Source organism: Bordetella genomosp. 10, from assembly GCF_002261225.1.
Taxonomy (GTDB): domain Bacteria; phylum Pseudomonadota; class Gammaproteobacteria; order Burkholderiales; family Burkholderiaceae_B; genus Bordetella_C.
Genome location: NZ_NEVM01000002.1, coordinates 342,836 through 457,406, shown reverse-complemented (window position 1 = coordinate 457,406; position 114,571 = coordinate 342,836). Strand labels below are relative to the sequence as shown.

98 protein-coding genes and 1 tRNA gene (2 of these 99 cut by a window edge) are annotated in these 114,571 nt (G+C 67.4%); 33 read left to right on the top strand and 66 right to left on the bottom strand.

From position 1 onward, the window contains the following. Positions 1-393 carry the 3' end of a single-stranded-DNA-specific exonuclease RecJ gene (gene recJ, locus CAL29_RS11465; RefSeq protein ID WP_094854025.1) on the top strand. 1,308 nt of this gene lie to the left of the window's left edge, so only the last 393 of its 1,701 coding nucleotides appear in the window; its start codon lies beyond the left edge, outside the window; its stop codon occupies positions 391-393. A 111-nt stretch (positions 394-504) separates the two neighbouring features. On the opposite strand, the gene CAL29_RS11460 is transcribed toward recJ, so the two are convergent. Beyond that, positions 505-852, bottom strand: a complete 348-nt coding sequence (locus CAL29_RS11460; protein ID WP_094853162.1) for an ArsR/SmtB family transcription factor — start codon at positions 850-852, stop codon at positions 505-507. Between the two features lie 285 nt (positions 853-1,137). Here CAL29_RS11460 and CAL29_RS11455 point away from each other — a divergent pair, with 285 nt between their 5' ends. Continuing rightward, positions 1,138-2,571 carry an MFS transporter gene (locus CAL29_RS11455; protein WP_094853161.1) on the top strand — a complete coding sequence of 478 codons (1,434 nt, stop codon included), beginning with the start codon at positions 1,138-1,140 and terminating at the stop codon, positions 2,569-2,571. A gap of 26 nt (positions 2,572-2,597) precedes the next feature. On the opposite strand, the gene CAL29_RS11450 is transcribed toward CAL29_RS11455, so the two are convergent. The 6 genes from CAL29_RS11450 to CAL29_RS11425 all read right to left on the bottom strand — a co-directional run bounded on the left by CAL29_RS11450 (position 2,598) and on the right by CAL29_RS11425 (position 10,394). After that, positions 2,598-3,905 carry an MFS transporter gene (locus CAL29_RS11450; protein ID WP_094853160.1) on the bottom strand — a complete coding sequence of 436 codons (1,308 nt, stop codon included), beginning with the start codon at positions 3,903-3,905 and terminating at the stop codon, positions 2,598-2,600. A 174-nt stretch (positions 3,906-4,079) separates the two neighbouring features. Continuing rightward, a complete protein-coding gene (locus CAL29_RS11445) occupies positions 4,080-6,800 on the bottom strand; it encodes a hypothetical protein (protein ID WP_143277656.1) in 2,721 nt (906 codons plus the stop codon). A gap of 138 nt (positions 6,801-6,938) precedes the next feature. Then, positions 6,939-7,874, bottom strand: coding sequence for a LysR substrate-binding domain-containing protein (locus CAL29_RS11440; RefSeq protein ID WP_094853158.1), 936 nt, complete (start codon positions 7,872-7,874; stop codon positions 6,939-6,941). Positions 7,875-7,967: 93 nt separating this feature from the next. After that, positions 7,968-8,534 (bottom strand): fumarate hydratase C-terminal domain-containing protein, encoded by a 567-nt coding sequence (locus tag CAL29_RS11435; RefSeq protein WP_094853157.1) that lies wholly within the window; start codon positions 8,532-8,534, stop codon positions 7,968-7,970. Between the two features lie 15 nt (positions 8,535-8,549). Next, complete coding sequence (locus tag CAL29_RS11430; RefSeq protein WP_256977381.1) at positions 8,550-9,395, bottom strand: fumarate hydratase; 846 nt, start codon at positions 9,393-9,395, stop codon at positions 8,550-8,552. 12 nt (positions 9,396-9,407) lie between these two features. After that, positions 9,408-10,394, bottom strand: coding sequence for a Bug family tripartite tricarboxylate transporter substrate binding protein (locus tag CAL29_RS11425; RefSeq protein WP_094853156.1), 987 nt, complete (start codon positions 10,392-10,394; stop codon positions 9,408-9,410). Positions 10,395-10,592: 198 nt separating this feature from the next. On the opposite strand from CAL29_RS11425, the gene prfB reads away from it, so the two are divergent. The 3 genes from prfB to lysS all read left to right on the top strand — a co-directional run bounded on the left by prfB (position 10,593) and on the right by lysS (position 14,051). Continuing rightward, a protein-coding gene (gene prfB, locus CAL29_RS11420) for a peptide chain release factor 2 (RefSeq protein ID WP_143277655.1) occupies positions 10,593-11,697 on the top strand; the annotation gives its coding sequence in 2 pieces (ribosomal slippage) (positions 10,593-10,673 and positions 10,675-11,697; 1,104 coding nt in all). Between the two features lie 68 nt (positions 11,698-11,765). Then, positions 11,766-12,521, top strand: a complete 756-nt coding sequence (locus CAL29_RS11415; protein WP_094853155.1) for an SDR family oxidoreductase — start codon at positions 11,766-11,768, stop codon at positions 12,519-12,521. Between the two features lie 9 nt (positions 12,522-12,530). After that, on the top strand, positions 12,531-14,051 hold the full coding sequence (lysS, locus tag CAL29_RS11410; RefSeq protein WP_094853154.1) for a lysine--tRNA ligase: 1,521 nt from the start codon (positions 12,531-12,533) through the stop codon (positions 14,049-14,051). Positions 14,052-14,072: 21 nt separating this feature from the next. On the opposite strand, the gene CAL29_RS11405 is transcribed toward lysS, so the two are convergent. The 11 genes from CAL29_RS11405 to uvrB form a co-directional block, all read right to left on the bottom strand. Further along, positions 14,073-14,969 (bottom strand): methylglyoxal synthase, encoded by an 897-nt coding sequence (locus CAL29_RS11405; protein WP_094853153.1) that lies wholly within the window; start codon positions 14,967-14,969, stop codon positions 14,073-14,075. Positions 14,970-15,154: 185 nt separating this feature from the next. Then, on the bottom strand, positions 15,155-15,349 hold the full coding sequence (iscX, locus tag CAL29_RS11400) for a Fe-S cluster assembly protein IscX (RefSeq protein WP_094853152.1): 195 nt from the start codon (positions 15,347-15,349) through the stop codon (positions 15,155-15,157). After that, complete coding sequence (gene fdx / locus CAL29_RS11395) at positions 15,349-15,690, bottom strand: ISC system 2Fe-2S type ferredoxin (protein WP_094853151.1); 342 nt, start codon at positions 15,688-15,690, stop codon at positions 15,349-15,351. Before fdx ends, iscX begins: the two co-directional genes overlap by 1 nt. A 10-nt stretch (positions 15,691-15,700) precedes the next feature. Then, positions 15,701-17,566: a Fe-S protein assembly chaperone HscA gene (hscA, locus tag CAL29_RS11390; protein ID WP_094853150.1), complete on the bottom strand. Its 1,866-nt coding sequence runs from the start codon at positions 17,564-17,566 to the stop codon at positions 15,701-15,703. 81 nt (positions 17,567-17,647) lie between these two features. Beyond that, positions 17,648-18,181 carry a Fe-S protein assembly co-chaperone HscB gene (gene hscB, locus CAL29_RS11385; RefSeq protein WP_094854023.1) on the bottom strand — a complete coding sequence of 178 codons (534 nt, stop codon included), beginning with the start codon at positions 18,179-18,181 and terminating at the stop codon, positions 17,648-17,650. Between the two features lie 2 nt (positions 18,182-18,183). Continuing rightward, on the bottom strand, positions 18,184-18,507 hold the full coding sequence (gene iscA, locus CAL29_RS11380; protein WP_094853149.1) for an iron-sulfur cluster assembly protein IscA: 324 nt from the start codon (positions 18,505-18,507) through the stop codon (positions 18,184-18,186). A gap of 2 nt (positions 18,508-18,509) precedes the next feature. Next, positions 18,510-18,896 (bottom strand): Fe-S cluster assembly scaffold IscU, encoded by a 387-nt coding sequence (gene iscU / locus CAL29_RS11375; protein WP_094853148.1) that lies wholly within the window; start codon positions 18,894-18,896, stop codon positions 18,510-18,512. A gap of 68 nt (positions 18,897-18,964) precedes the next feature. Beyond that, positions 18,965-20,176 carry an IscS subfamily cysteine desulfurase gene (locus CAL29_RS11370; RefSeq protein ID WP_094853147.1) on the bottom strand — a complete coding sequence of 404 codons (1,212 nt, stop codon included), beginning with the start codon at positions 20,174-20,176 and terminating at the stop codon, positions 18,965-18,967. 29 nt (positions 20,177-20,205) lie between these two features. Continuing rightward, positions 20,206-20,751, bottom strand: a complete 546-nt coding sequence (gene iscR / locus CAL29_RS11365) for a Fe-S cluster assembly transcriptional regulator IscR (protein WP_094853146.1) — start codon at positions 20,749-20,751, stop codon at positions 20,206-20,208. A gap of 327 nt (positions 20,752-21,078) precedes the next feature. Then, positions 21,079-21,570 carry a low molecular weight protein-tyrosine-phosphatase gene (locus CAL29_RS11360; protein WP_094853145.1) on the bottom strand — a complete coding sequence of 164 codons (492 nt, stop codon included), beginning with the start codon at positions 21,568-21,570 and terminating at the stop codon, positions 21,079-21,081. A gap of 259 nt (positions 21,571-21,829) precedes the next feature. Next, positions 21,830-23,857, bottom strand: coding sequence for an excinuclease ABC subunit UvrB (gene uvrB, locus CAL29_RS11355; RefSeq protein ID WP_094853144.1), 2,028 nt, complete (start codon positions 23,855-23,857; stop codon positions 21,830-21,832). Positions 23,858-23,932: 75 nt separating this feature from the next. Between uvrB and CAL29_RS11350 the strand changes: the two genes are divergently transcribed. Both CAL29_RS11350 and lexA read left to right on the top strand, forming a co-directional pair. Next, positions 23,933-25,138, top strand: coding sequence for an amino acid aminotransferase (locus tag CAL29_RS11350; protein WP_094853143.1), 1,206 nt, complete (start codon positions 23,933-23,935; stop codon positions 25,136-25,138). A 402-nt stretch (positions 25,139-25,540) separates the two neighbouring features. Further along, on the top strand, positions 25,541-26,188 hold the full coding sequence (gene lexA, locus CAL29_RS11345) for a transcriptional repressor LexA (protein WP_094853142.1): 648 nt from the start codon (positions 25,541-25,543) through the stop codon (positions 26,186-26,188). A gap of 165 nt (positions 26,189-26,353) precedes the next feature. Here the strand turns inward: lexA and lon are convergent, their stop codons facing one another. The 5 genes from lon to CAL29_RS11320 all read right to left on the bottom strand — a co-directional run bounded on the left by lon (position 26,354) and on the right by CAL29_RS11320 (position 33,269). Further along, positions 26,354-28,804 carry an endopeptidase La gene (gene lon / locus CAL29_RS11340; protein ID WP_094853141.1) on the bottom strand — a complete coding sequence of 817 codons (2,451 nt, stop codon included), beginning with the start codon at positions 28,802-28,804 and terminating at the stop codon, positions 26,354-26,356. A 188-nt stretch (positions 28,805-28,992) separates the two neighbouring features. Further along, positions 28,993-30,291, bottom strand: coding sequence for an ATP-dependent Clp protease ATP-binding subunit ClpX (gene clpX, locus CAL29_RS11335; protein WP_094853140.1), 1,299 nt, complete (start codon positions 30,289-30,291; stop codon positions 28,993-28,995). A 99-nt stretch (positions 30,292-30,390) separates the two neighbouring features. After that, positions 30,391-31,047, bottom strand: a complete 657-nt coding sequence (gene clpP / locus CAL29_RS11330; protein WP_094853139.1) for an ATP-dependent Clp endopeptidase proteolytic subunit ClpP — start codon at positions 31,045-31,047, stop codon at positions 30,391-30,393. Beyond that, a complete protein-coding gene (gene tig / locus CAL29_RS11325; RefSeq protein ID WP_094853138.1) occupies positions 31,047-32,357 on the bottom strand; it encodes a trigger factor in 1,311 nt (436 codons plus the stop codon). The genes clpP and tig overlap by 1 nt, the downstream gene beginning before the upstream one ends. 147 nt (positions 32,358-32,504) lie before the next feature. Then, positions 32,505-33,269 (bottom strand): M48 family metalloprotease, encoded by a 765-nt coding sequence (locus CAL29_RS11320; protein WP_094853137.1) that lies wholly within the window; start codon positions 33,267-33,269, stop codon positions 32,505-32,507. 343 nt (positions 33,270-33,612) lie between these two features. On the opposite strand from CAL29_RS11320, the gene CAL29_RS11315 reads away from it, so the two are divergent. Then, on the top strand, positions 33,613-34,185 hold the full coding sequence (locus CAL29_RS11315) for a TIGR00645 family protein (RefSeq protein ID WP_094854022.1): 573 nt from the start codon (positions 33,613-33,615) through the stop codon (positions 34,183-34,185). 152 nt (positions 34,186-34,337) lie between these two features. On the opposite strand, the gene CAL29_RS11310 is transcribed toward CAL29_RS11315, so the two are convergent. The 3 genes from CAL29_RS11310 to CAL29_RS11300 form a co-directional block, all read right to left on the bottom strand. After that, a complete protein-coding gene (locus CAL29_RS11310) occupies positions 34,338-34,544 on the bottom strand; it encodes a cold-shock protein (protein WP_094853136.1) in 207 nt (68 codons plus the stop codon). Positions 34,545-34,870: 326 nt separating this feature from the next. After that, complete coding sequence (locus tag CAL29_RS11305; RefSeq protein ID WP_094854021.1) at positions 34,871-35,746, bottom strand: N-formylglutamate amidohydrolase; 876 nt, start codon at positions 35,744-35,746, stop codon at positions 34,871-34,873. A 67-nt stretch (positions 35,747-35,813) separates the two neighbouring features. Then, positions 35,814-36,794 (bottom strand): Bug family tripartite tricarboxylate transporter substrate binding protein, encoded by a 981-nt coding sequence (locus CAL29_RS11300; RefSeq protein ID WP_094853135.1) that lies wholly within the window; start codon positions 36,792-36,794, stop codon positions 35,814-35,816. A 130-nt stretch (positions 36,795-36,924) separates the two neighbouring features. Between CAL29_RS11300 and CAL29_RS11295 the strand changes: the two genes are divergently transcribed. Further along, the gene (locus CAL29_RS11295; RefSeq protein ID WP_094853134.1) at positions 36,925-37,833 is read left to right on the top strand and encodes a LysR substrate-binding domain-containing protein; all 909 of its coding nucleotides are present in this window, start codon (positions 36,925-36,927) and stop codon (positions 37,831-37,833) included. Position 37,834: 1 nt separating this feature from the next. On the opposite strand, the gene CAL29_RS11290 is transcribed toward CAL29_RS11295, so the two are convergent. Further along, positions 37,835-38,620 (bottom strand): IclR family transcriptional regulator, encoded by a 786-nt coding sequence (locus CAL29_RS11290; protein WP_179283985.1) that lies wholly within the window; start codon positions 38,618-38,620, stop codon positions 37,835-37,837. A gap of 263 nt (positions 38,621-38,883) precedes the next feature. On the opposite strand from CAL29_RS11290, the gene CAL29_RS11285 reads away from it, so the two are divergent. The 5 genes from CAL29_RS11285 (at position 38,884) to CAL29_RS11265 (ending at position 43,987) form a co-directional block, all read left to right on the top strand. Beyond that, positions 38,884-40,296: an MmgE/PrpD family protein gene (locus CAL29_RS11285; RefSeq protein ID WP_094853132.1), complete on the top strand. Its 1,413-nt coding sequence runs from the start codon at positions 38,884-38,886 to the stop codon at positions 40,294-40,296. Between the two features lie 108 nt (positions 40,297-40,404). Beyond that, a complete protein-coding gene (locus tag CAL29_RS11280; protein ID WP_094853131.1) occupies positions 40,405-41,367 on the top strand; it encodes a Bug family tripartite tricarboxylate transporter substrate binding protein in 963 nt (320 codons plus the stop codon). Between the two features lie 12 nt (positions 41,368-41,379). Further along, the gene (locus tag CAL29_RS11275) at positions 41,380-42,276 is read left to right on the top strand and encodes an alpha/beta fold hydrolase (RefSeq protein WP_094853130.1); all 897 of its coding nucleotides are present in this window, start codon (positions 41,380-41,382) and stop codon (positions 42,274-42,276) included. Beyond that, the gene (locus CAL29_RS11270) at positions 42,273-43,016 is read left to right on the top strand and encodes a maleate cis-trans isomerase family protein (protein WP_094853129.1); all 744 of its coding nucleotides are present in this window, start codon (positions 42,273-42,275) and stop codon (positions 43,014-43,016) included. The genes CAL29_RS11275 and CAL29_RS11270 overlap by 4 nt, the downstream gene beginning before the upstream one ends. Beyond that, entirely contained in the window at positions 43,013-43,987 is a 975-nt protein-coding gene (locus CAL29_RS11265) for an ornithine cyclodeaminase family protein (protein ID WP_094853128.1), read from the top strand. The genes CAL29_RS11270 and CAL29_RS11265 overlap by 4 nt, the downstream gene beginning before the upstream one ends. Before the next feature lie 76 nt (positions 43,988-44,063). On the opposite strand, the gene CAL29_RS11260 is transcribed toward CAL29_RS11265, so the two are convergent. Both CAL29_RS11260 and CAL29_RS11255 read right to left on the bottom strand, forming a co-directional pair. Then, positions 44,064-44,456: a GreA/GreB family elongation factor gene (locus tag CAL29_RS11260; RefSeq protein WP_256977377.1), complete on the bottom strand. Its 393-nt coding sequence runs from the start codon at positions 44,454-44,456 to the stop codon at positions 44,064-44,066. Positions 44,457-44,943: 487 nt separating this feature from the next. Beyond that, positions 44,944-45,030, bottom strand: a tRNA-Leu gene (locus tag CAL29_RS11255). A 46-nt stretch (positions 45,031-45,076) separates the two neighbouring features. Here CAL29_RS11255 and dapC point away from each other — a divergent pair. Genes dapC through CAL29_RS11230 form a run of 5 tightly spaced genes read left to right on the top strand, consistent with a single transcriptional unit; the run spans position 45,077 to position 51,122 of the window. Further along, positions 45,077-46,276: a succinyldiaminopimelate transaminase gene (gene dapC / locus CAL29_RS11250; protein WP_094853127.1), complete on the top strand. Its 1,200-nt coding sequence runs from the start codon at positions 45,077-45,079 to the stop codon at positions 46,274-46,276. A gap of 25 nt (positions 46,277-46,301) precedes the next feature. Then, the gene (gene dapD, locus CAL29_RS11245; RefSeq protein ID WP_094853126.1) at positions 46,302-47,123 is read left to right on the top strand and encodes a 2,3,4,5-tetrahydropyridine-2,6-dicarboxylate N-succinyltransferase; all 822 of its coding nucleotides are present in this window, start codon (positions 46,302-46,304) and stop codon (positions 47,121-47,123) included. Next, the gene (dapE, locus tag CAL29_RS11240) at positions 47,123-48,274 is read left to right on the top strand and encodes a succinyl-diaminopimelate desuccinylase (protein WP_094853125.1); all 1,152 of its coding nucleotides are present in this window, start codon (positions 47,123-47,125) and stop codon (positions 48,272-48,274) included. Before dapD ends, dapE begins: the two co-directional genes overlap by 1 nt. Next, a complete protein-coding gene (gene prmB / locus CAL29_RS11235; RefSeq protein ID WP_094853124.1) occupies positions 48,271-49,170 on the top strand; it encodes a 50S ribosomal protein L3 N(5)-glutamine methyltransferase in 900 nt (299 codons plus the stop codon). The genes dapE and prmB overlap by 4 nt, the downstream gene beginning before the upstream one ends. Next, positions 49,167-51,122, top strand: coding sequence for an ABC-F family ATP-binding cassette domain-containing protein (locus CAL29_RS11230; protein ID WP_094853123.1), 1,956 nt, complete (start codon positions 49,167-49,169; stop codon positions 51,120-51,122). The genes prmB and CAL29_RS11230 overlap by 4 nt, the downstream gene beginning before the upstream one ends. Positions 51,123-51,212: 90 nt before the next feature. Here CAL29_RS11230 and CAL29_RS11225 read toward each other — a convergent pair whose 3' ends face one another. After that, entirely contained in the window at positions 51,213-53,525 is a 2,313-nt protein-coding gene (locus CAL29_RS11225; protein ID WP_094853122.1) for a UvrD-helicase domain-containing protein, read from the bottom strand. Continuing rightward, a complete protein-coding gene (locus CAL29_RS11220) occupies positions 53,522-54,730 on the bottom strand; it encodes a DesA family fatty acid desaturase (protein WP_094853121.1) in 1,209 nt (402 codons plus the stop codon). The genes CAL29_RS11225 and CAL29_RS11220 overlap by 4 nt, the downstream gene beginning before the upstream one ends. Before the next feature lie 275 nt (positions 54,731-55,005). Here CAL29_RS11220 and CAL29_RS11215 point away from each other — a divergent pair, with 275 nt between their 5' ends. Beyond that, positions 55,006-55,443, top strand: a complete 438-nt coding sequence (locus tag CAL29_RS11215) for a hypothetical protein (RefSeq protein WP_094853120.1) — start codon at positions 55,006-55,008, stop codon at positions 55,441-55,443. 87 nt (positions 55,444-55,530) lie between these two features. On the opposite strand, the gene CAL29_RS11210 is transcribed toward CAL29_RS11215, so the two are convergent. From CAL29_RS11210 to purN, 11 genes are all read right to left on the bottom strand, one after another. Beyond that, positions 55,531-58,641, bottom strand: coding sequence for an RHS repeat-associated core domain-containing protein (locus tag CAL29_RS11210; protein WP_094853119.1), 3,111 nt, complete (start codon positions 58,639-58,641; stop codon positions 55,531-55,533). 243 nt (positions 58,642-58,884) lie between these two features. Continuing rightward, on the bottom strand, positions 58,885-59,856 hold the full coding sequence (locus tag CAL29_RS11205; RefSeq protein WP_094853118.1) for a LysR family transcriptional regulator: 972 nt from the start codon (positions 59,854-59,856) through the stop codon (positions 58,885-58,887). Positions 59,857-59,888: 32 nt separating this feature from the next. After that, on the bottom strand, positions 59,889-60,623 hold the full coding sequence (locus CAL29_RS11200; RefSeq protein WP_094853117.1) for an amino acid ABC transporter ATP-binding protein: 735 nt from the start codon (positions 60,621-60,623) through the stop codon (positions 59,889-59,891). A 10-nt stretch (positions 60,624-60,633) separates the two neighbouring features. Further along, positions 60,634-61,323 (bottom strand): amino acid ABC transporter permease, encoded by a 690-nt coding sequence (locus CAL29_RS11195; protein ID WP_094853116.1) that lies wholly within the window; start codon positions 61,321-61,323, stop codon positions 60,634-60,636. Beyond that, positions 61,316-62,005: an amino acid ABC transporter permease gene (locus tag CAL29_RS11190; protein WP_094853115.1), complete on the bottom strand. Its 690-nt coding sequence runs from the start codon at positions 62,003-62,005 to the stop codon at positions 61,316-61,318. Before CAL29_RS11190 ends, CAL29_RS11195 begins: the two co-directional genes overlap by 8 nt. 114 nt (positions 62,006-62,119) lie before the next feature. Further along, positions 62,120-62,941: an ABC transporter substrate-binding protein gene (locus CAL29_RS11185; RefSeq protein WP_094853114.1), complete on the bottom strand. Its 822-nt coding sequence runs from the start codon at positions 62,939-62,941 to the stop codon at positions 62,120-62,122. A gap of 49 nt (positions 62,942-62,990) precedes the next feature. Then, entirely contained in the window at positions 62,991-64,193 is a 1,203-nt protein-coding gene (locus CAL29_RS11180) for an aminotransferase class I/II-fold pyridoxal phosphate-dependent enzyme (RefSeq protein ID WP_094853113.1), read from the bottom strand. Next, positions 64,190-64,870 (bottom strand): RraA family protein, encoded by a 681-nt coding sequence (locus CAL29_RS11175; RefSeq protein WP_094853112.1) that lies wholly within the window; start codon positions 64,868-64,870, stop codon positions 64,190-64,192. Before CAL29_RS11175 ends, CAL29_RS11180 begins: the two co-directional genes overlap by 4 nt. Positions 64,871-65,092: 222 nt before the next feature. Further along, positions 65,093-68,512 (bottom strand): RHS repeat-associated core domain-containing protein, encoded by a 3,420-nt coding sequence (locus CAL29_RS11170; protein WP_094853111.1) that lies wholly within the window; start codon positions 68,510-68,512, stop codon positions 65,093-65,095. A gap of 194 nt (positions 68,513-68,706) precedes the next feature. Beyond that, positions 68,707-70,086: an RsmB/NOP family class I SAM-dependent RNA methyltransferase gene (locus CAL29_RS11165; protein WP_094854019.1), complete on the bottom strand. Its 1,380-nt coding sequence runs from the start codon at positions 70,084-70,086 to the stop codon at positions 68,707-68,709. Between the two features lie 253 nt (positions 70,087-70,339). Next, positions 70,340-70,939, bottom strand: coding sequence for a phosphoribosylglycinamide formyltransferase (purN, locus tag CAL29_RS11160; protein ID WP_373559779.1), 600 nt, complete (start codon positions 70,937-70,939; stop codon positions 70,340-70,342). 141 nt (positions 70,940-71,080) lie between these two features. Between purN and CAL29_RS11155 the strand changes: the two genes are divergently transcribed. The 3 genes from CAL29_RS11155 to lspA are packed head-to-tail and all read left to right on the top strand — an operon-like array spanning position 71,081 to position 75,444. After that, on the top strand, positions 71,081-72,046 hold the full coding sequence (locus CAL29_RS11155; RefSeq protein ID WP_094853110.1) for a bifunctional riboflavin kinase/FAD synthetase: 966 nt from the start codon (positions 71,081-71,083) through the stop codon (positions 72,044-72,046). Then, on the top strand, positions 72,036-74,897 hold the full coding sequence (gene ileS / locus CAL29_RS11150) for an isoleucine--tRNA ligase (protein WP_094853109.1): 2,862 nt from the start codon (positions 72,036-72,038) through the stop codon (positions 74,895-74,897). The genes CAL29_RS11155 and ileS overlap by 11 nt, the downstream gene beginning before the upstream one ends. Then, complete coding sequence (gene lspA, locus CAL29_RS11145) at positions 74,890-75,444, top strand: signal peptidase II (RefSeq protein WP_094853108.1); 555 nt, start codon at positions 74,890-74,892, stop codon at positions 75,442-75,444. Before ileS ends, lspA begins: the two co-directional genes overlap by 8 nt. Positions 75,445-75,459: 15 nt before the next feature. On the opposite strand, the gene CAL29_RS11140 is transcribed toward lspA, so the two are convergent. After that, entirely contained in the window at positions 75,460-76,380 is a 921-nt protein-coding gene (locus tag CAL29_RS11140; RefSeq protein WP_094853107.1) for a LysR substrate-binding domain-containing protein, read from the bottom strand. 118 nt (positions 76,381-76,498) lie between these two features. On the opposite strand from CAL29_RS11140, the gene CAL29_RS11135 reads away from it, so the two are divergent. The 4 genes from CAL29_RS11135 to CAL29_RS11120 all read left to right on the top strand — a co-directional run bounded on the left by CAL29_RS11135 (position 76,499) and on the right by CAL29_RS11120 (position 81,105). Then, positions 76,499-77,476 carry a Bug family tripartite tricarboxylate transporter substrate binding protein gene (locus CAL29_RS11135; protein ID WP_179283983.1) on the top strand — a complete coding sequence of 326 codons (978 nt, stop codon included), beginning with the start codon at positions 76,499-76,501 and terminating at the stop codon, positions 77,474-77,476. A gap of 96 nt (positions 77,477-77,572) precedes the next feature. Beyond that, positions 77,573-78,793, top strand: coding sequence for an aminotransferase class V-fold PLP-dependent enzyme (locus CAL29_RS11130; RefSeq protein WP_179283982.1), 1,221 nt, complete (start codon positions 77,573-77,575; stop codon positions 78,791-78,793). 78 nt (positions 78,794-78,871) lie between these two features. Further along, entirely contained in the window at positions 78,872-80,068 is a 1,197-nt protein-coding gene (coaBC, locus tag CAL29_RS11125) for a bifunctional phosphopantothenoylcysteine decarboxylase/phosphopantothenate--cysteine ligase CoaBC (protein ID WP_094853104.1), read from the top strand. Positions 80,069-80,163: 95 nt separating this feature from the next. Continuing rightward, positions 80,164-81,105 (top strand): bifunctional helix-turn-helix transcriptional regulator/GNAT family N-acetyltransferase, encoded by a 942-nt coding sequence (locus CAL29_RS11120; protein ID WP_094853103.1) that lies wholly within the window; start codon positions 80,164-80,166, stop codon positions 81,103-81,105. A 53-nt stretch (positions 81,106-81,158) separates the two neighbouring features. On the opposite strand, the gene CAL29_RS11115 is transcribed toward CAL29_RS11120, so the two are convergent. The 7 genes from CAL29_RS11115 to CAL29_RS11085 form a co-directional block, all read right to left on the bottom strand. Then, positions 81,159-82,139 (bottom strand): Bug family tripartite tricarboxylate transporter substrate binding protein, encoded by a 981-nt coding sequence (locus CAL29_RS11115; protein ID WP_094853102.1) that lies wholly within the window; start codon positions 82,137-82,139, stop codon positions 81,159-81,161. A 119-nt stretch (positions 82,140-82,258) separates the two neighbouring features. Beyond that, positions 82,259-83,194 carry an ornithine cyclodeaminase family protein gene (locus CAL29_RS11110; protein ID WP_094853101.1) on the bottom strand — a complete coding sequence of 312 codons (936 nt, stop codon included), beginning with the start codon at positions 83,192-83,194 and terminating at the stop codon, positions 82,259-82,261. 31 nt (positions 83,195-83,225) lie between these two features. Continuing rightward, on the bottom strand, positions 83,226-84,269 hold the full coding sequence (locus tag CAL29_RS11105; RefSeq protein WP_094853100.1) for a hydroxyacid dehydrogenase: 1,044 nt from the start codon (positions 84,267-84,269) through the stop codon (positions 83,226-83,228). A 68-nt stretch (positions 84,270-84,337) separates the two neighbouring features. Beyond that, on the bottom strand, positions 84,338-85,546 hold the full coding sequence (locus CAL29_RS11100; RefSeq protein WP_094853099.1) for an amino acid aminotransferase: 1,209 nt from the start codon (positions 85,544-85,546) through the stop codon (positions 84,338-84,340). Positions 85,547-85,590: 44 nt separating this feature from the next. Next, positions 85,591-86,565, bottom strand: coding sequence for a threo-3-hydroxy-L-aspartate ammonia-lyase (locus CAL29_RS11095; RefSeq protein WP_094853098.1), 975 nt, complete (start codon positions 86,563-86,565; stop codon positions 85,591-85,593). Positions 86,566-86,579: 14 nt separating this feature from the next. Next, entirely contained in the window at positions 86,580-87,365 is a 786-nt protein-coding gene (locus tag CAL29_RS11090) for an SDR family oxidoreductase (RefSeq protein ID WP_094853097.1), read from the bottom strand. A 70-nt stretch (positions 87,366-87,435) separates the two neighbouring features. Continuing rightward, positions 87,436-88,407: a dihydrodipicolinate synthase family protein gene (locus CAL29_RS11085; protein WP_094853096.1), complete on the bottom strand. Its 972-nt coding sequence runs from the start codon at positions 88,405-88,407 to the stop codon at positions 87,436-87,438. Between the two features lie 207 nt (positions 88,408-88,614). On the opposite strand from CAL29_RS11085, the gene CAL29_RS11080 reads away from it, so the two are divergent. After that, positions 88,615-89,577 carry a tripartite tricarboxylate transporter substrate binding protein gene (locus CAL29_RS11080; RefSeq protein WP_094853095.1) on the top strand — a complete coding sequence of 321 codons (963 nt, stop codon included), beginning with the start codon at positions 88,615-88,617 and terminating at the stop codon, positions 89,575-89,577. 25 nt (positions 89,578-89,602) lie between these two features. Here the strand turns inward: CAL29_RS11080 and CAL29_RS11075 are convergent, their stop codons facing one another. Then, complete coding sequence (locus CAL29_RS11075; protein ID WP_179283981.1) at positions 89,603-90,334, bottom strand: FadR/GntR family transcriptional regulator; 732 nt, start codon at positions 90,332-90,334, stop codon at positions 89,603-89,605. A gap of 202 nt (positions 90,335-90,536) precedes the next feature. On the opposite strand from CAL29_RS11075, the gene CAL29_RS11070 reads away from it, so the two are divergent. The 3 genes from CAL29_RS11070 to CAL29_RS11060 all read left to right on the top strand — a co-directional run bounded on the left by CAL29_RS11070 (position 90,537) and on the right by CAL29_RS11060 (position 92,619). Continuing rightward, entirely contained in the window at positions 90,537-91,184 is a 648-nt protein-coding gene (locus tag CAL29_RS11070) for a DedA family protein (RefSeq protein WP_094853093.1), read from the top strand. Positions 91,185-91,195: 11 nt separating this feature from the next. Continuing rightward, positions 91,196-91,807 (top strand): hypothetical protein, encoded by a 612-nt coding sequence (locus CAL29_RS11065; protein WP_094853092.1) that lies wholly within the window; start codon positions 91,196-91,198, stop codon positions 91,805-91,807. A 161-nt stretch (positions 91,808-91,968) separates the two neighbouring features. Beyond that, complete coding sequence (locus CAL29_RS11060) at positions 91,969-92,619, top strand: dUTP diphosphatase (protein ID WP_094854017.1); 651 nt, start codon at positions 91,969-91,971, stop codon at positions 92,617-92,619. 67 nt (positions 92,620-92,686) lie between these two features. Here the strand turns inward: CAL29_RS11060 and CAL29_RS11055 are convergent, their stop codons facing one another. From CAL29_RS11055 to CAL29_RS11020, 8 genes are all read right to left on the bottom strand, one after another. Then, the gene (locus tag CAL29_RS11055) at positions 92,687-93,802 is read right to left on the bottom strand and encodes an NADH:flavin oxidoreductase/NADH oxidase (RefSeq protein WP_094853091.1); all 1,116 of its coding nucleotides are present in this window, start codon (positions 93,800-93,802) and stop codon (positions 92,687-92,689) included. A 169-nt stretch (positions 93,803-93,971) separates the two neighbouring features. Next, positions 93,972-94,742, bottom strand: coding sequence for an amino acid ABC transporter ATP-binding protein (locus tag CAL29_RS11050; protein WP_094853090.1), 771 nt, complete (start codon positions 94,740-94,742; stop codon positions 93,972-93,974). Further along, positions 94,739-95,461, bottom strand: coding sequence for an ectoine/hydroxyectoine ABC transporter permease subunit EhuD (gene ehuD / locus CAL29_RS11045; protein WP_094853089.1), 723 nt, complete (start codon positions 95,459-95,461; stop codon positions 94,739-94,741). The genes CAL29_RS11050 and ehuD overlap by 4 nt, the downstream gene beginning before the upstream one ends. Beyond that, a complete protein-coding gene (ehuC, locus tag CAL29_RS11040; RefSeq protein WP_094853088.1) occupies positions 95,461-96,099 on the bottom strand; it encodes an ectoine/hydroxyectoine ABC transporter permease subunit EhuC in 639 nt (212 codons plus the stop codon). The genes ehuD and ehuC overlap by 1 nt, the downstream gene beginning before the upstream one ends. Positions 96,100-96,216: 117 nt before the next feature. After that, a complete protein-coding gene (gene ehuB / locus CAL29_RS11035) occupies positions 96,217-97,128 on the bottom strand; it encodes an ectoine/hydroxyectoine ABC transporter substrate-binding protein EhuB (RefSeq protein ID WP_179283980.1) in 912 nt (303 codons plus the stop codon). A 603-nt stretch (positions 97,129-97,731) separates the two neighbouring features. Continuing rightward, positions 97,732-98,982 (bottom strand): ABC transporter substrate-binding protein, encoded by a 1,251-nt coding sequence (locus tag CAL29_RS11030; protein WP_094853087.1) that lies wholly within the window; start codon positions 98,980-98,982, stop codon positions 97,732-97,734. A 259-nt stretch (positions 98,983-99,241) separates the two neighbouring features. Continuing rightward, positions 99,242-100,507, bottom strand: coding sequence for an ABC transporter substrate-binding protein (locus CAL29_RS11025; RefSeq protein WP_256977497.1), 1,266 nt, complete (start codon positions 100,505-100,507; stop codon positions 99,242-99,244). A 146-nt stretch (positions 100,508-100,653) separates the two neighbouring features. Further along, the gene (locus CAL29_RS11020) at positions 100,654-101,610 is read right to left on the bottom strand and encodes an ornithine cyclodeaminase family protein (RefSeq protein ID WP_094853085.1); all 957 of its coding nucleotides are present in this window, start codon (positions 101,608-101,610) and stop codon (positions 100,654-100,656) included. Positions 101,611-101,773: 163 nt separating this feature from the next. Between CAL29_RS11020 and CAL29_RS11015 the strand changes: the two genes are divergently transcribed. Then, complete coding sequence (locus CAL29_RS11015; protein WP_094853084.1) at positions 101,774-102,196, top strand: OsmC family protein; 423 nt, start codon at positions 101,774-101,776, stop codon at positions 102,194-102,196. A 384-nt stretch (positions 102,197-102,580) separates the two neighbouring features. Then, positions 102,581-103,867 carry an Nramp family divalent metal transporter gene (locus CAL29_RS11010; RefSeq protein WP_094853083.1) on the top strand — a complete coding sequence of 429 codons (1,287 nt, stop codon included), beginning with the start codon at positions 102,581-102,583 and terminating at the stop codon, positions 103,865-103,867. Positions 103,868-103,985: 118 nt separating this feature from the next. Here the strand turns inward: CAL29_RS11010 and CAL29_RS11005 are convergent, their stop codons facing one another. The 7 genes from CAL29_RS11005 to CAL29_RS10975 all read right to left on the bottom strand — a co-directional run. After that, positions 103,986-105,041 carry an extracellular solute-binding protein gene (locus CAL29_RS11005; protein WP_094853082.1) on the bottom strand — a complete coding sequence of 352 codons (1,056 nt, stop codon included), beginning with the start codon at positions 105,039-105,041 and terminating at the stop codon, positions 103,986-103,988. Between the two features lie 74 nt (positions 105,042-105,115). Further along, a complete protein-coding gene (locus tag CAL29_RS11000) occupies positions 105,116-106,243 on the bottom strand; it encodes a CobW family GTP-binding protein (RefSeq protein WP_256977373.1) in 1,128 nt (375 codons plus the stop codon). After that, positions 106,233-107,846, bottom strand: a complete 1,614-nt coding sequence (locus tag CAL29_RS10995; RefSeq protein WP_094853081.1) for an amidohydrolase family protein — start codon at positions 107,844-107,846, stop codon at positions 106,233-106,235. The genes CAL29_RS11000 and CAL29_RS10995 overlap by 11 nt, the downstream gene beginning before the upstream one ends. A 95-nt stretch (positions 107,847-107,941) precedes the next feature. Further along, a complete protein-coding gene (locus tag CAL29_RS10990) occupies positions 107,942-109,048 on the bottom strand; it encodes an extracellular solute-binding protein (protein WP_094853080.1) in 1,107 nt (368 codons plus the stop codon). Positions 109,049-109,133: 85 nt separating this feature from the next. Then, entirely contained in the window at positions 109,134-112,952 is a 3,819-nt protein-coding gene (gene putA / locus CAL29_RS10985; protein WP_094853079.1) for a trifunctional transcriptional regulator/proline dehydrogenase/L-glutamate gamma-semialdehyde dehydrogenase, read from the bottom strand. Between the two features lie 72 nt (positions 112,953-113,024). Beyond that, positions 113,025-114,269: a metal-dependent hydrolase family protein gene (locus CAL29_RS10980; RefSeq protein ID WP_094853078.1), complete on the bottom strand. Its 1,245-nt coding sequence runs from the start codon at positions 114,267-114,269 to the stop codon at positions 113,025-113,027. 52 nt (positions 114,270-114,321) lie between these two features. Beyond that, positions 114,322-114,571, bottom strand: partial view of an ABC transporter permease gene (locus CAL29_RS10975; RefSeq protein WP_256977372.1) — the 3' end only. It continues 671 nt past the right edge of the window; the window shows 250 of its 921 coding nt (coding positions 672-921); its start codon lies beyond the right edge, outside the window; the stop codon is at positions 114,322-114,324.

Below are 114,571 nucleotides of genomic sequence, written 5' to 3'. Positions count from 1 at the left end.
GGCCGCGACGGCCTGGCGCATTTCGGCCCCGCCTTCGACGCCGCCGTGCGCGAGCTGACCGGCCGCGACAGCTTCGAGCCGGTCGTGGAAACCGACGGGTCGCTCGAATCGGGCTACGCCAACGCCGACGTCGCCGGCCTGCTGCAACAACAGGTCTGGGGCGCCGGCTTCGCCGCGCCCCTGTTCCTCGACACCTTCCGCGTGCGCAGCCAGCGGCTGCTGGGCGAGAAGCACCTGAAACTCTCGCTGGAACGCGGCCAGCAGCGCTTCGAGGCCATCTGGTTCGGCCACGCGGAACTGCTGCCGGACACGGTCGACGTGGTGTATCGCCTGGAACAGAACATCTGGAACGGCATGGTGTCGGTGCAACTGGTCATCGAGCACGCGTCCTGAGCGCGGGGCGAGCGTCGTCCCGCGTTTCTCGTTCGACGTCCCTCGTTCAATGTTCGGCGTTCGATATCCGGCGTTCGCCATGCCGCGCCGGACGAGGGATGCGCGCCGCGCTCACGCCTCGGGCAGGTTCTTCGCCGTCGCTTCCCGCGTCAACGCATCGTTCTGGACGGCGCCCAGCAGCGCGTCGAGCAGCCCGGGAAACCGCGCTTCCAGGTCTTCCCGGCGCAGCGACAGCAGGTTTTCCCGGCCATAGGGCCGCTGCCAGATCACGCCGCTGTCGCGCAGCACGCGCCAGTGATGGGTCAGCGTCGACTTCGGAATGCCTTGCAGGACGGCGCTGCACGCGCGTTCCTCGCCGGCGGCGAGCGCGCGCACCACCGTCAGGCGCAGGGGGTTGCCGAGCGCGGTCAACACGTTTTCCAGGCGGATCTGGCCGCGGTCGGGATGATTGGGGATCATCCGGGCAGTGTACTGAATAGTACGAGTACCTACAAACTATCCTGAAACTGCCCTCGTATCCGGAAACTGCCCTCTTCTCCTTCCATCCCTCTCTTTCTCTCTCCCCCTTCTTTCTCCTTTTTCCTCTCCTTCATTTCCGGCCCGGCGCCGGCCGCTTCTCGCGGCTTAATTGTTCGATAGTTCTCGTACTGTTATAGTACGTATGTATTCGTACTAACGTACACAGCTACGCACATCACGCCATCGCATCGACCAATGGCCCGATCAACATCCGGAGAGTCCTTCATGCCTTCCCCTCCTCCCGCCGGCGCCCACCGCTCCCTGAACGGGAGCCTGGCGCTGCTCGCCTTCGCGCAGCTCATCTATTCGCTGGACATCAACATCGTCTTCGTCGCGCTGCCGGAAATCGGCGCGGGCCTGGGCTTTTCCGCACAGACGCTGCAATGGGTGGTCAGCGCCTACACCGTGTTCTGCGGCGGCTTCCTGCTGCTGGGCGGACGCGCGGCCGACCTGCTGGGGCAGCGCCGCATGTTCATCTTCGCGCTGTGGCTGTATGCCCTGTCGTCGCTGGTCGGCGGCCTGGCCTGGAGTCCGGCGGTGATCGTCGTCGCGCGCGCCGTGCAGGGCATCGGCGCGGCGCTGCTGTTCCCTGCCACGCTGTCGCTGATCAACCGGCTGTTCGAGGAAGGTCCGCCGCGCAACCGCGCGCTGGCGATCTGGGGCGGCGCCGGCGCCAGCGGGCTGACGCTGGGGTCGCTGGCGGGCGGCCTGCTGACCAGCGCCTATGACTGGCCGTCGGTGTTCTTCGTGAACGTCGTGCTGGCCGGCATTGCCATCCTGGCGGCTTTCCTCGTGATCCCGAAGGACGCGCCGCGCGCCGTGCGCCGCGGCTTCGACCTGCCGGGCGCATTGACCGTGACGGCCGGCGCCACCCTGCTGGTGTACGCCCTGGTGCAAGGGCCGGAAGACGGCTGGCGCGCCACGCCCATCGTCGCGTCGGTGGTGCTGGCGGCGCTATTCCTGCTGGCCTTCGCGCGCATCGAATCGCGCAGCCGCGACCCGTTGATGCCGGTGCGGCTGTTCGGCAACCGCAGCCTGGCGGCGGGGATGGCGATCACCTTCATCTACATGGGCAGCTTCGGCGCGCTGCCGTACTTCCTGACCGTGCTGTTCCAGCGCGTGCAGGGCTACAGCGCCTTGCAGACCGGGCTGGCCTTCATCGTGCCCTCGCTGGCGATCTTCGCGGGCACGCAGCTCGGCGCGCGGCTGGCCAACCGCCTGTCCACGCGCGCCACCCTGCTCGCCGGCTTCCCGATCGGCATCGCCGGCACGCTGGCGCTCGCGCCGGCGGCCTATGCCGGCGCGCCGTATGGCTACATCGTGCCGGGCCTGGTGGTCTCCGGCATCGGCCAGGGCATCGTCTGGACGGCGATGTGGATCGCCGCCGCATCGGGCGTGGCGCATCGGGAACAAGGCATCGCCTCGGGCATGGCGTCGACCACGCTCAATGTCGGCAACGCCATCGGCATCGCCGTCCTGGTGGCTTTCGCCAATCGCGGCCTCGGCGGATTGGAAGGCGATGCGATGCGCGACGGTTTGGCCATGGGCGCGCGGCACGCCTTCTACCTGGCGGCCGCGGGCCTGGCGCTGGGCCTGCTGGTGTCGCTGGCCCTGCCGCGCAAGGCCAGCGCCGCGGGCGCGCGGGCCGGGGCGGCCTGACGGCGGTGGTTCAGCAGTTCAGCGAGTCAGCGGTTCACCAGCCGCGCCGGCTGCGCCAGCGCCACCAGCGCGCCGATGCACAGGCAGGCTGCCAGCACATAGATGCCGCTGCTGGTCGACCCGGTGGTGTCCTTCAGCCAGCCGACCAGGTAGGGACTGATGAAGCCGGCCAGATTGCTCACCGAGTTGATCAAGGCAATGGCCGCGGCCGCGGCGGTGCCGCCCAGCACGGCCGTCGGCAGGCTCCAGAACAAGGGCAGCACGGTGCAGATGCCGATATTGGCCAGGGTCAGCGACACGATGGCGAGCCAGGTGTTGCCGGCCCAGATCGCCGACCCCACCAGGCCGATCGCGCCGATCAGCGCCGGCACCGCCAGGTGCCAGCGCCGTTCGCGCTGGCGGTCCGAACTGCGCGAGATGATGATCATCCCCACCACCGCGAACAGATTGGGCACGGCGGTCAGCAGGCCGATGGCCAGGGGGTCCTTGACGCCGGTATTGCTGATCAGCGTCGGCAGCCAGAAACCGACGCCATACAGCCCCATGACGAACGAGAAATAGATGCTGGCCATGGCCCACACCCGCGGCTTGGCCATCGCCTCGCGGATCGGCGGATCCTCCTTGCGGCTTTCCTCGGCCTCGATATTGCGCGCCAGCACCGCCTTTTCGCTATCGGACAGCCACTTCGCGTGGCTGATGCGATCGTCCAGCCACAGCAGGACGATCACGCCGATGATGACGGAGGGTATGCCTTCCAGCAGGAACAGCCACTGCCAGCCGGCCATGCCGTGATCCCCGTGGAAGGTGTGCATGATCCAGCCCGAGATGGGACCGCCGATCAGGCCCGACAGCGGCACCGCCGTCATGAAGAAAGTGGTGATGCGCCCGCGCCGCGCGTGCGGGAACCAGTAGGTGAGATAAAGAATGATGCCGGGGAAGAAACCCGCCTCGGCCAGGCCGAGCAGGAAGCGCAGCGCATAGAACATCCCCGGCGTCGAGACGAAGATCATCAACGACGAGATAATGCCCCAGGTGATCATGATGCGGGCGATCCAGATGCGCGCGCCGACCTTGTGCAGAATGATGTTGCTGGGCACTTCGAACAGGAAATAGCCCACGAAGAATATCCCCGCGCCCAGGCCATAGACCGTATCGCTGAACTTCAGGTCCGACAACATCTGCAGCTTGGCGAAACCGACATTGACCCGGTCCAGGTAGGCCACCACATAGCAAAGCACCAGGAAAGGCACCAGCCGCAGCGTGACCTTGCGATATAGCTGATCCTCCGCGCTCACGGAGGCCGGGGTTTGCCCCGGCGTTGCAACGTTCTCCATACCGTCTCCTCTCTTTTATAAAGAGCCGCCACGATGGGCGGCTTTCTTCGGCTTTCCTGGCGGAATTTAGCACCGGCGTCCAGTGCCGCACAGGGCAAGCCGCCCCGCCCTGTTGCAAATCCGCCGCGTCCGGACAATGCGGCCGCCCCCCCGGGATCGGCCGCAACGCCGGTTTCAAGCCGCCATGAACGCGCTCGCCGCCTTGGCCTTCATTTCGAAAGCCATCAGCCCCAACTGACGCACGGGCTGGTCGGGATCGTGCGGGATGACGATAACGTTGCTGTACTCCGCCGTGCCGCCGTCGCAATCGGCGAGGTAGCAGGCGCCGTCGGCGAGCTTTTGCAGCTTCGCTATCTCGTCGAAGCGCACCGCCACCTTCAGCTTGATGTCCTGGTTCGCCATCGAGGTCAGGTGGAACGCGTATTGCGTCGGATTGGCCAGCGGCAAGGCGCGCTCCGCCCCCATCATCCCGATCGAATAAAAGGCGGCCAGGCCCTGGTGCAGGAAAAGCATGACGCGCTCCGAAGAACCCGGCCTGGCTTTCTCCAGTTCCGTCAGGAATTCGTCGATGCGCAGCGCCCGCTTCATCAGGTCCGGCTCCGGGCTGGCGTCCTCCGCATACGCCGAGAGCGGCTCGAGGGCATTGCCGTCTATCGACAGCGTGTTGTTCACCCCCCGGGTCAGGAAGTCGGCAATGAACTGTTTGGTCACCCGGTGTTGCGCGAATTGCCGGTTTTCCAGCGCATCGGCGCCTTCCACGGCCACCCCGGCGGCATCCCCCACGACCTCCCATTCCCCGCCCTCCGGCATCGCGTCCGCGACCGACCACGTTTCCCATTTCAAGGTGTCCGTCTTCCTGAGCGATTCCTGCACGGGCGGGTGGATGCGCCGCATCGCATCGGGCTGGATGCGGCCGTCGTCGTCGAGCGCCACCCCCACCTTGGCGGCCAGGGCCGCCCGCCAGGCGCGCTGCTGCGCGTCGGTCAGCGGGCAGACGGCATCGGCGGCGGGAAACCCCAGCAGCCCGCCCAGATCGCCCAGCGTACGCAGCGCGGTGCCCAGTGTCCTGCCCGTATCGAGCTTCCCCTCGGGAAACGCCTTGAGCATGTCCTCATGCAGCGTCTTCGCCACGTGAGACCACGCTTCCCACAACGGCTCGAAGACGCTGGCGTCCGACGCCTCGCCGTCCGCACGCCGTCCCGCATCGAGGAACGCGGACCGCAGCTTTCCCAAGCTTTCCGGCGTGGCGACACGGAAGGACATGTCATGGCTGCCGGACAGGATACCGCGCGCCTGGTCGACGTACATGACCTCGTCCAGCACGTCCCGCAAGACGCTCGCGCAAAGCGCCGGCCTGGCCCACGCTTCGTCCAGGCGCGGCGCCAGGCGGTGCTGCAGGATATGGGCGATATGCCGCGCCCCCAGCTCCTCGTGGCGCGCGAGCCGCTCGCCCGCCAGCATTTTCAACGCATCGCCGAGCACACCGGAGTACGACTGCAGGTCGCCAAGCTGCTCCAGCAAATACGGCTGCGATTGCCACACCGCCCCGATCTTCAGCGAGCCGAGGTCATCCATCCCCGCATCCGGCGGTTCCTCCGTGGCGCCGATGTCCTCGAACAGCGTCAGGATGGCGCGATCGACCAGCGCCGCGTCGATTTCGAGCGCCGGAATTTGGGACTGCCGGCCCATGGCCAGCCTGACTTCGGCCACCGTGGCAACCAGGAAATCGAATTCCGCGGCCACGGCGTCCAGCCTGGACAAGGCTGCCTGGCACGGCCGGATATCGCGGGCTTCCAGCGGGCGGGCATGATAGTCCTCCAGCGCCTTGCGCAACGCGGACGTCGCCTCCTTCACCCCGCCGCTCCGAACGTCCAGCAATTTCTGCATCACGGTTCGTTCCTGGTCGCTCAGCCGCGCGAATCTGTTCAACGACGCGGTCAGCGCGGCCCCGATTTGCCCATCGAGGTCGGGCGCCGCCGGCTGCCCCGCATGGATGCGGTCGAGCTCGGCGATCGCTTCCCGCTGTTCCTCGACGGCAAGCACGCCGACGGCGGCGGCGACACGCGCCGGCAAGGGCGCGCGCCCATGCGCCGGCCTGCCATCGGCGTCATCGTGGCTGCCCTCGATTTCCATGAGGCGGGCGACCACCCGTCCCAAATGCGGCGCATCCCGCTCCCGGCATATTTCGGCCAATTGCTCGCACTGCTCGTGCTCACGCCCGGCCAGGCGCTGCCCGACGCATCTCGACAGCAGCGCCCGCAGCCGGACGGCATCGTCGTCCACGGGCGCCTGCGCGCTGTCGGGCGCCCACCGCGCCGCATCCAGGATTTCCTGCAACTGGCGCAGCGCGGGCACGTCCTGCGCCTGCTGCAAGGTCTTCTCGCAGATCCGCTCGAAATAGGCATCGCCGAGCCTGGCGCCCAGCCCCGTGAGGTTATCCATCAAGCGATCCACGTCCGCCCGCGACGGCGCACGCTCCTGCTCGACGAAGTTGAAGAACTGTTCGAACGTCCTGGTGTCGCGCGGCCCATGCCAGCTCATCTGGCAATTCCGATAGGGCGACGCGCTGAAGACGTTCCGCAGCAATTCCACGATCAATCCCAACGTCTCGCGCAGCGTGTTGGGCCGGTTCACCGGCGTGAACGCCGCGCCGCCGGCGCGCGGCGGCGCGGAGGCGGGCGCAGGCCGGAAGCGGACCGCCTCCATCGAATCGGACGGAACCGCGTCGTATCGCGGCGTCGCGGCCCGCGGCGCGGCCGACCCGCAAGCCCGGATGCCGCCGCCGGCCATCTCTGCCGCCATCCCGCCCGGCTGGAACTCGCTGTCCTGCGCGACGGAGAGATCGTGCTGGCCATCGAACCGCTGGCTCCCTGGATTTACGGAAGCTGCACCCATCGTCGCCATAATCATTGATTCCTTCAAATACGATTGCACCGGCAATCCGTTCATGACACGCCCCGCACCCTCGCCCCCGCTTTCGGGACAAGGATGCCGGCACGCGCCAAGGATCGGCCATGGGTCCAGCGATCGCCATCAGGTTCCGCGCATTCGCCCGTAGGAAAAGCCCGCCGACTCCCCGTCGCGAAACGCATGCGACAGCGCCCGCACCAGCCGGATCAAGGGATCGGATTTTTCCCTGCCGCGCGCGGTGCATACCAGCATCTGCCTGCTCGCCCACTTATCGTTGAGAACGCGAATCTCCAGGTGCATGCCGGGCAGATAGGCTTCGGCCGCCTGCTTGGGCAGCACGCCGATCCCCATCCCCGCCTCGATCATCCGGCACACCGCCTCGAAGCCCTGCATCTGCACGCGCAGTTTCAGGGCTTTCTGGGCGAGTCCGGCCTGCGCGGCCAGCAAGGCCATCAACGATGCCCCGTCCTCCAGGCCCACCAGGGGATAGTCGAGCACCTGTTCGAACCAGACGCCGTCGTGCCTGGACAGCGGGTGGTCCCGCGGCATGACGGCGCAGAGATGATCCCTGCGATACGGCTGGCACTCCAGGCCTTCGAGAGAGCCGCAAGGATTGATGATGCCCACGTCCGCGTCGCCCAGCAGCAGCGCCTGCACGATCTGGTCGCTCCAGCGCTCCTTCACCGTGAGGTTCACGTCGGGGTGTTCGGCATTGAAGGTGGCGAGGTCGGCCGGGAGGTACTGCGCCATGGCGGACGTGTTCGCCTGCACCCTCAGGGCGCTGCGGCGGCCCGAACCATGCTCGTCCAGGTCCGCCTGCATCTGGTTTATCTGGATCAGCAACTGCTTGGCATGGTGCAGCAGCGTCACGCCGGCCGGCGTGAGTTCGACGCCTTTGTGCGAGCGGTCGAACAGCGAGCATTTCAGGCGATGCTCGAGCAGCGAGATGCGCCGGCTTGCCGCCGCCAGGCCCATCGAGGATGCCGCGGCGGCGCGGGTCAGGCTGCGCAACTCGGCGGCCTTGACGAAAAGCGCGATGGAATCGAGATCTGGAAGCATGGGTTCCTGGCGAGCGCGTGATCATGGCGATGTCTCCTGATCATGTACCGCATACGCGCGCAGGACCCACCGGCCGGTCTATCCCCGGGATCGTCAGGCCTCCCGCAGCCGGGCCCGGTACTTCCCGACCTCCTCCGCGTACATATCGCGGCCATGGGCGTCGTTGGTGACGAGCAGGGGGAAGTCCTCGATCACCAGGCGCTGCACCGCCTCGGTCTTCAGGTCCTCGTAGGCGATGACTTCCGCCGAACGGATGCATGCGAACAGGGTGGCCGATATGCCCCCGATGGCGGAAAAGCAGACGGCGCGGTTCTTCTCGCAGGACGCCCGGATGGCGGCGCCGCGCGGCCCCTTCCCGATGGCGCCCCGGGCCCCGTGGTCGAACAGCACGGTGGCGTAAGGATCCATGCGGTACGCGGAAGTCGGGGCGACGACGCCGATGGCGTGTCCCGGCTTGGTCGGCCCGGGCCCGCCGTAGAACAGCACGTGGCCCCGCAGGTCCACCGGCAGCGCCTGGCCCGCGGCCAGGGTATCGACGAAACGCTTGTGCGCGGCATCGCGCGCCATGATGATGACGCCGGACAGGTAGACCTCGTCGCCCGCGTTCAGCCGCAACACGGCCTCGTCGTCGAGCGGGGTTTGCAGGTGATGGACTGCCATGGTGAAACCTCCGGCTCAGATGGTGGCGCTGGCACGCCGGCTGGCGTGGCACTGGATATTCACCGCCACGGGCAAGGCGGTGATGTGGCATGCATAGGTCTCCACCGCGACCCACAGCGCCGTGGTCGAGCCGCCGTACCCTTGCGGCCCGATGCCGGTCCGGTTGACGAGGTCCAGCAGCTCGCGCTCGAGCTGGGCGATGTGCGGGGTGGGATGATGCTCGCCGATGTCCCGCAGGATGGCTTTCTTCGCGATGGCCGTGACCTTGTCGAAGCTGCCGCCGATGCCGACGCCCACCGTGAGCGGCGGACAGGCCGCGCCGCCGGCCGCCTCGATGGCGGCCAGCACGAACTTCTTCACCCCCTCGGCGCCCTCGCCGGGCAACAGGAACTTCATGGTGCTCCAGTTCTCGCTGCCGCCGCCCTTCGGAACGACGGTCACGTGGATCTCGCTGCCCGGAACGATCTCGGTGTGGACGACGGCCGGCGTATTGTCATTGCTGTTGACGCGCAGCAGCGGGTCGGACACCACGGACTTGCGCATGAACCCCTCGGCGTAGCCCTTGCGCACCCCCGCCTGCACGGCTTCCTCGAAGCCGCCGCCGCTGACATGGACGTCCTGGCCCAGCTCGATGAAGACGATGGTCAGCCCGGTGTCATGACAGTAGGAAACCTGGTTTTCGCGGGCGATCCTGTCGTTGTCGATCAGCTTGAGCAGGACCGACTTGCCCAGGGGCGAAATCTCTTTCTCCGCCGCGTCATGAAAACCTTGGACCAGGTTGTCGGGAAGCAGATGACAGGCATCGATGCACAGCTTCGCGACGGTATCGGTAATTTGATTTGCCGGGACTTCTCTCACCATGGGGGCGCTCCTTTAATCTACGGTGACCTTAGCTTGTTCGACGACCTTTTTCCAACGCGCCACTTCTTCCGCCAGGTAGGCCGAAAACTGCTCCGGCGTGCGTTCCGCCGGCGGGGTCAATGCCTGGGCCCGCATCTGTTCCTGGAACGCGGGCGTCTTGAACATGGCGATGACCTCCCGGTTCAGCGCATCCACGATCTCCTTCGGCGTGCCCTGGGGCGCCACCAACCCGAAGAACGCGACGGCGCTCAGCTTGGGGTAACCCAGCTCGCCCACGGTCGGCACGTCGGGAATGTAGGAGGAACGCTTGTCGTCGACCACCGCGATGGCCTTGATCTGCTTCGCCTTGATGCTGGTGAGCAGCGAGGGCAAGGAATCGGAAGTCGCCTCCAGGGTGTTGGCGATGAGGGCCGTCTTCGATTCGGCGCTGCCCTTGAATGGCACGTGCACCATGGGAAAGCCGATCTCCTTCTTCAGCAGCTCCATGGTCAGGTGCTGCAACGACCCGTTGCCCGCCGAACCGTAGGACAGGTCCTTGGCCTTGGCCCGCTTGACCATATCCGCGAAATCGACGATGCCGGAGCCGTTCGAGACGGCGATGACCTGCGGCGTGGAAGCCGTCTCCGCGATGCCGACGAAATCCTTCACCGGGTCGTACCGGGTGTCGCGGGGATAGAGGGCCGGCGTGATCGCATAGGGCCCCGTGCTGGTCATCAACAGGGTGTACCCATCCGGCTTGGCGCGCGCGACATACGTCGTGCCGATGCGTCCCCCGCTGCCGGGCCGGTTCTCCACGATGAAGGCCTTGCCGAACTTGATCTCCAGTTCCTTGCCGACCATGCGCGCGATCATGTCGCCCGTCTGGCCGGCCGCGAACGGCACCACGATGGTCACCGGCCGCTCGGGCCAGTCCGCGCGCGCCGTGCCGGCGCCCAGCGCCAGCGCGGCAATCGCCGCGGCGGCGAGTCTCTTGAAACGCTTGAATCTCTTGATTTTCATGGCTTGTCTCCTCCCTGATAAACGCAGGTAGGGGGATGCTATGGACGACGACCTGGGAGGGGAATTGCCAGTTCGCAGAGGGGTGTTCGAGGAATTCGAAGGCCCGGGCCGGCCGGCGCGTCCCCGCCCCCGTCCCAGCCGCGCCGAAAGGCAGGCTAAAATGATAGGTTTCGTCATTAAGACAGCCTTAGGATTGCCATGGAAGCCGAACGTCAGAACCAGCTCGCCGCCCGACTCGCCGACTACGCCGAGCGCGAACAGGCTCTACGGAGGTATCTTTGACTACGATGCCAAAGCCGAACGCCTCCAGGTCGTAAACGCCGAGCTGGAAAACCCCGAAGTCTGGAACGATCCCAAGCACGCCCAGGACCTGGGCCGTGAAAAGAAGAGCCTCGAAGATGTCGTCGGCACCCTGACCGAACTGGGCGGGGGCCTGGCCGACGCGCGTGAGCTCTTCGAACTGGCCGCGGCCGACAACGACGACGCCACCCTGGAGTCCATCGAAGTCGACGCCGACGGGTTCCAGCAGAAGCTGGAAGGCCTGGAATTCCGGCGCATGTTCTCCAACCCGGCCGATCCGCTGAATTGCTTCCTGGACATCCAGGCCGGCGCCGGCGGCACCGAGGCGCAGGACTGGGCGTCCATGCTGCTGCGCCAGTACCTGAAGTATTGCGAGCGCAAGGGCTTCAAGGCCGAAGTCCTGGAAGAATCCGAAGGCGAAGTGGCCGGCATCAAATCGGCCACCATCAAGATCGAGGGCGAATACGCCTTCGGCTACCTGCGCACCGAAACCGGCGTGCACCGCCTGGTGCGCAAGAGCCCGTTCGACTCCTCGGGCGGCCGCCACACCTCCTTCGCCAGCGTCTTCGTCTACCCCGAGGTGGACGATTCCTTCGAAGTCGAGGTCAATCCGGCCGACCTGCGCATCGACACGTACCGCGCCAGCGGCGCCGGCGGCCAGCACATCAACAAGACCGACTCGGCCGTGCGCATCACGCACAACCCGACCGGCATCGTCGTGCAGTGCCAGAACGACCGCTCCCAGCACCGCAACCGCGCCGAAGCCATGCAGATGCTGAAATCGCGCCTGTACGAGCTGGAAATGCGCAACCGCATGGCCGAACAGCAGAAACTGGAAGACTCCAAGACCGACGTGGGCTGGGGCCACCAGATCCGCTCCTACGTGCTGGACCAGAGCCGCATCAAGGACCTGCGCACCAACGTGGAAATCTCCAACACCCAGAAAGTGCTGGACGGCGACCTCGACCCCTTCATCCAGGCCAGCCTGAAACAGGCGGTCTAAGACGGGCCGCGGCGCCCCGCGCGCCGCGCCGGCGGTTTTTCCCGTAGTCAGAACAACAAGGATCCGGCATGACATCAACCTCCGTCGTCCTCACCGGCGCCTCGCGCGGCATCGGTGCCGCCCTGGCGCGCGTCCTGGCCAAGCCGGGCGTGCGGCTGATCACGCTGGCGCGCCGCACCGATCCCGAGCTGCAGGCCTACGCCGCGGCCCAGGGCGCCGCCTTGACGCAGATCGACGCCGACCTGTCCGACCTGGCCGCCGCCGGCGCGGCCGCCGAACGCATCGCCGCCGAACTGCCCCGCGACGCCGGCCGCTACCTGCTGATCAACAACGCCGGCACCGTCCATCCCGTGGCCCGCGGCGACCAGCTTGAAGACGCCGGCGCCATCACCGCCGCCTTGAACCTGAACGTCGGCGCCGTGATGCTGCTGACCGCGCGCTTCCTGGCGGCGACCCAGGGCCTGCCGGCCGACCGCCGCGTGCTCAACATTTCCTCGGGCGCCGGCCGCAATCCCAATCCGGGCTGGGGCGTCTACTGCGCCACCAAGGCGGCGCTGGACATGTACACGCGCGTCCTGAAGCAGGAACAAGGCGCCGGCGGCGCGCGCGTGGTCGCCCTGGCGCCCGGCGTGGTCGACACGGACATGCAGGGGGCCATCCGCGCCAGCGATCCCGCCGCCTTCCCCGCCCTGTCCCGCTTCCAGGACCTGCATGCCAGCGGCAAGCTGTCCGCGCCGGCCAACGTCGCCGCGCGGATCGCCGCCTACCTCGACCGTGACGACTTCGGCCAGACCGAAATCGACGACATCCGCAATTACGACTGAACCTCCGCCATGACCGATACCCCGACCGCCAACACCGCGCAAGACAAAAACCGGCTGATCGCCGAGCGCCGCGCCAAGCTCGCCAAGCTGCGCGAAAACGGCGTCGCCTTCCCCAACGACTTCGCGCCCGACGCGCACGCGGCCGAGCTGCATGCCCAGTACGACGACAAGGACCAGGAAGCCCTCGCCGCCGCGGCCCGCGTGGTCAGGATCGCCGGCCGCATGATGCTCAAGCGCGTCATGGGCAAGGCCAGCTTCGCCACGCTGCAGGACGCCACCGGCCGCATCCAGATCTACCTGGACCGCGGCGTGCTCGGCGAAGAGCCCTACGCGGCGTTCAAGCAGTGGGATATCGGCGACATCATCGCGGTCGAGGGATCGGTCTTCAAGACCAACAAGGGCGAACTGTCCGTGCACGCCACCCAGGCGCGCCTGCTGTCGAAGTCGCTGCGGCCGCTACCGGACAAGTTCCACGGCGTGGCCGACCAGGAGCTGCGCTACCGCCAGCGCCATGTCGACCTGGTGATGACCGAAGCCACCCGCCGCACCTTCGAGGCGCGCAGCAAGGCGATCGGCGGCATCCGCCAGTTCATGCTCGACGCCGGTTTCCTGGAAGTGGAAACGCCCATGCTGCATCCCATCCCCGGCGGCGCGGCGGCCAAGCCCTTCATCACCCACCACAATGCGCTGGACATGGAAATGTTCCTGCGCATCGCGCCGGAGCTCTATCTCAAGCGCCTGATCGTCGGCGGCTTCGAACGGGTGTTCGAAATCAACCGGAACTTCCGTAACGAGGGCGTCAGCCCGCGGCACAATCCGGAATTCACGATGATGGAGTTCTACGCGGCCTACACGGACTACCGCTGGCTGATGGACTTCACCGAACAACTGATCCGCCAGGCCGCCATCGCGGCCACGGGCAGCGCCGTGCTGACCTACCAGGAGCGCGAGCTGGACCTGTCGCGTCCCTTCGACCGCCTGACCATCTGCGAGGCCATCCTCAAGTACGCCCCAGGCTACACCCAGGCGCAACTGGACGACGCCGCCTTCGTGCGCGCCGAGCTGAAGAAGCTGGGCGCCGACGTCGACAGCGCGCCGCTGGCGCGCGCCGGCCTGGGCGCGCTGCAACTGGCGCTGTTCGAGGAAACCGCCGAAGCCAAGCTGTGGCAGCCGACCTACATCATCGACTACCCGGTCGAAGTCTCGCCGCTGGCCCGCGCCTCGGACTCGCGCGAGGGCATCACCGAGCGCTTCGAGCTCTTCATCACCGGCCGCGAAATCGCCAACGGCTTCTCCGAGCTGAACGACCCCGAGGACCAGGCCGAGCGCTTCCGCGCCCAGGTCGAAGCCAAGGACGCCGGCGACGAGGAAGCCATGTACTACGACGCCGACTACATCCGCGCGCTCGAATACGGCATGCCCCCCACCGGCGGCTGCGGCATCGGCATCGACCGCCTGGTCATGCTGCTGACCGACAGCCCCAGCATCCGCGACGTCATCCTCTTCCCGCACCTGCGGCGGGAAGACTAAGGCTAAGGCGGAAAGTCCAGGTCAGGCGCCCAGGCGCTGCAGGCGCAGTTCCATCGCCTGCGCCCAGCGCCGCGCCACGGCGGGCGACGTGGCGCAGGAGGCCGTCTCGGTGACCACGCGCACGGCGCGTTCCAGCAACTGGATATCGGCCTCGTGCTGCCGCGCCACGTGCGGATCCTCGAAGAAGATCACGCGCTGGCACTGATGCTCCAGCACCAGTTCGCCGATCTGCGCGTCCCCGCCCAGCGGCCCGCTCAGGAAGCGATGCACCCAGGGCTTGTCCGAGGGCCAGCCGCGCGACCACGCCAGGTCGTTCAGGCGGCCGCCGGTCGTGCCGGTCGCCACCCGTCGCGAGAAACGCGACAACAGGTCGAAGTGCGCGTCCGCGAAATCGACCATCTGGTCCTTCAAGGCATCGTGCGCGATCAGCGCCACGGTCTGGCGCGAGAAATCCAGCAGCCGCGAAGCGGCGGGATCCGGCGCCAGCCCGGCCAGCACCCGCTCGACCTCTATCCACTCGATGGCGCCCGCCAGCGTCGACACGAAAGGCCGGCCGTGCGTGATGCACTGGCGCTTGAGCGCCAGCGCCTCCGGAAAGATGGACGATGGATCGACGGGGTCGATCAGGTAGATGGCGCCGTCGAAAGGCTGGCTGCCGTCGCGCCCTTCCGTCACGCGGGCCACCAGTTTCATCAAGCCGCCCTCGCGGCCGTAGGGGTAGCGGATCAGCCCCGGATAGCCTTGCAGCATGCCCTCGCGCGAAATCGCGTCGTGCGTGCGGCCCACCGTGTAGAGCTGGATGCCCATCTCGCGGATGGTCCCCGAACAGGCGCGCAGCCAGTCGAACAGCGCCGCATTGGGCGTCTCATGATGCAGCCGGTTCGCCGCCAGGCCAAAACGCAGAATCGGAAGAGACATGAAGGGCTCGCTGGTAGGAAATAAGGGGGAGCGGATGGCGCATCGCATCGGTGCGCCGGCGCCATGCCGGCAACACGCAAAAAAGCCGGCTGCCCTCAAGGACAGCCGGCCTGCATGATACCGCCACGCGCGGCGCAACCGCTGCAAATTTCACGCGGCGGCCGCTGCCGCAACGCAGGCCGCCCTCAGGCCGCCTCTTCGATCCAGGCCTGCTGGATGGCCTCCAGGATTTTCTCGCCCGAGCGCGCGGGATCGTCCTCGAAGCCCGGCAGCGCCAGCACCATTTCACGCAGTTGCGTGAAGCGCACGGTGGCCGGATCGACGTCCGGGTGGGCGTCGAACAATGCCTCGGCGATCTGGTACGTGTCGACCCATTTCATCAATGGTTCTCCTTGGCGTGGTTGATCGTGTAGCGCGGGATTTCCACCGTCAGGTCGGCATCGGCGATCTTCGCCTGGCAGGACAGCCGCGACGTCGACGACAGGCCCCAGGCCTTGTCCAGCAGATCTTCCTCGGAATCGGAGGCCTCGTCCAGGGAGTTGTAGCCCTCGCGCACGATGACGTGGCAAGTGGTACAGGCGCAGGACAATTCGCAAGCGTGTTCGATCTCGATATGGTTGTCCAGCATCACGCGGCAGATCGAAACGCCCTGCGGGGCGTTCTCGATGACGGCGCCCTCGGGGCAGACGTCGGGATGAGGCAATACAGTCAGTTTCGGCATAGGAAAAAGTTCAGGCGATTTCGTCCAGCTTGCGGCCCGACAAGGCGCGGCGGATGCTGCGGTCCATGCGGCGGGCGGCGAAGTCCTCGGTGGCGTCGGACAAGGCCTGCACGGCCGCGCGCACCGCGTCGGCATCGTTCAGGTCCTGGGCGCCGGCCGCGCCGGCCAGGGCGGCGTCCACCGTGGCGCGCTCCTGCGCGTCCAGCAGGTCGCCGTCGGCCGCCAGGGCGGCCTGCACCGATTCCACCAACTGGCGCGCCTCGACCTGCTGCTCGCGCAGCATGCGGGCCTGCGCGTCGGCGTCGGCCTGGTCCACGCTCTCGGCCAGCATGCGGGTGATTTCCTCGTCGGACAGCCCGTAGGAAGGCTTGACCGTGACCGAGGCCTCCACCCCGGTGCTCTGCTCGCGCGCCGTCACGCCCAGCAGGCCATCGGCGTCGACCTGGAAGGTCACGCGGATGCGGGCGGCGCCCGCCACCATGGGCGGGATCCCGCGCAATTCGAAGCGCGCCAGCGAACGGTTGTCGGTCACCAGTTCGCGCTCGCCTTGCAGCACGTGGAAGCTCATCGCCCCCTGCCCGTCCTTGAAGGTCGTGAATTCCTGCGCGCGCGCCACCGGAATGGTGCTGTTGCGCGGAATGATGCGCTCGACCAGGCCGCCCATCGTTTCCAGGCCCAGCGACAGCGGAATCACGTCCAGCAGCAGCCAGTCCTCGCCCGGCGCGCGATTGCCCGCCAGCAGATTGGCCTGCAAGGCCGCGCCCAGCGCCACCACCTGGTCGGGGTCCAGGTCGGTCAACGGCGTCTGGCCGAAGAACTCGCCCACCCGGCGGCGCACGACCGGCATGCGCGTCGCGCCGCCGACCATGACCACGCCGCGCATCTCGGCCTTGTCCAGGCCGGCGTCCTGCAGCGCGCGGCGCGCGCAGGCCAGGGTACGGTCGATCAACCCGGCGGCCATCTCCTCGAACCGCGCCCGCGTCAGCGCATGGCTGACCTGCCGGCCGTCCTGCAGGCGCACGTCCACCGTGGTGGCGTCGGCCTCGGTCAGGCGCTCGCGCGCGGCCTTGGCGGCCACCGCCAGCGCGCGGCGATCGTGGCGCGACCACGCGGCGGCGTCCGGCGCCTGGTCCAGCACGGCTTGCACGATCAACGCATCGAAATCGTCCCCGCCCAGGGCGGTGTCGCCGCCGGTGGCGATGACCTCGAACACGCCCTTGGTCAGGCGCAGCACGGAAATATCGAAGGTGCCGCCCCCCAGGTCATAGACCGCGTACACCCCTTCGGCGGCATTCTCCAGGCCGTAGGCGATGGCGGCCGCGGTCGGTTCGTTGAGCAGGCGCAGCACGTTCAACCCCGCCAGGCGGGCGGCGTCGCGCGTGGCCTGGCGCTGCGCGTCGTCGAAATACGCCGGCACGGTGATCACCGCGCCCACCAGCTCATCGCCCAGCACGGCCTCGGCGCGCACGCGCAGCCGTTCCAGGATGTGCGCCGAGACCTCGACCGGGCTCAGCTCGCCTTGCACGGTACGCAGGCGCGCCATGCCGGGCGCGTCCACGAAGTCGTAGGCGGCGCCGCTGGCGCGCGCATCCTCGGCCGAGCGGCCCATGAAGCGCTTGACGGACACGATGGAATTGGCCGGATCCTCGGCCTGCGACGTCAGGGCCTCATACCCCACCAGCCGCTGGCCGTCGGCCAGGTAGCGCACCGCCGACGGCAGCAAGGCACGCCCCTGCTCGTCGCGCAGGACTTCGGGCACGCTGCTGCGCACCGCCGCCACCAGTGAATTGGTCGTGCCCAGGTCGATGCCCACCGCCAGCTTGCGCTGGTGCGGCGCGGGCGATTCGCCGGGTTCTGAAATCTGCAATAGAGCCATGATGGATTCGTAGTCGTTGAACGGCGCCGGCCAGGCCGGGACACCGTCGCGCGGCCCCGCGACACCGCGGAGCCGTCATCGCTAATCGGCCGGATGCCCGGACTGCGCCGCCTGCGCCACTTCCTGGCCCATCTTGCGCACGAACATCCATTCCCGGACTTTCGCGCCGGCCGCCGCGTGGTCGCCGCGCGTGTCCAGCAAATCGGCGAGGGTTTCCTGCATGGCCGACTCCGCCTGCGCCAGCTCCGCGCGCAAGGCGTCGAAAGCGTGCGCATTGTCGCGGTCGGCGCGGGCTTCGTCCAGCATTTCCCGCCATTCCATCTGCTGCATCAGGAACGCGCGGTCCATGGAAGTGTTGCTCTCGGTCTGCAGGTCGACGCCCGCCCGCTCGCACAGATAGCGCGCGCGCAACAGCGGGTCGCGCAGCGTCCGGTAGGCTTCGTTGGCGCGGGCCGCCCACTGCATGGCCACCCGCTTCTCCGCCGGCGAGGCCGTGGCGTAGCGGTCGGGATGCACTTGCGCGGCCACGGCGCGCCAGGACTGCTCCAGGGCCTGGGCATCCAGCGCGAAGCACGCCGGCAGCCCGAACAGGCTGAAATGATCGTCCGCGGCCAACACTACACCGTGAACGACTCGCCGCAGCCGCAGGTCGCCTTCTCGTTGGGATTACGGAACTTGAACCCTTCGTTCAGGCCCTCGCGCGCATAGTCGAGTTCGGTGCCGTCGATGTACGACAGGCTCTTGGGATCGACGAACACCTTAACCCCGTGACTTTCGAACACCTCGTCGGCCGGGTCCGGCGTATCCACGTATTCCAGCTTGTACGCCATGCCCGAGCAGCCGGTGGTCCTGACGCCCAGGCGCAAGCCCACACCCTTGCCGCGGCGCTGCAGATAGCGGTCGATGTGGTTCGCCGCCTGCTGAGTGAGGGTAACAGCCATGATCAGGCCACCGTATGCTTTTCTTTGTAATCCTGCACCGCCGCCTTGATGGCGTCTTCCGCCAGGATCGAACAGTGGATCTTCACCGGCGGCAAGGCCAGTTCCTCGGCGATCTGCGTGTTGCGGATGTTCAGCGCCTCGTCCAGCGTCTTGCCCTTCACCCATTCGGTGACCAGCGAGCTGGAAGCGATCGCCGACCCGCAACCGTAGGTCTTGAAGCGCGCGTCCTCGATGACGCCGTCGGCGCCGACCTTGATCTGCAGCTTCATCACGTCGCCACAGGCGGGGGCGCCCACCATGCCGGTGCCCACCGTGTCGTCGCCCTTTTCGAAGGAGCCGACGTTGCGGGGGTTTTCGTAGTGATCCAGAACTTTTTCGCTATATGCCATGATGTTTTCTCCACTCCGCGCAGCGCGAAGCCTGCTGATATCTCTTTACTTCACTGACCTTCACTGACTCAGTGGGCGGCCCACTGCACGGAATTCAGGTCGATGCCTTCCTTCGCCATTTCCCACAGCGGCGACATGTCGCGCAGCTTGCCTACCCGGCTCTTGAGCAGGTCGATGGTGAAATCGATTTCCTGCTCGGTGGTGAAGCGGCCGATGGTGAAGCGGATCGAGCTGTGCGCCAGTTCGTCGTTGCGGCCCAGCGCGCGCAGCACGTAGGAAGGCTCCAGGCTCGCCGACGTGCAGGCCGAACCGCTGGACACCGCCAGCTCCTTGACCGCCATGATCAGCGACTCGCCCTCGACGTAGTTGAAGCTGACGTTCAGGTTGTGCGGCACGCGCCGTTCCATGTCGCCGTTCAGATAGACCTCCTCGATCTGCGACAGGCCGGCCCACAGGCGGTCGCGCAGCATGCGGATACGCTCGTTCTCGGTGCCCATTTCCTCGCGCGCCAGGCGGAACGCCTCGCCCATGCCGACGATCTGGTGCGTGGGCAGCGTGCCCGAACGGAAACCCCGCTCATGCCCGCCGCCGTGGATCTGCGCCTCGATGCGCACGCGCGGCTTGCGGCGCACGTACAGGGCGCCGATACCCTTGGGACCGTAGGTCTTGTGCGCCGAGAACGCCATCAGGTCGACCTTCAGCTTCTGCAGGTCGATCTCCACCTTGCCGGTCGCCTGCGCGGCGTCGACGTGGAAAATGATGCCCTTCTCGCGGCAGATCTCGCCCAGGGTCTCGATGTCCTGGATCACGCCGATTTCGTTGTTCACCATCATCACCGAAACCAGGATGGTGTCCGGCCGCAGCGCCGCCTTGAACACGTCCAGGTCGATCAGGCCGTTTTCCAGCACGTTCAGGTAGGTGACCTCGAAGCCCTGGCGTTCCAGTTCGCGACAGGTATCCAGCACCGCCTTGTGCTCGGTCTTCACGGTAATGATGTGCTTGCCGCGCTCGGCATAGAAATTCGCCGCGCCCTTCAGGGCGAGGTTGTCGGATTCCGTGGCGCCCGAGGTCCAGATGATTTCGCGGGGATCCGCGTTCACCAGCTTGGCCACTTCTTCGCGGGCGCGCTCGACGGCGTCTTCCGCTTCCCAACCGAAGGCGTGGCTGCGCGACGCCGGGTTGCCGAAGTTGTCGTAAAGCCAGGGCACCATCTTGTCGACCACGCGGGGATCGACGGGGGTGGTGGCGGAATAATCGAGATAAATGGGACGAGTGGTCATCTTCGTACAGCTCCTGATCTTTTATGCCTTCATACAGCCGCCGCGGCGCCGCCGGGCACGGTCGTCGCCGTCCCCGCGCCGGAGCTGTTGCCGGGCCCGCGATTCACGCGGACCGTGCAATTCTGGGTAGTGTTGTTCGCCTCTTGCAACTGGCGCACCCGCTGTTGATCGACCAGATCCTGCAAGGACACGGAGTCGAGGTAATCGACCATCTTGCGGTTCAGCGTCGCCCACAGTTCGTGGGTCATGCACTTGCCCGATTTGCCGTCCTTGCCGCTCGTACAGTCCTGTTTGCCGCCACAGCTCGTGGCGTCCAGGGGTTCGTCCACCGCGAAGATGATGTCGGCCACCGTGACGTTGCGCGCCAGGCGGGCCAGGGAATAGCCGCCGCCGGGACCGCGCACGCTGTCCACCAATTCATGGCGGCGCAGCTTGCCGAACAGTTGTTCGAGGTAGGAGAGGGAAATGTTCTGACGCTGGCTGATGGCCGCGAGAGTGACCGGACCGCTATGCTGCCGCATAGCCAGGTCGATCATGGCAGTCACCGCGAAACGCCCTTTGGTGGTCAACCGCATGGTGGGTTTCCTAAAATCCGGTGTGTGACCCGGCCGAGCCGGGGAGGCAATACCTGAGCAATTGCCTCAAGTATAACCAATTCCCGACTAAATTGGTAAGAAACCCTGGAGAGATGAGGGTAGCTCTGCCGTAGCGCCCGTGGGCGGCGCCCGGGAGGCGCCGGAAGCCGTGGCCGCGATGCCGGTGGGGGCCATGGAGGGCGCCGAAGACCATTGGACAGCCAGGGCTCGCGCAGGAGCGCGAACACCAGACGTGACAACGGCGGCCAGATGCCGCCGTTTCATCCCTGCCCCGTCTGTACCGCCGCGGGACCGGACGCCTTGCCTTTATGCCGCCTGATACTGGGTCGCGCGCTTGCGCACCAGTTCAAGCAAGCCCTGACAGGCGTCTTCCAGGTAATCGAGCACCTTGCCGAAACCTTCGGGACCGCCGTAGTACGGATCGGGCACCGTGGCTTCCTCGTACTCGTTCGCGAAGCGCATGACCAGATTCAGCTTGTGCTGATACGCCTTGGGGCACTGGCGCTGCAGATCGGACAGGTCTTCCCAGTCCATGGCGAGAATCAGGTCGTACTCTCGAAAATCGTCCGACGAAACCTGGCGGGCCTCGCGATGGTTGATTTCATAACCCCGCTTGCGCGCGGCGGCCTGGGCGCGCGCATCCGGCGCCTCGCCAATATGGAAAGCATGCGTTCCGGCGGAATCGACGCGCACGACTTCAGCAAGCCCTGCGTCGTTGATCAACTGACGGAACACGCCTTCTGCGCTCGGCGAGCGACAGATGTTGCCCTTGCAAACGAAAAGTACCTTGGTCATCATGTGCGCTAGTCTGCGGGAAAACCCGCAAGAAGGCAAGCTTTTTTTGCCTGCCGGCCAAGTCGCCCCGACCGTCCGTCAAGGCGAATATTCTCAATAAAATTAATTACTTATTAGAAAAAATCAAGGGGCGGTTTGCAACACTGATTCCCGATTCTGACACCGCCTGACATTTCGCTAACACAACACCAGCGGATGCGCAAGCGCCGGGGTCCGAAACGGGCCGCCGGGCGCCCGCGAATGAGGCGCCTGCACCACGCGCCTAGACCGCCCCGTCCAGCAGGATGCGGTCCTTCAGGGCGTTCAAGGCGTCCCGCGCGGCGGCGGCCTGCTCGAATTCGAGATTGCGGGCGTGGTCCATCATGAGTTTTTCCAGGCGCTTGATTTCGCGCGCCACCGCCTTTTCGTCCTTCAGCACGGTGGCCGGCAGCGCATCCTCGACGGTCTGGTGCTGCTGCGGCGCCACAACGCCGTCGATGAGTTCGCGCACGGCCTTCTTGACGCCGCGCGCGGTAATCCCGTGCTCGACATTGAAAGCTTCCTGCTTCTGCCGGCGGCGCTCCGTTTCGCCGATCGCCCGGTGCATGGAGTCCGTCACCCTGTCCGCATAGAGGATGGCGCGGCCGTTGAGGTTGCGCGCGGCCCGCCCTATGGTCTGGATCAGGCTGCGTTCCGAACGCAGGAAGCCCTCCTTGTCGGCGTCCAGGATGGCCACCAGGGACACTTCCGGGATGTCCAGGCCCTCGCGCAGCAGGTTGATGCCCACCAGCACGTCGAAGGTGCCCAGGCGCAGGTCGCGGATGATTTCCACCCGTTCCACCGTGTCGACGTCCGAGTGCAGGTAGCGCACGCGTACGCCGTGCTCGGCCAGGTAATCGGTGAGGTCTTCCGCCATGCGCTTGGTCAAGGTGGTGACCAGCACGCGCTCGCTGCGCTCCACGCGCAGCTTGATCTCGCCCAGCAGGTCGTCGACCTGGGAACGGGCCGGGCGCACCTCCACGATGGGATCGACCAGGCCCGTGGGACGCACCACCTGCTCGACCACGTTGTCGGCATGTTCCTGCTCGTAGGCGGCCGGCGTGGCGGAGACGAATACACACTGGCGCATGCGCGACTCGAATTCCTGCAATTGCAGCGGCCGGTTGTCGAGCGCGGACGGCAGGCGGAAACCGTAGTTGACCAGGGTTTCCTTGCGCGAACGGTCCCCGCGGTACATGCCGCCCAACTGGCCGATGGTGACGTGGCTTTCGTCGATGAACATCAGGGCGTCGGCCGGCAGGTAGTCGATCAGCGTGGGCGGCGGCTCGCCGGGGGCGGCGCCGGACAGATGGCGCGAGTAGTTCTCGATGCCTTTGCAAAAGCCCAGTTCCTGCAGCATTTCCAGGTCGAACCGGGTGCGCTGCTCCAGCCGCTGGGCTTCCACCAGCTTGCCCTCGTCGATGAAAAGCTTGGAACGCTCGCGCAGCTCTTCCTTGATGGTCTCGATGGCGCGCAGCACGGTATCGCGCGGCGTGACGTAATGCGACCCCGGATAAACGGTGAAGCGCGGCACCTTCTGCCGCACCTTGCCGGTGAGCGGATCGAACAGCTCCAGCGTTTCCACCTCGTCGTCGAACAAGGTGACGCGCAGCGCCAGCTCGGCGCTTTCCGCCGGGAAGATGTCGATGGTCTCGCCGCGCACGCGGAACACGCCGCGGGCGAATTCGGCGTCGTTGCGGGTGTACTGCATGGAGACCAGGCGGGCGAGGATCTCGCGCCGCGACACGCGGTCGCCGGCGCGCAGGATCAGCACCATGGCGTGGTAGTCGCCCGGATTGCCGATACCATAGATGCACGAAACCGTACCGACGATGACGGTATCGCGGCGCTCCAACAGGCTCTTGGTGGCCGACAGCCGCATCTGCTCGATGTGCTCGTTGATCGACGAGTCCTTTTCGATGAACAGGTCGCGCGTGGGCACGTAGGCTTCGGGCTGGTAGTAGTCGTAATACGAGACGAAGTACTCGACCGCGTTGCGCGGGAAGAACTCGCGCATCTCGGCATAGAGCTGCGCCGCCAGCGTCTTGTTCGGCGCCAGCACCAGGGCCGGCCGGCCCAGACGGGCGATGACGTTGGCCATGGTGTAGGTCTTGCCCGAGCCCGTCACGCCCAGCAAGGTCTGGTACATCAGACCGTCCTCCACGCCTTGCGTCAGCGCCTCGATGGCATTGGGCTGATCGCCGGCCGGCGGATAGGGCTGGTAGAGCTGGAAAGGGCTGTCGGGGAATTCGATGAATCCGGGAGAGGACATGCTAGACTGTCCGAGGGAAACCCCTGATTATCCGCCGCACTGTCCGCTGCGTCCACCCTTCCTCCGTTCGATCCGATGAGCACTCTTTTCGACTCCGTAGAGCTAGCACCCCGCGACCCCATTTTGGGCCTGAACGAGCAATACAACGCCGACACGCGTCCCGGCAAGGTCAACCTCGGGGTTGGCGTGTATTACGACGACAATGGCCGCATCCCGCTGCTGGCCGCGGTGCGCAAGGCGGAGACGGCTCGCATCGAGGCGGCCGCCGCGCGCGGCTACCTGCCGATCGAAGGGATCCCGGGCTACAACAAGGGCGCGCAGACCCTGCTGCTGGGCGCCGACTCGCCCCTGGCCGCCGAAGGCCGCGTGCTGACGGTGCAGGCCCTGGGCGGCACCGGCGCGCTGAAGATCGGCGCCGATTTCCTGCGCCAGTTGCTGCCGGGCGCCAAGGCCTACATCAGCGATCCGAGCTGGGAAAACCACCGCGCCCTGTTCGAGCGCGCCGGTTTCACCGTTGAAAACTACGCCTACTACGACGCCGCCACCCGCGGCCTGAATTTCGAAGGCATGCTGGCCAGTCTGAAGGCCATGCCGGCGCAAAGCGTGGTCGTGCTGCACGCCTGCTGCCACAACCCGACCGGCGTGGATCCCACCCCCGAGCAGTGGAAGCAGATCGCCGCGGTCGTCAAGGAACGCGGCCTGGTGCCCTTCCTGGACATCGCCTACCAGGGCTTCGGCGAAGGCCTGCAGGAAGATGCCGCGGTCGTGCGCCTGTTCGCCGACCTGGACATCACCATGCTGGTCAGCTCCTCGTTCTCGAAGTCGTTCTCGCTGTACGGCGAGCGCGTCGGCGCGTTGACGGTGGTCGCCGGCAACAAGGACGAAGCCACCCGCGTGCTGAGCCAGCTCAAGCGCGTGATTCGCACCAACTACTCCAACCCGCCCACCCACGGCGGCACGGTGGTCGCCTCGGTCCTCAACTCGCCCGAGCTCTTCGCCCTGTGGGAAGAGGAACTGGCCGGCATGCGCGACCGCATCCGCCTGATGCGCGCCCAACTGGTGGAGAAGATCAAGGCCGCCGGCGCCAGCCAGGACTTCAGCTTCGTGCTCAAGCAGCGCGGCATGTTCTCCTATTCGGGCCTGAACCCGGCCCAGGTCGACCGCCTGCGCGAAGAGCATGGCGTGTACGCCGTGGCCAGCGGCCGCATCTGCGTGGCCGCGCTGAACAGCGGCAACATCGACAAGGTCGCCAACGCCATCGCGGCCGTGCTGAAGGGCTGAACCCCCGCGTGCCGGGCCGGCGCGGACCTGCGCCGGCCCGGCGCGGCTGAAAAAAGGCCCCCACGCCGCGCGGCTGCGCCGCTTGCTGCCCCCCGAGGGGGCGCTTTTCATCTTGGGAGCGGCCCGGCGCGGCTGAAAAAAGGCCCCCACGCCGCGCGGCTGCGCCGCTTGCTGCCCCCCGAGGGGGCGCTTTTCATCTTGGGAGCGGCCCGGCGATGAAAAAAGGCCCCCACGCCGCGCGGCTGCGCCGCTTGCTGCCCCCCGAGGGGGCGTTTTTCATCTTGGGAGCGGCCCGGCGATGAAAAAACGCCGCTGGAAAAAGGCTTGCATTTCCAAGCTGCGTCCCCCAAAATTCAGGGCTGTATATCCATACAGCCCGAAGATTTCCTGGGAGACGGACGCATGGCCACCAAACTCACCGAACGTCAGCAGCAGATTCTCGATCTGATCCGCCAGACGGTCGCCAGCACCGGCTTCCCCCCTACCCGCGCCGAAATCGCGCAGGCCCTGGGGTTTCGTTCGCCCAATGCCGCGGAAGATCACCTGAAGGCATTGGCGCGCAAGGGCGCCATCGAACTCACCGCCGGGGCGTCGCGCGGCATACGCCTGAAGGAAGCCCCCACGGGCGTGCAGGCCATGCTGCCCCTCCCTGCCCTCGCCCAACTGATGCTGCCGCTGGTCGGCCGCGTCGCCGCCGGCAGCCCCATTCTTGCGGCCGAACACGTCGAACGCGACGTCGGCGTCGATCCCGGCCTGTTCGCGCAACGTCCCGACTACCTGCTCAAGGTGCGCGGCATGAGCATGCGCGACGCCGGCATCCTCGACGGCGACCTGCTGGCGGTCAAGAAAGCCGGCGAGGCGCGCGACGGGCAGATCGTCGTGGCGCGCATCGACGACGACGTGACGGTCAAGCGCCTGCAGCGGCAAGGCGGCCGCATCCAGTTGCTGCCGGAGAACCCGGATTTCGAGCCCATCGTCGTGCGGAACGGCCAGGACTTCGCGTTGGAAGGCATCGCCGTGGGCCTCATCCGGACGCAGGCGCTGCACTGAGTGGCGGGCGATGTAAACGGACAAGCCGAAGAAGCCAAACGAGCCAACGAACAAGCCAACAAACAAGCCGCATCAACAAGAAAGCCGCATAAACAAAAAGGCGAACCGCATATACGGTTCGCCTTTTTGCTTGGCCGGGGCCGGAGCCCCTGCCTCCCGCATCAATCAATGCTTGGTCACGGGATCCGCGCTTTCGCTAGCGGGCTGGGCCGAGACCAGAGGCTTGTCCTTGGACTCTTCCTCGCTCAGCGGCTCGGGCATGCGTTCGAGCGCCAATTCCAGGACCTTGTCGATCCAACGCACCGGCACGACTTCCAGGTGGTTCTTGACGTTGTCCGGAATCTCCGCCAGATCCTTGACGTTTTCCTCGGGGATCAGCACGGTCTTGATGCCACCGCGGTGCGCGGCCAGCAGCTTTTCCTTCAAGCCGCCGATGGCCAGCACCTCGCCACGCAGGGTGATCTCGCCCGTCATGGCCACGTCCGCGCGCACCGGAATGCCCGACAAGGCCGACACCATGGCCGTGGTGATGGCGATACCCGCGGACGGACCGTCCTTGGGCGTCGCGCCTTCCGGCACGTGCACGTGCATGTCGCGCTTCTCGAACACGCTGTCGGCAAAGCCCAGGCGGCGGGCGCGCGAGCGCACCACCGTGCGGGCCGCCTCGACCGATTCCTTCATCACGTCGCCCAGCGAACCGGTGCGCTGGATGGCGCCCTTGCCCGGCATGTCGGCGACTTCGATGGTCAGCAGATCGCCGCCCACTTCGGTCCAGGCCAGGCCGGTCACCTGGCCCACCTGGTTTTCCTTCTCGGCCATGCCGAAGGTGTAGCGGCGCACGCCCAGGTAGTCGTTGAGGTTGTCCGCCGACACGACCACGCCCTTGGCCTGCTCCGCCTCGCCCTTGCCGGCCGCGGCATCGCGCTTGGTCAGCAGTTCCTTGACCACCTTGCGGCAGATCTTGCCGATTTCGCGCTCCAGCGCCCGCACGCCGGCTTCCCGGGTGTAATAGCGGACGATATCGCGCAGGGCCGATTCCTCGACCGACAGTTCGCCATCCTTCAAGCCGTTGTTCTTCAGCAGCTTGGGCAGCAGGTGGTCGCTGGCGATATGCACCTTCTCGTCTTCGGTGTAGCCCGAAAGGCGGATGACTTCCATCCGGTCCAGCAGGGCCGGCGGAATGTTCAGCGTATTGCTGGTCGCCACGAACATCACGTCCGACAGGTCGAAATCGACCTCGACGTAGTGGTCCTGGAAGGTGTGGTTCTGTTCCGGGTCCAGCACTTCCAGCAGCGCTGACGAAGGATCGCCGCGGAAGTCCATGCCCAGCTTGTCGATTTCGTCCAGCAGGAACAGCGGATTGCGCACGCCCACCTTGTTCATGTTCTGCAGGATCTTGCCCGGCATGGAACCGATGTAGGTGCGGCGATGGCCGCGGATCTCGGCCTCGTCGCGCACGCCGCCCAGCGCCATGCGCACGAACTTGCGGTTCGTGGCCTTGGCGATCGACTGGCCGAGCGAGGTCTTGCCGACGCCCGGAGGGCCGACCAGGCACAGGATAGGCGCCTTGACCTTGTCCACGCGCTGCTGCACGGCGAGATATTCGAGGATGCGTTCCTTGACCTTCTCCAGGCCATAGTGATCGTCATCCAGCACCGACTCGGCGTTGGAAATGGAGTTGTTGACCTTGCTCTTCTTGCGCCACGGCAGATTGATCAGCGTGTCGATGTAGTTGCGCACCACGGTGGCCTCGGCCGACATGGGCGACATGAGCTTGAGCTTCTTGAGCTCGGCGTCGGCCTTCTTGCGCGCGTCCTTGGGCATACGGGCGGCGAGGATCTTCTTTTCGAGCTCCTCGATGTCCGCGCCCTCTTCGCCTTCGCCCAGTTCCTTCTGGATGGCCTTGACCTGTTCGTTCAGGTAGTAGTCGCGCTGGCTCTTCTCCATCTGCTTCTTGACGCGGCCGCGGATACGCTTCTCCACCTGGAGAATGTCGATTTCCGTTTCCAGTTGCGTGAGCAGGCCTTCCAGGCGCTCGGCGGTGCCGAAGATTTCCAGCATCTTCTGCTTCTGCTCGAGCTTGAGCGGCAGGTGCGCGGCGATGGTGTCGGCCAGGCGGCCGGCGTCGTCGATGCCCGCCAGCGAGGTCAGGATCTCGGGCGGGATCTTCTTGTTCAGTTTTACGTACTGCTCGAACTGCGCCACGATGGCGCGGCGCAGGGCTTCGGTTTCCGAACCCTGGGCGGTGTCCTGCTCGATGGGCACCACTTCGCAGGTGAAATGCGAATCGACGTCCTCGATGCGGGTGATGCGCGCGCGCTGCGAGCCTTCCACCAGCACCTTCACGGTGCCGTCGGGCAGCTTGAGCATTTGCAGGATGCCGGCCACGCAGCCGATTTCATAGACGTCCTCGGGCGAGGGATCGTCCTTGCCGGCGGACTTCTGCGCCACCAGCATGATGCTTTTGCCGGCCTCCATGGCCACTTCCAAGGCCCGGATGGAACGGGGACGCCCCACGAACAGCGGAATGACCATGTGCGGAAACACCACGACGTCGCGCAGCGGCAGCAACGGCAGGTCGATAGGTTCGGAAGGCAAGGTCTGAGTGCCAGACATAGAGTAGTCCTCGGTATGACGAGTCGGAGATGATGCTATCGTCGCGCCCGAGGGAACGACCCTGTCAAACATCTGTTACGACCGATATGGGAACGATAGCTTAATTTTCAAGCCCGCGGTCCAGCCCCGGCTAAATGAATGAAAAAACCCGTAGAACACTACGGGTTTTTTTCAACGTGTCCAGGAACTTAGGCCGCCGCGTCGCGGACTTCGCCCCGCTCCGGCTTGGCCGGCTGGCTGGCCTCATCCGCATAGATGAGCAAGGGCTGGCCGTCGCCGTCGATGACGTTGTCGTCCACCACCACCCGGCTGACGTTGCCTTGCGACGGCAGCTCGTACATGGTGTCCAGCAACGCCGACTCTAGGATGGAACGCAGGCCGCGGGCGCCGGTCTTGCGCTTGAGCGCCTTGCGCGCGATGGCCTTCAGCGCGGCCGGACGCACGTCCAGTTCCGCCCCTTCCATCGCGAACAGCTTCTGGAACTGCTTGAGCAGCGCGTTCTTGGGCTCGGTGAGGATCTGCACCAGGGCGGCTTCGTCCAACTCGTCCAGGGTGGCGACCACCGGCAGGCGGCCGACCAGCTCGGGAATCAGGCCGAACTTGATCAGGTCTTCCGGCTCGGCTTCGCTGAACAGTTCGCCCACGCCGCGTTCGGACTTGGCCCGCACCGAGGCCGAAAAGCCGATGCCGGACTTCTCCGTGCGGTCGCGGATCACCTTTTCCAGGCCATCGAAGGCGCCGCCCACGATGAACAGGATGTTGGTGGTGTCCACCTGCACGAAATCCTGGTTCGGATGCTTGCGGCCGCCCTGCGGGGGCACCGAGGCGACCGTGCCTTCGATCAGCTTGAGCAGGGCCTGCTGCACGCCCTCGCCCGACACGTCGCGGGTGATGGACGGGTTGTCCGACTTGCGCGAAATCTTGTCGATTTCGTCGATGTAGATGATGGCGCGCTGCGCCTTCTCGACTTCGTAATTGCAGTTCTGCAGCAGCTTCTGGATGATGTTCTCGACGTCCTCGCCGACGTAGCCCGCCTCGGTCAAGGTGGTGGCGTCGGCCATGACGAAGGGCACGTTCAGCATGCGCGCCAGCGTCTGCGCCAGCAGCGTCTTGCCCGACCCGGTGGGGCCGATCAGAAGGATGTTGCTTTTCGACAGCTCGACCTCGTCGCCCTTGAGCTCGCCGTGGCGGATGCGCTTGTAGTGGTTGTACACCGCGACCGCCAGCATGCGCTTCGGGCCGGTCTGGCCGATCACGTACTGGTCGAGGAAAGTCTTGATTTCGGCCGGCGTCGGCAGCTCCGAACGGATGGCCGCCCGCGCCGTGGCCTGCGCCTCTTCACGAATGATGTCGTTGCAGAGGTCTATGCATTCGTCGCAGATGAATACCGACGGTCCCGCAATCAGCTTGCGGACTTCGTGCTGGCTCTTGTTGCAGAACGAGCAGTGCAGGACCTTTGCGTCTGCCGATCCCTTTTTTTCAGGCATAAATATCTCTGGTGACGGCGGACGGCCGTTCAACGGTCGTCCGCCCTACGCTGGCTCGAAAAATATGGCGGCTTGGTCCAGGACCCGCGGAAAAAAACCTTAGCGCTCTTCCGAACGCGAGGCCAGGACCTTGTCCACGAGTCCATACGATACCGCATCTTCCGCCGACATGAAGTTGTCACGCTCCGTGTCTATTTCAATACGTTCGATGGGCTGGCCGGTGTTATCGGCCAGGATGCGGTTCAGCCGGCTGCGGAGGTCCAGGATCTCGCGCGCCTGGATCTGGATGTCCGTGGCCTGCCCCTGGGCGCCGCCCGAGGGCTGGTGAATCATGATGCGGGAATTGGGCAGCGAGTAACGCTTGCCCTTCTTCCCCGCCGACAGCAGGAAGGCGCCCATGCTGGCCGCCAGGCCGGTGCAGAGGGTGGACACATCCGGTTTCACGAAATTCATCGTGTCGTAGATGGCCATGCCCGCGTACACCGAACCGCCCGGCGAGTTGATGTAGAACGAGATGTCCTTGTCAGGATTTTCCGATTCCAGGAACAGCAACTGCGCGACGACGAGGTTGGCCGAATTGTCGTTGACCGGTCCGACCAGGAAAATGACGCGCTCGCGCAGCAGACGCGAATAGATGTCGTAGGCGCGCTCGCCGCGCCCCGACTGCTCGATGACCATGGGGATATAGCCCAGGCCCGTGGGCGTCACCGAAGCGCCGCCGTGCATTGCCGCATAGAAATCGGTAAATCTTTGCATCAAGCCATCCCCATCAACTGATCGAAAGGCAGTTGCTCGTCGGTCACCTTGGCCTTCTCGAGCACATGCGCCACCACATTGTCTTCCACCACGATCGCCTCGATCTCGGCGCGGCGCTGGCGGTCGGTCAGGTAGTAGCTGACGACCTGGGCCGGTTCCTCGTAGTTCTGGGCGAACTCTTCGATACGGGCGCGCACCTGTTCCGGCTTGGCTTGCAGGTTGTTCTGCTTGACCAGTTCAGACACCAGCAGGCCCAGGCGCACGCGGCGCTCGGATTCGGTGCTGAAGGCTTCGGGCGGGATCGGCACCGACTCGGCGTTCGGAATGCCGCGCTGCTTCAATTCCTCGCGGGCGGCGGCGACGCGGGTCTGGACGTCGCTGTCGACCAGGGCCTTGGGCACGTCGAACTTGGCGGCCTCGACCAGGGCGTCCATGACGCTGGTCTTGGTGCGGCCTTGCACGCGCACCTTGGCTTCGCGCTCGACGTTGCCGCGGATGTCCGACTTGAGCTTTTCGACGTCGCCTTCGGCCTGGCCCAGCGACTTGGCGAATTCGGCGTCGACGGCGGGCAGGACGGGTTCGGCGACTTCGTTGACCTTGATGGTGAACTCGGCGGTCTTGCCGGCCACTTCAACGCCCTGGTAGTCGGCCGGGAAAGCCAGCGGGAACACCTTGGTCTCGCCCGCCTTCAGGCCGGTCGCGGCGGCTTCGAACTCGGGCAGCATGCGGCCCTGGCCCAGCACGAAGGGGAAGTTCTCGGCCTTGCCGCCTTCGAACGGAACGCCGTCGATGGTGCCGGCGAAGTCCAGGGTCACGCGGTCGCCTTCCTGGGCGGCGCGGCCTTCGCGGGCTTCGTAGGTGGCGCGCTGCTTGCGCAGCACTTCCAGGGTGCGCTCGACCTGGGCGTCGCCCACGGGGCTTTCGTAGCGGGTGACGTTCAGCGTGGCCAGGTCGGGCAGCGCGACTTCGGGATACACCTCGAAGGTGGCGGTGAAGCCCAGCGTGTCGTCAGCCACGCCTTCGGTCTTGGGTTCCAGCTTGGGGGAACCGGCGATGCGCAGTTGGGCGCCGTCGACGGCCTGCTCGAAAGCGCGGCCGACCAGCGAATTGATGACGTCGTAGCGGATGCCGGGGCCATGGCTGCGTTCGAGCATGTTCAGGGGCGCCTTGCCGGGACGGAAGCCGGGTACCTTGGCGGTACGCGCAACGCGCTTCAATTGCGCCTGGACTTCTTTTTCGACGTCTGCCAGGAGAACGGACAGATCGACGCGGCGCTCCAGGCCGGAGAGGGTTTCAACCACAGGCTGCATTAGAAAAGACCTATATTGCGAGTGAATGGACGAAGTGGATCGAGAATCAACCGCCCATTTTACCGGAAAAAGAAAAGCCCCCCGTAGCGGGGGGCCGACTGGCGAAAAGCCCCGCCGCGGCGGGGCGAACCGGGGACGAACCCCCGCTTACTTGTTGGACGCGATGCGCTGCTGGATATGCTCGGCGCGCTTGGTCGACGAGGGGTGCGAGCTCATCATGCTGCTCTGGCCGCCGTCCAGCTTGGCCAGCTTCTGGAAGGCCGTGACCAGGCCCTGGGTGGGCAGGCCGCGCGCCTTGAGCTGGTCGAAGGAATAGTCGTCGGCGGCGCTTTCCTGCGACTGGGAGAACTGCGCGTTGACGAATTTCTCGGTCAGGTCGCCCAGTTGCGAGCTGTTCAGGGCGGCGACCGTGGAGCCGCCGGCGGCGGAGGCGGCGTCGCGCGCGGCCGAGACGGTGTAGGCCGTCTGCATGGCCTTCTTGCTGTGGCCCAGCGCCACGTGGCCCATTTCGTGGCCGATCACGCCCAGCAGTTCGTCGTCGGTCATCATGTCCATCAGGCCGCTGTAGACGCGGATGCAGCCGTTGCCCATGGCCCAGGCGTTGACGTCGGACGTGATGTAGACCTTGTAGTTCGCGGGCTGGCCGTTGATGGTGTTGCCCAGCTTCTTCCCCAGCTTCTGCACGCGCGCGTCGTACTTGCTGCCCGCCGGGGCGATCTTTTCCTGCTTGTCGCTCTGCGCGCAGGCCTTGTCGGAAAGTTGCTTGATGTCGTTGTCGCTCAGGGTGGCGGCCTGCACCATCTTGCCGCCGGCGCCGACCAGGCCGCCGATGTCGAAGGCCGAAGCGGGCTTCAGCGCAAAAACGGCGCAGGCAGCGGAAGCGATCGCGGCGAATTTTATGGTCTTGCTCATTTTATGGAATCCTCTTCTCCCGTACCCCAATGGGGCGAAGGGCAAATTCTATTGATGAGGACACATATTTTGTCCATATTGGCTACACAATATCGCCTAATTTCATTTCTATTTACATTCTATTAAGCCGTCGTAACGTTCGAAGTCACGCCATAAATAATTAAAAAAAATGCTCAGCGGTTTTCATTACCTGCGCTGACATTCCGGGCACGGTGGAAGAAAAAAAACGCCGCCCTGCTTGATAGAATCCGCGCACGAGCGGCTTACTGAAAACGGGCCGCCAGCCGGACGGGCGCGGGGCCGGTCCGGCGCCGATATACACCAGGAAAGGTTGAACACCTATATGGCATCTTCCCCTTCGACCCGGCTGCATCCGCTGGCCGCCATTATTTTCAGTTCGCGCTGGCTGCAGTTGCCGCTTTACCTGGGCCTGATCGTCGCCCAGGGCGTTTACGTGCTGCTGTTCGTCAAGGAGCTGTGGCACTTGGTCAGCCACGCCAACACCTTCGGCGAGCAGGACATCATGCTCATCGTGCTCGGCCTGATCGACGTGGTGATGATTTCCAACCTGCTGGTGATGGTGATCGTGGGCGGCTACGAGACCTTCGTTTCGCGGCTGGGCCTGGAAAACCACCCCGACCAGCCGGAATGGCTGAGCCACGTGAACGCCAGCGTGCTCAAGGTGAAGCTGGCGATGGCGATCATCGGCATCTCGTCCATCCACCTGCTGCGCACCTTCATCGAGGCGGGCAACCTGGGCAGCGAGGCCAGCCGGTACACCTCGACGGGGGTGATGTGGCAGACCATCATCCACTGCGTATTCATCCTTTCCGCCATCGGCATCGCCCTGGTCGACCGGCTGATCGTCATTCCGCACACGACCGGGAGCCTGGACGGGAAGGACGAGGGGCACTGACCCCACCCCTGGTCCTGGCGCGCCGGGCGCGGCGCGGCATATTGCATACGGCCGTCGCGCATACGGCATCCGCATGACGCCGGCATGACAAAGACAAAGCCCCGCATGCTTGCGCATGCGGGGCTTTGTCTCGTAATCGTCGCGCCGCGGAATTACAGGATCTGGATATTCTTCGCCGACGGACCCTTGGGACCATTCTTGTCAACTTCGAAGCTGACGCGCTGGTTTTCCTGCAAGGTCTTGAAGCCTTCGGTGCGAATTTCCGAGAAGTGCACGAACAGATCCTTGCTGCCATCGTCGGGAACGATGAAGCCGTAGCCCTTTTCCGCGTTGAACCACTTCACGATACCGGTTGCCATATTGCCACCCCAAAAATATGAACGAGAGGATGCCAGATTATCAAGGAAGTGGAAATCGGCAACTACAGTACCTGTGACGGCGACAAATAGAACTAAGGACCGCGTCGCTTGAATATCTCGCGCGCCAAGTTTAATCGGGAATTTTTTGCGTGGTCAACCGATGCGGCCGGCCCCGGAGCCGGGGCGTCATCGGCCATTTGACGGCTACCTTAACGCGCTGCGCCGGCCCTTCCGGCTGCTTTCCGGAACCACGGCTGTCGGGGCCAGGCGGCGCGATTCGCGGCCGCCGCCAAGGACCGCGCGCGGCCCCCGGCGGTCGCGCGGAATCAGGCGACCTGCCCGCGCATCCATGCCACCAGCGCCTCGCTCAAGCCGCGCAGGTCGGCCTGCAGACGCGCATAGCCTTCATGCGGACGCAGGGTGACTTCGTCCATGTAGAGCTTGCGGTTGACCTCGATCTGCAGGCTGTGCCGGCCGGCGGCCGGGTTGCCGAACGCGCGCACCAGCTCGACGCCCTTGTAGGGATCGTTCTCGGTCACGTTGTAGCCCTTGGCGCGCAGCCAGGCCGCGACGAACTCGCGGAATGCCGGCGCGCTGGTGCTGCCGTCGCGGTCGCCCAGCACGAAGTCGGGATGGACCAGGCCGGGCTTGTCGGTGGCGTAGGCGCCCGCCACGCTGGGCATGGAGTGGCAGTTGATGTGCCAGACCTTGCCGAAGCGCTGATGCGCGGCGTCCAGCAACTGGCTCACGGCCTGGTGATAGGGCTTCCAGCAGGCGTCGATCCGGTGATGGACTTCCGACACGCTCAGCTTGCGGTCGTACAGCGGCGTGCCGTCGTCCAGCATGCGCCAGATCAGCCCCTTGCCCAGCTTGACCTTGCCCGTCTCGTTCACCGGGCCATCCCAGGGCGCGTCCAGCAGCAGCGCGTCGATTTCATCGGCGGCGCGGTTGGCGTCGATATAGGCGCGCGGAAAGGCTGCCGCCACCATGGGCACGCCGAGTTCCAGCGCCCCGCTCCAGAGGTCGTCGACCCAGGTGTCCTCCGCGGTGCGCAGCGCGCCGAAGTCGATGGCGGGCGCGAAGTCGGGAGGATAGGTGGTGCCGCTGTGCGGCGAATCGAGGACCAGGGGGGAGGAAACGGGCGCGGCCGGGTAGTCGGCCGGCGCATACAGGCGATAGGAAAGCGGCTGGGTTTTCAGCATGATGGAGACGGTGCGTATTCGGAAAAACGGGCCGCCGGACATTTGCCCTGGCGGCCCGTTGCGACGGTCAGTCGACCTTGACGTGGGCTTCGGCGGCCACACGCTTGTTCTTGGCGATTTCGGCGGCGATCTGCTTGGCGAACTCGTCCGGCGTGTTGTTGGCCGGCGCGGCGCCCAGCGCCTCCAGGTGGGTCTTCACGTCGTCTTCGGCTTCGACCTTGGCGACCGCGGCATTCAGCTTGTCGACCACGGCCTTGGGCAGCTTGGCCGGGCCGATCAGGCCGAACCACGAGGCGTCGTTGACGGCGGGCAGGCCGACTTCGGCGAAGGTCGGCACGTTCGGCAGGGCCTTGACGCGCTGGGGCGCGGCGACGGCCATGGCGATCAGGCGGTTGGCCAACACGTGCGGCAGCGTGGAAGGCAGGTTGTCATACATGACGTCGACCTGGCCGGCCAGCACGTCGTTCAGCGCCGGGCCCACGCCGCGGTACGGCACGTGGACCAGGTTGGTGCCCGAAGCCATCTTGAACAGTTCGCCCATCATGTGCGAAACCGAACCGTTGCCGGCGGAGGCGTAGGTCAGCTTGCCCGGCTCGCTCTTGGCCAGGGCGATGAATTCGGCCATGTTCTTGGCGCCGACCTTGGGGTTGATGGCCATGATGTTGGGCACGGCCGCCAGGTTGGTGATGGGCGTGAAGTCCTTTTCGGCGTCGAACGGCAGCTTGGCGTACACGGCCGGGTTGATGCCGTGGGTGCTGGCGGTGGCGATGCCCAGCGTATAGCCGTCCGGCGCGCTGTTGGCGATGGCCGCGCTGCCGATGGAGCCGCCGGCGCCGCCGCGGTTCTCGACGATCACGGTCTGGCCCAGTTCGCGGCCCAGCTTGTCGGCGAACAGGCGGCCGACGATATCGGTGGTGCCCCCGGGCGGGAACGGCACGATCAGGCGGATGGGACGGCTGGGGTAGGCGTCGTCGGCATGGGCCAGGACGGGCGCGACGGCCATGAGGGCGACGGCGGTCAGGCCGAGTAGACGTTGCTTGAGGAACATGAGGATCCCTTGTGGAAGATGTTCTAGTGCGTTGGCAAATATGCGAACCCGGCGATTCTTTGCTTCCGCAACAAATTGTGCAAACGAAGAATTCTCCTTATGCTATGACTTATTTTCATACCTGATACCCATGCGCCGGCTCTGCCCTTCCCTGACCGACCTGCAGGCTTTCGAAATGGCCGCCCGCCATGGGAGCTTCACGCGCGCCGCGCAGGAGCTGTCCGTCACGCAGGGGGCGGTGAGCAAGCAGGTCAAGCAACTGGAGCAGTTCGTGGGGGTCGAACTATTCCTGCGGCTCCGGCATGGGCTGGTGTTGACCGAGGCGGGACGGGTCTACCTGGCGAAGATACAGGTCGGCCTGGGGCAGCTCGAGGCGGCCACGCTGGAACTGATTTCGCACCAGGGCCAGGGCGGCACGCTGCACCTGACCTGCATGCCGACCTTCGGCGCGCGCTGGCTGATTCCGCGCCTGTCCGGCTTCATGCGGCTGCGGCCCGACATCCACGTCGAGTTCCTGCCGCACCGCAAGGGCTATGACTTTTCGACGCCGGAACTGGACGCCGCGGTGCGCTTCGGCGAAGGGGTATGGCCCGGCAGCGGCGCCGACTATATCGTCGGCCGCGGCGTGGTGCCGGTGGGCAGCCCCAAGCTTTTTCCGCAACCTTGCGCGACGGCCGAGGAATTGCTGAAGCACCCGCTGATGCATCACACCTCGGCGCTGGAGGGCTGGACCGACTGGTTCACGCAGGCCGGCTGCGACAGCCGCCGCACGCGCGAAGGCGCCCGCTTCGATCAATACGGTTTGCTCTCGCAGGCCGCGGCCGCCGGTTTCGGCATTGCCTTGATCCCGCGCTGCCTGATCGAGGACGAACTGCGCGACGGCAAGCTGGCGCCCGTCATCGACCTGCATATCCGCGCGCGGCAGGGGTACTACCTGTGCTACCCCGAGACGAAGGCCCACCTCCCTACCCTGCAGGCCTTCCGGCAGTGGCTGATGGAAGAATCGCTGGCGGCCGAACCCCGCGCCGTCGACCGCTGAATCAGGACCACCCCAGGCGCCGCGTCAGGGTCGCCGCGGCCTCGCGCAGCAGGCCGACCCAGGCGTCCTGCCTGGCCGGATCGAAACGGAAGTCCGGAATGGTCAGCGTCAGGTTGCCCCGCACCTCGCCCCGCAGATCGAAGAACGGCACCGCCACGCCGTAGGCGCCGGGCGCGCGCTGCGAGCAACTGACGGCATAGCCCTGCTCGCGGATGGTCCGCAGCGACTGCCGCAGTTCGTCCTCGTCCATGGGGCGCCCGTCCAGGGGCGACGGCTCGGCGCGCCGCACCACCTGCTCGATTTCCTCCTCGCTCAGGAAGGCCAGCAGCGAACGGCCCGCGGCGCCCCAGCACAGCGGCTCCAGGCGGTTCTTCTCGATGCGGTAGCGCAAGGGATGGGCGGGCGAGGCCGACGAGGTGAAGAACATCTTCAGCTCGTTGCGCACCAGCAGCGTCAGCAGCACCGTTTCGTCGGTCTGATCGCGCACTTCCTGCAGGATGGGATCGCCGATCTGGTTGATCGGGATTTCCGAGGCCAGGCGGCCGGCCAGGCGATAGAGCTCGATGCCCGGCGTGTATTGCCCCTCTTCGTCCTGCGTGACGAAGTTCAGCGGCTTGCAGAGATTGAGCAGGCGGTGGGTGGTGCCGCGCGGCAGGTTCAGGCTGCGGGACAGCTCGTTCAAGCCCCAGCGCTCCTTCTCCGCGAAGCGCGTCAGGATGCGCAGCACCCGGTTGACGGTGCCGTTGTCGGCGTCCGCGGCCGGTGGAGGCGATTTCGACTGTTTCATGGTGTGGCGAGGTGGCGGGTGCGTGGGGCCATCGGACCGGCGCCGGCTTGCCCGCGGAGGGCGGGCGAAACCTGCAGGGGCGGGTTCCGGCGTATTGACAGCCGGCAGGCGACAATTATATAGTCCACTTAACGATACACTAGTCCGTTTAGTGGAACACATTAATCGGAGCACATCAAACTGAACAACGAACGCACGGCTTGCACCGGGCGTCGACAACAAGGCATCGGCTGGCGCGCGGCCGGTGGACAGGAGACAAGCGCATGCAAGCAGGCATTCTTTCGAAGTCCACCGGGCAGCCGGGTGCAGCCGCCGGCACGGCCGGAGCCGGCGGCCCCACCGTCGCCGAACAATGGGCGGCCTTCATCCACGACACGGATTTTCGCGACCTGCCCGCCGACGTCGTCGCGCGCGCCAAGTCGCGCCTGCTCGACGCGCTGGCGACCGCCTTGGCCGCGCGCGCCCTGCCCGTCCCCGGCGTGGCGCGCCGCTTCGTGGGGGCCGAAAGCAGCGCGGCGGCCGCCGACCGCGGGCCGGCCACCCTCATCGGCTATCCCGAGCGCCTGTCCACGGTCGACGCGGCCTTCGTCAATGCAACGCTGGTCAATGGCTGCACGCACGACGACTTCCTGGCCAAGTCCCATCCCGGCGCCGTGGTCATCCCGGCCGCGCTGGCCGCGGGCGAGGCCCACGACGCCAGCGGCGCGGCCTTGCTGGCCGCCGTCGTGCTGGGCTACGACATCGTCGCCCGCGCCTACCTGGGCGCGCCGGGCATGCTGCCCGCCTTCCGCGGCACCGGCGTGGCCGGCGCCATCGGCGCGGCGGCCGCGGCGGCCAAGACCATGGGCCTGGCGCCGCGGCAACTGGTGAACGCGCTGGGATGCGCGGCGATGTTCGCCTCCGGTTTCGGCGAGGGTTTCCGGTCCGGCACCATGGACGTCAAGCTGAACGTGGGATGGGCCAGCCGCACGGGGGTCTCCGCGGCGGAACTGGCCGCCGCCGGCGCCACGGCATCGCCGCTGGCCTTCGAGGGCGAGTCGGGATACTTCCGCGCATTCGGACGCTCGGCGGACCACGCGGCCGAGGCGACGCGGGACCTGGGCAAGCGCTTCCTCATCGAGGACGTGGTCTACAAGGAAAGGCCGGTCTGCATCTTCGTGCAGACACCGGTGCACCTGGCGCTGGAACTGAAGGCGCGCCACGACCTGGCGCCGGACCGCATCGAGCGCGTGACGATACGCGCGCCCTGGCTGACGCTGACCAATCCCGGCTACACCAACGTGGCGCCCTACCAGACACCGCTGAAGGCGCGCATCAGCGCCCGCTTCACCGTGGCCGCCGCGCTGCTGGGACGCCCGGTGGACGAGTATGCGTATTACGAGAACATCGAGGACGCCGAGGTGCTGGCGCTGGCCGAGCGCATCGACCTGCTCGATCCCGCCGGCGACCAGGACGGCCGCGTCGACCTCGAAGTGCATGGCGGCGGGCAGACCTACCGGGCATCCGGCCTGGAGATGGACAGCCTGACGCCGACCACCGGGAAAATCGCCGCCAAGTTCGACCGCCTCACCGCCCATCTTCCCGCGCGCCGTGCCGAAGCGGCGCGGCGCATGGTCATGTCGCTGGAGGAGGTGCCGCGCATCGGCGCGCTGACGGCGCTGCTGCGGCCCGATTGAACACACGGGCGCGGCGATCCAGCCCCGGGCCGCGCCGTGCAAGGTCCGCCGCCATCGCGCGACGAACCAGGGGCCATACATAAAAGCAGAAACCTCGGAGACATACTCATGAAACTGGCCAGCCTCATGGCCGCCGGAGCCCTTGCGCTGAGCATGGGGACCGCCGCGCATGCCGCCTATCCGGACCATCCCATCCACGTCATCGTGCCGTTCCCGCCGGGCGGGTCCACCGACGTGGTCACCCGCATCGTCGTCGCCAAGGTCCAGGAACTGCTCGGGCAGAACATCATCGTGGAAAACCGCGGCGGCGCGGGCAGCATCATCGGCTCGGACTACGTCGCCAAGGCCGCGCCGGACGGCTATACGCTGCTGGTCGGGCAGACCGCCTTCGCGGTCAATGCCTCCTTGCGCGAGAAGCTGCCCTACGACACCATCAAGGACTTCACGCCGATCGCCCTGCTGGCCGACCATCCGGGCGTGTTCCTGGCCCAGTACACCAAGCCCTACAACACCTTCAAGGAATTCGTGGCCTACGCCAAGGCGCATCCCGGCAAGGTGGTGTATTCGTCGGCCGGCACCGGCAGTTGGCCGCACCTGGCCATGGCGATGCTGGCCAAGGACGCCGGCCTGCAAATGGTGCACGTGCCCTATCAAGGCACCGGACCGGCCAAGGCCGACCTGATCGCCGGCCGGGTGGACGTGAAGATCGAGGCGTACGCCACGTCCATGGGCATGGTCAAGGAAGGCAAGCTGAAAGTGCTGGCCGTGACCAGCGCGCAGCGCGATCCCGCCCTGCCCGACGTCCCGACCATCGCCGAACTGGGTTATCCGGGCTACGAGGCCTCCTACTGGATCGGCATGCTGGGGCCGGCGAAGATGCCGCCCGAGGTCACGGCCAAGCTGGAGAAGGTCTTCATGCAGGCGGTGAACGATCCGGACGTGAAGCAGAAGATCGACGCGCAGACCATACACGCGCACGCGCTGCCGGCCAAGGACCTGCAAGCCCTGATCCACAAGGAAATCGACAAGTGGGCGGCGGTGATCAAGGACAGCAACATCGACAAGCAATGAGGCGGAGGGCATATGCCTGCGAAGGAACATGAGGCCGCGGCCGGCCGCCGGCCGCTGGATTGCGTGGCGAGCCGCGAGACGGCGCATCGCGTGGCGGTGGCGCCCGGCGTGGACATCGCCTACGTGGTCGACGACTACACCGACGGCTGGGTCGCGCCGCCCGTCGTGATGCTGCTGCATGGCATCGGGGAATCGGCCGAGGCCTTCGCCGGCTGGGTGCCGCGGCTGGCGCGGCGCTGCCGCGTGGTGCGCGTGGACCTGCGCGGCTATGGGTTGTCCTCGCCGGTGGACGAACACGAGGCGCTGACGATCGAGGCGCTGGCCGACGATATCGACGCGCTGGCGGGCCGCCTGGGCGGTCCGATACACGTGGTCGGCGCGAAGCTGGGCGCGCAGGTGGCCCTGGCGCTGGCCCAGCGCGGCGCGCCCTGGATGGCGTCGCTGACGCTGGCCGGCGTGTTGATCTCGCCGGGCGGCGCGCTGGGCAAATGGGTCGACGAGTGGCTGGGCCTGGTCGACCGCTCAGGCGTGGAAGGCTGGGCGCGCGCGACGATGCCCGGCCGCATGGGCAGCGCGCTGACGCCGCCGGCCATGGAATGGTGGACACGCTATATGGGACAGGCGCCCGCCGCCGCGGTGAAGGCCTGCTTCCGCATGTTGCCGCGGCTGGCCGAACCCGCGCGGCTGGAAGCCATACGCTGTCCCACCCAGGTCATCGTGGCCGTGCAGCCGGAACGGCCCGGCGCCTACGACCAGCGCCAGTCGGTCGACGAGGTGCGCCGCTGGCAAAGCCGCATTCCGGAATCCGTCCTGGTCGAGCTCCAGGCCGATTCCTATCACATCGCCGCCACGCATCCCGATGCCTGCGCGGATCTCACGCTCGGTTTTATCGAAAGGATTTCATCATGATGGGATGGCGTGGCCGTATCGGATTCCTGGTGCCCCCGGGCAATCCGACCGTGGAGCCGGAAATGGCGCAATTGGCGCCCAAGGGGGTGTCCGTGCACTTCACGCGCATGGTGGCGCATGGCACCACCGGCGCCCATGCGGGACAGGAGGACCGCAATCGCACCCAGATCGCCCACCTGGCCGAGAACGCGGAACTGCTCGCCCTGGTCAAGCCGGACGTGATCGTCATGGCGCACACGGCCACGAGCTATACGCTGGGCAAGGAAGGCGAGGCGGCGCTGGTCGCGCGCATGGAAGAGGCGCACGGGATTCCCTTCATCACCGCCTTCGGCAGCGTGCTGGCCGCCCTGGCGCATCTCGGCGTCGAGCGGGTGGCCTATGCCACGCCGTACAACGAGCAGACGACGCTGCAAGGGAAGGCGCACCTGGAGGCGCACGGCCTGGAGGTCGTCGCGCACGGGATCCTGCCCAACGTGGTGAACATCTACGACGAAACGCCGGAACGCGCTTATGCGCTGGGCCGGCAGGTCGATCATCCGGCGGCCCAGGCCTTGTTCCTGAGCGGCGTGGGGATGCCCACGGTGGACGCCATCAACCTGCTCGAACGCGACCTCGGCAAGCCGGTGCTGTCCAGCGCCACCGCGATGATGTGGAATGCGTTGCGGATAATAGGCGTGCGGGATACGTCGGCCGAGGGCGGCGTGCTGCTGTCCGGCATCGCGGGAGGACCACGGCCATGACGCTTTACCTGAACGAATCCGACGTGCGCCAGTTGCTGGACATGTCCCGCGCGGTCGAGGAAGTCGAGCGCGCCTTTTCCGCCCATGGCCGCGGCCAGGCCGTCGACATCCCGCGCCGCCGCACGCGGCAGCCCGGCGGGCATCTGCACATCCTGCAGGCCGCCGCGCCGGAGATCGGCATCATCGGCTACAAGGCCTATTACAACAAGCCGGGCAAGCCGCTCAACACCCTGCTGCACCTGCTGAATCACGCGCAGGGGCATACCGAGGCCATCATCGAATCGGACTGGCTGGGCCGCATCCGCACGGGCGCGGCCACCGGCGTCGCCGCCCGCTACCTGGCGCGCGAGGATGCGCGCGTCCTGGGGCTGTTCGGCTACGGGCGCCACGCGCGCACCCAGCTCCAGGCCGTGTGCACGGTCCGCGATATCGACGAGGTGAAAGTCTTCGGCCGCAACCAGGACGCCGTGCGGGCCTTCTGCGACGAAATGTCCCAGCAGGTTCCGGCGCGCGTGCGGCCGGCGCAATCGCGCGAAGAGACGGTGCGCGGGTCGGACATCATCGTCACGATGACGCGCGCCTTCGAACCCTTGTTCGACGGGCACTGGCTGGAACCCGGGCAATTCATCGCGGCGACGGGCTCCAATGCCCTGGACCGGCGCGAGATCGACACCGAGACCGTGCGGCGCGCCGACGTCATCGTCGTCGATTCACGCGAAGTGGCCCAGGGCGAATGCGGCGACCTGCTGCCGGCCTACGAGAACGGGCTGATCTATTGGGAGCACCTGGCGGACATGGGCGGCGTGGTCGCCGGCCGCTGGCCTGGCCGCACGTCCGACGCGCAGATCACGCTGTTCGAATCCCATGGGATGGCGCTCCAGGACCTGTACGCGGGCGCGGCCGTGCTGGCCGCGGCGCGCGAACGGGGCATGGGCGTGCCGCTGCCGATGATGGGGCCGGAGGAGAAATAAGACGGTCTGGCGGCCTGAGGCGGTCGACCGCCCTGCCCGCCGGATCGCCGGCATGCCCGTGACGGCCGCGCCGGATTCAAACTCCGAAATCCTTGGCCGCTTCCGGCTGGTACAGGATCTCCGCCAGCGTGGCCCGATGCGTGGCGCGGTCCGGGCCCTGCCACTGTATGAGCTGACCCACGCGGTGGCCGATCAGGGCCAGGCCCAGCGGCGAGAGCACCGAAATCCGGCCGGCGGCCGCGTCGCTTTCGGGCGGATAAACCAGGGTGACCACCATATCCCCGTCCCGGTCGCCGCGCAGCCGCAGACGCGAGCGCATGGTCACGATATCCGGGTCGATCTGCTGCGCGGGCACGGTTACCGCGGAATCGACGAGGTCATAGGCCGTCTCCTCGATCTCCGGCGGCAGGCCGTCGGCCGGCAGGCGCGCGAGCATGCCGTTCAGGCGGGCATGGTCGAGTTCGGTCATTACACGTTCTTGGGCGGGCGCCAACATATCCATCACTCCTTTCCGGCCATGCCGCCGCGGCGGCACGACGCGTTCCTGCGCGGGAGCGGGCCCGACGACCGAAGAACTGCGCGTATGAGAGAAAGTATGGAAAGGCGGTCGCCGGGCTCAGACATGTGCGGCGAGAGCCGCGGCCGGTTCCGTCCGGTCCGCTCGGGGCGGACGCGCGCACACACCCGCCGGAAGCCGTGCGGCCCCGGTTTCGCCCTGCAGAGCAGGCGTGCGCGTGAGATGTGCGGAGGTCATGTACTCGATTCTAGTGGCGTCGAGCCGCGGCGTCCAATGCCCCTCTCTCGGGCCGACTCACGTCGCGCGTCATGCATTTCCGGGAGCGTTTTGAGGGGAAGAGACTGGCATCCAGCGGTCATTCCGGGGCCGGCGCGGCGTCGGAATCACCCGAGACAACGGCGGGCGGGGAACCCAAGCCATTGATCTCATTGGAATTAGGTGGTGCGAAGGAGGGGACTCGAACCCCTACACCTGTTACGGCGTCAGGACCTAAACCTGGTGCGTCTACCAATTTCGCCACCTTCGCATTTAGGCAAGCCCGCTATTGTAGCTTGCTTGTTAAAATTCCGTCCATGAACCCGCGTCTCGATGCTCTACAGCCTTATCCCTTCGAAAAACTGCGCCAGTTGCTGGCGGGCGCAGGCACGCCGCCCAGCGGTCTGGGGCCGATCAATCTGTCCATCGGGGAGCCCAAGCATGATACCCCGCAGCGGGTGGCCCAGGCCATGGCGCAGGCGCTGCCCGGCGGCCTGGCCTCCTACCCGCCGACCAAGGGCGAACCGCGCCTGCGCGAGGTGATCGCGCAGTGGATCGGCAAGCGCTACGGCATCCCCCTGCCCGATCCCGATACCCAGGTGCTGCCGGTGCTGGGCTCGCGCGAAGCCCTGTTCTCGTTTACCCAGACCGTGGTGGACCCGGGCGCCGACGATATCGTCATCTGCCCCAACCCGTTCTACCAGATCTACGAAGGCGCGGCCGTGCTCGCCGGGGCCACCCCGTATTACGTCAACGCCGACGCGGCGCGCAATTTCGCGCCCGACTGGTCGCTGGTGCCCGAGGACATCTGGCGCCGCACCCGCATGGTGCTGGTCTGCTCGCCCGGCAACCCCGCCGGCAACGTCATGTCGCTGGACGACTGGCGCGAACTGTTCGCGCTCAGCGACCGCCACGGCTTCATCATCGGCTCGGACGAATGCTATTCCGAGATCTACCTGAACGAGACCGCGCCGCCGCTGGGCGCCCTGCAGGCCGCCGTCCAGCTCGGCCGCCCGGACTTCAAGCGGCTGATCGCGTTTTCCAGCCTGTCCAAGCGCTCCAACGTGCCCGGCATGCGTTCCGGCTTCGTGGCCGGCGACGCCTCGCTGATCGCGCCCTACCTGCTGTACCGCACCTACCACGGCAGCGCCATGAGCCCCGTGGTGGCCGCCGCCAGCATCGCGGCCTGGACCGACGAGACCCATGTGCGGGACAATCGCCGCCTGTATCGCGAGAAATTCGACGCGGTGGTGCCCATCCTGCAACGCGCGCTGAACGTCACGCGGCCGGCGGCGTCCTTCTACCTGTGGGCGCCCACCCCGGGCCCGGATACCGACTTCGCGCGCGATCTCTACGCGCAATGCGCGGTGACCGTGCTGCCGGGCAGCTACCTGGCGCGCGAGGCGCACGGCGTGAACCCCGGCGCCGGGCGCGTGCGCCTGGCGCTGGTGGCCCCGCTGGCGCAGTGCGTGGACGCCGCCCACCGTATCGCCGATTTTGTGAAGAAAACCATCTAACCCCCTGCCAGTAGACCTGAACACTATGACTCTCGACCTCCAAACGACCATCGAAGCCGCCTGGGAAGCCAGGACCTCCCTGTCGCCCAGCGACGCCAGCGCTGAAATCCGCGAAGCCGTCGAGCACACCATCGACGGCCTGGACACCGGCCGCCTGCGCGTGGCCGACAAGAGCACCGGCGAATGGGTCGTGCATCAGTGGATCAAGAAGGCGGTGCTGCTGTCCTTCCGCCTGCAGGAAAACGCCATCATGGGCCAGGCGCCGCTGCAGTTCTACGACAAGGTGCCGCTGAAGTTCGCCGAATACGGCAATGCCGCCTTCCAGCACGGCGGCTACCGCGTGGTGCCGCCCGCCGTCGCGCGCCGCGGCTGCTTCGTCGCCCGCAACGTGGTGCTGATGCCCTCCTACGTCAACATCGGCGCCTACGTCGACGAAGGCACCATGGTCGACACCTGGGCCACGGTCGGTTCGTGCGCGCAGATCGGCAAGAACGTGCACCTCTCCGGCGGCGTCGGCATCGGCGGCGTGCTGGAGCCTCTGCAAGCCAACCCCACCATCATCGAGGACAACTGCTTCATCGGCGCGCGTTCCGAAGTGGTGGAAGGCGTGGTGGTCGAGGAGAACTCGGTCCTGTCTATGGGCGTGTTCCTGTCGCAAAGCACCAAGATCTATGACCGCACCACCGGCAAGGTCACCTATGGCCGCGTGCCCTCGGGCTCGGTCGTGGTGCCCGGCACGCTGCCTTCGGCCGACGGCTCGCACAGCCTGTACTGCGCCGTCATCGTCAAGCGCGTGGACGCGCAGACGCGCGCCAAGACCAGCATCAACGACCTGCTGAGGGCTTGATGAGCACATCCCCGGTACTCGATCTGGTCAAGGACCTGATCGCCCGCCCGTCGGTCACCCCGGACGATGTCGATTGCCAGCAGTTGCTGACGCAGCGGCTGCAGGCCGCCGGCTTTTTCTGCGAAAGCATCGTCAGCAACGGCGTCACCAACCTGTGGGCCCGGCGCGGCAGCGCCGGCCCCCTGCTGGTGTTCGCCGGCCATACCGACGTGGTGCCGCCGGGGCCGCTCGAAAAATGGGAAAGCGATCCCTTCGTGCCGGTCGAGCGCGACGGGTATCTGTACGGCCGCGGCGCGGCCGACATGAAGAGCTCGATCGCCGCCTTCGTGGTGGCGGCCGAGGAATTCGTGGCGGCCCATCCCGGCCATGCCGGCTCGATCGCCCTGCTGCTGACCTCGGACGAGGAAGGCCCCGCCACCGACGGCACGGTCGTGGTGTGCGAACGCCTGCGCGAGCGCGGCGAGACGCTGGACTACTGCATCGTCGGCGAGCCGACCTCGGTCGACAAGCTGGGCGACGTCTGCAAGAACGGCCGCCGCGGCTCGTTGTCCGGCCGGCTGACGGTCAAGGGCATCCAGGGCCATGTGGCCTATCCGCACCTGGCCCGCAATCCCGTGCATCAACTGGCGCCCGCGTTGGCAGAGATCGTCGCCATCGAATGGGACCAGGGCAACGAATACTTCCCGCCCACCACCTTCCAGGTGTCCAACCTGAACGCCGGCACGGGCGCCACCAACGTGGTGCCGGGCGAGGCGGTGGCGCTGTTCAATTTCCGTTTTTCCACCGCCAGCACGCCGGACGCCCTGAAAGCCCGGCTGACCGAGGTGCTCGACCGCCACGGGCTGGAATACGACATCAAGTGGGAACTGGGCGGCGAACCCTTCCTGACGCCGCGCGGCACGCTGAGCACGGCGCTCACGCGCGCCATTGCCGACGAAACCGGGCTCGCCACGGAACTGTCGACCACCGGCGGCACGTCGGACGGGCGCTTCATCGCCAAGATCTGCCCGCAGGTGATCGAATTCGGCCCGAACAACGCGACCATCCACAAGGTCAACGAGCGGATCGAACTGTCTTCGCTGACGCCGCTGAAGAACATCTACCGCCGCACCCTGGAAAATCTCTTGCTTTCCTCCGAATCCGCCGCATGACCGCTCCCGACCACCCGGAATTGACGACCGTACGCGACCTGGTCCGCTACGGCGTATCGCGGCTGCACGCCGGCCAAGTGACCTTCGGCCACGGCAGCGACAACGCGTGGGACGAGGCGGTCTACCTGGTGCTGCACGCGCTGCACCTGCCGCCCGACACGCTGGAGCCCTTCCTCGACGCCCACGTGCTGGCCGAGGAACGGCTGCGCGTGCTGGACCTGCTGGAACGCCGCGTGCAGGAGCGCCTGCCCGCGCCCTACCTGACCAACGAAGCCTGGCTGCGCGGCCACCGCTTCTACGTCGACAACCGCGTCATCGTGCCGCGCTCGCCCATCGCCGAACTGCTGGACGACGGCTTGTCGCCCTGGCTGAGCGATCCCGAGACCGTGGAGAACGTGCTCGACATGTGCACGGGCTCGGGCTGCCTGGCCGTGCTGTCGGCGCTGGCCTTCCCCTTCGCGCACGTGGACGGCGTGGACATCTCGTCCAGCGCGCTGGAAGTCGCCATGCACAACGTCGGCGCCTACAACCTGCACGACCGCGTCGGCCTGCACCTGAGCGACCTGTTCGACAAGCTGAACACGGGCCGCCTGTACGACGTGATCATCTGCAACCCGCCCTACGTGAACGAGGGCTCCATGGCCGCGCTGCCCGCCGAATACCGCCACGAGCCGCATCTGGCCCTGGCCGGCGGCGACGACGGCATGGACCTGGTGCGGCGCATCCTGCGCGACGCGCCCAGATTCATGAAACCCCAAGGCATCCTGGTGCTGGAGATCGGCCATGAGCGCAGCCATTTCGAGGCCGCCTTCCCCGACCTGACGCCGGTCTGGCTGGACTCGTCCGAAGCGTCCGACCAGTTGCTGCTGCTTACCCGAGAGCAACTGGCGTCGTGATTCGTGCTCAAGGCTTGACGCTGCGGCGCGGCACCAAGGTGCTGCTCGACGGCGCGGAATTCGTGGTCAACCCGGGCGAGCGGGTCGGCATCGTCGGCAAGAACGGCGCCGGCAAGTCCACCCTCTTCGCCCTGCTCACCGGCGCCCTGGACCAGGACGCCGGCACGCTGACGCTGCCCGAGGGCTGGCGCATCGCCAGCGTCAAACAGGAAATCGCCGCCGACGACCGTCCGGCGCGGGACTTCGTCATCGACGGCGACGTGCACCTGCGCGAACTACAGCGGCGCCGCGCGGCGCTGCGGGACAGCCAGGGCACCGAGATCGCGGAGACCGAAGCTGCCCTGGTGGAAGCCGGCGCCTGGAGCGCGAATTCGCGCGCGGAGCAATTGCTGGCCGGCCTGGGTTTCAAGCCCGCGGAATGGACCCAGCCGGTGAACAGCTTTTCCGGCGGCTGGCGCATGCGCCTGGCCCTGGCGCGCGCGCTGATGGCGCCGTCCGAGCTGCTGCTGCTGGACGAGCCCACCAACCACCTGGACCTGGACGCCATGCTGTGGCTGGAAAAGTGGCTGGCGTCCTACCAGGGCACGGTGCTGCTGATCTCCCACGACACCGAATTCCTCGACGCCGTGGCGCGCGCCATCCTGCATTTCGACCATGCCAAGCTGGTGCGCTACCGCGGCGGCTACCAGGACTTCCTGACCCAGCGCGCGGAACGGCTGCGCCAGACCAGCATCGCCTTCGAACGGCAGACGCGCGAAGCCGCGCGCCTGCAAAGCTTCATCGACCGCTTCAAGGCCAAGGCCTCCAAGGCCAAGCAGGCGCAGAGCCGGGTCAAGGCCTTGTCGCGCATGGAAGCGCTGGCGCCGCTGCACGCGGAAGCCGGCATCGATATCCGCATTCCCTCGCCCGACCACATGCCGGACCCGCTGCTGGTCCTGGACAAGCTGTCGGCCGGCTACACCACGGACGACGGCCAGCAGGTTTCCATCCTGCGCGACGTCACGCTGATGGTGCGCGCCGGCAGCCGCATCGGCGTGCTGGGCGCCAACGGCGCGGGCAAGAGCACGCTGATCAAGACCCTGGCCGAGGAATTGCAGGTCCAGGGCGGCGAGCGGCGCGCCTCGCGCGGCCTGGCGATCGGCTATTTCCACCAGCACCAGTTGGACATGCTGGATCTCGAAGCCACGCCGCTGATGCACCTGGCGCGCATCGCCCCGGACGCGCGCGAGCAGGAGCTGCGCAACTACCTGGGCGGCTTCGGCTTTTCCGGCGACACGGTCAACGGCAAGGTCGCGCCCATGTCGGGCGGCGAGAAGGCGCGGCTGGCGCTGTCGCTGATCGTCTGGCAGAAGCCCAACCTGCTCCTGCTGGACGAACCCAGCAACCACCTGGACGTGGAAACGCGCGAGGCGCTGGCGACGGCCCTGGCCGAGTTCGCCGGCAGCATGCTGCTGGTGTCGCACGACCGGCACCTGCTGCGCACGACGGTCGACAGCTTCTGGATCGTGGCCGACGGCGCGGTGCGCGAATTCGACGGCGACCTGGAGGATTACCGGGAGTGGCTGGCGGCGCGCAACGCGGAGGAAAGGGCCGGCCAGCGCGCGGCCGACAAGGCCGAGGCGGCGCGCGCCGAGGATGGCGCCGAGCCCGCGATCGACCGCAAGCAGCAACGCCGCCTGGAAGCCGAACAGCGGCAACGCCTGGCCGTGGCGCGCAAGCCGCTGCAGGCCAGGCTGGCCAAGGTCGAGACCGCGATGGAGAAAGCGCGGGCGCGCCTGGCCGAGCTGGACGCGCTGGTGGCGGACGCAGATCTCTACACCGACGCACGGCGCACCGAACGCCAGCAGGTCATGAGCGAACACGGCGAGCTGAGCAAGCAGTTGGAAAGCCAGGAAGAAGAATGGCTGACGCTGCAGGAAGAGATCGAGGCCATCGAACGCGAGGCGGGTTGATCGCGCATAGGGGCCGGGGCCATGCCCCGGTCCTTGCGTCCTGCCGCGCCCCCGCCCGGGGACGCTGGCAAGAAGCGCCAGGCGCTGCCGTCAGCCCGCGATGACGTCCAGCTTCGCGATGCCCAGCGCCAACGTCTTGGTGCCGACGTCGCGGAACTGGATCTGCGCCTGGGCATCCTGGCCGGTGCCGCTCAGCCCGATGATGGTGCCGTCGCCGAAGCGCGCGTGGCGCACGCCCATGCCGATGCGGAACTGGCGGTCGCCCACCGTAACGCCGCTGCTGACCGAGCGGGGCGCGCGAGGCGCGGCGGCGCCGGTCGGCTTGCGGCCGAAGGCATCGCGCGACGCGCCGCCCCACCGGCCTTCGCCTTGGCTTCCCTGGTTCGCGCCGTAGCCCTGGCTGCCGCCGCCGGTGCGCGGGGTCAGCCATTTCAGATGCTGTTCCGGGATTTCGGTGAGGAAACGCGAACGCATGGCGTAGCGCGTCTGGCCGTGCAGCATGCGGCTTTGCGCCAGGCTCAGGTACAGCCGTTCGCGCGCGCGCGTGATGGCCACGTACATGAGACGGCGCTCTTCCTCCAGGCCGGCCTGTTCCAGCAGGCTGTTTTCGTGCGGGAACAGCCCCTCTTCCAAGCCCGTGATGAAGACGGCGTCGAACTCCAGGCCCTTGGCGGCGTGCACGGTCATCAGTTGCACCGCGTCCTGCCCCGCTTCGGCCTGGTTGTCGCCCGCTTCCAGCGCCGCGTGCGACAGGAAGGCGGCCAGCGGCGTGAGCCCGCCGTCGGCCGGCGCCCCGGGCAGGATTTCACCCGTGGCGGGGTCGGTCGCCGGCGGCTCGTTCAGCGGCACCACGCCGCCGGGCAAGCCGTCGAAATTTTCCTCGGAAGCGAACACCGCGGCGGCGGTGATCAATTCGTTCAGGTTCTCGATGCGCTCGGCGCCTTCGCGCTCGCCCTTGTAGTGATCGAGCAGGCCGCTGGCATGCAGGACGTGCTCGACCATTTCCGGCAAGGGCAATTGGCGCGTCTCGTCGGCCATGCGCTGGATCAGCGTGGCGAACTGCGCCAGGTTGGCGCCGCCCTTGCCCGGCACGCGGGCCACCGCCCCGTACAGGCTGCTGTCCTGCGAGCGGGCCGCGTCGGCCTGCTGCTCCAGCGTGCGCGCGCCGATGCCGCGCGCGGGGAAGTTGACCACGCGCATCCACGAGGTGTCGTCGTCGGGATTGGCCAGCAGGCGCAGATACGCCAGCGCGTGCTTGATTTCCTGGCGCTCGAAGAAGCGCAGGCCGCCGTAGACCTTGTAAGGAATGCCCGACGAAAACAGCGCATGTTCCAGCACGCGCGACTGCGCGTTGCTGCGATAGAGCACGGCGATCTCGCGCCGCGCCCGGCCGTCGTTCACCAGAGCGCGGATCTCGTCGACGATCCAGTGCGCCTCCATGCCGTCCGAGGGCTGCTCGATCACGCGGATGGGCTCGCCCTCGCCCTGTTCGGTCCAGAGGTTCTTGCCCAGGCGGCCGCTGTTGTGGTCGATCAGCGCGTTGGCGGCGTCCAGGATGTGGCCGAAGGAGCGGTAGTTCTGCTCCAGCCGGATGACGGTGCCGTGCGCGTAGTCGCGCTCGAAATCCGCCATGTTGCCGACATTGGCGCCGCGGAAGGCATAGATGGACTGATCGTCGTCACCCACCGCGAAGATGTGGGCGCCGCCGCCCGCCAGCAGGCGCAGCCACTTGTACTGCAGCGTATTGGTATCCTGGAACTCGTCGACCAGGATGTGGCGGAAACGGCGCTGGTAATGCTCGCGCACGGGGGCGTTGCGCGACAGCAGCTCGTAGGCGCGCAGCAGGAGTTCGGGGAAGTCCACCACGCCTTCGCGCTGGCACTGGGCTTCGTAGAGCTGGTAGATCTCCACCAGGCGGCGCCGGTGGCTGTCCCAGACTTCGACGTCGGCGGGGCGCTGGCCCTCTTCCTTGGCGCCGTTGATGAAGCGCTGGACGTCGCGCGGCGGGAATTTCTCGTCGTCGATGCCGTTGGCTTTCAGCAGGCGCTTGATGGCGGCCAGTTGATCGGCGGTGTCGAGGATCTGGAAGGCCTGGGGCAGCCCCGCGTCGCGATGATGGGCGCGCAGGAGGCGATTGCACAGGCCGTGGAAGGTGCCGACCCACAGGCCGCGCGTATCGATGGGCAGGATGGCGGTGATGCGCGTCAGCATCTCGCGCGCCGCCTTGTTGGTGAAAGTGACTGCCAACAGCCCAAATGGACTGGCCTGGCCGTTTTGAATCAGCCAGGCCATGCGGGTGATCAACACCCGGGTCTTGCCGCTGCCCGCCCCGGCGAGGACCAGGGCGTGCTGCGGTTCGAGAGTTACGGCTTCACGTTGCTGAGGATTGAGTTTCTCGATCATGCCGCGTAACGACGCAGCCGGATCGCGAACTGCTCAAGGCCTTCGATGCCGCTCTGCTGGGCGCGCTGGCACCAGGCTTGCAGATCGCTGAGCAATTGCTCGCTGCTGGCGCTGGAGCTTTCCCAGAGGCGGCCCAGCTCGCGGCGCATCTGCACCAGGGTGGACAGCGACTGGCTGCGGGCGATGGCCTGGTCGACCTGGGCGACCTGCTCCGGCTGCAGCACGTCTTCGTTGCGGTGCAGCCAGCGGCGCACGCGGCGCAGCATGGTGATGTTGCTCGGGTCGACGTCGGGGGACGTGGACTTCAGCTTGGCCAGCTCCTGGCGCGCCGTGCTCTTCACGACCTCGGCGTAGCGGGCCATGACTTCGTAGCGGTGGGTGATGACGCCCTGCAGCGTGCTGAGGTCGATCATCGGTTTCTGGCCGTTTTCCAGCTTGAGCTTGGGCGCGACCTTCTTCACCTTGGCCAGGCGGAAGAAGCGCAGCACGCTGATGTAGCACCAGCCGATGTCGAACTCGTACCACTTCGCCGAGAACTTGGCCGACGTGCCGTGGGCGTGGTGATTGTTGTGCAGCTCTTCGCCGCCGATCACGATGCCCCAGGGGAACACGTTGGTGCTGGTGTCCGGGCTGGCGTAGTTGCGATAGCCCCAGTAGTGGCCGATGCCGTTGACCACGCCGGCGGCCCAGAAGGGAATCCAGGCCATCTGCACGGCCCAGACCGTCAGGCCGATGGCGCCGAACAGGGCGATGTCGATGGCCAGCATCGTCATGATGCCCCACAGGCTGTGGCGCGAGTAGATGTTGCGCTCGAGCCAGTCGTCAGGCGTGCCGTGGCCGAACTTGGCCATGGTTTCCTTGTTCTCGGATTCCTGGCGGTAGAGCTCGGCGCCGCGGAACAGCACCTTCCAGATGCCGAACAGCATGGGCGAATGGGGGTCGCCGTCGCGTTCGCACTTGGCGTGGTGCTTGCGGTGAATGGCCACCCACTCCTTGGTGACCATGCCCGTCGTCATCCACAGCCAGAAGCGGAAGAAATGCATGACGGCGGGGTGCAGATCGAGACCCCGGTGGGCCTGGCTGCGATGCAGGAAGACCGTGACCGAGACAATGGTGATATGCGTCATCACCAGCGTGTACACAAGAATCTCCCACCAGGAAGATTGGGACAAGCCGCCAGTGATAAAGGAAAGGATGTGATCCATAGACCGTGTGTGCGCCTCAAAATTGAGTACTGCGAGTTTAGCCCACCTTTGGGGGGTTATGACAAGGGCATTTCAAATTAGTTGGTGACTTTTTTGACCATAATCAATGACGAAGGTTATCATTTCGCCGATTTTGACGGAGATTCAGGGCTACGCCAGCCCCCCCGCGGGCACCATGGCGGACGCTTGCATGCCGGTAGCGCAGCCCTACCCTGTTGTATTTTTCCTATTTTGCTCCTATGCGCCTGCCTTGCCCACCCCGCCGTGGCACCGTTTTGTCTCGTTTTCGCAAGCAAGCGGCGGGCCACGCCCTGCTCTACCTGGCGGCGGCGGGCCTGATTTCAATGGCGGCGGCGCATGCCGGCAACAGCGCGATGCCCCAGCCGCGGGCCTGGTCGGTGCCGCCCGGCAAGGCCACCCTGCTGGCCACCTATTATGAAATCGTCGACGCGAACTGCCGCCCCCTGATGGCGCCGGCGGTGCGCATCGCCACCCGGCCGGCGCTGGGCTCGCTGACGATCAGCCAGGGCGTGGGGCTGGCCGACAACCCGTCGAAGTGCGCGAACATCCAGGTGCCCGTGACCGAGGTCTATTACCAGGCCGGCAAGCAACTGGGGCAGGACAATTTCTCCTGGGAAGTGCGGTTCCAGTCCCAAAACCTGGGCACGCAGCGCGTGCAGGGCGCGGTCGCGATCACCCCCGGCGCGCGCTAGCGCGCTGGCTGCGAGGCCCCGGGAATCCAGCCGGGGCCCGGGTGCCGGAGCGCGGTCTGCAGGGGCTGCCCCGCGGCGCGGCGGATGTCATCGCCACGAGCCCACCCTCCCGTATTCGATGACGTACTCAAGCGTTTCCTGCCGCGCAGCCTGACTGAACAATTCTTCCACCGCTTCCTGGCTGAGCGCCCTCGGGGAGGCACGCGTCAGGAGATCCGCGATTTCACTATCCGTTTCCGCCAGGGCCTGGGTGTATATTCCCGGCCCGGTATGTTTCGAAATAAACCTGAATCGCTCTTGTGGATCCGCCATTGACGCCAGCCTGTCCTTGAAGTCGCCGGGCAGGTTCCGCTCGATCAATGCCGTCAGCAATTCCAACGCGGCCGAACGCTTGTGCGCGGCAAAGGCGGCATTGTTGAAGAACGGTTCGCTTTTCCAGGAGTAGGGTTTCTCCGGTTTATGCATGTCGTGTAACAGCGGGCTTATCAATCGGCTGGTAAGGACTTGATCGGGTCTTGCCGTCAGCGCCAGGAGTTTGGGGCCGACGTCTTTGGGATCGATGATCCGGTTGTCAAAGTCGTTATATAGCCCTCCCTTTTCCTTGAGGATGTGATACCGCAGGATGTCGGCCGCCGCGGCGTAATTTCTGCTGTCGCCGGAGTTCGCAAGGGCCTTGTACGTTCTGGCGGACAACGGGTAGTTTTGCTTGAGCTTGCCATAGGCGGATTCCTGGCGGACGTTCTTTATCTTGACGTTGGGTCGGTCCCAGCGCATCGCGTTGACCTGGCGGGCATAAGTTTCGCGTTGGGGCCAGGACGATTTCGCCCTGTCGAGGTGGACGTAAATTTCGTGATCGGGGAGATGACGGGCTGCCTCGCGGACATTTTTCACCATCATGGCGCCCGGGTTTTCTCCGATCCAGATGAAATGGACCTTCTTTGGCAGCTCGTGGGGTTCGCCGGTCAGCGGAGGATCTTCGCGACGCCGAAAGGGCATGCGTCCCGCGAACGGGAAACTTATGGCGCCGTCGAAATCGGCACGCGTGGCGGGACGGTTTTCCACCATGCAATAGAGGTTCTGGCCATGGACGGGGCCGGCGGGATCCGGGCTTGTCCATCGTCCTGTCCAGGGCTGGTAATAGCGCAGGCCGTAGTAGTAGAGGCCGGTGGCGTCGCGCTCCTTGCCGGAATAGCGGATGAATTTGTATTTGACTTCGCTGTCGGTGCGCGAGGCCAACACCGCCGTGCCACCGTAGGGGTAGTACTCCTCGCGGGTGATGAGGCTGCCGTCCTGGTCAGTTTCGATCAGGCAGGAGTGCTGGCGGTCGCTGTATTGATAGCACAGTTGGAGGTTGGGAATGTCGGCGGGCTTGGGTGTGCCGTTGGGCCAGTTCAATATCCGCGCGCCGTCGTCCAGCACGATCACTTCCAGTCGTTCGCCTGTGCCGGTGTCGCTGCGTAGTTCCAGTCCGGGGAGATAGCGGGTATCGGTGTGGTTCCAGGTGCTGCCAGCCTTGCTGCTGCCGTATTTGCGTACCCGCTGGCCGTCGCCGTCGTAGGCATATTGTTCGCGGTCGCTATTGCTCCAATCCGGTTCCGCCTCTCCGGAGGCACGATAGGTGGCCACCACGCAATAAAGCTGATGCAGCGGCGTCCAGTACATGGGCTGGTTGGGGTTGCCGTCCACGCAGATGCTCTTGCCGGCGCTGTCGAAATAGTCGTCGATGTTGTCCGGTGTGGGACCTGGGGAGTTGGCCGTGCAGACGGCGCGGTTGCTGGCGCGGCCCACGGTGAGGTTGCGGGTTGGAGGCGTCGCGCCGGTCCAGTCGGCGCTGCCTATCGAGGTGAGATTGCCGCCGAGGTCGTAGGTGTAGGCGCGTGTGTAAGGACGATAGTCGGGCGTGGTCGATGGCTTGAAGGTGCCGCCGGGCCAGTCGGTGCCCTTGGGGCTGCTATCGACATAGTTCTCGCGGCCGCTGGCATTGGTGAGTTGATACAGGGCATCGTAGGCATAGGCGCGGTCGGGCATGGCGACGCGGTTGCGGAAGAAAGTGACCTGCGCGCTGGCGCTGTCGTCGGATAGCGCGGCGACGTTGCCTACGCCATCGTAGGTATACGTCAGGGCCTGGAGGCGCGTCATGCCGCTGCGGATATTTCCTTCTGTGCGCGTGTAGGTTGGTCTCTTGCTTTCCGATATGCGTAATGCCGTGATCGAGACCAGGCGGCTGGTCATTTGCGATTCGTACGCGTACGCCACCTGGATGCCGTTGGCGTCGCTGCGGGTGTCGATCTCGCCGGTGGCGGTATAGGCGATGGCAGTGGTGACCAACGTGCGATTGCCGCCCTTGGGCGTGACCGCGGTTGAATACTTACGTCCGGCGCAATCGTAGGCCGTGTGCTGCTGGTGACCCTGGGCATCAGTCTGGGTCAGGACCTGGGCCAGGGCGTTGTGGGTCCAGTGGGTGGCGTACGGATCACGCCCCTCCAGAAGCGACTTGTTGGCGGTGAAAGGTGGTTTGTTGTCGCTGACTATCCAGTTGTTGTCGGGATCACACGCGAGCGCCAGGAAGCTGCGGTCTTGCCGCAGAGGCTGCCCCTGTACGCCATAGCCCAGCACGCTCATGTCGAGCAGGCCGGCGGAATCGAAGTGCTGGAGCAATTGCCCGCATTGGTTGGCGTTGCGCGGGTCGCCGGTATTGAGCGGATCGTAGGTATCGCCGGGCTGCCCATTTGCCTCGCCATAGAACCACAAGTCGCAGGCGCCGACATTCCGCATGCCAGCCGGTCCGCCCGGCATAGTGGCGCGGATCCTTTGTACGGGACGGCCCAGGGCATCGTGATAGTGGCGAACGGTGATGGCGTTATCCGATCGCAACTGGCTGTCGCGCCCCTCGCTGTAGTGCCAGAACGGCCGCCCGGCGATATCGGCGCAGGCCCTGGACACCCCCGCGTCCACGCTCACGGTTTCCAACACCTGCCCGGACAAGGCCGGCGTGTGGCGGAAGTTCAGCGTCGAACCACCGAAGAATCGCGGGTCCTGCGACGAAAGCAACTGCCCCAGGGCGTTATGTGCGTACGCATCGACGTATTGCGCCGCCACCGCCCCTTCGACGCCGCGGTTGTAGCGCAGCGTGCGCACGCCCAACCCGCGGTTGTCGCGGACCGTGATCTTCGGCGTGCCGGCACACAGGTTGGGCATCGGGCGCGTTTCCACCCTCCTCGCTCGAGCGGAAGGATACAGGACCAGCGCCTATCGACAGGACAGGCGCAGACATGCCCTATGTAAACCCGTCGCGGCGATAACGCCTTTCCAAACGGACCGCGCCGTTTTGAAACGCGACCTATCCTGAAAGGCGAACTGTCCCGAAAGGCGAACCGCCGAAATTAAAGCGGCGAACCGCCGGACAGGCCCGGCCCCCTGCCCTTGGACGGCTACGCGCCGCTAGCCCTCGCGCGGCATGGGCTCCACCGCCGACGGCACGCGCGGCAGAAAATCCCCCGCCACTTCGAAAGCGCATTCCGCGCGGGCGATTTCGATGACCCGCGTCACCACGGGATTGACCAAACTCTTCTTGTAGACCGCGTAGTAATTGATGGTGGGCAGCGGCGGCAGCACGTCCAGTTGCCGCAGCGCGCCGCGCTCGACCAGGGGCGCGAAATACGCCCCGGGCAGATAGCTGATGCCCAGGCCCAGCATGGTGAGCTGGGCCATCATCCCCAGGCTGTTGCAGGTCAGCACGCGCTTGACGGACAGGCCCTGCTCGGCGAACCAGGCATCGTACAGATGGGAAAGCGCCGAATTGGTGGGTTGAGAGATGACCGGATACGGCGCCAGGTCGCGTGGATTCAGGCGCGCGGAGAAATCGATGTCGAGGGTGGGACTGGCCATCCAGACGTTGGTCACCGCGCCCAGGTGGGTGCAGTCGTAGTGATGGCTCCAGAACGGCCCCGGCATGATGGCCAGGTCGAGCTGGTCGCGCTCCAGCCGTTCGTACAGGGTGATGCCGCCGTCGATGTCCGGCATGAGCTGCACGCGCGGATAGCGCAGGCTGATGTGCTTGATGAGCCGCGCCAGCCAGGTCATGCCCACCAGCTCGGTGACGCCCAGCCGGATCACGCCCTCGAAGCTGGCCGGATCCGCCATGTGCCGCACCAGGCGGCTGTTCAGGTCCAGCATCTGGCGGGCGAGATCGAACAGGCGGCGTCCGTGCGGGGTCAGGACCAGGCGGCGGGCATGCCGCTCGAACAAGGGCGCGCCGGCGAAGCTCTCCAGCTCGCCGACCCGCTTGGCCACCGCCGACTGGGTCGTGTGCAGCTTGCGCGAGGATGCGCTGAAGCTGCCCAGTTCCGAACTCCAATAAAAAGCCTCTAGCTGCTTCAGGGTATACATCGCGGCAGTGGACGCGTGGCGCATGAAACCCCTCACATTACCACTGGCCGGCCCGATCAGCCGCGCGGATGCAGCACATCGGCCAGGAAACGCTGGGCGCGCGGATGGCGCGGCGCGCTGAAGAAGTTGGCGGGCGTGTCCGCCTCCAGGATCTGGCCGGCGTCCATGAACACCACGCGGTCGCTGACGTCGCGCGCGAATCCCATTTCGTGGGTCACGCACACCATGGTCATGCCGTCCCTGGCCAGGCTCTTCATGACCTGCAGCACTTCGCCCACCATTTCCGGGTCCAGCGCGCTGGTCGGCTCGTCGAACAGCATGACCGGCGGCTCCAGCGCTAGGGCGCGCGCGATGGCCACGCGCTGCTGCTGGCCGCCCGACAGCGAGCCCGGATAGGCGTCGATCTTGTGCGCCATGCCCACCCGCGTCAGCAGTTCGCGCGCGCGCTCGGCGGCCTGCTTGCGGGATTGCTTGCGGATGTTGACCGGCGCGAAGACGACGTTCTCCAGCACGCTCATGTGGGGGAACAGGTTGAACTGCTGGAACACGAAGCCGATCTTCTGCCGCAGCGCGTTGAGATTCGCGCCCTTGGCATGGATGTCCGCCCCGTCGACGACGATGCGGCCCTTGCCGATGGGCTCCAGGCGGTTGATGGTGCGGATCATGGTGGACTTGCCCGACCCCGAGGGGCCGCACACCACCAGGACCTCGCCGCGCCCGACGGACAGGTCGACGTCCTTCAGGACGTGATGCGTCCCATACCACTTGTTCACTTTTTCAAGCTTGATCATTTGTTTTCCTTCAGGCCATGGCGCGCGCGCGGCGGATGCGCAGGTCCAGCCAACCGAGGCCGCGGCTCAGGCTGAAACACACCAGGAAATAGACGATGGCCAGGATGCCGAACACCTGCAACGGCTTGGTCAGCACCAGGTTGTTGACCTGGTTGGCGGCGAACGTCAGTTCATTGACGCTGATGACGTAGCCCAGCGAGGTTTCCTTGACCGTGGAGACGAACTGGCTGGTCATGCTGGGCAGCACGTTGAACAAGGCCTGCGGCAGCACCACCTTGCGCATGGTCGTCCAGTAGCCGACGCCCAGCGAGCGCGAAGCCTCGACCTGGCCGTGCGGCACCGCCTCGATGCCGGCGCGGATGACCTCGGACAGGTAGGCGCTTTCGTAGACCACCAGCGCGCAGATCAGGGTCCAGAAACCGCTGATGGCCTCGCCGGTGATCTTGGGCACCACGAAGTAGGCCCAGAAGATCAGCATCAGCAAGGGCATGCCGCGCACCACGACCACCAGCGTCTTGCTGGCGCGGCGCACCCAGTCGTAGGGGCTGACGCGCGCCAGGGCGATGCCCAGCGCCAGCGGCAGGGACAGCAGCAGGCCGCACAGCGCCAGGATCAGCGTCATGGCCAGGCCGCCCAAGGGGCCGTTGGGATATTGGCCGACCAGCAGCAGCGGCCAGTACTGGTTCAGGACGTCAAGCACCGTGGCCTCCGCGATTCAGTTTGTAGCGCGCGTTCACCCGCCAGCCGATGAACATGATCAGCAGCGAGCCGATCAGGTACATGACGGTCGCCGCGCCGAAGGTGGCGAAGGTGCGGTAGGTCTCGTTCTCGATCTCGCGCGCCTGGTAGGTCAGCTCCATGACGCCGATGGCCATGGCGACGCTGGTGTTCTTGAACAGCAGCAGCGCCCGGCTGACCAGCGGCGGGATGGAAATGCGCACGGCCTGCGGCACGATGACGAAGCGCATGCATTGCAGATAGCTGGCGCCCAGGGCGCGCGCCGCCTCGAACTGGGTGTAGGGAATGGCGCGCAGGCCGCTGCGGATGTCCTCGGCGATGTAGGCCGCGGAACCCAGCGCCAGCGCGATGGCCGCCAGCGACATTTCGGCGTTGTGCTGGTACAGCCAGCCGCGGAACCCTTCCGGCAGCAGCTCCGGCATGCCGAAGTACCAGAACAGCACCTGCACCAGCAGGGGCACGTTGCGGTGGTACTCCACATAGGCGTCGACGAACCAGCGGCACGGCGCCAGTTCGGTGGCGCGCACGACGGTCAGGAGGATGGCCACGGCGAAAGCCATGACCCACGCCACCAGGAAAAGCTGCACGGTCGTCACCATGCCGCTCAGCAGCGTTTGATATTGGGAAGCGTCAAGTAGGCTCATAGGGAAGCGTCTGGGGCAGGTCTCGCTGCGGAAGGAATCCCGGCCCGGCATGCGAACCAGGCGGCGCGGCGCGCGGCCGGCCGCCTGGGCAAAGCGGCGGCGATCGGCCGGCGATCAGCCCGCGATGGGCGCGATCTTGAAGCTGCGCTGCAGCTTGTACTGCGTCTGCGCGCCGAACCACTTGTCGAACAACTGCGCGGCGGCGCCGGAAGCCTCGGCGTCGTCCAGCGCCTGGTTCACGGCTTGCAGGAAGCGCGGCTCGGACTTGCGCACGCCCAGGCCCCAGAATTCGTCGAACACGGACTTGGGAATGATGCTGACGGGCGCGGTGGGCGGACTCTGCAATTGCAGGCGCACCAGCACCAGCTCCGACGCGAACTGCGCATCGACCTTCTTCTGCTGCAAGGCCAGATAGGCCGAGGAGCTGTCACCGAAGCCCAGGACCTGCGACTTGTCGAGGACGCGCTTGATCTCGCGTTCCGAGCTGGAGCCCTTGGTGGCGGCGACGCGGCGGCCGTTGACCGACTCGATGGTGTCCAGGCCCGAATCCTTGCGCACCAGCAGTTTCTGCGGGCTGACGTAGTAGGCATGGCTGAAGGCGATCTGCCCGGCGCGATCCGGCGAATAGCCCAGGTTGGCGGCCAGGATGTCGACGCGGCCCTCGTTCAGCTCGGGCACGCGCGCGGCGACGGACAGCAGCTTGTAGCTGATCTTCACGCCCAGCTTGTCGGCCACCAGCTTGCAGACATCGACGTCATAGCCCACCAGTTGGCGCGTGGACGCATCCTGGAAGCTGAAAGGCTGCGACGTGCCCAGCGTGCCGCAGACCAGCTCGCCCTTGGCCTTGATGTCGTCGAGCTGGTCGGCCCGGGCAGCGGCTCCCAGCGTCAGCATGGCCAGGCCCAGGCAGGCCGCGATCAGGGTGTTGCGTTTCATGGAGTACTACTCCCCTTGTGGATGGTGTCGAACGATGGGAAAGGCGCCGTCACGCCAGGCGGGCGCAGGCGTCGCGTATGGCCGCGCAGCCCTGCCGGATGTCGTCCAGCGAAGCGGCGAAGGACAGCCGGAAGGTGCCGGGCGCGCCGTAGGCATGGCCGTCGATCACGGCCACGCCGGCCTCGCGCAACAGGTAGTGCGTGAGATCGGTGTCGCTGTGGATCACCTTGCCGTCGGGCGTCTTGCGGCCCAGCAGGCCGGAGCAGTCCGGGAACACGTAGAACGCGCCTTGCGGCACGACGATCTTCAGGCCGGGCGCGCCCTGCAGTTCGGCGATGGCCAGATCGCGCCGCTCGCGGAAGACGCGCGTGAATTCCGCCACGCAATCCTGCGGGCCCGACAGGGCCTCGGTAGCCGCCGCCTGGCTGACCGACGAGGCGCCGGAGGTGCTCTGGGACTGGAGGATGGCCATGGCCTTGATCAGTTCCTCGGGACCGGCGCCGTAGCCGATGCGCCAGCCCGTCATGGCGTAGGCCTTGGACACGCCGTTGATCACCAGCGTGCGCTCGGCCAGTTCCGGCGCGACCTGCAAGGGGTGCACGGTCGGCGTGTCGGTGAAGTTCAGGCGGGCGTAGATGTCGTCGGTCATCAGCCACACGTGCGGATGGCGCTTGAGCACGTCGGTCAGGCCGCGCAGTTCGTCCTCGGTATAGACCGAACCCGTGGGATTGCTGGGAGCGTTCATCATCAGCCACTTGGTGCGCGGCGTGATGGCGCTTTCCAGCGCTTGCGGCGTCAGCTTGTAGTCGGTCGCCGGCGTGGTGGACACGGCGACGGGCGTGCCGCCGTTGACCAGCACCATGTCCGGGTAGGAAACCCAGAACGGCGCGGGGATCAGGACTTCGTCGCCGTCGTTCAGGGTGGCGGCCAGGCCGTTGAAGATGACCTGCTTGGCGCCGGTGCCCACGATGATGCGGGCCACGGGGTAGTCGACGCCGGTGGCCTCCAGCAACTGGGCGCGCGCGGCGCGGCGCAGGGCCACCGTGCCCTGGGCGGGCGGATACTTGGTTTCGCCGCGCGCCATGGCGGCGGTGGCGGCCTCGCAGATGTGGGCGGGCGTGCCGAAGTCGGGCTCGCCGATGGTCAGGTCGATGATGCGGCGGCCCTGCTCGCGCAGTTCCGCGATGATGGCGCGCGCGGCCACGCTGGGGGACAGCTTGATGCGCTTGATGCGGTCGGCGACGATGCTCACTTGGCGCCTCCCAGTTTCTCGGCCAGGGTCTTTTCGAGCCAGGGCTTGGTGTAGGTGCCGGCGCGCAGCTTTTCCTTGGAGACGGCTTCGTCGGCCTCCTTCTTCTGCGCCAGGGCCAGGACCGCCGCGGCGTGTTCGGCGGGGATCACCACCACGCCGTCGGCGTCGCCGACGATGACGTCGCCGGGATGGACCACCTGCCCGCCCACGCTGACGGGGACGTTGATTTCACCGGGGCCGTCCTTGTACGGGCCCTTGTGGTTGACGTCGCGCGCGAAGCAGCCGAAGTCGCCGGCGGCGAACACGTCGGCGTCGCGCACGGCGCCGTCCACCACGAAACCGACGACGCCGCGGTTGCGGGCGTCCATCATCATCAGTTCGCCCACCAGGGCGTTGGCGGTCTCGCCGCCGCCGTCGACCACGATCACGTCGCCGGCCACGCCCATCGAGATCGCCTGGTGGATCATCAGGTTGTCGCCGGGACGGGTCTTCACCGTCAGGGCCAGGCCGACGATGCGGCGCGCGCCGGCGTGCAGCGGGCGCAGGCCCACGATGCCGTACAGGCGGTTCATGCAGTCGCTGATCTGGGCCGAGCCGAGTTCGGCGTAGCCGGCCAGGACGGCGGCGTCCACGGCGGGGGCCGTGCGGGGGAGTATGCGGAATCCGATGGGAGTCATGGGGCGGTATGCAATGCGGTGCGTGGATGAACAGGCGCATTACAAGGGGCGCGTACCTTATCCGCAAAACGATATAAATTCCCAGGGATCCACGAATTTTATTCGTAGATAGCGGTTTTCAGAGGGGAAAACCGGCCGGGCGCGACTTTTTTTCGCGCTTGTCCGGGCAACGGCCTAGGGAAAATCCCTAGAGGTTGGGACAGGCAAATATCTGGGGCCCGGCTATATGCTCGACCGCCGCAGGCCCCGCAGGGGCACCCATGCGCCGCGCGCGTCGGCGCGCGGGAACCAGCCCTCCCACACCACCGCGGCCCTCGGCGGAAGCGGCGCGGCGGCGAGCGAGTTCAATTGACGTCCGGCATCTTCCCTGCTGGCCGGCGCGGCGCTGGGGAATCGATAGCGCGCCCCGAATGTCCCCGGCGGAAACAGGTCCCGCGGCGTGAATGACGCGAAACGGTTCGTGATGACGTCCAGGACCTCCGGCCCCGATACCGTCATGGTTCCCAACCGGCGTCCGAACTGGAACTCGGCGTGCATGGTGCTGGCCCGTTTCACCGACCAGGACGCCGGCTCCTCGATTCCTTTCATCCATGGCTCCAGGGCGGGGGGGTGCCCCCGGACGCTCAGGTGCTCGGAAAACACCTGATCGAACTCCGCATATTTGCTGACGACGGTGGGAATAAGCGTTCTCGCCAGGCTGGACCCGGCCACCGCGCCGATGACGTCGTTGTTGCGCTCGATATTAAAAATATTGTTGATATTTCTCGCGTTGAACACCATGCCTCGCGGCGGAGAAAACGTGCCCAGAGGTCGCGGAGGAACGACGTCGACATCCATATATATCCCGCCCTTTACGATCAGCGTGGCATATCGCGCAATATCGCTGGCCGCCGCATAGTTCCGGTACGCGCCGTTTTTTTCGCGCAGGAACAAGGCTTCGGCTTTCGTGCCGTCGCCGGGCAAGGCCTGGCCCTTGTCGTTACCGCGATTGCCTGGCATCGATGCTCGCAAGCTTTCGAACACCGAGGAGACGTCGCCGAGGTTTATCCTGGCATCGCCGCCTTCGGGCGGCCTGGAGAAGGCATCCCTGTGCCAATGGGCGAGATAACGATGCAAGGGGTGCCCGGTATCCTGGAGCATGGCGTCGAAGGTCGCAAGAATCGACTTCGGACGATCCGTCCACATATTTATCTTGTAGTCGGGGTTGATGGCCGTCACCAACAATATGTTGGTCATGTGCTCGGCTGAAATAGCCTTCCCCAGCCAGACGTAGTGGATCTGCTTTGGCACCTGCGCCGGCGGAAGTTCAATGGCTTCCCCGCGTGACCCGCCCGGCGAGGCGTCCGCGGATTTCCTGCTTGTGGCCTCTTCCGGGGTCTTGCCGTCGGCCATCGTTCCCGCCCGGTCCCGCAGCGTGACCGGGTTGTTGCGCACCATGCAATAGAGGTTTTGTCCGTTCACGGCGCCGGCGGGGTCCGGGCTTATCCATCGCCCTGTCCAGGGTTGGTAATAGCGCAGGCCGTAGTAGTAGAAGCCGGTGACGTCGCGCTCCTTGCCGGAATAGCGGATGAATTTGTATTTGACTTCGATGTCGGAGCGGGAGGTCAGCACCGACGTGCCGCCGTAGGGGTAGTATTCCTCGCGGGTGATGAGGTTGCCGTCCTGGTCGGTTTCGATCAGGACGGCGTGTTGACGGTCGCTGTATTGGTAGCGCAGTTGCAGGCTGGGGATGTCGGCGGGCTTGGGTGTGCCGTTGGGCCAGTTCAATATCCGCGCGCCGTCGTTTAGCACGATCACTTCCAGTTGTTCTCCCGTGCCGGTGTCGTTGCGCAGCTCCAGACCGGGTAAATAGCGCGCGTCGGTATGGTTCCAAATGCCGCCGGCCTTGCTGCTGCCGTATTTGCGTATCCGTTGGCCGGCGCCGTCGTAGGCGTATTGCTCTCGGTCGCTATTGTTCCAATCGACGCTCAGTCTGTTCGGAGACCGATAGGCGGTCACCACGCAATAAAGCTGGTGCAGCGGCGTCCAGTACATCGGTTGGTTGGGGTTGCCGTCCACGCAGATGTTCTTACCTGCGCCGTCGAAATAGTTGTCGATGTTGTCCGGCGTCGGTCCTTGGTAGTTGGCCGTGCAGACGGCGCGGTTGCTGGCGCGGCTCACGACCACGTTGCGGGTTGGAGGCGTCGCGCCGGTCCAGTCGGCGCTGCCTATCGAGGTGAGATTGCCGCCGAGGTCGTAGGTGTAGGCGCGTGTGTAAGGCCTGTAGTCGGGTGTGGTTGACGGCTTGAAATTGCCGCCGGGCCAATCGGTGCCCTTCGGCGTGCTGTCGACGTAGTTCTCGCGTCCGCTGGCATTGGTGAGTTGATACAGGGCATCGTAGGCGTAGCTGCGGTCGGGCGTGGCGACACGGTTGCGGAAGAAGGTGACCTGTGCGCCGGCGCTGTCGTCGGATAGCGCGGTGACGTTGCCTACACCATCGTAGGTATAGGCCAGGGCCTGGAGGCGCGTCATGCTGCTGCGGACATGGCCTTTGCGGCGCGTATCGATCTGACTTCTGCTCTCCGATATGCGCGACGCCGTAATCGAGACGAGGCGCCCGGTCATCTGTGGTTCGTAGGCGTATGCCACCTGGATTCCGTTAGCATCGCCGCGGGTGTCGATCTCGTCGGCGGCGGTATAGGCGATGGCGGTGGTGACCAACGTGCGATTGCCGCCCTTGGGTGTGACCGCGGTTGAATACTTGCGTCCGGCGCAGTCGTAGGCCGTGTGCTGCTGGTGGCCCTGGGCGTCGGTCTGGGTCAGGACCTGGGCCAGGGCGTTGTGGGTCCAGCACGTGTCGTATGGATCCCGTCCCTCCAGAAGCGACTTGTTGGCGATAAAAGGCGGCTTGTTGTCGCTGACCATCCAGTTGTTGTCGGGGTCGCAGGCAAGCGCCAGGAAGCTGCGGTCTTGCCGCAAGGGCTGCCCCTGTACGCCATAGCCCAGCACGCTCATGTCGAGCAGGCCGGCGGTATCGAAGTGCTGGAGCAGTTGCCCGCGTTGGTTGGCGTTGCGCGGGTCGCCGGCATTGAGCGGATCGTAGGTATCGCCGGGTTGCCCATTTGCCTCGCCATAGAACCACAAGTCGCAGGCGCCGACGTTCCGCATGCCAGCCAGCCCACCCCGCGTAGTGGACGTAGTGGACGTCGTGGAAGCGGCGAACGTCGCAGGCGTGACGGACGTAGAGTACGCAAGCGGCGCAGTGGCGCGGACCCGTTGTACGGGACGGCCCAAAGCATCGTAATACCAGCAGACGGTGATGGCGTTATCCGACCGCAACTGGCTGTCGCGCCCCTGGCTGTAGTGCCAGAACGGCCGCCCGGCGATATCTGCGCAGGCCCTGGACGTACCCGCGTCCGCGCTCACGGTTTCCAGCACCTGCCCCGACAAGGCCGGCGTATGCCGGAAGTTCAGTATCGAACCGCCGAAGAATCGCGGGTCCTGCGACGAAAGCAACTGCCCGAGGGCGTTATGCGTGTAAGCGTCGACGTATTGCGCCGCCACCGCCCCTTCGGCACCACGGTTGTAGCGCAGCGTGCGCACGTCCAGCCCGCGGTTGTCGCGGACCGTGATCTTCGGCGTGCCGGCACACAGGTTGGGCATCGGGCGCGTTTCCAACCCTCTCGCTCGCGCGCGAGGATTCAGGACCAGCACCTGTCAACAGAACAGGCGCCGACGTGCCTTGTATAAAGCAGCCGTAACGACGGCGCCTTTGAAAACGAGCCGCGCCGTTTTGAAAGAGGACATGCCCGCCACGATGCTTCCCGGCATGTCCCCGCGCCACCGCCCTACGCCGGTCAGTCCTTGCCGGCGGGAGGCTGGCCGGCCTCCGGAACCTGGACCTTTTCGACTTCCTCGCCCGCCTCCTCGCCCACGGTGCTGGCCTCCCCGGCGTCGAGCGCGGCGGCGGCCTTGACGACGGCCTCGGCCTCTTCCTCGGCGGCGCGCGCCGGCGTCTTGCGGCGTTCGAAGACGGCCGCGAAGAAGCCGTCGGTGCCGTGGACGTCGGGACGCAACTGGACGTAGGGCCCGGCCAGGATCAGGCCGTCGCAGCGCGCCGTCAGCAAGGCGGCGGCGTCCACGCGCTCGAAGTCCGGATGCGAGGCCAGGAAGATTTCCGCCTGCGCCTCGTTTTCCTCCGGCAGCAGGCTGCAGGTGGCGTAGACCAGGCGGCCGCCGGGGGCGACGCAACGCGCGGCCGACGACAGGATGCGCGATTGCAGCGTGCACAGCTCGGCCAGGGCGTCCGGATGCTGGCGCCACTTGAGGTCGGGATTGCGGCGCAGCGTGCCGATGCCGCTGCAAGGCGCGTCGACCAGCACGCGCTGGGCCTTGCCGGCCAGGCGCTTGACGCGGGTGTCGTTCTCGCCGTCGATGACGACGGGAACCACGTTGGACAGGCCGCTGCGGGCAAAGCGCGGCTTGGCGCGGGTCAGGCGCGCCGCCGATACGTCGAAGGCGTACAGGCGGCCGGTGGAGCGCATCAGCGCGCCCAGCAGCAAGGTCTTGCCGCCCGCGCCGGCGCAGAAATCGATGACCATCTCGCCGCGGCGCGGCGCCACCAGCAGGGCCAGCAACTGGCTGCCCTCGTCCTGGACTTCGATGCCGCCGGATTCGAACAGCGGCCAGCGGTTGACGGCCGGCCGGCCCTGCAGGCGGATGCCCCAGGGCGAATACGCCGACGCCTGCGGCAGGTAGCGGGACTCGGGGCCGTTCTGCATCGCGGCCAGCACTTCGTCGCGGTCGGCCTTCATCGGGTTGACGCGGATGTCCAGGGGCGCCTGCTGGTTCAGGGCCTCGATCAGCGCGTCGGCGTCTTCCAGGCCGCCCAGGCGTTCGTCCAGCCAGTCCGGCAGGCTTTCGCGCACGGCGCGCGGCAGGGAGGCGGGATCGATATTCGCGACGTGGTCCAGCCAGTCGGCCTCGGCCGGCGCCAGGCCGGGCTCCAGCTCCGCGCGGCCCAGCGTCGCCGCCAGGCCCAGCACCGCCAGCCGGCGCGAGGCCGGGCCGACGCCGCTCTCGCCGAACTGGCGGTAGCGGCGCAGGTTGCGCAGCACGTCGAATACCGCCTCGGCGACCTCGGCGCGGTCGCGCGAACCCAGTTCGCGGTGGGCGCGCAGCCAGCGCGACAGCGTCGCGTCGGCCGGCCATGCCCACTGGAGGATTTCTCCCAGCACGTTCTGCACCTGGTCGATGCGCACGCCGGCGATGGACGGAGGGGCGGCGTCCATGCCGCCGGAACGCGGCCCGCGCGCGCCGCGCGAGGCCGGCCGGGCGGCGCCTCCCCGGGAGACGGCTCCCTGGCGCGGACCGGTGGAACGGCGGTTGGAATTTCGCGGATTATTCATGGTGATCCCAGAGGGCGGGCGCGATGCGCGACCCGCAATTCAAAAAATACGGCAACGACGACCGGCAGGCCGGCGGCCGGTCCTATCCGGCGGCCAGCCCGAACAGCCGGTCCGGCTCGCCTCGCACTTCGACCCGGTGGTCGGGGGTCACGCTCACCCGGCCTTCGGCCAGCCAGCGCACCGCCGCCGGGTAGACCCGATGCTCCACCTGGAGCACGCGTTCGGCCAGGGATTCCGGCGTGTCGCCGGCCAGGACGGGCACCCAGCCCTGGGCGATGATGGGACCGTGATCCAGCAGCGGCGTGACGAAATGGACGGTGCAGCCGTGCGCCCTCACCCCCGTCGCCAGCGCCTGGGCATGGGTATGCAGGCCCGGGAAGGCGGGCAGCAGGGACGGATGGATATTGACCAGCCGGCCGGCGTAGTGGTTGACGAAAGTGGGGGTCAGCACCCGCATGAAGCCGGCCAGGATGACGAAATCCGGGGCATAGCGGTCGATTTCCGTGGCCAGGGCGGCGTCGAAGGCCTCCCGGCCATCGTAGTCGCGGTGGTTGACGGCGGCCGTGGGCAGGCCGCGCTCGCGCGCCCAGGCCAGGCCGGCCGCGTCCGGCCGGTTGGCGATGACGGCGACGATGTCGGCCGGCCAGCCCTCGCGCCCGCAGGCGTCGACCAGCGAGCTCATATTGCTGCCGCGCCCGGAGATGAGAATGACGATCCGGCGCCGGCCGGTGTCTGGAGCGGATTGCGCCAAGATAGGACTTCCAGTGAAAACAGTAAGCGGTGGGCGAGGAACAGCCCGGTGCAAAATTGTAAACTCTACGTCGTGAAACCATCGCTGCATATTTTCCGCTCCCTGCCCCCGCCCGCCGCGCGCCGGCCCTGCGCCCTGACCATCGGCAATTTCGACGGGGTCCACCGGGGACATCAAGCCATGCTGGCGCGCCTGCGCGGCATCAGCCTGGAACACGGCCTGACGCCCACGGTCATGACCTTCGAGCCGCATCCGCGCGAGTATTTCGCCAAGCTGAACCAGCGCCCGGAACTGGCCCCGACCCGGATTTCCGGCCTGCGCGACAAGCTGGACGCCCTGGCCCGCGCCGGGGTCGAGCAGGTGGTGGTCGAGCGTTTCAACGCCCGGCTGGCCGACATGGAGCCCGAAACCTTCGTGGAACGCCTGCTGGTGCGCGGCCTGGGCGCGCGCCGGGTGCTGGTCGGGCCGGATTTCCGCTATGGCCGCAAGCGCCGGGGCGACGTCGAGCAACTGGTCGCCGCGGGCGTCCGCTACGACTTCCAGGTGGAAATCCTGGAGGACGTCACCGACACCCACGGCCACCGTATTTCCAGTTCCGAGGTGCGCACGGCCCTCGCCGTCGGCGACCTGGCCCGGGCCGGCGACCTGCTGGGCCACGCCTACCACCTGAGCGGCCACGTCATCCACGGCCAGAAACTGGGCCGCACCCTGGGATTCCCCACCCTGAACCTGCGCGTGGCCGAGCGCTGCGCCGCCCGCTCCGGGATCTACGTGGTGCGCGTGCACGGCCTGGCCGACCGCGCCCTGCCCGCCGTCGCCAGCCTGGGCGTGCGCCCCACCGTCCAGGACCACGGCCGCGTGCTGCTCGAAGCACACCTGCTCGACGAGCGCGTGGACGCATACGGTAAACTCGTGCGGGTTGAATTCCTGCACAAGCTGCGGGACGAAGAAAAGTTCCCCGATCTCCCCACCCTGACCGCCGCCATCGCCGACGACGCGCGTAATGCACGCGCCTATTTTGCCGTTCATGGACTCTAAAAAGACCCTCAACCTTCCCGACACCTCCTTCCCCATGCGGGGCGACCTCGCCAGGCGCGAGCCGGCCTGGATCGCCGAATGGGAGGAGAACCGCGTCTACCAGGCCATCCGGGCCGCCAGCAAGGGCCGCCCGCGCTTCGTGCTGCACGACGGCCCCCCCTACGCGAACGGCGATATCCACATCGGTCACGCGGTCAACAAGATCCTGAAGGACATCATCGTCAAGAGCCGCAACATGGCCGGCTACGACGCGCATTACGTGCCCGGCTGGGACTGCCACGGCATGCCCATCGAGATCCAGATCGAGAAGAAGTACGGCAAGAACCTGCCGGTGGCCGAGATGCAGTCGAAGGCGCGCGCCTACGCGCTGGAGCAGATCGACCGCCAGAAAAAGGACTTCAAGCGCCTGGGCGTGCTGGCCGACTGGGACCGTCCCTACATGACCATGCGCCATGCCAATGAGGCCAACGAGATCCGCGTGCTCGGCCACATCATGGAAAAGGGCTACGTGTTCCGTGGCCTGAAGCCGGTCAACTGGTGTTTCGACTGTGGCTCGGCGCTGGCCGAAGCCGAGGTCGAGTACGCCGACCGCGTCGACCCGGCGGTCGACGTGGCCTTCCGCTTCGCCGACAAGGACGCCCTGGCGCGCGCCTTCGGCCTGCCGCAAGTGGAAGACGGCGCCATCGTCATCTGGACCACCACGCCCTGGACCATCCCGTCGAACCAGGCGTTGAACCTGCATCCGGAAATCGAGTACGCGCTGGTGCGCGCGACGCCCGCGCCGGCCAACGGCCCGCTGCTGCTGCTGGCGCGCGAACGGGTCGAGGCCTGCCTGCAACAGTGGGGCCTGCAAGGCGAAGTCATCGCCACCGCGCCGGGCGCCAAGCTGGACGGCATCGTCTTCAAGCATCCGCTGGCGCACGTCGACCCCGGCTACGACCGCGTGGCGCCCGTCTACCTGGGCGACTACGTCACGGCCGACTCCGGCACCGGCGTGGTCCACTCGGCGCCGGCCTACGGTATCGAGGACTTCGTGTCCTGCAAGGCGCACGGCATGCGCGACGAAGACATGCTGAGCCCCGTCATGGGCGACGGCCGCTACGCCCCCGGCCTGCCGCTGTTCGGCGGGCTGTCGATCTGGGACGCCAATCCCAAGATCATCGAGGCGCTGCGCGAGGCCGGCTCGCTGATGCACGTCGAAAAGCACAAGCATAGCTACATGCACTGCTGGCGCCACAAGACGCCCATCATCTACCGGGCCACCAACCAGTGGTTCGCGGGCATGGACGTCGAGCCGAAGGACGGCGGCCCCACCCTGCGCGAATCGGCGCTGGCCGGCATCGACGCCACCGCCTTCTATCCCGCCTGGGGCCGCGCCCGCCTGCACGCCATGATCGCCAACCGGCCGGACTGGACGCTATCGCGCCAGCGCCAGTGGGGCGTGCCCATGGCCTTCTTCGTGCACAAGGAAAACGGCACGCTGCATCCGCGCACGCTCGAACTGCTGGAGCAGATCGCGCAGCGCGTCGAAGAAGGCGGCATCGAGGCCTGGCAATCGCTGGATGCGCGCGAGCTGATCGGCGACGACGCGGATCTCTACGAAAAGAGCCATGACACGCTGGACGTGTGGTTCGACTCCGGCAGCACCCATGCCACCGTGCTGGGCGGCAAGGACGGGGCCTACAAGGGCATGCACAGCGAAGAGCTGGGGTGGCCGGCGGACCTGTACCTGGAAGGTTCGGACCAGCATCGCGGCTGGTTCCATTCCTCGCTGCTGACCGGCTGCATGCTCTACGGCCAGCCGCCCTACAAGGCGCTGCTGACGCACGGCTTCGTGGTCGACGGCCAGGGCCGCAAGATGAGCAAGTCGGTCGGCAACGTCATCGCGCCGCAGAAGGTCTCCGATTCCCTGGGCGCGGAAATCCTGCGCCTGTGGGTGGCGTCGACCGACTACTCGGGCGAACTGTCGATCTCCGACGAAATCCTCAAGCGCGTGGTGGAGAGCTATCGCCGCATCCGCAACACACTGCGCTTCCTGCTGGCCAACGTCGCCGATTTCGACGCCACGGCCGACGCCGTGCCCTACGCCGAGCTGACGGAAATCGACCGCTACGCGCTGGCGATGACGGCGCAGATGCAGGCCGAGGTGCTGGCCAACTACGAGAATTTCGACTTCCACCCGGCGGTTTCCCGCCTGCAAACCTTCTGTTCCGAGGACCTGGGCGCCTTCTACCTGGACATCCTCAAGGACCGCCTCTACACCACCGGCAAGGCCAGCAAGGCGCGCCGCTCGGCCCAGACCGCCCTGGTGGAGATCACCCAGGCGCTGATCAAGCTGATGGCGCCCATCCTGTCCTTCACGGCGGAAGAAGCCTGGAAAGTGCTGGTCGATTCGGCGCTGAAGCACCAGGCCGACGCCGCCCGCACCACCATCTTCACCGAGGTCTTCCACCTGCTGCCGCCGCTGGCCGAGGGCGACACGCTGCCGGCCAAGTGGGCGCGCCTGCGCGCCATACGCGCCGACGTCCTGCGCAAGCTGGAGGAAGTGCGGACGGCCGGCAACATCGGCTCCTCGCTACAGGCCGAAGTCGACATCGACGCGGCGGGCGAAGACCTGGCGCTGCTGCGCAGCCTGGGCGACGACCTGCGCTTCGTGCTGATCGTCTCGCGCGCCGACGTCCACGAAAGCGCCGACGAGCTCGATATCCGCATCACGCCGTCGACGCACGCCAAGTGCGAACGCTGCTGGCACTACCGCGCCGACGTGGGCACCGACAAGGCGCATCCGCTGATCTGCGGCCGCTGCGTCAGCAACCTGTTCGGCGCCGGAGAGAAACGCGACCATGCCTGACGCCACGCCGCAGCCGTCCGCCGGCCGGAACCCGGGCCTGGCCGAATCCCAGGGCCGCCCGCGCGGCCGGGGCCTGGGATTCTGGCTGGCGATCGCCCTGGCCATCATCGTCCTGGACCAGGCGACCAAGCTCTACCTGGACCAGGCCCTGACCTATGCCCAGCGCATCAACGTCCTGCCGGTCTTCGACCTGACCCTGGTCTACAACCAGGGGGCGGCGTTCAGCTTCCTGGCCAGCCAGCCGGGATGGCAGCGCTGGTTCTTCACGGCGCTGGGCATCGTCGCGGCGCTGGTGATCGGTTTCATCCTGCGCCGCACGGCGGGCCGCCAGCCGCGCCTGTCCCTGGCCCTGGCCATGATCCTGGGCGGCGCCCTGGGCAACGTGATCGACCGCGTGGCCTACGGCCACGTCATCGACTTCCTGCTGTTCTACTGGAAGGACTGGTACTACCCGGCCTTCAACCTGGCCGACGTCGGCATCACCTGCGGCGCAATCCTGCTCGTCCTGGACGAGCTGCTGCGGATGCGCAAGCCCAAGGCCGCCTGAAATCCCCCCGGTCCGTCACGCGCCCGCGCGCGGGCGGATCAGGGTCTCCCGCAGCCATTCCATGAACAGGACCGTCGCGCTGCGGTGGGCGGTGCGCTGCGCGCTGATGGCGTAGTAATCCAGGTCGTCCCTGGCCTCCCCCGACCACAGGCGCACGAGCACGCCGCGCGCCAGCGCGTCCGCGACCAGCGACATGCGCGCCACCGTGACGCCCTGCCCCGCCTCCAGCGCGGACAGCAGGGTCGTGGAGTCGTTGAACTTCAAGACGGCATGCTCGTTCACGAACGCGGCCTGCGCGTTGCATCGATTCCATTGTTCGACATAGTCGCGCTCCACGTTGCGGAAGACGAGATGCCCGGCGACGTCGCCGGGCTCGCCGCCGCGCAAGGCCTGCGCGACGGCGGGCGCGCACACCGGAATCAAGCCGTCTTCCGACAAGCGCAGCGCGTCGTACCCGGGCCAGTTGCCGTCTCCCAGCCGCACGGAAATATCCGCGCCCGAGGCTTCGATATCCGCGTAGTAGCGGTGCACGTCGATGCGCACGTCGATCCATGGATGGGCGCGGACGAAATCGCCCAGCCGGGGCGCCAGCACGCGCTCGGCGTAGCTGCGCGCGGCGGAAACCACCAGCGTCTGCCGCTCGACGTCGAGCACCAGCCGGCCCAGGCCTTCGTTGAGCAGTTCGAAGGAGCGCCGCGTGAAGTCGTACAGCAGTTCGCCTTCCTGCGTGAACTTCAAGCCTCGCGAATTGCGTTCGAACAGGGCCACGCCCAGGTGATCCTCCAGCGCCTTGATCTGGCGGCTCAATGCGCTCTGCGTCAAGGACAGGCTTTCCGCCGCGCGGACCTGGTTCAGATGCCGCGCCACGGTGTCGAACACCAGCAGGGAACGCAGGGAGGGCATGCGCTGTAGCGGGAAGGTATTCGAGGAACGCATATCAGGCACCGTCTTTATTCATTGGCCGCCGAAACGGGGCAAGCCTATTGTTGATCCCCGCGCCGCCCACCGGGCCGCGCGCCATGAAAAACACCGGGGAACCCTGCATATGAAAGCCATGAATTTTGGACCCATCTGGCGTCTGGTCAAGAAAACGGCGTTGATCGCCGGCCTCGCGGCCTCGCTGAACGCGCATGCCGACGACTATCCCAGCCGGCCCGTCAATCTGATTGTGCCCTACTCCGCCGGCGGCAGCTCCGACGCGGTGGCCCGCCTGATCGGCCAGAAAATGGGCGAGGAGCTGAAGCAATCGTTCATCGTCGAGAACCGCGCGGGCGCCGGCGCCACCATAGGCACGGCATACGCGGGTCGGCGCGGGCAGGAGGGCTATACCCTGCTGCTCGCGGACAATGCCCAGGCCGTCGCGCCGGCCATGTTCAGCCAGCTTTCCTACGACGCGGTCAAGGACTTCTCCATGGTCGGCTTCATCGGCGATTCGCGGGTCATGCTGTTCGCCAGCAAGTCGTCCGGCATCGCGTCGCTGCGCGACCTGCTGCAAAAAGCGAAGGCGCAGCCCGGCAAATTCTCCGTCGGCACGGGCCAGGGCTCGCCCAGCCATCTCATGACGGAGCTCTTCCAGGCCCGGGCGGGCGTCAAGCTGCAAGTCATTCCCTACAAGGGCGCCTCCGCCGCGCTGGCCGACCTGATGGCCGGGCACATCGACCTGGTGCTCTCCAACCCCGCTTCCGGCGCCGCGTACAGCGCCAGCGGCAAGATCGCGGTGCTGGCCCAATCCGGCGCGAAACGCGACGCCCGCTTCGCCGAGGTGCCGACCTTCGCCGAGTCCGGCGTCGCCAACTTCGAGGCCAGCTACTGGTTCGCGCTGCTCGCGCCCAGCGATATTCCCGGGCCGGCGCTGGACACGCTGAAGACGGCGCTACAGGCGACGCTCAAGGATGCGTCCGTCCACCAGAAACTGGACGAACTGGGTATCGACGCCCTGGATCCCCGCACGGCCGGCGGCATGGAGAAAGTGCAGGCCGAGAGCGCCTTGTGGAAGAACGTGGTTTCCACCTCCGGCATCGTGACGAACTGATTTCACGGGCGGCGCGGATCCGGCCGGCAATCCGGCCGGCCGTTCCGCCTGCCCCTCATCCCTTCCCTCCGCTCAACCGCACACCCCATGCCGTTCATGAACCATCCCGCCCAAGACACGCAAGACATCCCGCACGCGCCCACCTTCGAACAAACCCGGCACAGGTTTCCGGGCGCGCTCGACAAGGTCTACATGGACGTCGCCAGCCGCGGCCTGATCCTGGGCAGCGCCAGGGACCTGGCCGCCCGGCACCTGCAAGACCGCATCGAAGGCATCGCGGACAAGAAACATTACTTCGCGCTGGTCGAAGCCGCGCGCGGGAAATTCGCGCGGCTCATCGGCGCCGACGCGGACGAGATCGCCATTACGAAGAACGTTTCCGAAGGACTCAATATCGTCGCCGGCGCGCTGGCGTGGGAAAGCGGCGATGAAGTGGTGCTTTGTTCGGCGGTCGAGCACCCCAACAACATCTATGCCTGGCGCAACCTGGAGGCCCGCGGCGTCATCGTGACGGACCTGCCCGCCGACGGCGGCGCCTTTCCCACCGCGGCCGCCCTCGAACATCTGTCCCGCCCCGGCCGCGCCCCGAAGGTCATGACGGTCTCCGGCACCTCGTTCAAGCCGGGCTTCCGGGCCGACCTGGAGGCCTTGTCCCGCGCCTGCGAGCAGCGCGGCACCCTGTTCGTCGTGGACGCGGCGCAGTCCGTGGGCATCGCGCACCTGGACGTGGCCGCCCAGCCCATCGGGGCGCTCGCGGCGAGCACGCAGAAAGGGCTTTGCGCCTTGTACGGCATGGGTTTCCTGTACGTGCGGCGCGCCTGGGCGGACAGGATGCGGCCGCAGGGCCTGGCGCGCTTCGGCGTCGACATCGTCGCGCAGCACGAGGCCGATTACGATCCCGGCGCCATCCGCTACCGCGACGCCGCGCTGCGCTTCGACCTGGGCAACTACAACTTCCTGGCCGCCGCGCTGGTGGGGGAAAGCCTGGACCTGCTGCTGTCGCACGGGACGCGGCGCATCGACGATTACGTGACGGGCCTGTCCAGGCGCCTGGCGGATGGCCTGCAAGAAGCGGGCGCCGCCGTCGTGCGCCATGCGAGCGCCCGGCCGTCGAACATCGTCTGCGTCGATTTCCGGGGCGACGCGCGGCGCGCGGCCGGCGTCCTCGACGGCCTGAAAGCGCGCAAGGTCCACGCCACGGTGCGGGGCAGCCTGCTGCGCTACTCCTTGCACCTCTACAACAACCAGGACGACGTCGACGCCGCGGTGGCCGCCACCCGCGCCGCCCTGGCCGACACCGGCGGCCACCGGCCCTAGCAAGCACCCCTGTGGTGCGGCGCCGCGGATTTGACGGATAATTGACCTCTTACCATCCTCCGTCCCCGTCGGCGCCCCATGCAAGATCTTGCCCAAAAACGCATTGTCCTCGGCCTCACCGGCGGCGTCGCCTGCTACAAGATCGCCGAGCTCGTCCGCCGCATGACCGAGCAAGGCGCCACCGTCGACGTGGTCATGACGGAGGCCGCCACCCAGTTCATCACGCCGGTGACCATGCAGGCCTTGTCCGGCCGGCCGGTCTTCGTCAGCACCTGGGACGCGCGCATCGCCAACAATATGCCGCACATCGACCTGAGCCGCGGCGCGGACGCCATCCTGGTCGCGCCCGCCAGCACCGATTTCATGGCCAAGCTGGCGCACGGCATGGCGGACGACCTGCTGTCCACGCTATGCGTGGCCCGCGCCTGTCCCCTCCTCGTGGTGCCGGCCATGAACCGGGAAATGTGGGCCAACCCCGCCACCCAGCGCAACGCCGCGCAACTGGTCGAGGACGGCATCGCCATCCTCGGCCCGGCGGCGGGCGACCAGGCGTGCGGCGAAATCGGCGACGGCCGCATGATCGAGCCCCATGAAATCCTGGCGGACCTCATCGCCTTCTTCCAGCCCAAGCCCCTGGCCGGCAAGCGCGTGCTGCTCACCGCCGGGCCCACGGTCGAGCCCATCGACCCGGTGCGGGTCATCAGCAACCGGTCCTCCGGCAAGACGGGCTACGCGCTGGCGCGCGCGGCGCGCGAAGCCGGCGCCCAGGTCACCCTGGTCAGCGGCCCGACCTCCCTGCCCGCGCCGCGCGGCGTCGACCTGTACCCCGTGCAGACCGCGCGGCAAATGCACCAGGCCGTCATGGCCCAGGCGCGCCAGGTCGATCTCTTCATCGCCGTGGCCGCGGTGGCGGACTGGCACGTCAGGAACGCCGCCGCGCAGAAGATGAAGAAGACCGAAGGCGGCGCCGGCGCGCCGGTGCTGGAATTCGAGCCGAACCCCGATATCCTCGCCGACGTCGCGCGCCTGGAGGGCGGCCCGTGGTGCGTGGGCTTCGCGGCGGAGACCGAAAACCTCTCCGAATACGCCCAGGCCAAGCGCAAGCGCAAGAACATCCCCCTGCTGGTCGGCAACCTCGCGCACGAGGTCATGGATGCCGACGACACCCGCCTGGTGCTGTTCGACGAGCAAGGCGAACATGCCCTGCCCGCCGCCGGCAAGCTGGACGCGGCGCGGCGGTTGATCGCGGAAATCGCGACACGCCTGCCGCGCTGAGGCGCCGGTCGCGCAGGCACGGTCATGCGGACATGGTTGTATGACACACCCATATGGTTGTATCCTGCAACTTTCCGCCTAAGCGCGTCTACGAAATGGCTACCGATCCTTCCCTGGTCGAGGAAATCCGCGCCGTCTCTCGCACGATGGTGCGGGAATTCGGCTTCATGGGCGGCAACTTCGCCGGCACCGACCTCTCGCCGTCCGCCGTGCATGCCCTGATCGAGATCGAACGGGGCGGCGTCACGGCCCGCGACCTCGGCGCCTGCCTGCGGCTGGAAAAATCCAGCGTCAGCCGGATGCTGCGCAAGCTGGTGGAGGCCGGCGACGTGCGGGAAGCCGCCGGCAAAGACGATGGCCGCGTCAAGCTGCTGTCCCTGACCGCGGCCGGCAGGAAGCGCGTGGCCGCCATCCACGGCTTTGCGCGCGCCCAGGTCGTCAGCGCCCTGGAACGCCTGCAACCCGGCGAGGGCCGCGCCGTGCTAGAGGGGATGCGTCTTTACACCCAGGCCCTCGGCGCTGCCACGGACGGAGCCGGCGCCGCCCCGGCCATCGAAGTCGTTCGTGGATACAGGCCCGGCCTCATCGCGCGTATCACGGACATGCACGCGCGCTATTACGCGCGGGAATCGGGCTTCGGCCAGCGTTTCGAGTCGGTGGTGGCGAGCGGGCTGGCGGACTTCTGCAATCGCCTGGGGAACCCGCGGAACGCGATCTGGACGGCCCGCCGGCATGGCGACATCGTCGGCTCGGTGGCGATCGACGGCGAGGACATGGAGGCGGACATCGCGCACCTGCGCTGGTTCATCGTCGACGACGACGCGCGCGGCGGCGGCGCCGGACGGAAATTGCTGGACGCGGCCCTGGCCTTTTCCGACGCGAGCGGCTACGCCGAAACCCATCTATGGACCTTCGCGGGCCTGCACGCCGCGCGCCACCTCTATGAAACCCGGGGCTTCGCGCTGGCGGAGGAACGCCCCGGCGCGCAATGGGGCAAGGAAGTCCTGGAACAGCGTTTTACGAGGCCCCGCCCCTGAACGGTACGCCTTCATGCACCGGGCGCGCCGGTCCCCTGCTGCCGGTCCCCTGCTTATTGCGGTTCGATGCCCGCCGCGCGGATCATCTCCGCCCATTGCCGGGTGTCGGCTTCGACGCGGGCGGTAAGGGCATCGGGCGCGAGGAAGGACACCATGGTGCCCGGCGCGGCCTCGATCTGCTTGCGCACGTCGTCCTGCTTCAAGGCCTGCGCCAGGCTGGCCGCCAGCTTTTGCACGATGGCGGGCGGCGTCCCGGCCGGCGCGAACAGCGCGTTCCATCCCGTCGGGATGGAAAAACCGGGCAGGCTTTCGCTGATCGAGGGCAAGTCCGGCAGCGCGGGCGCGCGCTTATCGGCCAGGATCGCCAATCCCTTGATCTGCCCGTTCTTGATGTACGAATAGGCGACGGGCAGGTTGAGGATCATCAGGTCCACCTGGCCGCCCAGCAGATCCGTCAAGCCCAGCGGCTCGCCGCGATAGGGAACGTTCAACACCTTGACGCCCGCCTTCTTGCCCAGCATCGCGGCCGCCACCTGCGCCGTCGCCGTGCCGGTGGCGATGCTCATCGTCGCGCCGCGTTTGCGTGCATCGGCGAGCGTCGCCGCCAGGTCGCCGCTGGCGTAACCCTTGCGCGCCACCAGCACCGCGGGAATCTCCGCCACCATCCCTATCGGCGCGAAATCCTTTTCCGGCGCGTAGTTCAGTTGCTTGAACAGGCTGGGATTGATCGCATTGATCGAATTGGTGCCCATGAGCAGGGTGTAGCCGTCAGGCTTCGCCCGCGCCACGTAAATGGCCCCGACCGCCCCATTGGCGCCTGGCTTGTTCTCGACCACGACGGACTGCCCCAGGTCCCGCCCCATCTTCTCGCCGACGACGCGCGACAGCGTGTCCGAGATGGAGCCCGGCGGAAAGCTGGACACGATATAGATGGGCTTGGCCGGATAATTCGACTGGGCCGTCGCGGCCCCCACCGGCAGGGCGACGACCGCCGCCGCGGCCAGCATGGCCAGCCGTTTGGTAAAAGTACGCACTTCAGTTGTCTCCTCGTTTGACCCGCGTCTACGCGGTTGTAGCAGTGATTATCCATCCATGCCGCCGGCCGGGGGAATCGGCCCGGCGGGGCAAGGCTCGCGCGCGGCAGGGTCGAGGATCAGCGCCCATGGTGCGCGGCGAGAATGCGCTCGCCGATGTAGAGATCCTGCAAGGCAATGCCGGAGCTGTCGAATAGCGTGATCTCCTCATCGGATTGCCGCCCCGGCGCCGTGCCGGCCAGGACGCGCCCCACGGCGGTAAGCGGCTTGTCGCCCGCGGCGATCGGCCCCGCCAGATGCTGCAATTCGCCGATGCGCGTGGACTGCTCCGGCAGGTCGCAGAACAGCGACGCACGCTCCAGCAAGGCCACCGGCGCCTCCTGTTTGCCCTGGGAATCCGCGCCCATGGTCGACACGTGGGCGCCGGGACGCACCCAGGCCGCCTCGAACAGCGGCGCGCGGGAAGGCGTGGCGGTGACGATGATGTCGGCCGCGCGGCAGCCCTCCTCCGCCTCCGCCAAGGTCGCGCGCAGCCCATGCCTGGCCAGCCGCTCGACGAAGATCCGCGCCTCCTCGGCATCGCGGTTGACGACGCGGATTTCCTCGATCGGCCGGATGCGCGCGAGCGCGAGACATTCATAGCCCGCCTGGTTCCCCGCGCCGAATACGGTGAGGCATCTGGCGTCCGGCCGCGCCAGGGCGTCGACGGCCACGGCGTCGGCGGCGGAGGTGCGGTAGGCGTTGACCACCCCGGCTTCGATGACCGCCGTGATACGCCCCACCGATTGATCGAAGATCACGATGATGGAGTTGTGGCTCGGCATGCCCAGCGCTTTGTTCGACGGCCAGTTGAAACCCATCTTGACGCCCGCCGTGGCGCGAGTGGCCCCCGCCTTGACCGAAAAGCGATTGGCCCGGTCGGAACCATGCGCGATGACGGCGGGAAACACCACGCTGTCGGGATCGGCCGCGGCAATCAACGCGTCGCGGATGGCGTCATAGGCCAGCTCGTGGGAAATCAGTTCGGCGGAACGCGCCTCGGGGATGAATTCCATGCGTACTCTCGCAGATAGGGCTAGGGAAACTTCAATCCGGCGCGCGGCCGTAGGTGTCGCGATAGCGTCGCGCGTACAAGGGCCAGACTTCAGGATTGACCAGGCGCGCCGGCCGGCCGCCATTTAAAAGGTCGACGATCTGCTCGGCCCCCATTGCGGCGACGTTGCGCCGGCCTTCGTGGGTGACGCCGGCGGTATGGAAGGTCGCCACCACGTTATCCAGGGCCAGGAGCGGATGGTCCAGGGGCGGCGGTTCCGGCTCCCAGACGTCCAGGCCGGCGCCCGCAAGATGGCCGCCGGCCAGCGCCGCGTGCAGCGCGCCCTCGTCGTGGATGCCGCCGCGCGCCGTGCTGATGAACAGCGCGCCGGGCTTCATGGCGGCGAAAGCGGCCGCATCGAACATGCCCTGGGTGGCGGCGTCCCGCGGGCAGTGCAAGGAGACGATGTCGGACACCCGCAGCAAGGTCGAGAAGTCCACCGCGCGGGCGCCGCGCGCCTCGACCTGCGCCGTGCTCAGCAAGGGATCGAAGGCGAGCACCTGCATGCCGAAGGCGCGCGCCAGCGCCGCGGTTCGCGTGCCTGCGTGACCGATGCCGACCAGGCCCAGCACCTTGCCGCCTATCTCGTGCCCCATCACCGATTCGCGCGAAAAACCGCGCAAGCCGCGCAGCTTGCGGTCGGACTCGGCGATGCGGCGCGACACCGCGATCATCAGGCCCAGGGCATGCTCCGCGACGGCGGCGGCATTGCCGCCGGCCTGGTTGACCACCACGACGCCGGCGCGCGTGCAGGCCTGCACGTCGACGGTGTCGTGGCCGGCGCCGCCGGAAGAAACGCAAAGCAGGCCGGGGCACTGGCGCAACAAGGGTTCATCGGCCAGCCAGTGCGCGGGCAGCTCGTTGCGCGCGGGCGAGACGTGATAGACGCGCGCCTCGCGCAGCAGCGCCCAGGCGTCTTCCCGAGCGCCCCGCACGGCGGCGACGCGCAGGGATATCTCCGGGTCGCGGGCCAGGCCCGCGTCGAAGGCGGGATCGATCCATAGATCGAAACGAACGACGAGTTTGCTTGCAGCCACTTCCTGTCTCCTGATTCCCCGCGGCCGGTTCCCTACGGGGGAACTCGGCTCGGCGGGTCGTGGGCAAGTCAGCCGGCGCGCAGCACGCGCCCGATCGCGTCGACGACGCGATCGATGTTGCCGTCGTTCAGCGCGGCCACGCAGATGCGCCCCGTATCCAGGGCATAAATCCCGTCCTCGGTCCGCAACCGCCCTATTTCCTCGGCGCCCAGCCCGGAATACGAGAACATGCCCTTCTGGTCGACGATGAACTGGAACGAACGCCCGGGCGCCCTGCTCGCCAGGCCTTGCGCCAGCCGCAGGCGCATGTCCCGGATTCGCGTGCGCATGGATTCGAGCTCGTCCTCCCACGACCGCCGCAGGGCCGGCGTTTGCAACACCGTCTCGACGATGGCGGCGCCGTGCGTGGGAGGATTGGAATAGTTGGTGCGCACCAGCCGCTTGGCCAGGGCCTCGACGCGAGGCGTGTCCGCGGGGTCGGCGCAGACGATGGTCACGGCGCCGACGCGCTCGCCATAGAGTGAAAACGATTTGGAGAAAGAGCTGGCGACGAAGAAGTCGCGCCCGGCCTCGGCGAAAAGCCGCACGGCCAACGCGTCCTCGGCCAGCCCGTCGCCAAAGCCCTGGTAGGCGATGTCGACAAAGGGCGTCAGCTTGCGCTCGGTGCAGACGTCCACGATCGTGCGCCACTGCGCCGCATCGAGATCGTTGCCGGTGGGATTGTGGCAGCAGGCATGCAGGACCACGATGCTGCCCTGGGGCAGGCGCCGCAGGAAGTCCACCATGGCGTCGAATCGCACGGCATGAGCGGCGGGGTCGTAGTACGGATACTCCACCACGGGAAAACCGGCCGCCTCGAATAGCGCGCGGTGATTCTCCCAACTGGGCGCGCTGATCGCGACGGTGGCGTCGGGCGCGATACGCTTGAGCACGTCCGCGCCTATTTTCAGGGCGCCGGTGCCGCCCACGCTTTGCAGGGTCGTCGCGCGCCGGGTCCGGACGACTTCCGAATCCGCGCCGAACAGCAAGGCCTGCACGCCCTGCCGGTAGCCGGGAGTGCCCTCGATCGGACGATAATTCTTGGGCCGTCCCTGGGCGACCCAGTCGTCCTCGGCCTGACGGACCGCGCGCAGGACCGGAATGCGGCCCTCGGCGTCGGTATAGACGCCGACCACCAGGTTGAGCTTGCGATCGCTCGGGTCGGCGTTGTAGGCCTCGAACAGCCGCATGATCGGATCCAGCGGCGCGCTGGGTATGCCCGAAAAAAGTTCGCTCATCGTTCGTCTCCTTGAATTGTTCAAACCGGCATGATCAAGCCGGCTCAAGCCGCGGCAACGGGCATCGCCAGCAGCGTGGACAGGCGCGCGAGGTCGACGTTGCCGCCGCTGATCACCACCCCCACCCGCTTGCCCCGCACGGGCAGCCGGGCCGCCAGCAAGGCGGCCAGCGGCATGGCGCCGGTGGGTTCGACCACCAGCTTCATGCGTTGCGCGAAGAATTGCAGGGCGGCGACGATCTGGTCGTCGTCCACCGTCACCACGTCGTCGACCAAGGCCCGCATCACCTCGAAATTGAGGGCGCCGACGTGCGTCGCCAGCGCGCCCTCGGGCAGGCCGCGCGGCGGCGCGATGCGCACGATCCTGCCCGCCCGCAAGGATTGCAGGCCGTCGTCGCCGGCCGTGGGTTCCACGCCGACGACGCGGCAGTCCGGCAGCAGCCCGCGCGCCGCGACGGCCGTGCCGGACAGCAGGCCGCCGCCGCCGAGACTGGCGATGACGATGTCCAGGCCGGGCGCGTCCTCCAGCAACTCCAGCGCGGCGGTGCCCTGTCCGGCGACGATGGCGGGATCGTCATACGGCGGGATCATGGTCAGGCCGCGCTCGGCGCATAGCCGGCGTCCCAGCTCGTCGCGGTCCACCTCGAAACGGTCGTAGAAAATGACCTCGGCGCCGTAGCCGCGCGTGGCGTCGACCTTGGCCCGCGCCGAATCGTGCGGCATCAGGATCAGCGCGGGCGCGCCGAGCAGCCGGGCGCTCAAGGCCGTGGCCTGGGCATGGTTGCCGGACGAATACGTCAGCACGCCCGCTTGCCGTTGCGCCGCGGTCAATTGCGATATGGCGTTGTAGGCGCCGCGGAACTTGAACGCGCCCATGCGCTGGAATTGCTCGCACTTGAAAAAGACTTGCGCGCCCAGCCGTTCATCGAGAGTCGCCGACGTCAGCACCGGCGTGCGATGCGCCACCCCGGCCAGGGTTGCGGCGGCCGTGCGCACGTCCGCGAGGGAAGGTATGGTCATGGAGGCTCCGGAACTCAGATATTGGCGAGCAGGCCGCCGTCCACGCGCAATTGCGTGCCGGTGACATAAGAGGCGCCGGCGCTGGCGAGGAATGCGACGGCGTGCGCGTACTCCTCCGGCGTCCCGTAGCGGCCCGCCGGAATCGAGGCCATGCTCTGGGCGGCGACGTCGTTCGCGCTCATGCCGTCCCGCTTGGCCTTGGCCTCGTCGAGGAAGCGCACGCGTGGCGTCGCGACGCGGCCCGGGACCACCACGTTGACCGTCACGCCGTCGGACGCCACTTCGCGCGCCAGCGTCTTGCTCCATCCGACCAGGGCCAGCCGCAGCGCGTTGGATACCGCGAGATTGGGGATGGGCGCCACCACGCCCGAAGAGGCGCTGGTGACGATGCGCCCCCAGCGGCGTTCGCGCATGCCGGGCAACACCTTGGCGGTGATGGCCATGACGGACAAGGCCATGGCGCGAAACTGCTGTTCCCACACGTCCTCTTGGCACACGTGCGCGGGCGACAGCGCGGGCCCGCCCGTGTTGTTGAACAGGATATCGACAGGCCCCAGCGCGGCCTCGATGGCGGCGAGATGCTCGTCGATCCGGTCGACCGCGGACAGGTCCCACACGCGCGCGGCGACGGGGACGCCCGTTTCGGCCAGCCGCGCCCGCGTGGCGTCCAGCGCATCGGCATTCACGTCGGCCAGCGCGATGCGTACGCCTTCGCGCGCCAGCGCGAGGCACACCGCCGACCCAAGCCCGCCGCCGGCGCCGAGCACGAGGGCGGTCTTGCCCTTGATTCCAAGATCCATCGTGGTTTCCTTGTGATGGGTTGATGAACCGCGCGCCGGCGGGGCCGGCGCCGCGTTTCCGAGGGGCGCGCTATTCGGCCGCCACGGGATATGCCTCGATCACGCCCGCCTCGCCCGCGTCGCGCAGCTTGCGATCCAGCCGATCCAGCAGCAGGCCGAGCTCGGCGTGGTCGTCCGCGTCCAGCGCGGGACCGGGCGCCCGCACGCGGGCCGACGCAATCAGGCCGCGCCGGCGGAAGATTTCCTTGCGGATGGCCAATCCGATGCCGGGCTGCTGCTCATGGCGGACCAGCGGCAGGAACAGGTCATAAAGATCCTCACCCGCGGCGGCCTCTCCCACGGAGAAACGCCGGCATACCTCCACCAGCATTTCGGGAAAGGCCACGCCGGTGTTGGCGCCATCGGCGCCGCGATGCAGCTCCTGCGGCAGGTGGATGCCGCTGTTGCCCACGAGGATGCTGACGCGCCCGCGCCGGCCTTCCGCCTCCTGCGCGCGCAAGCGCGAGATCTTGCGCAGCGCGGAGGACTCCTCGTGCTTGACCACCTTGATGCCCGGATGGCGCTCGATCAGGGCGCCGAGTGTGCCCGCGGACAGGAACACCCCCGTGTGCTGCGGATAGTCCTGCAGCGCCACTGGCGTCGCTTCGCCGATGCGGCGGGTCAACGCGTCGAAATAGGCGAATACCTGTTCCTCGGTTTTCAGGCCCGGGGCCGGCGCGATCATCAGGCCGGCGGCGCCCGCCTCCATGGCGCGGCCCGCGAAGCGTTCGAGGTTGTCGAAACCGACGTGCCCCGCGCCGGCGATGACCTGCGCGCGTCCGTTCACCCGGCGCAGGGCGTGGCCCAACAGGCCCAGGCCTTCCTCTTCGGACAATTTGTTCGCCTCGCCCAGCACGCCCAGGACGGTGATCCCGGGAACGCCGCATTGCAGGAAAAAGTCGACCAGCCTGTCCATGCCCGCCAGGTCGATCGCGCCGTCGTCATGGAAGGGAGTGATGGAAATCGGGTAGACGCCCTTGGCGTCGCGGGTCAGGAGTGGCATAGGCGTCTCGTCGATTAGAAATAATATCTATTGTTCGTGTGAATTTCGATAATGGCGTAAAAATTGAGCAATATTTCTATATTTACCAGGATATAAATTGAATATTGCTCTAATCATTCACACAATGTTGACCGTAAAGATAATATGACTTAGGCTGCAAAGCAAATCAATTCGGCGCGACGACGCCGCCATCGAGGAGACATGCCCATGTTCAAGAAAGTCCTGAAGCGCCTGTGCGCCGGCCTGCTCGCGGCCGGGCTGGCCAGTGCGGCCCATGCGCAACCGACGGGTACGGTGCGCTACGTGGTGCCGGCGCCGCCCGGCGGTCTGATCGACAACATGGCCCGGATGGTGGCCCAGGGGATAGGCGACAAGCTGGGCCGGCCCATCGTGATCGACAACCGTCCGGGCGGAAACACCGTCATCGGCGCGGACGTGGTGGCCCGGTCCGCGCCGGATGGGCAGACGTGGCTGGCCGTGTCCATCATGCTCGCGGCCAACGCCACGTTGCAGCCGAAGATGCCCTTCGACATCAGGAAGGACCTGGTGCCCGTCGCGCGGCTTGCCGTGACCCCGATGGGCGTGGCGGTGCCCGCCAACTCCCCCTACCACTCGCTGCAGGAACTGGTGAACGCGGCCAAGGGCGGCAAGAGCCTCAACTACGGCAGCAGCGGCTACGGCTCGCCCTCCCACATCGGCACCGCGCTATTGGAGGCCAGCGCCGGATTCAAGGCCAACCACATTCCCTACAAGGGCGGGATGCCCGCCTTGAACGATTTGATGGGAGGCCAACTGGACTTCATCAACGTCACCATCAGCGAGGCCAAGCCTTTCATCGACAGCGGAAAACTGAGACTGCTCGCCGTCTCGTCGGACAAGCGCCTGGCGGACTATCCCAATGTGCCGACGACGGGCGAAGCGGGCTACCAGGGCGCGGTCATGGAGGGCTGGACCGGCGTCATGGTGCCGGGAGGCACGCCCGCGCCGGTCATCCGGAAAATCGCCGACGCGGTGCTCGCGGCGGCCAGCAAGCCGGAATTCGTCAAGCGGGCGGAAAGCATGGGATTCGTGATGGCGCCGCAGGGCCCCGAGGCCTTCAACAAACAGTTCTATGGCGAAATAGACCGCCTGGGCCACGTCATCAAGACGCAGAACATCAAGATCGAATAGCAGCGCGCGGCGCCGCGCGCCGCCTTCAATCCTCGCGTTGCTGCAGGGACCGCTCCGCGCCCTGCACATGCGCGAGCATGACCGCGCGGGCGCGATCGGGACGACGCTCCCGGATGCTGTCGACGATCATCTGGTGCATCGCCGTGGAGACGATGCGCATTTCCGCGTCGGCCTGGCTCTGCCGCGCGTTCATCATGACGCTGAGCACCCCGCGCAACTGTTCTCGCAAGCCGCGCAGGATGCGATTGTGCGACGCTTGCACCAGCAGGCTGTGGAACTCCAGGTTCAGGTCCAGGTGATCCTGCTCCGTCGCCGCGGGATCGCGCATGCGATCCACCAGGGCCTGCAATTCATCGACCTCCTGCCGCGTCGCGCGCTTGGCCGCCAACCCCGTGGCTTCGACCTCGAACATGCGCCGGATATCGAGCAGGTCGTCGATCAGCAGACCGATGGTGCCGGTCTTGCCGATCAGGTTCAGCAAGTGGGGATCGAGCAGGTCCCAATGCTGGGAATCGTTCACGTAGGTGCCGGCGCCATGGCGCACGTCCACCAGGCCGACGCTAGCCAGGACCTGGATGGTCTCGCGGATGACCGTGCGGCTCACCGCGAAGCGCTGGCTCAGCACCATATCCACTGGCAGCGCGCTGCCCGGCGGCAGCACGTTGGTCAGGATCTCGCTGGCCAGGGTCTCGAAAACCGCCTCGTAAAGCCGGCGTTTCGCCTTCTGCGGTTGGGCAGGAACGGAAGTTGAATCCATAGGCGCGCATTGTAAGGGAATGGGCAGGCGGGAAAGGTCCCGGCGCTTCGCCGTCGCAGCGCGGCATCCGCGCGCCGCGCCACGAACATTGTTGCCGTTGTCGCCGCGACGCGCACAAACCCCCATGACGCGAGCGTGACATGCAACGACGGTTAAGATAACGCCATCCCGCAGCGTTCCCGCCTGCGGCCAGAGGCCCGGCATGGCAGATTTCATCGAACAGGTTCGGCAGTTCATCGAGACCCACCAGGAGTGGGCCGGCCTGGTCACGGGCCTGCTGACCCTGGGCGAGTCGCTGGTGCTGGTCGGCTTGTTCGTGCCGGCCACGGCCCTCATGCTGGTGACCGGGGGACTGGTGGGCAGCGGCGCGCTGGACGGCTGGACCATCCTTGCCTGGGGCGTGGCCGGCGCGGTCGTCGGGGACGCGATTTCCTACGGCCTGGGACGCTGGCTGGGCCCGGGCATCCTGCGGCGCCGGCCGCTGGACCGCCAGCGCCAGACCGTGGCGCGGGCGCGCCTCTTCTTCTACCGGTACGGTTTCGCGTCCGTGCTGCTGGGCCGCTTCCTGGGCCCGCTGCGCGCCGTCATTCCCACCGTGGCCGGCGTCATGGGCATGCCGCAGGGCCGCTTCCAACTGGCCAATGTGCTGTCGGCCCTGGTCTGGATGCCGGCCATGCTGGCGCCCGGCTACCTGGCCGCGCGTGGCATGGAGGACGGCCTGGCGGGCGGCGGCGGCCAGGTCGTGATGTTGATCGGCGTCGGCATATCGGTCATGCTGGGGCTCTGGCTGCTGGCCACCCTGCTGCGCCCGCGCCGCCAGCCCGCCGGCGCCCGGCGCGCGAAACACTGAGAGGCCCGATCATGGCGCTGGATGGCGAACCCAAGGACGGCGATTACGTCCGCTACATCGAACGATTGGTCAACCGCGGCATGCCTTCGCCGGGACAGGTGATCGCGCAGGACGCCGCCGCCAAGGCCAAGGGCTATGCGCCCCCGCTGTCGCCGGGCGAAGTGGGCCGCCCGGGCGGCTACCAGGGCGGCCGGCAGACGACCCAGGGCAACGGCGGCACGGCGGCCAAGGACGCGCGGCGTCCCGATGCCGTGGCCGGCGCCAAGCCCGTGAATGGCAATGGCAATGCCCAGGCCAACGCCGCGCGGACCGGCACCGGCGCCACTCAACCGCCGTCGCTGGCCGCGCGGTCGGCGCAGCGCAAGATCGCCTCGCTGATTTTCCTGGTGGGCCTGCTCATCGCCTGGCACGCCGCGCGCCTGATCGCCGGCGCCTTCCACGACGGCAATGTCGACGTTTCCGCGGCGATGCCCGGCGCCTTCCTGATGGTGTTCGCGCTGATGGTGTTCGCCATGAGCCGCAACATCCGCCGCAATGCCGACCGGCAAGCGGAGGGCAAACTCCCGCCGCTGACCACCGTGTCCGGCGGCAAGCCGGGCCAGGGCGCCGGGCGGAACAAGTAACGGCGCCGGAAAGGACGCCGGGAAGGCCGGCAATGACGCCGGGCCATGGCGGCCGGTGCTAACATTCCCGCCTTCCCTTTCCCCGGTTTTTCGCCGGCCGCCGCCCGCGGCCGCGCGCCCTGCTTTCGAATGGAGTGCCCGTGACCCAGACCCCCGCCGGATTGCTGCCCGCCCAGGCGGCGACCATGCTGAAGCTGCAGGACCAGCTCAATCGCCGCATCGATCCCGAGTGGACGCGGGCCGGCCAGCGCTTCCTGCGCGCCGCTTTCGTCGAAGCCGCCGAAGCGCTGGAACATCATGGCTGGAAGTGGTGGAAAAAGCAGACGCTGGACCTGCCGCAGGTGCAGATGGAGCTGATCGACATCCTGCATTTCTACCTGTCGCACGCCATCGTCGCCCACGACGGCGCGGACGGCGCGTCGCGCGCGTTGATGGCCGACCTGGCCGGCGGCGACGATATCGTGCTGGACGGCAAGACCTATCGCCTGCCCGCGCTGGACATCCCCGAACTGCTGGAGCTGCTGGGCGGCCTGGCCGCCTGCGGCCGCGCCAGCTTCAAGGTGCTGGCCACCACCATGCACGCATGCCAGTTGACCTGGGACGAGGCCTTCAAGCAATACGTGTCGAAGAACGTGCTGAACCTGTTCCGCCAGGACCACGGCTACAAGGAAGGCAGCTACATCAAGGTCTGGAACGGCGAGGAGGACAACGTGGTCCTCGCCCGCCTGATGGCCGGCCTGGACGCCGCGCGGCCGGACTTCGCCGAACAGTTGCTGGCGCTGCTGGCGCGCGCCTACGCCGCATTGAAGTAAGCAGCATTGAAATAAGCCGCATTGAAGCAGGCCGCGCCGCCGGCGCGGCCTGCCCGGCGCCCGGCGCTCAACGGCCGCCGTAGCTGGCGTCGACGAACAGGTCCTTCAGCTCGCGCGGCTGCGAGCGCCAGTATTGCGGCGGCGCCTGCACATGATGGCCCAGTTCGGCCGCCGCGTGCCACGGCCAGCGCGGGTCGTACAGGATGCCGCGCGCCAGCGACACGGCGTCGGCCTGCCCGCTGACGATGATTTCATTGGCGTGGCGCGGTTCGGTGATCAAGCCGACGGCCATCGTCGGCAAGCCGGTCTCGCGCTTGATCTCCTCGGCGAAAGGCACCTGGTAACCCGGCTCCAGGGGAATCTTCTGCGCCGTCGACAGGCCGCCCGAGGAAACGTCGATGTAATCGAGGCCGCGCTCCTGCAAGGCCCGCGCATACGCCACGGTCTGCGCCACGTCCCAGCCGCCCTCGACCCAGTCCGAGGCCGACACGCGCACGCCCACCGCCTTATCAGCGGGAAAGGCGGCGCGCACCGCCTCGAACACTTCCAGCGGAAAGCGCATGCGGTTTTCCAGGCTGCCGCCGTATTCGTCCGTGCGCTGGTTCGACAGCGGCGACAGGAACTGGTGCAGCAGATAGCCGTGCGCGGAGTGCACCTGCACCGTATCGAAACCCAGGCGCGCGGCGCGCCGGGCGGCGTCGGCGAAGGCCTGGCGGATGCGCGCCAGCCCGTCCTTGTCCAGCGCGCGCGGCGGCACTTCGTCCTTGCCGTGCGGGATGGCCGACGGCGCATCGCAGATCCAGCCGCCTTCGCCCACCGGCAGTTGCTGGCCGCCCTTCCAGGGCGCCTGGCTGGAAGCCTTGCGTCCGGCGTGCGCCAGTTGCAGGCCCAGCTTGATGGGGGAATAGCGGCGGATCGCCTGCACCACGCGACCCAGCGCCTGCTCGTTGGCGTCGTTCCAGAGGCCGAGGTCGGCCGGCGTGATGCGGCCTTCCGGCTCGACCGCGGTCGCTTCCACCGTCAGCAGGCCGGCGCCGGACAGCGCCAGGTGGCCCAGGTGGATCATGTGCCAGTCGGTGGCGTTGCCGTCCTCGGCCGAGTATTCGCACATCGGGGCGATGGCGATGCGGTTGACCAGCGGCAGCTTGCCCAGCGCGACGGGCGAAAACAGGTGATGGCTCATGCGAGCTCCAGATAGGATGGACCCGTCTTTTATACCTTGGGCGTGGGCACGGACGCCTGAAGCCCCCAACGGGCGTCGGGGCTTGCCCGGGACGGTCCGAGACCATCCGGGACAGTCCGGGACGGTCCGGAACGATGCGGAATCGTCCGGTGCGCGGCGGCCCTCCGCTTTATTCCGCCTCGATCACCGCTTGCAGGAACTGCCTGGCCCGCGGATGCCGGGGCTCGCTGAAGAATTGCGCCGACGGCGCGTCCTCCACCACGCGGCCGCCGTCGAAGAACAGCGTGCGGTCCGAGGACTGCTCGGCGAATTTCATCTGGTGGGTGACGATGAGCATGGTCATGGTCCGCTGCGCCGACAGTTCGCGCATGATCTGCAGGATGCCGCCGACCAGCTCCGGATCCAGCGCCGAGGTCACCTCGTCGAACAGCATGATCTCCGGACGCATCACCAGCGCGCGGGCGATGCCGACGCGCTGCTTCTGGCCGCCCGACAACTGCGCGGGATAGGCGTCCAGCTTGTCGCCCAACCCCACCTTGTCCAGGTATTCGCAGCCCAGCGCCTGCGCCTCGGCGCGCGGCAGGCCCTGCACGTACATGGGCGCCTCGATGACGTTGCCCAGCGCGGTCAGGTGCGGGAACAGGTTGAATTGCTGGAACACCATGCCTATCTTGCCGCGCACCTCGCGCAGGTGCGCGGAATCGGCCTTGGCCGGCCGTCCCTGCGCATCGGTCCACATCGGCACGCCGTCGATGGCGATATCGCCCTCGCTCGGCCGGTCCAGCGTCATCAACAGGCGCAGCAGCGTGGACTTGCCGGAGCCCGAGGGGCCGACGACGGCGACGGTCTGCCCGGCGGGAACGTCCAGGTCGATGCCGCGGATGATGTGCAGGTCGCCATGGCGTTTGTGGACGTTGGTCAGGCGTATGCTGGCGCTCATGCTTGGGCTCCCGGAACGGAGGACGACGGCGCGGCGGCCCGATTGCCGCGCGCCGCCAGGCGGCGCTCCAGCCACGCCACCGCGCGCGCGGCGAGCAGGCTTAGCGCCAGGAAGATCACGCCGACCAGGGTCAGCGGTTCGGTATAGCGGAAGGTCGCCGCGCCCGTCATCTTGCTTTGCTGCAGCAGTTCGATCACGGTGATGGCCGACAGCATCGGCGTGTCCTTGAGCATGGCGATGAGGTAATTGCCGAGGGCCGGCACGATGGGCGGCAAGGCCTGCGGCAGCACGATGCGGGTCAGCGTGCGCCATGCGGACATGTTCAGGGCCAGCGCGGCCTCGCCCTGCCCGCGCGGCACGGACTCCAGCCCCGCCCGGTAGACCTCGGCGCAATACGCGGCGTAGTGCAGCCCCAGCGCCAGCACGCCGGTGGCGAACGGCGAGAGGCTGGCCCCGGTCAGCGGCAAGGCGTAGAACAGGAAATACATCTGCACCAGCAAGGGCGTGCTGCGCACGAATTCGATCAGCAGCGCGGCGGGCAGGGACAGCGCCCGTATCGGCGAACGGCGCCATACCGCCAGCGCCAGGCCCAGCACGATGGCGATCAACATGCCCAGCACGGTCGCCGCCAGCGTGACCAGCAAGGCGCTGCCGAGCTGCGGCAGGATGTCCCAGGCGTAGCGCCAGTCGAAGCGGACGGAAGCGGCGGCGGCGTTCATCAGGCGGCGACCTTTCGTTCGAGCAGGCGCATGGCGCCGGCGATGGCCTGCGCCACGACGAAGTACAGCAGCAGGACGGCCAGGAAGACCGGCGTGGTGCGCAAGGTGTCGCTGCGCACCAGTTGGCCGCTGAAGGTCAGGTCGGTGATGGTGATCAGCGACACCAGCGCGGTGTTCTTCAGCAGTTCTATCAGCAGATTGGTCGCCGGCGGCACCATGGCGGCCAGCGCCTGCGGCAGGACGATGCGCCGCATCGCCAGGCCCGGCGGCATGTTCAGCGCCCGCGCCGCCTCGCGCTGGCCGGCCGGCACGGCGGCGATGGCGCCGCGCACGACTTCGGCGCCATAGGCGCCGGTATTGGCCGCCAGCACGGCGATGCCGACCACCATCGCGGGCAGTTCGAGGCCGAACAATGGCAGGACGAAATAGAACCAGAAAAGCTGGACCAGCGCCGAGGTGCCGCGAAACACCTGCACGTAGACGGTGGCCGGCCAGCGCAGCCAGGGATGGGACGACAGGCGCCCCAGGCCGGCCAGCAGCGCCAGCGGAATGGCGAGCGCGGCGGCCGCGGCGGTGATCTGCACGGTCACGCCCAGGCCGCGCAATAGCGGCAATATCAATACCTGGAAGTCTTCCATTCCCCTGGCCTCTGTCTGTTCAGTGTTCAGTTGCAGCGGCGCCGCGCCACGGCGCCGGCGATGGCCGGCACGCGGCGCGGGTCGGCGCCGCGTCCGGCCGGGTCTGTCCGCCCGGGTCTACGGGCCCGCGCACAGCCGCGCGGCAGTCATGCCGCGCGGCAATTCCTCGTCGGTGAAACCGAAAGGCGCGACCAGGCGCCGGTGCTCGGGCGTGCCGATGAAGCGCTTCAATTCGGCATTGAAGGCGTCGACCAGCGTCCGGTCTTCCTTGCGGAAGGCATAGGCGCCATAGCCGCGCACCGGCTTGCCGTCGATCACCGGGTCGGTGAAAGGCCGGGCCCTTTCCAGACCGCCGTCCGGCGGCAGCTTGCCCAGCAGGTGATTGACGGTCAGCGCCGTGGCCGCATAGGCGTCGGCCCTGCCGACCTGCACCCCCGCCAGCGCGCTGACGGCATCGGGAAAGATCACCATGCGGTCGGCCGGCACGCCGACGGCCGCCGCGTAATCGCCCTCGATGGCCCCGACGACGATGCCCAGCCTGGCGTCGCGGTCGCGCGCCAGGTCTTCGTAGCTGTGCAGATTGCGCGGGTTGCGCGACGGCACCAGGAAGGCGGCGCCCACGCCGTAGGTGGGATCGGAAAACGCCACCTGCTTGCAGCGGTCCGGCGTCACGTACATGCCGGCGGCGATGATGTCGAAGCGGCCGGCGTTCAGGCCGGGAATCAGCGAACCGAATTCGGTCAGCACGGCATGCACCTCGCGGATGCCCAGACGCCGCAGCACCACGCGGGCGATTTCCACCGATTCGCCGGTGACCTGGTTGCTGCGGCTGTCCATATAGGCGAAAGGCGCCTCGTTGGCGTAGCCGACGCGGATCTCACCCTTGGCGCGGGCCTGGGCCAGCGTATCGAGCGGCGTCGCCGCCGGCCGGCCGCCGTCATCATGGCCCCCGCCGGCGCGCACCGCCGCGTAGCCCAGCACGGCCGCCCCGATGGCGGCCGCGACGGCCAGTCTCAGGCGTTCAGGCAAAACCAGCCCCTCCTTCCGAATTAAGTATCGGTGAAATGATATTGCACAAAACTATTTCAGTACAAATTACTTTGCCGCGAATCAATTATGCGGCGGCCGCGACGGCGCCGCCGCCAGGAAGCGGCGGAAAAGACAGGCATGACGAAAGGGAGGATGCCTCGATTGCGAGGCCAGGCGGAACTTGCTATCTGCTCGATAGTGACGGAGACGCACGGACAGCGCTGGTGGGGGCTCGTTGCCTGCCGGCGGCGAAGCGCCAGCGCACAAAGCAGCGATGCCGCGCTCCCGGGAGCCCGAAGGGGCCGGCGAGCGTCCAAAAAAAGGCCCCCACGCCGCGCGGCTAACGCCCCTTACTGCCCCCCCGAGGGGGCGTTTTTGCCTTGGGACGGCCCGGCGGCAAGAAGCAACGCCCATCGAAGACACCGCGGAGCCGGGTCCCCCGGTCCGCCGGTGTCGCCCCCTTTGAGGGGGCCGCGCGCAGCGCGGTAGGGGGTGGGCCCATCCTTCCGGTCCGCCAACGCCGCCCCCTTGAGGGGGCCCGCGAAGCGGGTACGGGGTGGGCCTCCCTTGAACCGCCGCGCCTGTCCTGGTCCGGCAAGCCGCTTACTTCCAGGTGAAGGGGAAGTTCAGCTTGACGTCGGCGCCGCGGTATTGAGCCGGCCACACCGTGCGGTACTCGGTGCCCTGGAACACGCGGATCAGGCCGGTCCCCTTCTCGTTCTGGCCTTTCGCGTCGAACTTGACGCCCGGCCACGGCATGATGATCTGCTTGGCGGACAGGTCGGTGGCGACGAGCGCCGCGCGCAGGGACTCGGGATCGGTCTTCCCCGCCCGGTTGATGGCGTCGGCCAAGACCAGCGCGCCTTGCAGGCCGCGCGCCGCCGAGTCATTCAAGTGCTTGCCCGTCTTCGCCAGGTAAAGCTGGTCGACCTTGGACAAGATGCTGTTGCCTTGCGCCACGTCCGTGCCCCAGGCGTCGCGCGTCAACAGGCCCTGGACCATCGGCCCCATCTCGGCCACGAAGTGCGAGTCCACGAACCCCGAATCGTTGGCCAGGAAGACGGGCGGCGCATATCCCGTTTCGCGCATCGTCCGGACGAACAAGGTGGCGTCCGACACGTAGCTGGCGAATATCGCGACGTCCGGCTTGGCCGCGGCGAGTTTCTGCACCTCGGACGTGACGGAGGGCGTGCCGGCGGCATAGGCGATGTTGGCGACGATATCGCGGTGATATTTGTCGGCGAATTTCTTGACCGCGCGATAGCTGTTCACGCCGAAGTCCGTGTTCTCGTAGACCACCGCGATCTTTTTCGTCGGCACTTCCTTCACGCCATCGAGAAACTGCATCATGTTCTCGATGAAGGTCTCGTCGGTCGGCGTGGTCCGGAAGAAATACTTGTAGCCGCGTTCGGTGAGATCGGGGCTGCTGGACTCGGCATTGACGTAGGGAATGCCGTGCTGCTCGGCGATCCGGCTCGCGGTCTTGGTGACCGCCGATTGGTAGGCCCCCATCAGCGCGACCACCTTCTCCTGTTCCAGCAGGCGCTGGGCCTCGGCGAGACCGATCTCGGGCTTGCCCTGGCTGTCGGCGAATACGAACTGTATTTTGGCGCCGCCGAGATTGGGCAGACCTTGTCCTTCCGCCAATGGCACGCCGGCCAACTCGGGATGCGGATCGTTGATGATGGATTGCGCCAGTTCGAGGGCGGCCTTGGACTCGGCGCCCGAGGACGCCAGGGCGCCGCTCAGCGGATATATGGCCCCTATCCTGATTACCTGTTCCGCCGCAGCGTTATCGACCGCGCTGAAGGCCCCGACGACAAGAGCCAATGCTGCCAGCTTCCTGAAACTCATCTCTTTTCCCCTTGGGATAATTTCGACGACTGGTGCTACTTCCGAAAATACGCCGACGCGTGTCGACCGCAAGACAGGCGCGGGATACGACAGTAGCATCCACGCCGCCATCATTCTGGTGGCTTTTCACGAAAAATGGGGAGGTTTCCGGGTAATCCCCGAGCCGGCCGGACGATGCGTGGCGAAGCCGGACACCCGGTCGGACAAACCGGGCATCGAGCCATCATCCGCCACGCCGAAGCAGGTCGACGCCCAGGCTTCAATTCGCGGGATAAACGTAGCGCCCGCCGCGCACGCCGCCTATCACCACGGCGTCGGCGCCCAGGCCCTGGTGCTCGGTGGGCGACAGGTTGAGGATGCCGTTGGGAACGGCCAGGCCGCGGGTATCTTCCAGCGCCTTGCGCAGGGCGACACGGAAAGCCTCGTCGCCGGGACGCAGGCCGGCGCGCACGACGGCGGCCACGGCGTGATCGAGCAAGACCCAGGCGCCATAGGCATCGGCGGAGAATTGCGTCACCGTGTCCTTGCCATACCGCTTCTCATAGAGATCGGCGAAAGCCAGCGCCGCGGGCCGCGCCGGATGGTCCGGCGGCAAGGCGCGGGCGAACATCGCCGGCCCGGCCGCGAACAGCGTGCCTTCGACGTCGCTCTCGCCTTCCTTGAGGAAATCCGGCGTGGCGATGCCGTGGGTCTGGTAGACCTGGCCGCCGAAACCGCGTTCGCGCAGGGTGCGTTGCGGCAGCACGGCATCGGCGCCGGTGGCGGCCACCAGCACCGCGGCGGGACGCGCCGCGATGATGCGCTGCGCCTGGCTCACCAGGGCCTGGGAACTGCGCGGATAACGCTCCTGCGCGACGATGCGCAGCTTGCCCGCCGCCGCCTGGGTGAAGGCCTGCCGCCAGCCCTCGCCGTACGCATCGTCGAACCCGAAGAAGGCGACATCGCGATAGCCGCGCCGCACCATGTCGTCCACCATCGCGCGCGCCATGACGCCGTCGTTCTGCGACATCTTGAAGACCCAGGCGCGCGTCGCGTCCATGGGCGTGACCAGGCTGGGCGCGCCCGCCAGGACGATCAAGGGCGTGCGCGTGCGCGCGGCGTCGGGCAGCACCGCCTGCGCCAGCGGCGTGGTCATGAAGCCGACCACGGCGTCGGCGCGCGGCGGCGCGGCGGCCGTGTCGCCGCCGGTCATGCCGGCGGCCAGCGTCTGTTCGGACGCGTCCTTGGCGTCGCCTGCCCGCGCTGCATCCGCGGACCTGTTCGACGCGCCGCCGGCGCCCTCGCCCGCTTCGGTGAAGGCGCGCATGTTGGCGCGCGCGCGGCCGAGGTCGCTGCCGTCGTCGAGCACCACGTAGCGCGCCGGCAGGCCGCCCAGCGTCGCCGGCCACAGGCGCACGGCATTGCGGCTTTGCAGGCCCAACACGCTGGCGTGGCCGGTCAGGGACAAGTCCACGCCCACGATCACCATGGGCGGCGCGGCGGCGGGCGGCTGGTCGCCGGGCGCCGCGCGGGCGGCGCCGGACATGCCGGGGCCCGGCCACAGGCACGCGGCCCAACTCAACGAAACGACCGCGGCGATCCACCACGGCCGTGCGCGGCGGCGCGACGGCAAAGCTGCAGACATGGCAATGCTCCGGATACTGGCGGCAGCGCGAATACCCCGATTTTGCCTCAATCCTTCCGCTTTGCTTCGGCGCGTCCCGCCGACTCGTATGCCAGCGCCGCCGCGGTCAGGTCCTCCAGCGCGCTGCCCACCGCCTTGAAAATGGTGATCTCGTCGTCGCGCCGGCGTCCCGCCACCGTCCCGCGCGCCAGCGCCTGCAAGTCGCCGCGGATGTCGCCGCGGGCCAAGGCGCCGGCTTCGAAAGCCTGCAGCAGGTCGCCGGCCTTGGCCGCCGCTTCGTCCGTATCGACGTAGACCGAGGCGCCGCGGAAGCAGTCCGGATGCGCCTCCACCATATCGGGCTTGAAGCTGCCGATGAGATCCAGGTGCGTGCCGGGCCGCAGCCACGCCGCCTGGATCAGCGGCTCGGTCGACAAGGTGGCGCAACTGACGATGTCCGCCTGCTCGACGGCCTCGCGCGCGTCCGCGACCGCGACGGCGTCCATGCCCGCCTCGCGCAGCCTGGCCGCCAGGGCCTGGGCGCCGGCGGGCCGCACGTTCCAGACGAGCACGCGCTCGATGGGCCGCACGGCGCGCATGGCCTGCGCCACCAGGCCGGCGATGCGGCCCGAACCCACGATGGCCAGCACGCGGGCATCGCGCCGGGCCAGGTAGTCCGCGCCCAGGGCCGCCGCGCCGGCGGTGCGATGCACGGTCACCACGTCGCCGTCGACATGGGCCAGCGGCACGCCCGTCCGCGCGCTGTACAGCGTATAGATGGCATGCAGCCCGGGCAGCCCGCGCGCGCCGTTCTCCGGATAGATATTGATGACCTTGACGCCCAGGTATCCCTGCTCGTTCCAGGCCGGCATGATCAGCATCGTGCCGTGATCGCCGCCGGACGCGACGGCGTGGGTATGCCGCAAGGGCACGGTGGCGCCTTGCTGGAACGCCGTGCGCAAGGCGGGAATGAGTACGTCGAAAGACAGCGCCGAACGGGTCTGTTCGGTATCGATAAGCAACATCTGACTACCTCCTGGTCAGGGGGATTATCCCCAAGGCGCGCCCGCGCGGCTACAGGAGGAATCCCCGGGACCGGGTATATGATGGAAAGTCCGGTTTCGCCTGGCGGAGCCGGGCCCTCCGCGGCTCCGCGCGGGCCGCGCAACCCTTCATAGGAGTAGCAGCATGAAGAAGAAGGCATCCGCAGTCTGGAAAGGCGACCTGAAAACCGGCACCGGCCATATCTCCACCGAGAGCGGCGCCCTGAAGGACGCGCCCTATGGCTTCAAGACCCGCTTCGAGAATGCCCCCGGCACCAACCCGGAAGAGTTGCTGGGCGCGGCGCACGCGGGCTGCTTCTCGATGGCCCTGTCCAATATCCTCGGCGAGGCCGGCCTGAAGGCCGACAGCATCCAGACCGAGGCCGTCGTCACGCTGGACCAGGCCGAAGGCGGCTTCGCCATCACGGCCGTGCACCTGACCGTGGTCGCCAGGATCCCCGGCGCCGACGCCGCGGCCTTCGAGGCCGCCGCCAACAAGGCCAAGGCCGGCTGCCCGGTCTCCAAGGTCCTGAAGGCCAGCATCACCATGGACGCCAAGCTGGCGTAGGCGTCCCGGCCCCCGGGGCGAATGCGCGAGCCGCCGGCGGGACGCGGCGGCGCGAACGCCCCATCGATTCCCCTTCCCCCGGCCGGCGGTCCCGCCGGCATCCGGCTTGCGGACACGGGCTGCCGGCGCGGTACGCCTGTGCTGGCAGGCGGCCGCGCGTCCGGGCACCACGCCGGGATAGGCGGTTAATGGGGTCGCCCTGGCGCTTGATAGTTTTATTTAATCGCCGACTAAATATCTATTTAGTTGACCGATTCCGCCGGAATACTCACAATAGGAATCATTCTCAAATTGGTCTTTCCGGCGCCGTTTGCCGCAGACCGCCCAAGGCGGTCCTCCCCCCGGGGAATACAAACGACCCGGAGACCTCGACCGGCGGCATCCGTGACCAAATTCATCCTGGCCCTCTCTGGTAACAAAGCGGTCTCTGCCCACGGCAGGCAGGTCTCGCTCGGCCTGCGCCGCCTGGTCGGCTCCGGCCTGCTGGTCGCGGTCGGCTATATCGACCCGGGCAACTGGGCCACCGACATCGCCGGCGGCAGCACCTTCGGCTACCACCTCATGATGGTGGTGTTCGTCGCCGCCTTCCTGGCCCTGGGTTTCCAGGTGCTGGTGTCGCGCCTGGCGCTGGCCACCGGCGAAGACCTGGCCACGCTGACCGTCCGCCACCTGCCCCGCCCGCTGGCGCGCCTGGCCTGGCTGGCGGGCGAGGCCGCCATCCTCGCCACCGCCCTGGCCGAGCTCATCGGCGGCGCCATCGCCCTGCGCCTGCTGTTCAACCTGCCGCTGATGGTCGGCGTGGCGGTGACCGCCGCGGGCACCTTCGCGGTACTGGCCGTGGCGCGCGGCAATGCCGACCGGCACGAACGCATCATCGCGGTGCTGCTGGCCATCGTCTCGGTGTCCTTCATTTTCCTGCTGTTCAAGGTGCGGCCCGACTGGACGGCCGTCGCGCAAGGCACGCTGAGCCCCGTGAAGGCCCTGCGCGACCCCGTCGGCTTCCTGATCGCGCTGGGCATCCTGGGCGCCACCCTGATGCCGCACAACCTCTACCTGCACTCCGGCGCGCTGGCGCACCGGGCGCGCGAGCTGCCGCGCGAAGCGCGCGGCCTGGCCATGCGCATCGCGCGCAACGACACGGTGCTGTCGCTGGGCATCGCCACGCTGATCAACGCCGCCATCATCATCGTCGCGGCGGCCTCGCTGTCGGGCGGCCCGATGCCGGTGACCAGCCTGGACGAAGCGCACGCCGTCATCGGCAAGACGCTGGGCGTGGGCGCCGCCGTGGTGTTCGCCGTGGCCTTGTACGCCGCCGGCCAAAGCTCCACGATCACCGGCGTGCTGGCCGGCCGGGTGCTGGCCAACGGCTTTCGCGCCAGCAAGTGGTCCGATCGCAAGCGCGCCCTGTTCACCCGCCTGGTGGCCGGCAGCGCCGCCATCGCCCTGCTGGTCGCCACCGGCGGGCAGGATCCCGACAACCTGCTCGTGCTCAGCCAGGTCGTGCTGAGCCTTGCCCTGCCCTTCGCCCTGGTGCCGCTGGTGTGGCTGGCCATGCGGCGCGACGTCATGGGCGGCTTCACGCTGCGCGGCACGTGGGCGGCGCTGGCCATCCTGGCGACGGTGAGCATCATCGGGCTGGACGGCTATCTGCTGGTGTTGCAGGCGATGTAGGAAAACGGCGCGGGTCCTGCGGGGCCGTGCGCTTCCATGCAACGCTACTTCCATGCAACGCTAAAAAATGCGGCGCCCAAGAGGCGCCGCATTCATGCGTACTCAGATGCCCAGGCGCTCATAGCTTCGCCTTGAACTCCTTGTTCCAGTAGTCCAGGAAGTCGCTCTTGCTGTCGACCAGAGCCTTCAGGTCGAACTTGTGGATGCGCTTGATCTCGTCTTCCGTGAAGCCGACGCGCGCCTGCAGGTCGGGCGGCAGTTGCGCGTTGTGCACCGTCGGCGCGTAGCCCATGGCCTTGGCGAACTGCAACTGGCCGGCGGGCTCCAGCATCGCGTTGAGATACTTCCAGCCGTTCTCCGCGTTGCGGCTGTTGCGCGCCAGGCCGCCTTCGAAGGTGACGGGAATCGCGCCCTCCTTCGGAATCACGAACTCCAGCGGCAGGCCGGCGTCGCGCCACTGGAGCGCGCGCGCCTTCCACATGCAGGCCATCCATATCTCGCCCGACTTGAACGCCGCCGCCACGGCTTCGTTGGACGGATAGACGCGAGGCTGGTTCTTGACCAGTTCGGCGAGGAATTTCTTGCCGGGCTCGAAGCTGCCGGCGCCGCCCCCGGCCGCCAGGCCGACGAAGATGCCGTTGAAGTTGAACAGGATGTCCGAGAAACCCATGCGGCCCTTGTACGCGGGATCGAGCGCGACGTTGCAGCTATCGGGCGGGGTCTTGAACTTCTCCCGGTTGTACACCAGGACCATGGCGCTGAAGATGTGCGGGATCGAATACGGCGTCTTGAATTGATCGTAGACATTGGCGAGATTGGGCACCTCCTTGGCCGACACGTCATGCAGGCAGGCGCTGCGCGCCACGTCGTACATATCCAGGTCGCCCAGCAGCGCCACGTCCATGGAGCCGCGCCGCGAGTTCTTCTCCGCCTTCAGCTTGGTCATGCGCGGCACCGCGTTGCCGGTGTCGAACACCACGTTCAGCCCCAGTTGGGTGGCCGTCGGTCCGATGAACTGCTGGAGGAAGTTCTGGTAGTCGCCGCCCCAGGTGCCGACCACCACGTCGCCGCCGGCGGCATGCGCCACGCGGGGCATCAGGGGCAGCGCGGGGGCCAGCGCCAGTCCCGCCGCCGATTTCAAGAACGTACGCCGATTGCGCTGCCAGGATTGCATGCCCAGACTCCTTCCATGAACGATCGATGCCCATTGTGGAGGGCGCGCGGACGCGCCTGAATAGGAGATAACCCTCAAGCCGGGACGCGCCGGCGCGGCGCGTGCACGGCGACGGCGGCATTCGCCGCCATGGCGTTCAGGGCGTCCGCGTCCAGGTCGCGCGTGATGATGACGAAAAGATTGTCCGCGACGTCGCCCGCGCGCAGCCGGCGCGGCGCGCTGAAGGTCGTGCCGACGCTCTGGATCAGGATGGGATCGTCGCAATCGCTGACCCGCAGCACGGCCTTCACGCGCAGCAGGCGTTCGCCGCAAAACGCCGACAGGTCGTCCAGCCACAGCGCCAGGTCCTCCCACGCCGCGCCCGCCATCAACTCGGCGGTCATCACGTGGATGCGCGGGTGAGCGATACCGGCCACGTCCTCCCGGCCCGGGCCGGCGGACGGCCACACGCCCGTAGCCACACCTGTCACCGCACCCGTTTTTCCGGCCGCCCGCAGCGCGGCCACGGCTTGCGCCACGCCGGCGTCGCGCGCCGGCGCCGTGTCCTCGAAGGCGCGCCGCGCGGCCTGCCCGCGCGCGGTTTCGTCGACGATGTCCGCCAGCGGATTGATGCCGGCGATCGCCGCGCGGTGCCGCGCGATCTCCCGCTCGTCCGCCAGGTCGCGCTTGGTCAGCACGATGCGCTGGGCCGCGGCCAGTTGCGCGCTGGCCTCGTCGAAACGCTCGGCCTGCAACGCGCCCGTGACGCAGTCATAGGTGCTGACCACCGCCACGCGCAGCCTGCGCCGCGCCAGCTCCGGGTCGGCCAGCGCGGCGATGATGGGCCCCGGCCGCGATACGCCGCTGGTCTCCAGGATGACGCGGCGCAAGGGACCGTGCCCCGCCGGACGCGGCGCGTCCAGCAAGGCGGCCACGGTATCGACCAGGCTGCTGCGCATCGCGCAGCAGACGCAGCCGTTGGCCAGCAAGGTCATCGGCACGGCGTCGCTGCCGTCGGCGACGATGGCGCCGTCGACGCCGATCTCGCCCACCTCGTTGACGATGACGCCGGTGTCGGCCGCGCCCGCGTCATTGAGATATTGCAGCAGCAGCGTGGTCTTGCCGCTGCCCAGGAAACCGGACAGGACGATCAGGTCGACCGGCGCGGGCGCGGCGTCCGCGCTCCCGCGTCCCATGTCACCGTCCGGCGCGTCAGCGTGCATGCGGCGGCCCCTCCGGGTCGCCGTCCCAGCTTCCCCGCACCAGCTCGCGCACGTCGGCCAGCAACTGCTCCGTGTCGTACACCATGCCGGCCTTGATGGTGTAGCGCAGCGCGCGGCGCCATTCGACCTTGCCGGTGTCGTCGTTCAGGCGCATCGCGCCGGTGCCGTACAGCAGCTTGAAGTCCTCCAGCGGGTTCTGGTCGTGCACCAGCAGGTCCGCGCGCTTGCCCGGGTCCACCACCCCGGTATCGTCCTCCAGGCCCAGCAAGGCGGCGCTCTGCGAGGTCGCGGCGCGCAGCACCTCCAGGGGATGGAAGCCGGCTTCCTGTAGCAGCTCCAGTTCGCGCACGAAGCCGAAACCGTAGATCTGGAAGATGAAGCCCGAATCGCTGCCGGCGCAGACGCGGCCGCCGAGGTTCTTGTACTCGTTGACGAACTGCATCCACAGGCGGTAGTTCTGCTTCCACTCGATTTCGTTGGTGGTGCTCCAGCGATACCAGTAGGCGCCGTGGCCGCCGCGCTGCGGCTGGAAGTATTTCCAGATCGCCTTCCAGGTGTAGTCGTCGTGCCAGTCGGCACGCCGCGCGCGCATCAGGTCGCGATTGGCGTCGTAGATATTGAAGGTCGGCACGAAGGTGTGGCCCGCCTCCAGGAAGGCGTCCATGACCTCGCGCCACTTGGCGCTGCCGGGTTGCGCGGCCTGCATGAAGGTCTGGCCGGCCAGCGCGAAGCGAAAGTATTCGTCGCCGTAGTTGTAGTCCGTGGGGAAGTTCTGCACCACGCGGTTCTCGAACAAGGCTTCCGGCAGGCCGTAGTAGTGTTCCGAGCTGGTCAGTCCCCAGCGCGCCGACTTCAGCGCGTTGACCCGCGTCACGGCCATCTGCGCGTGATGACAGCCCGAACGCAGGCCCTGGATGCGGGCTTCGTCCAGCGCGGCCTGCATGATGGCCGGCGGCGCGCCGAAGAACTTGATGCCGTCGGCGCCGCGCGCCTTGATCTTGCGCACCCACTCGCGCGCCTGCTCCGGCGTATGGATGGTCTTGACGCGATCGTTCACCGCCGGGAAGTAGGCATGCGCCAGGATGCGCGGCGCCGCGATCTCATGCTTCTCCGAGGCTTCCTTCTGTTGCAGGTTCCACCCCAGGCCGTTGATCGATCCCATCTCGCGTATGGTGGTCACGCCATGCGCCAGCCACAGCTTGTAGATGTAGTCGGCCGGCGGCACGATGCCGCTCATCGAATGGTAGGGCGTGCCGATGTGCGCATGCGCGTCGACGAAACCCGGCGTGACGAACTTGCCGTGGCAATCGATCTCTTGATCGCCCGGGCCCGGCCGCCGCGCCGGATTGATCTCCTTCATCGGCGTGCCCACGTTGACCAGGGCCGCGATGCGGTCGCGCTCGACGACGATGTCCACCGGCCCCCACGGCGGCGCCCCGGTGCCGTCGATGACGGTGGCGCCGCGCAGCACCAGGCGGTCGAAAGGCCCCTCGCCCCGGTCCCGCGAAGTCGCGGCGACGGCGGGATGCCATCCCTTGGCGGCATTGAGTTCCCGCGATTCTTCGCCAACTTCGGCGTTGGCGTACGGCTGGTCGGCAGACATGGCAATTCCTTCGGCGCGATGTGGCGCATGCGGGGCCGCCATGGCGTCCGCGTGGCCGGGGTTCACACGGCAATCAGGGGATCAGGGCAGCGGGATCAGGCATGGAAAGTCTTGCTCCAGAAGGCATTCAGGTCGGCTTCGGCGCGCGCCAGCGCATCCATGTCGCGCTTGACCACCCGCTCGATCTCCGCTGGCGCGAACGCCGCCGCCTGGGTTTCCGGCGGCAGCGCCGCGTCGTCCGTGGCGGGCGCCAGGTACAGGCGGGCGGCGAAGGCCTGCTGCACCTTGGGATCGAGCAAGGCGTCCAGATAGCCGGCGGCGCAGGCGCGGTCGGGCCCGGCGGCGACGGGGGCGGCCTGGTACAGCAGCGGGATCAGTCCTTCGCGCGGCACCGCCGAGTCCAGCGCCAGGCCGTCCTTCTTCCATTGCAGCGCGGTGGCGCGCCAGACCAGGGCGGCGCGCACCTGGCCGCGCCGGAACCCGCGCGCCAGCGCGGCCTCGTCGGCATAGGCGCGGGCGCCCTGTCCCTGCAGGGCGGTCAGCCAGGTCCGGCCCGCGTCCAGGTCCGCGGCGCCCTTGCCCAGCGCCAGCGAACCGGCCACGGCCAGCGTGCCGGCCATGCCGTCGAGCAGGCCGACGTGGTCCTTGGCCGCGGACGCCGCGGAGCCGCCGTCCTTCACGCCGGCGTCCCGGGACGCGGCGTCCTGCGTGGCGGGCTCCACCAGCGCGGCCAGGCTGTCCGGCGGCGTCTTGAACCTGCTCTTGTCGTAGACCAGCACCAGGCCGGTCCAGGCATGGACCAGGGCGGACGACGACTTGAAGGGCGCCAGCAAATGCGCGCCGCGCGGCACCGCCTGCGCGTCGACGGACGCCAGGCCGCCTTCGGCCTGGATCGCGTGAAGATCGCGGTCGCGCAGCACCACCAGGTCCAGCGTGGGCCGCCGCGCGCCGATTTCGGCGCGGATGCGCGTGCCTTGCGCCAGCGCGCTGGCCGTCTGGTAGGCGGGCACCAGCCCGGCCGGCGCCAGCAAGGGATCGAGCACTTCGTGCAGCAAGGCCTGGCGCGGCCCCGCCGGCATTCCCACCACGACCCCGGCGCCGCATTGCGCCGCCGCGCGCGCCAGGCGGGGCAGCCCCAGCAGGGCCGGCGCCAGCGCGGCGGCGGTGGTCAGGAAGGAACGGCGAGCACGCGAAGCGGCCATATCATGAACTCCAATACCGGGTGGGGGCCATCATTGTCATCCCATGTCCGTCCGCTTGTCACGCCGCGCGCCGTTACCGTTTCCCTCAGCCTATGGTCATCAGGTTGGCGTTGCCGCCGGCGGCGGCGGTGTTCACGCTGATGGAGCGCTCGGCCACCAGCCGGTCCGGCACGTACTGCTCGCCCTGCCCCAGCGCCTCGGTGGTCAGGCCCTGCACCGGCACGATGGCGCCGTCGCGCGCGGCGACGCGGCGCTGGAACACCAGCAAGGCGTCGCCGTCCCCTTCGAACAGGGCCGCCTGAAAATCGGCCTGCTCCAGCTCGGCGTCGGCCACCAGGGCCACGCTGTCGCGCTGCGCGGCGTCCAGGCCCTGCTGCACGCCGCGCGCGGCGGCGTTGTCGACGAACAGCACGCGGTTGCCGCAGGCGCGCGCCGCCGCGAGCTGCGCCCGCGCGCCGGCCTCGGTGGCCGCCGCGCACAGCACGGCGCCGCGCGGCTCCAGCCGGTAGGTATTGGACTCGCCGGTCGGGCCCGGCAGGGTCAGCGACAGCGGCAGCTTGCCGCCGCCGGCCAGCGGCGGCAGCCCAAGGGGGCGCACGGACAGCAGGCGGTACATGTACAGGGGACCGCCCGCCTTGGGGCCGGTGCCGGACAGGCCCTCGCCGCCGAAGGGCTGGACGCCCACCACCGCGCCGACGATATTGCGGTTGACGTACATATTGCCCGCATGGATGCGGCCGGTGACGTGGGCGATGGTTTCGTCGATGCGCGTATGCACGCCGAAGGTCAGGCCGTAGCCGCTGCCGTTGATGTCGTCCAGCAGCGCGTCGAGCCGGTCGCGCTGGTAGCGCAGCACGTGCAGCACGGGGCCGAAGACCTCGCGCTTGAGCTCGCGCACGCTGCCGATCTCGATCAAGGTGGGCGGCACGAAGGTGCCGTGGCGCGCCTCCGCCAGCAGCGCGGCCTGCGCCACCGGCTTGCCGGCCGCGCGCATGGCGTCGATGTGGCGCTGGATGCCGTCGCGCGCCTCGGCGTCGATGACCGGCCCGACGTCGACGGACAGATGATCGGGATTACCCACGCGCAACTCGTCCATCGCGCCGCGCAGCATGTGCAGCACGTGGTCCGCGCTGTCCTCCTGCAGGCACAGCACGCGCAGCGCCGAGCAACGCTGGCCGGCCGAATCGAAGGCCGAGGTCAGCACGTCGAACACCACCTGTTCGGCCAGGGCCGAGGAATCGACGATCATGGCGTTCTGGCCGCCGGTCTCGGCGATCAGGGGAATCGGGTGGCCCGCGTCGTCCAGGCGCTCGGCCAGGTTGCGCGCGATCAGCCGCGCCACTTCGGTCGAACCGGTGAACATCACCCCCTTGACGGCGGGGTCCGCCACCAGCGCGGCGCCCACGGTCTCGCCGCGGCCGGGCAGCAGTTGCACGGCGTCGGCCGGCACGCCGGCCGCGCGCAGCATGGCCACGGCCTGCGCCGCGATCAGCGGCGTCTGCTCGGCCGGCTTGGCGAGCACCGTGTTGCCCGCCGCCAGCGCCGCGGCCACCTGGCCGGTGAAGATCGCCAGCGGGAAATTCCAGGGGCTGATGCACAGCACCGGTCCCAGCGGACGATGCGTATGGTTGTCGAACTCGCGTTCGGCCTGGTCGGCGTAGTAGCGCAGGAAGTCGACCGCCTCGCGCACCTCGGCGATGGCGTTGGGCAGCGATTTGCCGGCCTCGCGCACGATCAGGCCCAGCAGCGTCTGCATCTGCTCCTCGAACAACTGCGCGGCGCGGCGCAGGCATTGCGCGCGCTCCGGCACCGGCGTCGACTGCCAGATCGGCGCGCCCGCCACGGCATGGCGCAGCGCGTCCTCGACCTCGGCCTGCGAGGCCTCGACCACCTGCCCCACCTCGTCGCGCAGGTCGGCGGGGTTGCGCACCGGCCGCGCGCGCTCGTCGTCCCACGCCAGGCGCTCGCCCACGGTGGGCGCGGCGCGCCACGGCATGGCCGTGCTGGCCAGCAGGGCCGCGGAGAGCGAGGCCAGGCGATGTTCGTTGCTCAGGTCCAGGCCCTGGGAATTCAGGCGCGCGCCGCTGGCGGCGGCGCCGTACAGCTCGCGCGGCAAGGGGATCTTCTCGTGCGGCGCGCCCGGCGGAGCAATGGCCTGCGCCGCCTCGACCGGGTCCTCCACCAGCTCGTCGATGGACACGCTGTCGTCGCCGATGCGGTTGACGAAGGACGTATTGGCGCCGTTCTCCAGCAGGCGCCGCACCAGGTAGGCCAGCAGCGTCTCGTGCGTGCCGACCGGCGCGTAGATGCGGCAGGGGCGGTTCAGCTTGCCCTGCGCCGCCGGCCCGACCACCTCGTCGTACAGGGACTCGCCCATGCCGTGCAGGCACTGGAATTCATACTGGCCCGGGTAGTAGTTCTGGCCCGCCATCTGGTAGATGGCCGCCAGCGTGTAGGCGTTGTGGGTGGCGAACTGCGGGAACACCGCCTCCGGCGCGCCCAGCAGCTTGCGCGCGCAGGCCAGGTAGGACACGTCGGTGTAGACCTTGCGGGTATAGACCGGATAGCCTTCCAGCCCGTCGACCTGGGCACGCTTGATTTCGCTGTCCCAGTAGGCGCCCTTGACCAGGCGGATCATCAGGCGATGGCGGCTGCGGCGCGCCAGGTCGATGACGTAGTCGATCACGAAAGGCGCCCGCTTCTGGTAGGCCTGGATGACGAAGCCGATGCCGTTCCAGCCCTCCAGCTCCGCGTCGAAGCACAGCGCTTCCAGGAGGTCCAGCGAGATCTCCAGCCGGTCGGCCTCCTCGGCGTCTATGTTCAGGCCGATGTCGTAGCTGCGCGCCAGGCGGGTCAACTGCAGCACGCGCGGCAGCAGTTCGTTCATGACGCGGTCGCGCTGCGCGCGCGAATAGCGCGGATGCAGCGCCGACAGCTTGATCGAGATGCCCGGGCCCTGGTAGATGCCGCGGCCCGCCGAGGCCTTGCCGATGGCTTGGATAGCCTGCTCGTACGACGCGTAGTAGCGGTCGGCGTCGGCCGAGGTGGTGGCCGCCTCGCCCAGCATGTCGTAGGAATAGCCGTAGCCCCTGGCCTCCATCTTGCGGTTGTTGGCCAGCGCTTCGGAAATGCTCTGGCCCGAGACGAACTGCTCGCCCATCATGCGCATGGCCATGTTCACGCTCTTGCGGATCAGCGGTTCGCCGCCCTTGCCGATCAGGCGCGTCAGCGCGCGCGACAGCGACTGCTCGCTATTGACCGCCACCAGCTTGCCGGTGAGCATCAGCCCCCAGGTCGCGGCGTTGACGAACAGGGAGGGCGAGCCGCCCATGTGCGACTTCCAGTCGCCGTGCGAGATCTTGTCGCGGATCAGGGCGTCGCGCGTGGCGCGGTCCGGGATGCGCAGCAGCGCTTCGGCCAGGCACATCAGCGCCACGCCTTCCTGGCTGGACAGCGAGAACTCCTGGATCAGGGCCTCGACGCCGCCGCCCTTGCGCTTGCCGCGCAGCGCCTTGACCAGGCCGGCGGCCATGGCGTGGACCTTCTCGGGATGCGCCACCCGCGCCTGGCCCAGCAGCAGGGCCACGCACTCGGGCTCCGGCCGCCGGTAGGCGGCCGTGATGGCGGCGCGCAGCACGGACTGCGGCTGCACGTCCTGGCCGAATTCGAAGAACGGCGGCACCCGCGTCTGCGGGGCCGGATCGGGGTCTTCCATGCCCGCCAGGGCCCCATCGCCGCAATGCGAAATCTCGGCCGGCAACTGGCCGCGCTCGATGCGGTCCAGGTACGACACGATGGCCTGCTTGTGCAGCCAGTGCGGCGTGCAATTGAGTTTCGCCGCGGCATTCTTCAAGCGGTCGCGCAATGCGTCGTCGACCTTGACGCCTAGAGTGGTGGTAGCCATGCTGCTCGGTACGGGGTCCGGTTGGATCGGTTAGGTTGGATCGATTACGTTGGATCGATTAAGTGGGATCGGTCAATCGAGATGGTCGTGGTATATCTTGCCGCCCTTCATGACCAGGGGGATGCGCTCGCCCTGGCCCAGCAGGCAGGAAATGTCCTTGTAGGGATCGCCGTCGACCACCAGGACGTCGGCATGCGCGCCGGCCGCCAGCCGGCCCAGCTTGTCCTGCATGTTCAGCACCTCGGCGCCGACCAGCGTGGCGCTGCGGATGACGTCGCGGTTGCCCAGGACGCCGGCGCGAATGCGGAATTCGTCGCTTTGCAGGCGCTGCGACGGGCCCAGCAGATCGGTGCCGAAGCCCATCTTCACGCCGGCGCGCTTGAACAGCGACAGCGAATCGAGCCCGGCCTCGCGCACCGACGCGATTTTCACCACGCTTGCCTCCGGCAGGCCGTACTGGGCGCCTTCGTTGGCCAGCGCCTCGTAGGTCACCAGCGTGGGCACCGCATAGGCGCCCTTCTCCGCCATCAGCCGCGCCACGCGCTCGTCGACCAGGTTGCCGTGCTCGATGGTGCGCACGCCCATCCCGACGGCGCGCTCGATGGCCTCCGCGGTATAGGAGTGCGCCATCACGTAGGTCTGGCGGGCGCGCGCCTCGTGCACGATGGCGCGGATCTCGTCGTCCGAATAGCCCCATGCGGCGATGGGATCGGTGGGCGAGGCCACGCCGCCCGACGCCATGATCTTGATCTGGTCCGCGCCCATCTGCAGTTCCTGCCGCACGGCCTTGCGCACCTCGTCCACGCCGTCGGCCACGCGCCCGATGTCGCCGGCGCGGAAACAGCAGCCGCAGAAGCTCATGGGACGCAGGTGATCCGAACGCGGCCGCGGATCGCCGTGGCCGCCGGTCTGGCTGATGGCATGGCCCGAGATGAACAGGCGCGGGCCCACGACCGTGTCTTCCTCGACCGCGCACTTCAGCCCCCAGCCGGCGCCGCCCGCGTCGCGCACGGTGGTGAAGCCGCGCCGCAGCATGGCCGCCATGATGGGCACCGCCCGCATCATCACCAGCGCATCGGGCAGCACGCCCTGCGCGCTCAGGTTCAGTTGCGTGGCCATGACGTGGCCGTGCAGGTCGATGAAGCCGGGCATGACGGTCTTGCCGCGGACGTCGATCACCCGGGCCGACGCCGCCTGCAAGGGACGGTCGGAGACCTCCTTGACCAGGCCGTCCTCGACCAGGACGTCATGGCCTTCCAGCAGCTCATCCACGGTGGGGTCCAGCAGATTTCCATTCTTGAACAGGACGGCGGTCATCGATGTGCTCCGGACAGGTTCAGGGTGAAGGCGGAAATATCGCAAGCGCGCGTCATGACGCCATCGTCTTCACGTAGCGGCGATGGATCAGCCAGTTCGACAGCAGCGCCATCAGCAAGGTGGCGCACACCAGCACCAGGGCCAGCGCCGAACCGAAGGGCCAGTTCGAGCCGCGCGTGATCTGGTCGTACAAGGCCGGCGCCATCATGGTGATGCCGCTGCCGCCCAGCAGCACCGGCGTCGCATACGCATTCATGCAAAGGATGAAGACCAGCACCGTGCCGGCGGCCACGCCCGGCGCG

Coding starts and splice junctions, on each gene's coding strand:
- CAL29_RS11460 (WP_094853162.1), bottom strand. CDS start 852: ATGATCCCCAATCATCCCGACCGCGGCCAGATCCGCCTGGAAAACGTG.
- CAL29_RS11455 (WP_094853161.1), top strand. CDS start 1,138: ATGCCTTCCCCTCCTCCCGCCGGCGCCCACCGCTCCCTGAACGGGAGC.
- CAL29_RS11450 (WP_094853160.1), bottom strand. CDS start 3,905: ATGGAGAACGTTGCAACGCCGGGGCAAACCCCGGCCTCCGTGAGCGCG.
- CAL29_RS11445 (WP_143277656.1), bottom strand. CDS start 6,800: ATGGGTGCAGCTTCCGTAAATCCAGGGAGCCAGCGGTTCGATGGCCAG.
- CAL29_RS11440 (WP_094853158.1), bottom strand. CDS start 7,874: ATGCTTCCAGATCTCGATTCCATCGCGCTTTTCGTCAAGGCCGCCGAG.
- CAL29_RS11435 (WP_094853157.1), bottom strand. CDS start 8,534: ATGGCAGTCCATCACCTGCAAACCCCGCTCGACGACGAGGCCGTGTTG.
- CAL29_RS11430 (WP_256977381.1), bottom strand. CDS start 9,395: ATGGTGAGAGAAGTCCCGGCAAATCAAATTACCGATACCGTCGCGAAG.
- CAL29_RS11425 (WP_094853156.1), bottom strand. CDS start 10,394: ATGAAAATCAAGAGATTCAAGCGTTTCAAGAGACTCGCCGCCGCGGCG.
- CAL29_RS11415 (WP_094853155.1), top strand. CDS start 11,766: ATGACATCAACCTCCGTCGTCCTCACCGGCGCCTCGCGCGGCATCGGT.
- lysS (WP_094853154.1), top strand. CDS start 12,531: ATGACCGATACCCCGACCGCCAACACCGCGCAAGACAAAAACCGGCTG.
- CAL29_RS11405 (WP_094853153.1), bottom strand. CDS start 14,969: ATGTCTCTTCCGATTCTGCGTTTTGGCCTGGCGGCGAACCGGCTGCAT.
- iscX (WP_094853152.1), bottom strand. CDS start 15,349: ATGAAATGGGTCGACACGTACCAGATCGCCGAGGCATTGTTCGACGCC.
- fdx (WP_094853151.1), bottom strand. CDS start 15,690: ATGCCGAAACTGACTGTATTGCCTCATCCCGACGTCTGCCCCGAGGGC.
- hscA (WP_094853150.1), bottom strand. CDS start 17,566: ATGGCTCTATTGCAGATTTCAGAACCCGGCGAATCGCCCGCGCCGCAC.
- iscA (WP_094853149.1), bottom strand. CDS start 18,507: ATGGCTGTTACCCTCACTCAGCAGGCGGCGAACCACATCGACCGCTAT.
- iscU (WP_094853148.1), bottom strand. CDS start 18,896: ATGGCATATAGCGAAAAAGTTCTGGATCACTACGAAAACCCCCGCAAC.
- CAL29_RS11370 (WP_094853147.1), bottom strand. CDS start 20,176: ATGACCACTCGTCCCATTTATCTCGATTATTCCGCCACCACCCCCGTC.
- iscR (WP_094853146.1), bottom strand. CDS start 20,751: ATGCGGTTGACCACCAAAGGGCGTTTCGCGGTGACTGCCATGATCGAC.
- CAL29_RS11360 (WP_094853145.1), bottom strand. CDS start 21,570: ATGATGACCAAGGTACTTTTCGTTTGCAAGGGCAACATCTGTCGCTCG.
- uvrB (WP_094853144.1), bottom strand. CDS start 23,857: ATGTCCTCTCCCGGATTCATCGAATTCCCCGACAGCCCTTTCCAGCTC.
- CAL29_RS11350 (WP_094853143.1), top strand. CDS start 23,933: ATGAGCACTCTTTTCGACTCCGTAGAGCTAGCACCCCGCGACCCCATT.
- lexA (WP_094853142.1), top strand. CDS start 25,541: ATGGCCACCAAACTCACCGAACGTCAGCAGCAGATTCTCGATCTGATC.
- lon (WP_094853141.1), bottom strand. CDS start 28,804: ATGTCTGGCACTCAGACCTTGCCTTCCGAACCTATCGACCTGCCGTTG.
- clpX (WP_094853140.1), bottom strand. CDS start 30,291: ATGCCTGAAAAAAAGGGATCGGCAGACGCAAAGGTCCTGCACTGCTCG.
- clpP (WP_094853139.1), bottom strand. CDS start 31,047: ATGCAAAGATTTACCGATTTCTATGCGGCAATGCACGGCGGCGCTTCG.
- tig (WP_094853138.1), bottom strand. CDS start 32,357: ATGCAGCCTGTGGTTGAAACCCTCTCCGGCCTGGAGCGCCGCGTCGAT.
- CAL29_RS11320 (WP_094853137.1), bottom strand. CDS start 33,269: ATGAGCAAGACCATAAAATTCGCCGCGATCGCTTCCGCTGCCTGCGCC.
- CAL29_RS11315 (WP_094854022.1), top strand. CDS start 33,613: ATGGCATCTTCCCCTTCGACCCGGCTGCATCCGCTGGCCGCCATTATT.
- CAL29_RS11310 (WP_094853136.1), bottom strand. CDS start 34,544: ATGGCAACCGGTATCGTGAAGTGGTTCAACGCGGAAAAGGGCTACGGC.
- CAL29_RS11305 (WP_094854021.1), bottom strand. CDS start 35,746: ATGCTGAAAACCCAGCCGCTTTCCTATCGCCTGTATGCGCCGGCCGAC.
- CAL29_RS11300 (WP_094853135.1), bottom strand. CDS start 36,794: ATGTTCCTCAAGCAACGTCTACTCGGCCTGACCGCCGTCGCCCTCATG.
- CAL29_RS11295 (WP_094853134.1), top strand. CDS start 36,925: ATGCGCCGGCTCTGCCCTTCCCTGACCGACCTGCAGGCTTTCGAAATG.
- CAL29_RS11290 (WP_179283985.1), bottom strand. CDS start 38,620: ATGAAACAGTCGAAATCGCCTCCACCGGCCGCGGACGCCGACAACGGC.
- CAL29_RS11285 (WP_094853132.1), top strand. CDS start 38,884: ATGCAAGCAGGCATTCTTTCGAAGTCCACCGGGCAGCCGGGTGCAGCC.
- CAL29_RS11280 (WP_094853131.1), top strand. CDS start 40,405: ATGAAACTGGCCAGCCTCATGGCCGCCGGAGCCCTTGCGCTGAGCATG.
- CAL29_RS11275 (WP_094853130.1), top strand. CDS start 41,380: ATGCCTGCGAAGGAACATGAGGCCGCGGCCGGCCGCCGGCCGCTGGAT.
- CAL29_RS11270 (WP_094853129.1), top strand. CDS start 42,273: ATGATGGGATGGCGTGGCCGTATCGGATTCCTGGTGCCCCCGGGCAAT.
- CAL29_RS11265 (WP_094853128.1), top strand. CDS start 43,013: ATGACGCTTTACCTGAACGAATCCGACGTGCGCCAGTTGCTGGACATG.
- CAL29_RS11260 (WP_256977377.1), bottom strand. CDS start 44,456: ATGACCGAACTCGACCATGCCCGCCTGAACGGCATGCTCGCGCGCCTG.
- dapC (WP_094853127.1), top strand. CDS start 45,077: ATGAACCCGCGTCTCGATGCTCTACAGCCTTATCCCTTCGAAAAACTG.
- dapD (WP_094853126.1), top strand. CDS start 46,302: ATGACTCTCGACCTCCAAACGACCATCGAAGCCGCCTGGGAAGCCAGG.
- dapE (WP_094853125.1), top strand. CDS start 47,123: ATGAGCACATCCCCGGTACTCGATCTGGTCAAGGACCTGATCGCCCGC.
- prmB (WP_094853124.1), top strand. CDS start 48,271: ATGACCGCTCCCGACCACCCGGAATTGACGACCGTACGCGACCTGGTC.
- CAL29_RS11225 (WP_094853122.1), bottom strand. CDS start 53,525: ATGATCGAGAAACTCAATCCTCAGCAACGTGAAGCCGTAACTCTCGAA.
- CAL29_RS11220 (WP_094853121.1), bottom strand. CDS start 54,730: ATGGATCACATCCTTTCCTTTATCACTGGCGGCTTGTCCCAATCTTCC.
- CAL29_RS11210 (WP_094853119.1), bottom strand. CDS start 58,641: ATGCCCAACCTGTGTGCCGGCACGCCGAAGATCACGGTCCGCGACAAC.
- CAL29_RS11205 (WP_094853118.1), bottom strand. CDS start 59,856: ATGCGCCACGCGTCCACTGCCGCGATGTATACCCTGAAGCAGCTAGAG.
- CAL29_RS11200 (WP_094853117.1), bottom strand. CDS start 60,623: ATGATCAAGCTTGAAAAAGTGAACAAGTGGTATGGGACGCATCACGTC.
- CAL29_RS11190 (WP_094853115.1), bottom strand. CDS start 62,005: ATGAGCCTACTTGACGCTTCCCAATATCAAACGCTGCTGAGCGGCATG.
- CAL29_RS11185 (WP_094853114.1), bottom strand. CDS start 62,941: ATGAAACGCAACACCCTGATCGCGGCCTGCCTGGGCCTGGCCATGCTG.
- CAL29_RS11175 (WP_094853112.1), bottom strand. CDS start 64,870: ATGACTCCCATCGGATTCCGCATACTCCCCCGCACGGCCCCCGCCGTG.
- CAL29_RS11170 (WP_094853111.1), bottom strand. CDS start 68,512: ATGCCCAACCTGTGTGCCGGCACGCCGAAGATCACGGTCCGCGACAAC.
- purN (WP_373559779.1), bottom strand. CDS start 70,939: ATGAGCTCGCTGGTCGACGCCTGCGGGCGCGAGGGCTGGCCGGCCGAC.
- ileS (WP_094853109.1), top strand. CDS start 72,036: ATGGACTCTAAAAAGACCCTCAACCTTCCCGACACCTCCTTCCCCATG.
- lspA (WP_094853108.1), top strand. CDS start 74,890: ATGCCTGACGCCACGCCGCAGCCGTCCGCCGGCCGGAACCCGGGCCTG.
- CAL29_RS11140 (WP_094853107.1), bottom strand. CDS start 76,380: ATGCGTTCCTCGAATACCTTCCCGCTACAGCGCATGCCCTCCCTGCGT.
- CAL29_RS11135 (WP_179283983.1), top strand. CDS start 76,499: ATGAATTTTGGACCCATCTGGCGTCTGGTCAAGAAAACGGCGTTGATC.
- CAL29_RS11130 (WP_179283982.1), top strand. CDS start 77,573: ATGAACCATCCCGCCCAAGACACGCAAGACATCCCGCACGCGCCCACC.
- coaBC (WP_094853104.1), top strand. CDS start 78,872: ATGCAAGATCTTGCCCAAAAACGCATTGTCCTCGGCCTCACCGGCGGC.
- CAL29_RS11120 (WP_094853103.1), top strand. CDS start 80,164: ATGGCTACCGATCCTTCCCTGGTCGAGGAAATCCGCGCCGTCTCTCGC.
- CAL29_RS11110 (WP_094853101.1), bottom strand. CDS start 83,194: ATGGAATTCATCCCCGAGGCGCGTTCCGCCGAACTGATTTCCCACGAG.
- CAL29_RS11100 (WP_094853099.1), bottom strand. CDS start 85,546: ATGAGCGAACTTTTTTCGGGCATACCCAGCGCGCCGCTGGATCCGATC.
- CAL29_RS11095 (WP_094853098.1), bottom strand. CDS start 86,565: ATGACCATACCTTCCCTCGCGGACGTGCGCACGGCCGCCGCAACCCTG.
- CAL29_RS11090 (WP_094853097.1), bottom strand. CDS start 87,365: ATGGATCTTGGAATCAAGGGCAAGACCGCCCTCGTGCTCGGCGCCGGC.
- CAL29_RS11085 (WP_094853096.1), bottom strand. CDS start 88,407: ATGCCACTCCTGACCCGCGACGCCAAGGGCGTCTACCCGATTTCCATC.
- CAL29_RS11080 (WP_094853095.1), top strand. CDS start 88,615: ATGTTCAAGAAAGTCCTGAAGCGCCTGTGCGCCGGCCTGCTCGCGGCC.
- CAL29_RS11075 (WP_179283981.1), bottom strand. CDS start 90,334: ATGGATTCAACTTCCGTTCCTGCCCAACCGCAGAAGGCGAAACGCCGG.
- CAL29_RS11070 (WP_094853093.1), top strand. CDS start 90,537: ATGGCAGATTTCATCGAACAGGTTCGGCAGTTCATCGAGACCCACCAG.
- CAL29_RS11065 (WP_094853092.1), top strand. CDS start 91,196: ATGGCGCTGGATGGCGAACCCAAGGACGGCGATTACGTCCGCTACATC.
- CAL29_RS11055 (WP_094853091.1), bottom strand. CDS start 93,802: ATGAGCCATCACCTGTTTTCGCCCGTCGCGCTGGGCAAGCTGCCGCTG.
- CAL29_RS11050 (WP_094853090.1), bottom strand. CDS start 94,742: ATGAGCGCCAGCATACGCCTGACCAACGTCCACAAACGCCATGGCGAC.
- ehuD (WP_094853089.1), bottom strand. CDS start 95,461: ATGAACGCCGCCGCCGCTTCCGTCCGCTTCGACTGGCGCTACGCCTGG.
- ehuC (WP_094853088.1), bottom strand. CDS start 96,099: ATGGAAGACTTCCAGGTATTGATATTGCCGCTATTGCGCGGCCTGGGC.
- CAL29_RS11030 (WP_094853087.1), bottom strand. CDS start 98,982: ATGAGTTTCAGGAAGCTGGCAGCATTGGCTCTTGTCGTCGGGGCCTTC.
- CAL29_RS11025 (WP_256977497.1), bottom strand. CDS start 100,507: ATGTCCGGCGCCGCCCGCGCGGCGCCCGGCGACCAGCCGCCCGCCGCC.
- CAL29_RS11020 (WP_094853085.1), bottom strand. CDS start 101,610: ATGTTGCTTATCGATACCGAACAGACCCGTTCGGCGCTGTCTTTCGAC.
- CAL29_RS11015 (WP_094853084.1), top strand. CDS start 101,774: ATGAAGAAGAAGGCATCCGCAGTCTGGAAAGGCGACCTGAAAACCGGC.
- CAL29_RS11005 (WP_094853082.1), bottom strand. CDS start 105,041: ATGCAATCCTGGCAGCGCAATCGGCGTACGTTCTTGAAATCGGCGGCG.
- CAL29_RS11000 (WP_256977373.1), bottom strand. CDS start 106,243: ATGCACGCTGACGCGCCGGACGGTGACATGGGACGCGGGAGCGCGGAC.
- CAL29_RS10995 (WP_094853081.1), bottom strand. CDS start 107,846: ATGTCTGCCGACCAGCCGTACGCCAACGCCGAAGTTGGCGAAGAATCG.
- CAL29_RS10990 (WP_094853080.1), bottom strand. CDS start 109,048: ATGGCCGCTTCGCGTGCTCGCCGTTCCTTCCTGACCACCGCCGCCGCG.
- putA (WP_094853079.1), bottom strand. CDS start 112,952: ATGGCTACCACCACTCTAGGCGTCAAGGTCGACGACGCATTGCGCGAC.
- CAL29_RS10980 (WP_094853078.1), bottom strand. CDS start 114,269: ATGACCGCCGTCCTGTTCAAGAATGGAAATCTGCTGGACCCCACCGTG.